This window comes from Clostridium carnis, assembly GCF_054657435.1.
On the sequence record NZ_BAAHYS010000001.1, the window covers coordinates 1,340,001 to 1,455,343 of the forward strand.

The following is a 115,343-nucleotide window of genomic DNA, read 5'->3' on the forward strand; positions in this document are numbered from 1 at the left end:
ATTTTTTATTTAAAACATTAATTTTTATAAAAAATAAGTCGTTTATATTAAACTTAAATTTTAGTTTAATATAAACGACTCTCTAATTATTCTTCACTATCTGTTTCTTCTAATAATCTTTCTAAACTAGTATCTATAATCTCTTCATTGTATTTTTCTTCATTAACTTCAATATTGTTTTCTTCATCTAAGCCTAGCTGTTCTTCTTTTTCTTCTTCAGTTCCTGTTATTTTAGCTATTGCTACAACTTTTTCCTCTTCTCCAGTTCTCATAAGTGTAACACCCATTGCTGATCTACTTGTTACTGATATATCTGCTACATTTATTCTTATTGCTACACCACTTGTGTTTATAAGCATTAATTCATCGTCTACCTTACATACTGTAGCTCCTATAAGCTTACCAGTCTTTTCTGATATCTTATAAGTTATCAGACCTGTTCCGCCTCTTTTTTGTCTCTTATATTCTGTAACTGGTGTTCTCTTACCAAATCCATTTTCGCTAATAACTAATAAATCTTCACCTTCTACAGCTATATCCATGCATACAGCTATATCATCTTTTCTTAAGTTTATAGATCTAACTCCTGAAGCAGTTCTTCCCATTGGTCTTACATCTTGTTCATTAAACTTAATTGCATTACCATCTTGGGTTGCTATTATAATATCAGCATCTCCACGTGTAACCTTAACCTTAAGAAGCTCATCTCCATCTCTTAAGTTAATAGCTATTAATCCATTCTTCCTTAGATTCTTAAATTCTGATAAAGGAGTCTTCTTAACTAAACCTTGCTTTGTTCCCATAAATAAGAATCCTTCATTTACATTATCTCTAACTGTTAGTACAGTTTCTATTCTTTCATCTTGTTCTATAGCTATTAAATTAATTATATTAGTTCCCTTTGCTGTTCTTCCTGCATCTGGTATTTCATATGCCCTTAATTTATATACTCTACCTCTGTTAGTGAAGAATAGTACATCTGAATGTGTTGATGTTATATTAACATGTTCTACAAAATCATCTTCCTTAGTTGACATTGCCTGAATACCTCTACCCCCTCTTCTTTGAGCGGAATAAGTATCAGCTGATATTCTCTTTATATATCCTGAATGTGTTAATGTAACAACAACCTCTTCTTCTTGTATAAGATCCTCAATATCTATTTCATTTACTATTTTTTCTATATTACTTCTTCTACTATCACCATATCTAGCTTTTATTTCTAATAATTCTTCTTTTATAACGCTTAGAAGCTTTTCTTCACTGGCAAGTATTGAGTTTAAGTATTCTATTAATTTCATAAGATCGGCATATTCTTCTTCTATCTTATCTCTTTCTAATCCTGTAAGTCTTCTAAGTCTCATTTCAAGGATTGCTTGAGCTTGTTTTTCACTTAATGCAAATCTTTCTATTAATGTATTTTTAGCTATTTCACTAGTTTTTGAACTTCTAATAATACTAATAACTTCATCAATATTATCAAGTGCTATTCTTAATCCTTCTAGAATGTGTGCTCTTGCTTCAGCCTTATTTAATTCAAAAATAGTTCTTCTAGTTACAACTTCTTTTTGGAATGTTATATAATGATTTAAAACTTGTTTAATATTCAATACTTGCGGTTCATTATTAACTAATGCCAGCATTATAACCCCAAAAGTATCTTGCATTTTAGTATGCTTATATAGCATATTTAAAACTACTGTAGGATTAGCATCTCTTTTAAGTTCTATAACAATTCTCATACCTTCTCTATCAGATTCATCTCTTAAATCTGATATACCAACTATTTTCTTATCTTTAACTAAGTCAGCTATTGTTTCTATTAGTTTAGCTTTATTTACTTGATAAGGTATTTCTGTAACTATTATTTTATGTCTTCCATTCTCTTCTTCTATTTCAGCCTTAGCTCTTACTACTACTCTTCCTTTTCCAGTTTCATAAGCAGCTCTAATTCCAGCCTTCCCCATTATAGTACCACCAGTTGGGAAATCTGGTCCTTTAATTACTGTCATTAATTCTAAAATATTAGTTTCTGGATTATCTATAAGCATTATTGTTCCATCAATAACTTCACCTAAATTATGTGGTGGAATATTAGTTGCCATACCAACAGCTATTCCTGATGATCCATTAACTAAAAGGTTAGGATATCTTGATGGTAATACATCTGGTTCTTTTTCTTCACCATCAAAGTTTGGAATAAAATTAACAGTATCTTTATTTATGTCTCTTAACATTTCACTTGCTATTTTATTCATTTTTGCTTCTGTATATCTCATTGCAGCTGCACTATCTCCATCTACAGAACCAAAGTTTCCATGGCCATCTACTAGCATATATCTCATTGAGAAGTCTTGTGCCATTCTAACTAATGCATCATAAACTGAAGAATCACCATGTGGGTGATATTTACCTAAAACTTCCCCTACTATTCTTGCACATTTTCTATAACCTTTTTCAGGAGCTAAGCCAAGTTCTTGCATAGAAAATAATATTCTTCTATGAACTGGCTTTAATCCATCTCTAACATCAGGTAATGCACGACCTACTATAACACTCATAGCATAATCTATATAGCATTTTTTCATTTCTTTATTTATATCTACAGGTATAACTTTTCCCTCGTTTAAACTCATGTACTTCACCTCGTTTTAGTACTAAACATCTAAGTTACTTACTTTTTTAGCATTCTTTGTAATAAAATCTCTTCTTGGCTCTACTTTATCACCCATTAATATAGTGAATATTTCGTCTGCTGCTATAGCATCCTCAATTGTAGCTCTTAATAACACTCTCTTCTCTGGATCCATTGTTGTATCCCATAATTGTGTTGCATTCATTTCACCAAGACCTTTATATCTTTGAATATTAGTAGAATTATCTTTTCCACCTATTTCAATTAATGTCTTTTCAAGTTCAGCATCTGAATAAGCATAATATTCTTTTTTATTTTTCTTTACTTGATACAATGGTGGTTGAGCTATATAAACATGACCTTTTTCTAACATCTCTCTCATATATCTATAGAAGAATGTTAATAGTAATGTTCTGATATGTGCACCATCAACATCGGCATCTGTCATTATTATTATTCTGTTATATCTTATTTTATCTAAGTCAAAGTCTTTACCAATTCCAGCACCAAAAGCTGTAACCATTGATCTAATAGAATCGGAATTTAGTATTTTATCAAGTCTTTGCTTTTCAACATTAATTATCTTACCTCTTAAAGGTAATATAGCTTGGAATTTTCTATCTCTTCCTTGCTTAGCTGAACCTCCAGCTGAATCTCCTTCGACTATATAAATTTCACACTCCATTGGATCCTTTGATGAGCAATCCGCTAACTTACCTGGTAATGATGAACGTTCAAGAACTGATTTTCTAGTTAATTCCCTAGCTTTTCTTGCAGCATCTCTTGCTCTTGCCGCCATTAATGCTTTTTCTATTACTATTTTTCCTACATTAGGATTTTCCTCTAAGAATATTCCAACCCCTTCTCCTAGTATAGAATCAACTACTCCTCTTACCTCTGAGTTACCTAATTTAGTTTTAGTTTGACCTTCAAATTGAGGTTCTGAAATTTTTACAGATACTACTGCAGTTAATCCTTCTCTAATATCGTCTCCTGAAAGATTTTTATCATTTTCTTTGATATGACCAAATTTCTTTGCATAATCATTTATAATTCTTGTTAGAGCTGTTTTAAATCCTGCTAAGTGTGTTCCACCCTCTATTGTGTCTATATTATTTGCAAATGAATAAAGATTTTCTGTATATCCATCATTATATTGAAGTGCTATTTCCGCAATTATTCCATCCTTTTCACCCTCTACATATATTGGGGTTGGATGTAAAACCTCTTTATTTCTATTTAGGTATGATACAAATTCTTTTATACCACCTTCATACAAATATATCTCTTCTTTTTCTTCATCTTCTCTTTTATCTATTAATGTTATACAAATACCCTTATTTAAAAATGCTAATTCTCTTAATCTATGTGATAAAATATAAAAATCATATTCTATTTCTTCGAATATTTCGGTATCTGGTTTAAATTTTACTTGGGTTCCATGATCATCAGAGTCCCCGATTTTAATTAAATCTGAAAGTACTGCTCCTCTTGAATACTTTTGTCTCCATATACTTCCTTCTCTTTTTACAGTAACTTCACACCACTCTGAAAGAGCATTAACTACAGATGCACCAACACCATGTAATCCACCAGATACCTTGTATCCTCCCCCTCCAAATTTTCCACCGGCATGAAGTACTGTCATAATAACCTCTACTGTTGATTTTCCCATTTTAGGGTGTATACCTGTTGGCATACCTCTACCATCATCAATTACAGTTATTGAATTATCTTCATTTATTGTTACTTCTATATTTTCACAAAATCCTGCTAGAGCCTCATCTATACTATTATCAACTATCTCATAAACTAAATGATGTAATCCTCTAGAACTTGTACTTCCTATATACATTCCAGGTCTTTTTCTAACAGCTTCTAGTCCTTCTAAAACCTGAATCTGACTCTCATCATAACTTTGCTTGTTTTCTTCCAACATAAGCTCCTCCTAAAATAATATTTTGCATTATAATCTCAATGAAGGTTTTAACATTGGATTTATGGATTATAATCGATATTTGTTCTCTTTGTTAAAGTTGATGATGATATAGGTGATAAATAAACCTTACTCATCTTGTTAACCTCAGCAATAACAAATGATTTTGGTTTTTCTTTCGAAATTCTCTCTACGAACCCATCTTCCTCTGCCATTCTTAAAAATGCACTAGTATCTGAACTATACATAGTTGTTTGCAAGTCAAAAATTCCAATTACATCTTTAACTGGTACAACTACATTTTCTCCTAAATGTAAAAACATAAGAATTCCTCCCTTAATTTAGGATTTCTCCATCTTTAACCTTAAAAACCTTAGAGTTTTCATCTAAATAATCAGTTAAGTCCTCTATCCCTGTACAGGTTATTACTGTTTGAATCTCTCCAATGGTGCTAAGGATATACCTTTTTCTACTAAAATCCAATTCTGACAACACATCATCTAATAATAAAACAGGGTATTCTGATGTTATCTCTTTGATTATCTTCAAAGATGCAAATTTAATTGTTAATACTGCAGTTCTTTGTTGACCCTGAGATCCAAAACTTTTAGTATCAACACCATTTATTAAGACTAAAAAATCGTCTCTATGTGGTCCGATACTAGTTATACCTTTTTCCATATCCTTTTTTCTATTTCTTTTTAAAAGTTTATAAAAATTATCTTGTATATTATTAAAGTCTTTTACAGTACTGGTATATTTAAATTCTATATCTTCTTTTCCTGATGATATATCGTTATGTATATCTTTTCCATAAAGATTTAGTTTATCCATATATTTAATTCTGTCTATAATTATATGATACCCATAATTTACTAATTGCATATCATAAATTTCTAAAATTTCTTCATCAATTTTTCTATTTTTCAAAACAGCGTTCCGTTCATTCAAAATTTTATTATATTGAACTAGATTATAATAATATCTTGAATCTAATTGACAGAGCTCCATATCTATAAATCTTCTTCTTACTCCTGGTGAATCTTTAATAATTTTAAGATCTTCTGGTGAAAACATCACAACATTAAAGTTGCCAAATAGTTCTCCTATTTTACTCACCTTAATCTTATTTATCATTATAGCTTTTCGTCCATCTTTTAAAATATTTATATCAATTCTCTTATCTAACCGATCCTTCCCTACAGTTAAACTAATATATGCATTTTCAGAGTTCCAATTTATTAATTCTTTGTCTCTAGATGTCTTATGTGATTTGGCAAAAGCACAATAATACATAGCTTCTAATACATTAGTTTTACCCTGTGCATTATTCCCCATAAATACATTTACATATTTTCCCAAGTTTATATCTAAAGCTCTATAGTTTCTATAATTTAACATTTGAAGTCTTTTAATATACATTTTAACACCTATTTTAATTATAACATATTAGAGGAATAAAAAGTAATTTAAGAAAATATTTAAGTAATCCTATAAAATTGTTATATAACTTTATATTTCTCACCTTCAAATTCAACTATATCTCCAACTCTTATCTTTTTTCCTCTTTGAGTACAAATTTCTCCATTAACAGTTACCATTTCATCTAAAATATAGATTTTAGCTTCCGATCCTAAAGATGCAACTCCACACCATTTTAAAAAAGAATCTAATTTTATAAACTCTGTATTTATTTTAACCTCTTGCATTTTACCAATTGCATGCATATTTTTACACTTTTTATGCATACTCCTCCTATCTTATTAATCTTACTGGTAGTACTAGATATTTAGAATTATCCATATTTTTACACTTTATTACACATGGACTTACACTTGAACTCATTTCCATAACAACTTCATCATCTTCCATATTTTTAAGAACATCTAAAAGATATCTTGAATTAAATGCAATTTGAACCCCTTCACCTTGCAATACTATAGATAATTCCTCTCTCACTTTTCCCAATTGAGAATTGGAAGTAATAACTAAAGTGTCTTCTTGGACATCTAATTTAATAAGATTGCTATTTCCATCTTTAGCCATTAAAGACGCTCTTTCAATACAACTTTGTAATTCTTGCTTCTTAACATCCACTAATATTTTGTATTCTTGTGGTAATAAAGATTCATAATTTACAAATTTACCATCAAGTAGTCTTGAAATTATTTTTGTTTCATTCAAATTAAATAATATATGGTTATTGGTAAAAGTTATTTTTACTATATCTGAAATATCTTCAAGTATTTTTGATACTTCATTTAATGTTTTACCAGGAATAACAACTTCTATATCATTTTCATTATCTAAAAATTCACTTCTAACTGCTAATCTGTATCCATCTAAGGCTACTAAATTTAATTTTTTATTTTTAACCTCAAATAAAATACCTTGTAATATAGGTCTAGTTTCATCTTGAGCTATTGCAAAAGATGTACCTTTAATCATATTCTTTAATATATTTTGAGGAACTTCTACGTTTAAATCCTCATTTATAGTTGGTAATGCAGGATAATCATCACCATTCATATAAACTAAGTTAAAAACTGACTTTTCACAAGTTATTTGAATTATGTCATTTTCTAAAGTTTCTATTTTAACATCTGAGTTAGGCAACTTTCTTATAATTTCACTAAATATCTTTGAATCAATAACTAGCATACCTTCTTCTAATACATCTGCTTTAACTTTAGTTTCTATAGATACGTCCATATCAGATCCTATTAAAGTTAAACCTGATTTAGTAGCATTTATATAAATACCCTCTAGTATAGGCATAGTAGTTTTTCCAGTTATAGCTTTAGTCGCTATTGAAATTCCTTCTTGTAGTTTTTGTTTTTCACATATAAAAATCATAAAAATACCTCCTTATTTATGCACAGTAGATTTCTTATTAAATAAGATAATATATAGATAATATTTAATAATAATAGTAGTAGGGGCTGTGGAAATGTTGATAAGTACTCTTAGCCCTCAAAAACACTAGGTTTTTTATAAAAAAATATTGTGGATAAGTACAGCAAAAAATATACATCTTATCCACAGTATTAACAGGTAATGAAATTTTTCTTAGTTATCCACAATAAATTCAATAAAGTTATGTACAGTTGTTGATTAATTTTGAGTTAGCTTCTTTGTTATATCATTTACTGTGTGTTGTAGACTTTCATCAGTATTTAAACTATCAGAAATTTTTTCATAAGCATGGATTACAGTTGTATGGTCTCTACCACCAAATTCTTCACCAATTTTAGGCAAAGACATATCTGTTAATTTTCTGCTTAAATACATAGCTATTTGTCTTGGATAGGCTACATTTCTAGTTCTTCTTTGAGATTTTAAATCCTCAATTCTTAAATTAAAATATCCAGAAACAACATCTTGTATTACATCTATAGTAATATTTTTATTTTGCTTATTAGATATTATATCCTTTAATGCTTCACTGGCTAATTCTACAGTTATAGGTTTATTTGTTAATGATGAATAAGCAACTATTCTTATTAAAGCACCTTCTAATTCCCTTATATTTGATTTAATTTTTGTAGCTATATAAACCATAACTTCATTAGCCACATTAAGTTTTTCTACATCAGCCTTTTTCTTTAAAATAGCCATTCTAGTTTCAAAATCCGGAGCCTGAATATCCGCAATTAACCCCCATTCGAATCTAGAACGAAGTCTATCTTCTAATGTTGGAATTTCTTTTGGTGGTCTATCGGATGATAAGATTATTTGTTTATTAGCATCATGTAATTCATTAAAAGTATGGAAAAACTCTTCTTGAGTTCTTTCTTTTCCAGCAATAAATTGAATATCGTCAATTAAAAGTATATCTACATTTCTATACTTATTTCTAAACTCTTCATTTTTATCATCTTTAATTGCATTTATTAATTCATTTGTAAATTTTTCAGAAGATACATAAACAACCTTAGCATTTGTATTATTTTGAAGCACATAATGACCAATTGCATGCATTAAATGCGTTTTTCCAAGTCCAACTCCTCCATAAATAAATAAAGGATTATAAGCTTTTGCTGGTGATTCAGCAACAGCTAATGATGCCGCATGAGCAAATCTATTACTATTACCAATGACAAAAGAATCAAATGTATATTTAGGATTTAATGTACTAGACATTTCATCATTTACAATAACTGAAGTTTTATCATTAATTTTTAGCTTTTGGTGGTCTTCTTTTTCCTTTTCTTCAGCTTCTAAAAGATCAGATGCTATTAAAAATTCTACAGAATATAATTTAGAACAAGCTGCTTCTATTGAATTTACAACTAAGTCTTTATATCTCTTTTCTAAAATATCCTGAGTAAATGAATTAGGAACACTAATCTTTATAGTATTGGAAGATATAGAAATCGGTTCGCAACTCTTTATCCATGTATTAAAGCTAACTTCACTCATTTCACCTTTGATTATATTTAATGTTTTTTCCCATAAGGATTTTAGCTCAGTATCCATTGTATATCCTCCATAAAAATAAATTTTGAAATAATATAATAACAAGTTAATCACAATATATCAACATAATTATTAACAGGTATGTAAGTATGTTAGTAATAAGCATAAAAGTTATGCACATGTTAATAATTATGTTGACACATATAACTACTTAAAGTTATCCACAATATAATTATGTACAATTTTAAACATTATTAACAGTGTATAAAAGTATTATTTTTGCTAATAATAAGCATATAAGAATAAGTTTTCAAGAAAGAATAAACAAGTTATGCACAATTTTATCCACAGATGTGGATAACTTTTGTTATGCACAATTTTATTCACACTCAATATTAATAATAACATAAGTTAAATACAGTGTTCAAGAAGTTATCCACAAAAACTATGTGAATATTTTTATGTTATCAACATAAAATTGGAAATTATAGCGTATTGACATAAAATCACGATATATATATAATAATAAAGTAAATTTAAAATACTCGAATAGTATAGTTACTACTATATAAATAAATATTTTAAAGGGGGTGTAGTGAAATGTTCATGACATACCAACCAAAAAAGAAACAAAGAAAAAGAGAACATGGATTCAGAAAAAGAATGAGTTCTTTAGCAGGAAGAAACGTTCTTAAGAGAAGAAGACAAAAAGGTAGAAAAAAATTAACAGCATAAGGGCCGCAATTAGTGGCCTTTTTTCTGCAACTGCAGGAAAAAAAGGAGTATTAAATTTCTAATGGTATATAGATTAAGAAAAAATAATGAGTTTAGAGTTGTGTATAGAAGAGGAAAGTCATTAGCAAATGGCCTTTTAGTTTTATACATTTATAACAATAGAACAAATAGAGATGAAAAAGGACATCCTTATAATAAGGTAGGGATTTCTGTAAGTAAAAAAGTAGGTAATAGTGTAGTTCGAAGTAGAAGTAAACGATTGATTAGTGAGAGCTATAGATTGAATTGTGAAAATTTGAAAGAGGGCTATGACTTTATTTTTATAGCAAGAACTTCAATGAAAGGAAAAAGCTATCAAGAGGTTGAGGAAGCTATGAAAAAACTTTTTTCAAAGGCAGGATTATATAAATAATGAAGAAAATAATGCTAAAAATTATAGATTTATATAGAAAATATATTTCACCAATGAGACCACCATGCTGTATATATGTTCCAACTTGCTCACAATATGCAATAGAGGCAATTAATAAATATGGAGCTTTAAAAGGTGGTTTTTTAGCAATTAAACGTATTTTGAGGTGTAATCCATTTTCTAAAGGTGGATATGACCCTGTTAAATAAGGAGGCTAGGCGCAAAATATGATGAACTTTTTATCACCAATAACAGACTTTTTAACTGTAATATTTAATGGTCTGCATAATTTTATACTTGAGGTATTTAATATGCAACCAAGTGGTGTATCTTATGTATTAGCAATACTTGTTTTTACAGTAATAATAAGATTACTTATACTACCATTAAATATTAAATCAACAAGATCAAATGCAAGATTACAAGAAATTCAACCGGAACTAAAAGCTATACAAAAAAAGTATGCAAATGATCCACAAAAGATGCAAATGGAATATTCCAAATGTATGAAAGAAAATAAAGTTAGTATGTTTGGAGGTTGTTTACCAACATTACTACCTCTTCCAATACTATTTGCTTTATATTATGTATTTATGAATATTGATAAATCCGCTGTTGCTGATCCATCATTCTTATGGATATCAAATGTATTTAATAAAGATACTTATATGATATTACCGATAATGGCATTTTTAAGCACTTATATACCAAGTTTATTACTTAGTAAGTCAATGCCACAAAGTGAAGATAGTCCTATGAATATGAAGACTATGAACTTAATGATGGCTGGTATGATGGGTATTATGGCTATTAATTTCAGTTCAATATTAGTTATATACTGGATAATAGGTGGAGTTATACAATTAGCTCAAACATATTTCTTAAATTATTTACCAGCTAAGAAGAGAGAAGAAGAAAAAGCAGTTATAGATGGTCAAAAGATCATTGATAATGTTAAAAAAGCAACACCAAAAACTAAAAAGAGAAAATAAAGAAATACTATTATAAATAGTATTTATAGGTGGGTGAATAGGGTATGAAAATATTAGAAATGACAGGCAAAACAGTAGATGAAGCTGTACAAAATGCCTTAAAGCAATTAAATGTTACAAAAGATAAAATTGAAGTAGAGGTAATCGAAGAAGGTTCTAAGGGATTTCTAAATCTTATAGGATCTAAGCCTGCTAAAGTATTAGTTAAGGTTAAAAGAGATTATCTACAAGAGGGAAAGACTTTTTTAAGAAGTGTTCTTGATTCTATGGGAGTTAAAGCTGAAATAAGGATAAAGGAAGAAAATGATATTATAAACATAAATCTTACTGGTCCTAAAATGGGTTTAATAATAGGCTATAGGGGGGAAACTTTAGATTCTCTTCAATACTTAGTATCTTTAGTTGTTAATAAGGGTCATGATATATCATATAAAAAAGTTGTTCTAGATACTGAAAATTATAGAAAAAAAAGAGAAGAAACTTTGATAAGAGTTGCTGAAAAGACAGCTTATAAAGTTAGAAAAACTAGAAGAGCTTATAGACTTGAGCCAATGAACCCATATGAAAGAAGAGTTATTCACTCAGCACTACAAGATAATGAATATGTTTATACTTTTAGTGAAGGTGAAGAACCACATAGAAGAATAGTTGTAGATATTAGAAATAAGTAAAAGGAAGCCTTAAATAGGCTTTCTTTTTATTTAACGAATTTTTGACTAAATTTAAATAGTTTTGTAAAATGAATATTAGTTAAAATGGGTTATACTAATAGATAGGAGGAAACTCTAAGGAGGAATATAGAATGAAAGAATTTGATACGATTTGTGCTATAGCAACGGCTATAGGTGAAGGTGGTATTGCTATAATAAGAGTTTCAGGGGATAAAGCCCTAGAAATTGTTTCAAAGGTTTTTAAGGCTAAGAGCGGAACAGATATAAAGGCTATGAAATCTTATACTATGAAATATGGGCATATTGTTTCTTTAGATACTAAAGAGTTAGTAGACGAAGTTATAATAAGTTATATGAAAGGCCCAAAAAGTTTTACAGCTGAGGATACAGTAGAAATTAATTGTCATGGTGGAGTAACATCAACTAATAAAGTTTTAGAAACTGTATTAAAAGCTGGAGCAAGACTAGCTGAACCAGGAGAATTTACTAAAAGGGCATTTTTAAATGGCAGGATAGATTTATCACAGGCAGAAGCAGTGATGGATTTAATAACTGCTAAAACTGACTTGGCTATGAAATCAGCTTTAATGCAAAGCACAGGGGTACTTTCCCAGGAAATAAATAAGTTAAGAGAATATTTATTAAATGTATTAGCTTTAATAGAGTATGCTGTTGACTTTACTGAAGATGATGAGGAAGTAGACCCAACTATACCTATAAGAGTAGCAGAAAGCTTAGATAAAGCCGTATATGAAATGAATAGGTTATTAAAAAGTGCAGATGAGGGGAAAATAATAAGAGATGGTTTAAGTTTAGCCATAGTTGGTAAGCCTAATGTAGGGAAATCATCTCTTTTAAATACATTATTAAGAGAGAAAAGAGCTATAGTTACTGATATTGCAGGTACAACTAGAGATGTAATTGAAGAATATATAAATTTAGATGGTATTCCAGTAAAGATAATAGATACTGCAGGAATAAGAGAGACTGAGGATATTGTTGAAAAAATTGGTGTAGAAAAATCTAAAGAAAAAATAAAAGAGTCAGATTTAGTACTTTTAGTTTTAGATTCATCTAGAAATTTAGACGAAGAGGATAAAGAAATAATTTCTGCTATAGAAAATAAAAAAACAATAGTTCTTTTAAATAAAATTGATTTAGAAACTAAGCTAGATGAAAATTTAATAAATTCTTTTGAAAATATAATTAAAATTTCAGCCAAAGAAGAACTTGGAATAGATGGATTAAAAAATGAGATAAAAAATATGTTCTTTAATGGTAAAATAGATAGTGAAAGTTTAATAATATCTAATTCAAGACATAAGCAAGCACTAATAAGAGCTAAAGAAAATTCAGAAAATGCTCTTATTCGTGTGAAAAATAATGAGTTTTTAGATTTAATTTCTATATATGTTACTTCAGGGCTAAAGGCACTAGGAGAAATCACAGGCTCTGAATTAGAAGAGGATTTAGTTAATAAAATATTTAGAGAATTTTGTTGTGGAAAGTAGGAGAAATAAAATAATGAAATATACAGCAGGAGAATATGACGTAGTTGTTGTTGGAGCAGGTCATGCAGGTTGTGAGGCAGCCCTTGCAACAGCTAGGATGGGATTAAAAACATTAATATGTACTACTAATCTTGATTCAATAGCAATGATGCCTTGTAACCCTAATATAGGGGGAACCGCTAAGGGGCATCTTGTTAGAGAAATAGATGCATTAGGTGGAGAAATGGGTATTAATATTGATAATACTTATATTCAATCAAGAATGCTTAATACATCAAAGGGACCAGCAGTGCATTCACTAAGAGCACAAGCGGATAAAAAGAAATATCAATCAAGAATGAAAAGTGTATTAGAAAAACAAGATAACTTAAGTATAAGACAATTAGAAGTTATAGATATTGAAGTTAAAGAAGGTAAAATATCAGGAGTGCTTACTAAAAATGGCGCTTTCTTTGAGTGTAAAGCAGTAATACTTACTACAGGAACTTATTTAAGGGCTAGAATTATAATTGGAGATGTTACATATAATAGTGGTCCTAATGGATTGGCAGCAGCTAATGAGCTATCTCAATCATTAATTGATTTAGGAATTTCTCTTAGACGATTTAAAACTGGTACACCAGCTAGAATCAATATGAAATCAGTAGATTTTTCAAAAATGATTGAACAACCGGGTGATGAAAAGATAGTTCCATTTTCATTTATGAGCGAAAATATAGAAAGAGAGCAAGTACCTTGTTGGCTTACTTATACAAGTGAAGAAACTCACAAAATTATACAAGAAAACATAGGGAGATCACCTATGTATAATGGAGTAATAGAAGGTGTAGGACCTAGGTATTGTCCATCTATAGAAGATAAAGTAATGAGATTTCCAGATAAGAGTAGACATCAAATATTTGTTGAACCAGAAGGTGAAGATACATTAGAAATGTATCTAGGTGGAATATCATCATCTTTACCAGAAGATGTTCAAATAAAAATGTTAAAAACTGTAGCAGGCTTAGAAAATGTAGAGATAATGAGAACTGCTTATGCAATAGAATATGATTCAATTGATCCAACTCAATTAAAACCATCATTAGAGTTTAAAAATATTGAAGGGCTTTATGGTGCGGGACAATTAAATGGTAGTTCAGGATATGAGGAAGCTGCAGGACAAGGAATTGTAGCAGGAATTAATGCGGCCTTAAAGCTTAAAGGAAGAGATCCAATGATACTTACACGTTCAGATGGATATATAGGTGTATTAATAGATGACTTAGTTACAAAGGGAACTAATGAGCCTTATAGAATGATGACATCTAGAGCGGAATATAGATTGTTATTAAGACAAGATAATGCAGATTTTAGATTAACAGAAATAGGATATAATGCTGGATTAGTTACAGAGGAACGATATAATAAATTTATTAAAAGAAAAGAAGATATTGAAAATGAAATAAAAAGATTAAAGGATTTACAAATAACTAACAAAAAAGAAATAAATGAATATTTATTATCGTTAGGATCAGCTGAATTGAAAAAGCCTATTAAATTTTATGAGTTAATAAAACGTCCAGAAGTAGATTATTTCAGTCTATCAGAATTAGATCCAGAAAGACCAGAATATCCTGATAATGTTGGAGAACAAATTAATATAGTTGCTAAGTATGAAGGATATATAGAAAGTCAATTAGAACAAGTTAATCAATTTAGAAAATTTGAGAAAAAATTAATACCTGAAGGTATAGATTATAAAGAAATAAAAGGATTAAGAATAGAGGCAATACAAAAATTAACTAATATAAAACCATTAAGTATTGGTCAGGCATCAAGAATATCTGGTGTATCACCAGCAGATATATCCGTACTACTAATATACTTAGAACATCAATACAAGAATAAAGAGTAATTTTTACGGAGGCAAACATGGAATTTTTTGAATTAATGAAAGAAGCAGCATTAGATGCAGGACAAGATATTTCAGAAAATCAATATAACCAATTCATTAAATATATGAGGTTGGTTCAAGAATGGAATGAAAAAATAAATCTAACTGCAATAACAGAAGATGAAGAAGTAGTAAAAAAGCATTTTATAGACTGTATAAAGGCATTTAAATCTGAAGCTATAAGAAATGCAAAAACTATAATTGATGTTGGAACAGGGGCTGGATTTCCAGGATTACCAATTGCAATAATGAATCCTAATGTAAAAGTAACATTATTAGATTCATTAAATAAAAGAATTAATTTTTTAAACACTGTTGTTAGAGAATTAGGATTGAAAAATGTAACTACAATTCACTCAAGAGCAGAGGATGGGGCAAGAAATAAAGAATTAAGAGAAAAATTTGATGTGGCAACTTCAAGAGCAGTAGCAAATATGGCTGTATTATCAGAGTTTTGTATGCCTTATGTTAAAGTAGGGGGATATTTTGTTGCTTTAAAGGGCCCAGCGGTAGATGAAGAATTAAAAGGGGCTAATAATGCAATAAAAACACTTGGTGGAGAATTTAAAGGTGTTATATCTATTGAGATAGAAGATACTGATTTAAGACATAATGTAGTTGAAGTAAAGAAAATTAAGGCGTGTTCCAAAGTATATCCGAGAAAAGCGGGAACTGTAAATAAAAATCCAATAAAATAGTATATAAATTCTACAATAAAGGTCATATTTAGCAGTCGATAAATACAATATAATATAAATATTGAATAGCATTTGTAAATATATGATATTTTTATAGCTAATTTGTATTACGATTTAAGGCATAATAAAAAGGAATTTAGAGAAAAAAATAGAATTGTTAAATCATGGAATAAAATGGTGATTTATAATAATGAGGGATGGTTGGGTGCATATGAATAGAGAAATTACAAATATTAATGTTGATAGGATTTTTCCTAATACATATCAACCGAGGAAATTTTTTAATGAAGAAGCGTTGATGGAATTATCTCAATCAATAAAGGAGCATGGAATTATACAACCAATTACAGTAAGAAAAAGAGGTGAAGGTTTCGAACTAGTAGCTGGAGAAAGAAGATGGAGAGCAGCTAGATTAGCTGAATTAGATATAGTACCATGTAACATTATAGAAATAACAGATACACAATCTGCTGAAATAGCACTTTTAGAAAATTTACAAAGAGAAGATTTAAATTTTATGGAAGAAGCAGAGGCGTATTATAATCTTATACATGATCATAAATTTACACAAGATGAATTAGCTAAAAGAATGGGTAAAAAACAATCTACAATAGCTAATAAGTTAAGACTACTAAAGTTAGATGATAAAGTAAGAAAAATTTGTGTTGATAGCAAATTAACAGAAAGACATGCTAGAGCATTATTATCATTACCAACGGTTGAATTACAATTGAAAGTTGTTGAGAAGGTTGTAAAAAATTCTTTAAATGTAAAGGGAACTGAAGAACTTATAAATAAAGAACTTTTAAAATTAGCTGGAGAAGAGTTAAATGATAAAACAAAGAAAAAAGTAAAAAGTGTTTTTCCAGCAAAATTATATGTAAATACTATAAAACAGGTTTTTGATAAATTTAATATTCCAGCAGAATATAAATTTAAGGATGCTGATGATTGTATTCAAATAACAGTGTCTATTCCTAAAAAATAATATTAAAAATTAAAGAGATTAAGATGTTATATAGACATTTTGCTTTAATATAAAAAGTCCATGGTTATTAAGAATTACTTCTTATAATCATGGATTTTTCTATTTAAGAAAAAAATTTCAATTAAAGAGTAATATTACATACTTTTTTATTATGTTAATCTTTTAATATGAAGTAAAACTATATATAATAATAATATAGGAAGGGGGTGTAGCTCTAAAAGGTTAGAGCTTTCTTATGAAAAAAATTTGCGTTTTTAATCAAAAAGGTGGGGTGGGAAAGACTACCACTAATATTAATCTATGTGCATATTTAGCAATGGAAGGTTATAAGGTACTAACTATAGATATAGATCCTCAAGGAAACACTACTAGTGGTTTAGGATTAGACAAAAGAAATCTTGAACTATCTATGTATGATGTATTAACTTCAGATGCATCATTAAACGATGTTATATTAAAAAGCGAACTTGTTCAAAATTTATTTATTGCTCCGTCAACAATGGAACTTGCAGGAGCAGAAGTAGAAGTAATAGGAAAAGAAAATAGAGAAACTATTCTAATGAATAAAATAAAAGAAATTGAAGATGAATATGATTTTATATTTATTGACTGTCCACCATCATTAGGGGTACTTACAATAAATGCATTAACTTCAGTTCAATCGGTATTAATACCGATACAATGCGAATTCTATGCATTAGAGGGTGTAGGGCAACTAATGAATACAATTAAGTTAGTTAAAAAGTCTTTAAATAAAGACTTGGAAATTGAAGGTGTTATTATGACAATGTATGATTATAGAACTAACTTAAGCAATGAAGTTTTTGAAGAGGTTAAAAACTTCTTTAATGAAAAAGTATTTAAAACTACTATTTCAAGAAATATAAGGTTAGCCGAAGCACCAAGTTTTGGATTACCAATTATGCTGTATGATGAAAAGTGTAAAGGTGCAGAAGCCTATAGATCGTTAACTAAAGAATTTTTAAGTAGGCAGGGTGAATAGATGAGTAAAAAATTTGCATTAGGAAAAGGTCTTGGAGCTTTGATTCCAGATGAAGTTAATAAAGATATTAATATAAAAAAAGAGGAATCAATAACAAATAATTTAAATATAGATATAAATCTTATTAAGAGTAATAATGAGCAACCAAGAAAGGCTTTCGATAATGAAAAGATAGCAGAATTAGCTCAATCAATTAAGGAACATGGAATAGTACAACCTATTCTACTTAGAAAACAAGGGAAAAACTATATTATAGTTGCTGGGGAGAGAAGATGGAGAGCTGCTAAGTTATTATCTTTAAAGGAAATTCCGGCTATAGTTATGGATCTTACAGAAAAAGAAGTGTTAGAAATTTCGTTGATTGAAAATATTCAAAGACAAGATTTAAATCCTATTGAAGAGGCTATAGCTTATAAGAGATTATTAAATGAATTTGATTTAACTCAAGAGGAGCTAAGTAAGAGGATTGGTAAATCAAGAGTAACTATAACAAATACTATTAGACTAGTTAACTTATGTGATACAGTAAAACAATATTTAATTGATGGCGTTATTTCAGAAGGTCACGGAAGGGTTTTATTAGCAATATCAGATGAAAAACTTCAATGTGAAATTGCACAAAAGGTAATTGATGAAAAGTTATCAGTAAGAGAACTAGAAAAATTAATAAAAACTCTTAATAATGAAAAGCAAATAGAAACTAGACAAAGAGAAAACAATCCATATTATAAGGATGTTACCGAAAGATTACAAAATTACTTTGGTACAAAAGTTAATATAAGCAACAAAAATAATAAAGGTAAGATAGAAATAGAATACTATTCAGATGAAGATTTACAAAGAATATTAGAAATCATAAACTTATAAAAATGTTTCACGTGAAACATTTTAACTTTTTATTTTATGTTTCACGTGAAACATTTTAATAAGTAAAATGATTATTTTATTCTCTAGGAAGGAGCATTTAAGTGGAAAATGTATTAAATATGATAAATGAATATTCTTCATTTATTGTGATAGGATTATTTATAATTACTATATTATTATTTATAATAGTAATAGTATTAATTAAGTCAGTAAATAAATTAGAAGCAAAATATAGAAGAATGATGAGAGGTATAAACGGTAAAAATTTAGAAGAACTAATTAACACTAAATTAGATGAAATTGATAATGCATTAAATAATTCTAATGAAGCTTTAAATGAGTGTAAAGTAATCAAGGAAGAAATAAAAGGTTGTGTAAATAAAGTCGCAATTATGAGATATAAGGCATTTTCAGATGTTGGAAGTGATTTAAGTTTTTCAATAGCAATTTTAGACTCATATAATGATGGGATAATATTAACTGGAATATATGCAAGACAAGAAAGTACTACATATGCAAAACCGATAGATAAAGGTATATCAAGATATGATTTATCTGAAGAAGAAATACATGTCCTTAATGAAGCAATTAACAAATAGAAAAGAGAGTAACTTTTTATTTTAAGTTACTCTCTTTTATTTATTAGAGGCAATTAATGGTATCTAATGTGTTATTAAAATACTTTGGATTATTATCTAGTGATTTTAAAATAAAATGATAAATACCTTTTGATATACAGTCTGCTAATGACATAACTGTATGAAGTTTGGTGTTTTGAAGTACTAAAAACTCAAAGTTACCACTTATATTTACTATTCCTGTTATACTAAGATCACCGACTGATGGTAAATTCTTATTCATTGCTAAACCAGGCTTAATTGGTTTTTCTTGTATAAATACTTTGCCAATAGTATTTAATTTTCCTAAGCAAGCATCTATTGCAATAACATATGGATCTTTAAAATTAGAATATATTTTATCTATAAATTGAGACAAGTTCTGTGAATGTATAGGATTCTCTAATGAACCATAAATATGAATATTATTTCTAGATATAAAATTTAACTTATAGCCAACTAGTGGTCCTAAGGAGTCACCAGTAGATCTATCAGAACCTATGCAAAGAAAAACAATATCTTTATTACTTTTAATTAAATCATTAAGTTTATTACATAAGAAATCCCTAATTTCTATATATGAATTAGGAAGTGTTGAATCAACTGAAAAAATTTCACTCATAAAATAACCTCCTTTATTGAAATTATTGACAATAAAGGAGGCTGATATTCAAAACTAAATATTAAATTATATAATTTCTACAGTTTTTAACACTTTGTAAGAGATAACCATGAAAATACAAAATATCATTCCTCTAAGTCCATCCAGTTGAAGTCCTACAAATATTGATACTAATGTTGCAATAGGACTTATACCTAGAGAAGAGCTCATAATTTTAGGTTCTAAAAGCTGTCTTGTTACAGAAACTAGTATATATAAAATTATTAATCCTACTGAAACAAATATATTTCCATTAAAGAAAAAGTATATTGCTAATGGAATATATACGCATGCCATTCCTACTATAGGTAATAAATCTAAAAGTCCAGATAGAATACTAAGTAATAACGCATAATCAATATTAAATATTGAAAAACCAATAAATGTTATAAACATACTAACAAAGATTAAAAACATATATGCTGAAATATAGTTTAACAACATTTTTTTACCATGTTTAATAGCATGAGAAATTTTTTTGTTGGTTTTATTTAATATATAAATAAAATTAGATGAATTTTCTCTACATAAACTTTCAGTAAAAAAATAGGTTGATAATATAGTAAAAGCTATTGTCATACCTATATAAGGTACATATCCAAAAAACGAAAGTATTATAGATAGTAATGACTTAAATCCATCAACACCAACGGATAAAAATTTATTTATAGATTGATTAAATGTAGTAGTTATAGTATCCCATACAGATGGGTCAAGATTTATTTTCTTCAATATTGTTTCGAAAAATAAGCCTAGCTCACTAAAATATGATGATGAGTTATTAGTAACAAGTTCTTGAAGGCTTTTTGTTAATGATATTAACTCTCCTGTTAGAGATGCTAATCCAACTACTGCAATAACTATAAAAATAGTAAAAAATATTATTGTAGAAATTAATGAAGAAAGCCAAGAGCTTAATTTAAGTTTTTTCATTAGATATTTGGTTGGTATCCTTAGAATTAAAGCAAATATCATTGCTATAACAAAGGGGAATGTGAATTTTATTGTACTTACAAAAAATATAAAGATAAATGTATAAATTACAAAAAACAAAACAGTTTTTGTAATTTTATCTTGTAAGCTATCAATTTCATTGTCCAAAGTATTTACCTCCTTAGAGTACTAATTTTATTTATAGAACTTAAAACATAATTTATTTCATCTTTAGTGGTAAAATAACCTAAACTTAATCGAACACTACCAGTTGGATAACTTCCTAGTGTTTGGTGAGCTAATGGAGAACAATGCAAACCAGATCTATTTTTAATACCGAATTCAGAATCTAAAATATAGGACAGTTCGGAAGTTTCAATACCATCAATATTAAAAGAGCTACAAGTAGTAGACTTAATTCCAGTAATATCCCCATAATAAGTAATATTTTTAATATTTAAAAGTTCATTTATGAAATATTTATAAAGTGAGTTGTTATGCTCATAAATAGTAGATAACCCCTCATTGTTAATAAACTTTATACCTTCTGATAAACCTACAATTCCTGGCATATTTAATGTTCCAGATTCAAATTTATCAGGAAGAAAATCAGGTTGAGTAAAGGAGTGAGATGAACTCCCAGTTCCACCAAGTATAGTTGGATAGCAGATTTCATTAAATTTATTATCTATTATAAAACCACCAATACCTTGAGGGCCAAATAAGCCTTTATGTCCAGTAAAGGCTAATGCACTTAAATTTAATTCTTTAAAATCAGTTTTTAGAACTCCTGCTCCTTGAGCTGTATCGAGAATAAAGAAAATATCATTATCTTTACATATTTTACCTATTTCTTTTATTGGTTGTATACTTCCACAAACATTTGATGCTTGAGTCAAAACAACTAATTTAGTATTTGGTTTTATTGATTTTAAAATATCATTTGGAGATACAAATCCATACTCATTAGCTTTAACTATGTCTAATGTTATATTTTTAGTTTCCTTTAAATGATAAAGAGGTCTAATTACAGAATTATGTTCCATTGATGATGTTATTACATGGTCACCGTAAGATAAGCTCCCTAAAAGAAGCATATTTAAAGATGTAGTTACATTATTAGTAAATATAACATTTTCCATAGTGTTAAAATTAAAAAAATCACATAATAAGCTTCTAGCTTCAAAGAGAATACGATTAGTTTCTAAGGCATTATTATGATTAGAGCGATTGGCATTACCACCTATATTTAATAAAAAGTTGTACATTTCATCTATAACTTTTTTAGGCTTTGGAAAAGTAGTACTTGCATTGTCTAAATATATATTCATTTTATACTCCTTTTATATTATTAATAATTATATAAATGATAAAAAAATAATATAATTATAGATTTATATTATTTTAATTATAAAATATTGCAATTAAATATACAAAAAATATACCAAATATCTAAATTATATTACTATTTAAAAATTAAAATATATATACTATAATTAGTATTATTAAAATTACAATTATTTTAGGAGGAAAAATGAAATATTACATTATAGTATTTAAAAATACTTTAGATGCAATGACAGCAGAAAAGGTATTAAAGATGCAAGAAGTAGAATTTAAAATGATGCCTACACCTACTGTAATAACTCAAAGTTGTGGGTTGTGTGTAAGAATAGAAAAAAAAGAATACATAAGTAAAATAATAGAAGATAAATTAATAGAATATAAAAATATATTTATAAAAAATGAATTGGGATATGAAAATGTTATATAAGTGGAGGTAAAGAAATGGGTAGTTACTTAGCTTTTTTTAAGCTTGCGTCCACAGATGGAGGATACAAAGTACAAATAGAATGGGAAAATTTAGAAAAGGTATTAGATAAAGGACTAAAGATAATATCTATCTTAATTTTAATGTATTTTATAATTAAGATAGGAGATAAGATCATAGATAAATTTGTTGAAAAGCAAATTAAAAGTAAATTAAGTTTTTCAATGAATAAACAAAAGGCTCTTACTGTTGGAGCAATTTTAAAAAGTTCTTTAAAGTATTTAGTATATATAGCCGGTGCAGGATGGATTATAACAAGTACACTTAATATATCAGTAGCTATGCTTGGAGCTGGAGGCTTTGTAATAGGTATAGGAGCTCAAAGTCTTGTCAAGGATTTAATTAACGGATTTTTTATACTATTTGAGGATCAATATGGGGTAGGAGATCATGTTACCATAGGATCTTATAGCGGTATAGTAGAAACTATAGGTATAAGAACTACAGTCTTAAGAGATTTTACAGGAGATTTACATGTTATAACAAATGGTTCTATATTAGAGGTAACAAACCATTCAAGAGGAGATATAAGGTTTATTGTTGATGTTGAAATAGCATATGAAGAAAGTGTAGACAGAACTATCGATTTAATAGGAAAAGTATGCGAAGCTTTTGAAAGAAATAATGAAGATGAAATAAGAGGAAAGATAGAAGTTTTAGGAGTTACCTCCTTAAATGCATCAGGAGTAACTATTAGAGTGGTAGGAAAAGCTAAGCCATTAACTCAATGGAGAATGGAGAGAGAACTAAGAAAAGACATTAAAAAAGCTTTGGATGCAGAAGGAATCGAAATTCCATATCCAAAGACTCAATTAATCAATAGCAAATAATTAAAAAAAGGGAATAAGAAGGAGAAAGGGAGAAAAATGATAGAAACTTTTGAATTAGGTGATATTGTTGAGATGAAAAAGCAACATCCTTGTGGAAATAAAAATTTTGAGGTAATTAGAGTAGGTGCAGATATCAAAATAAAATGTACTGAATGTGGAAGAATAATAATGATTCCACGTAGTAAATTCCAAAAAGATGCAAAAAAAATAGTTAATTAATAGTAATTTCAATAAAAAACTTGCAAAACAAAATTTCGAATGATAAAATATTAAATTGTAATCCCTGCTGTGTAAAGCACAGCCATGGTCCGAGGGGAGGAGGTGAAAATGATGAGAAAGTACGAAACTATATTTATACTACACCCATCATTAGATGAAGAAGCTTGTAAAGCTAACATCGAAAAGTTTAAGGGTGTAATAGAAAATGGTGGAGGAACTATAGAAAATGTTGACGTTTGGGGCAGAAGAAAGCTTGCTTACGAAATTTCAAAAGTTAACGAAGGTTTCTATACGTTAATCAACTTCAATGCTGATTCTGACCTACCTAAAGAGTTAGACAGAATATTCAGAATTACTGATGGTGTTGTAAGACACATAATCGTTAAACAAGAAGCGTAAGAGGTGATATTGTATGAATAAGGTAATACTTATTGGAAGACTCACTAAAGATCCAGAATTAAACTTTGCAGCTGGCAGCGGTACTGCTGTTACAAGATTTTCTTTAGCTGTTACAAGACCGTTTAAAAAGGATGAAACTGATTTTATCAACTGTATAGCTTTTGGTAAAACTGGAGAGACAATAGCACAATATCTTACAAAAGGTAGACAGCTAGCTGTTACTGGAAGCATTAGAACTGGTAGTTATGATGCAAAAGATGGTACAAAAAGATATACAACTGATATAGTTGTAGATTCATTTGAATTTATCGGTTCAGGAAACGCTGGTGGTGGAAGAGACCAAAGTTCATCACAAGGTGGATGGGGATCTTCAAATTCTGATTATTCAGCGCCATCAAGAAATACTTTTGATGCGCCAAATTTTGAGGAAGACATGACTCCTGTAGATGATGGAGATATGCCTTTCTAGGATGTCTAAATTTTTAATAAGGAGGAACTAAGCATGAGAGATATGAAGAGATCTGGAAAAATGAGAAGATCTAAGAGAAAAGTATGTGCTTTCTGCGTAGAAAAAGCTGAAGTTATAGATTACAAAGATATAACTAAGTTAAGAAAGTTCGTTACAGAAAGAGGTAAGATATTACCAAGAAGAATTTCTGGAACTTGCGCTAAGCACCAAAGACAATTAACATCTGCTATAAAGAGATCAAGAAATATAGCATTATTACCATTCACAACTGAGTAGTAATTGTGAGCCCCTGCTTTGTCAGGGGTTTTTTGCTATAGAAAAACCATAACAATTTACAAATATTGTAATATAACTCTATAATTTGTTGCATTAATAATAAATTATAATTAAAATATAAATACAAGGGTATTTATAGGGGTGAGAGTTATGAAGAGAGATGATTTAAATATAATGGCTAATATAAAAATGATAGAAAAGCTAAAAGCTAATTTACTATGTATAATAGGAGAATTTTATCATTTACTTACGAAGGGAAGTAACGTAGCTCAGGATGCGATTTTAAATTGCATATCTGGTGCAATATTAGTTTTATATGTATTAGCACAAAAGTTAGGTTATTCATGTCAAGATGTAGATGATGATATGAAGGTTAAATTACAAAATGGAATAGTAGAGGGGCATGAATATGAAAAGGATGGTAGAAGTCTAAGTAAACTTCAAGTACATTTAAAGGAGCACCATTAAATTTATGATATGGGATAATTTGAAGAATAAGAAATTAAAGAATATCAGTCAGATAATAGTACCTCTAGTATTTGTAGTATCATGTATATCATTTTATTATATTAAAAGTGCATTGTTAGGATCTATATTAATGGCAATATATATATTATTTAACTTAACAGAATATATTGCTAGAAATAAAAATCAAGAGTATATTGAAGAGATTAAAATAAATATAAATGATGCCATAAATAATAATATGTTAGGCTTGATATTTCCTGTTGCAATAATAAAAAGCAATGGAGAAATAATATGGAAGAATAATAAGTTTCAAGAATTTACAGAGGAAGATTCAGTAGGATTGAATGTTGTTAGTATAGCTAGGGGATTAAACTTAGCTAGGCTTTTGACATGTGATGAGGATTTACATCAAAAAATTAAAATATCAGATGCATTATATAAAGTATATGCAAGTAAAGTAAAAGAAAATACTATGCTAAACGAAGATATTTACGTTGTGTATTTTAATAACATAAGTAATTTAAAGAATATAGAGAATACTAAAGAAAGTGTAATGCTAATAGAAGTAGATAATCTATCAGAAGTATTAGAAACAGTTCAAGAAAGTGATAGGCCTATGCTTGTTGCAGAAATAGAAAAGTCTATCAATGTATATGCTCAAAAATTAAAGGCAATGATAGTTAAGTATGATTCTAATAAATATGTTCTTTCACTTCAAGATAAGTACATAGATGAAGAAATTAACAACAAATTTTCAATTCTAGAAAGTATATCTAAAATTGATAGAGGAAATAAGTTAGAAGTAACTCTTAGTATGGGTATTGGTAGAAGTGGAACTTGTCCTCAAGAGAATTATAACTTTGCAGTTACAGCTAAAGAATTAGCCTTAGGTAGAGGTGGAGATCAAGTAGTTGTAAAGAGCAATGAGAAAATTAAATTCTTTGGAGGAAATACTAGAGAAATTGAAAAGAGAACAAGAGTAAGAGCTAGAGTTATATCTCATGCTTTAAAGGAATTAATATATGAAAGTAGTAATGTGTTTATAATAGGTCATACAAGTCCAGATATGGATTGCTTTGGATCAGCTCTTGGTATATCTTCAGTTGTAAAACAATTAGGTAAACCATGCAACATTATACTAAATAATGATACTAATGCTATAGAGTATTTTCTATCTAAATTAAAGAGTGATAATAGATATGAAGATTTATTTATTACCTCAGAGGATGCAACAAAGGAGATTAATGATAAATCATTATTAATAATTGTTGATGTTCACAATAAAAGTTATGTGCAAGATTTAAATATAATAGAAAAAGCACAGAGAAAAATAATAATAGACCATCATAGGAGAAGTCCTGATATAATAGAAGGGGCAATATTAAGCTATATAGAAGTTTACGCATCATCTACATCAGAGATGGTAACTGAAATTATTCAATATATGGTTCAAAAACCAAATATGACGAAGTTAGAAGCAGAAGGGCTGCTAGCAGGTATATTCATGGATACAAAGGGATTCTCTTTTAAATCAGGAGTTAGAACCTTTGATGCTGCATCCTTCTTAAGATCTATGGGTGCTGATACAATAGAAGTTAAGAAGATGTTTATGGATAACATAGAGGATTACTTATTAATTGCAGATACTATAAAATCAGCGGTAATTAAAAAAGGTGTTGCAATAGCTGTAGCTCCAAATAAAATGAAAAAGAGTTTTATGGTAGCTAGAGCGGCAGATGAACTTTTAAGCATATCAGGAATAAAGGTTTGCTTTGTATTAGCAAAAATCAATGGTGATGTTATAATAAGTGGTAGATCAATGGGAGATATAAATGTTCAAATAATATTAGAAGCCATTGGTGGTGGTGGCCATATGAATATGGCAGGAGCAAAACTAAATAACATTTCAACTAATAAAGCAGTAGAAATACTAAAAGAATCAATAACAAAACATTTAAGGGTGGGTGAATAACATGAAAGTAATATTATTACAAGATGTTAAAAAATTAGGTAAAAAAGGTGATGTTATAGAAGCATCAGATGGATATGCAAGAAATTATTTATTTCCAAGAAAATTAGCAGAAGAAGCTAATAATAATAACATGCATATATTAAATACAAAAAAAGAAAATGAAAGAAAGAAAAAATTAGCTGAAATAGAAGCGGCACAAAAATTAGCAGGAGAGTTAAAAGGTAAGGAAGTAACTCTTAAAGCTAAAGTTGGAGATAGTGGTAGGTTATTTGGAGCTATAACTAACAAAGATGTAGCAGAATTAATAAATAAACAATTCAGCCTTTCAATAGATAAGAAGAAAATAGTTATGGATACAATAAAGGTTGCAGGTGGCTATGATATAGAAATTAAATTATATCCAGAGGTAACTACTAAGATGAAAGTAATTATTGTTCCGCAAGCATAAGGAGGACTAGACTTGAAGGAATACAACGAAACAAATTTAGAGAGTTTGTTAGAGAGTGATTTATCATTAGATGCAAAAGTTAATGTAATACATCAAATACTTAATAATATATTAGATGAGGGAGCTGTAAGAGCTAGAACAGTAAGATTTAAACTTCAAAAGCATGTTAACTCTCCAAATGTATATGAAAGAGTATATGCATTAAATATGATTGCTTCAGATGGCAAAGGTGTAAAAACAATTCCTAATGAAGATAGTGTTAATGGTGTATTAGAAGATACTATATATTATATATCAGAAAATATAGCTAGAAAGTATGTACAGAATAAGGTAGAAAGCCAGGTTGAGAAGGCTTTAGCAGAGAGACAAGATAAGTTTATGGATGATATAAAGTTATCTATAATAAAGAAACAAAAGGGACCAGAAAGTGGAAAGACTACTAAGAAGTTAGAAAGATTAGAAGCTTTAGATGCTAAAAAAATAAACAAGAATGTAATGAGTTTATTAAGACCAAGTGAATTTGATGAAGTTATTGGTCAAAAAAGAGCTGTAAAGTCACTGGTTTCTAAAATGTCCTCACCATATCCTCAACACATACTTTTATATGGACCTCCAGGAGTTGGAAAAACTTCTGCTGCTAGATTAGCATTAGAGGCTGCTAAAAAACTAAGATTTACACCTTTTGATGATGAATCAAAGTTTGTAGAAGTAGATGGAACAACTTTAAGATGGGATCCAAGAGAAATTACCAATCCTTTATTAGGTTCAGTTCATGATCCTATATATCAAGGAAGTAAAAAGGATTTAGCAGAAATAGGAGTACCAGAGCCAAAGACTGGATTAGTAACAGAGGCTCATGGTGGAGTATTATTTATAGATGAAATAGGAGAACTTGATGATATACTTCAAAATAAGTTACTAAAGGTATTAGAAGATAAAAGAGTAGAATACTCATCATCATATTATGATCCAGATGATGAAAATACGCCTAAATACATTAAGTATTTATTTGAAAATGGTGCACCAGCTGACTTTGTTTTAATTGGAGCAACTACAAAGGATCCAGGACAAATAAATCCAGCACTAAGATCAAGATGTACAGAAGTATATTTTGAACCTTTATCATCAAAAGATATAGAAGGTATAATAGAAAATGCAGCTAAGAAGTTAAAAGTTACTCTAGAAGATGGAGTAGCAGAGTTTATTAGTAGATATACCATAGAAGGTAGAAAGGCTGTAAATATACTATCAGATGCATATGGATATGCATTATATAATTTAGATAGTGAATCAGATGCTAATCACTATATATCTCTTAACGATGTAGAAGAAGTAATTTCAATAGGTAGATATTCACCATATGAAATAATAGAAGATATCGATAAGTATGAAATAGGTCATATATATGGTTTAGGTGTAAGTGGATTTATAGGATCAACATTAGAAATAGAAGCAGCAGTATTCCCGGCCAAGAAAAAGGGAATGGGAACTATTAAGTTTAATGAAACAGCTGGTTCTATGGCAAAGGATTCTGTATTTAATGCAGCTTCAGTTATTAGAAAAATAACAGAAAAAGATATAAAAGATTATGATATACACGTTAATGTAGTTGGTGGAGGAAAAATAGATGGACCTTCAGCAGGTGTTGCAATAACTGTGTGTATAATAAGTGCTTTACTTGAAAAACCTATAAGACAAGATATAGCTATTACCGGGGAAATATCATTAAGAGGTAATGTGAAGCCAGTAGGTGGTATTTTTGAAAAAATATATGGAGCTAGAAGAAAGGGAATTAAGCTTGTAATAATTCCTAAAGCAAATGAAAAAGAAGTTCCACTAGAGCTAGATGATATAGAAGTTAAATCTATAGATCATATAGAAGAAGTAATGGATATAGTATTTGAAAAGTAATTAAAGGTTAAGCTTCCTATAGAAGGGAGCTTAATTTTATTTATATATTTAAATAACTTTGATATAATGTATCTATTAACAAAAGTAAGGAGGTTACTTATGGAAGCACCAATTATGAGAAGTCTACCTCAAAGTATAGAGGCTGAACAATCAGTTATAGGATCTATGATAATAGATAAAAGTGCTATAGCAAAGGTGTTAGAAAAACTTAAAGAAGATGATTTCTATAGAGATGGACATAAGGTTTTATATAAGGCTATAAGGGATATGTTCTCACAAGATATGGCTATAGACTTAGTAACCTTATTAGAATATCTAAAGTCAACAGATATGCTTGAAAAAGCTGGTGGAGTAACTTACATATCAGAACTAAGTGCTTCAGTTCCAACTACAGCAAATTTAAGTGCATATATTAAAATAGTAGAAGATAAATCTTTATTAAGAAAATTAATTAAGTCATCAACGGCTATAATAGAAGAAAGCTATAATATGCAAGACAAGGTTGATGATGTACTAGATTTAGCACAAAAGAAGATTTTTGATATAGCAGAAAAAAAAGGTTCAAATGAATATGAAGCATTATCAACAGTATTAGAAAGAGGATTTTTAGAGATAGAAAGACTTTTTAATAATAAAGGAACTATAACGGGTGTAGGTTCTGGAATAAGAGATTTAGATGCCAAAACATCTGGATTTCAAAAAGGTGATATGGTTCTAATAGCAGCAAGACCATCAATGGGAAAAACAACATTTTCACTAAATATAGCAGAAAATGCAGCATTAAGAGAGGGAAAAAGTGTTGTTATATTCTCCTTAGAAATGTCTAAAGAGCAACTTGCATATAAGTTATTATGCTCTGAGGCAAATGTAGATATGTTAAAACTTAGAACAGGTAATTTAGATGATGATGATTGGGAAAGAATAGCAAGAGCTACAGGTCCTTTATCTAAAGCTAAAATTTTTATTGATGATACAGCTGGTTTAAGTGTAATGGAAATGAGATCTAAGTGTAGAAAAATAAAAATGGAACATGGTATAGATATGATTCTTATAGACTATCTACAGCTTATGTCAGGTAGTTCTGGAAGTGAGAGTAGACAACAAGAAGTATCAGAAATATCAAGATCTATAAAAGCATTAGCTAAGGAAATGTCTTGTCCTGTAATAGCATTATCACAGCTTTCACGTGCCCCTGAGCAAAGAGCAGATCACAGACCTATGTTATCTGACTTAAGAGAATCAGGATCAATAGAACAAGATGCTGACGTTGTAATGTTCCTATATAGAGATGAGTATTATAATAAAGAAACTGAAGAAAAAAATATTGGTGAATGTATTATTGCTAAACAAAGAAATGGCCCAGTTGGAACGGTTAAAATGGCGTGGATTGGAGCTCATAGTAAGTTTGCCAATCTAGAACTAGTTTATAAAGACTAAAAAAGCTGTGCAAGTGCATAGCTTTTTTATTAATCTTTAGAATTGATAATTTTTGGTATTTTTAAATAAATTAAATTAGCACAAATAATATTTTCAATTTTATCAATATCAATATTTTTTAAATAAAAAGATCTTTTATATTTTATAGAATTATTATTTTTATTTTTTAAGGATAAATTGAAAATAAGAAAATTATTTATATATTTTACTAAGATTTCATCCTTTGATAATCCTCTAAGAGATATATAAACATCATAAAAATTATTATTTTGAGTTATATTAAATATTGGAGTTTGATTCGAGTTTAAGGAGTTATTTTCTAAAACATAGTCTTTCTTAATAGCCTTATTATATAGTTTTAAATCAGTATTTTTAAAATTCATAATACCATACCTCCTTATATATAGTTTTTCTATAATAGAACAAGCTATACTATGAGGGATATGGTGATAAATATAATAATAATTAAATTAAGTAAATTTAGAAATTACATATAAAATTTAGGAGGAAAGTATGAAGAAAATAGGATTTATAGGTTGTGGAAATATGGGAAAATCAATGTTATCAGGTTTATTAAAATCAGATGATATTGATAAAAATAATATATTAGTATCAACACGAACAAAAGTTTCAGCAGAAAAATTAGAAAAAGAATTAGGAATAAATGTTACATTAAAAAATGTAGAGGTAGCAAAATTTTCAGATATACTATTTTTAGCAGTTAAGCCTAATATGTATAAAAGTGTTATCGAAGAGATAAAAGATTATATAAAAGATAATGTTGTTATAGTAACAATAGCAGCTGGAATATTACTTGATGATGTTGAACAGTGGTTTGAAAAAGATGTGAAAATAGTAAAGACAATGCCAAACACACCTGCATTAGTAGGTGAAGGAATGTCAGCCATTTGTCCTAATAAATTAGTTGAAGAAGATGAAATAAATTATATTTGTAATTTATATACTAATTTTGGAAAATACGAAATTTTAGAAGAAAAATATTTTCATGGATTTATAGCATTATGTGGTTCATCTCCAGCATATGTTTTTATGTTTATAGAAGCTATGGCAGATGCAGCTGTAAAACTTGGAATACCGAGAAAGCAAGCTTATATAATGGCCTCACAAAGTATTTTAGGATCAGCTAAACTAGCATTAGAAACAGGAAAACATCCAGGGGATCTAAAGGATATGGTTTGTTCACCAGGGGGAACTACTATAGAAGCTGTAACTGAGTTAGAAAATCAAGGCTTTAGAAATTCCATTATAAAAGCAATGGAAAAGTGTGCAGATAAATCTAAAAATATGTAAAAGTGAAAGAGTAAGCCTTATAAATAATTTCTAAGGCTTACTCTTTTTTTATAGTCTAGCTACACCACTTTTAATCGCTGCTTCCATTACAGCTTTTGCAACTAATTTTTGAACTTTAATATCAAATGCTTTAGGTAGTATAAAATCAGGATTTAAATTTTCTTTAGAAACAGCATTAGCTATAGCATATGCTGCTGCAATTTTCATATCTTCATTAATATCTGTAGCTCTAACATCTAATGCCCCTCTAAATATTCCAGGGAATGCTAAAACGTTATTTACTTGATTAGGAAAATCTGAACGCCCAGTACCTATAACCTTAGCACCAGCATTTTTTGCACAATCAGGGAATATTTCAGGAATTGGGTTTGCCATGGCAAATATAATAGAATCAGAATTCATAGATTTAACCATTTCTTCTGAAACTAAATTTGGAGCGGAAACTCCTATAAAAACATCAGCATTTTTAATTGCATCTTTTAATAAGCCTGTTTCATTATTAAAGTTAGTTATTTCTGAAAGTTCTTTAATTGAATCATTAATAAAATCCATATCTCTATGAATAATTCCAAGCTTATCACACATTATTATATTTTTAACACCACATGATAAAAGAAGTTTACAAATAGCAGAACCAGCAGAACCAGCACCATTTATAACAACTTTAATAGTTTCAATTTTTTTATTTACTATTTTTAAAGCATTAATTAAGCCAGCAAGAACAACTATAGCAGTTCCATGCTGATCATCATGGAAGACAGGTATATCTAATTTTTCCTTTAATCTTTTTTCTATTTCAAAACATCTAGGTGCAGAAATATCTTCAAGATTTATACCTCCTAGAGTAGGAGCAATTCTAGATATTGTATCAACAATTTCATCAGTATCTTTAGTATCTAAAACAATAGGAAATGCATCTACGTCTCCAAATTCCTTAAATAGAATTGATTTTCCCTCCATAACAGGTAAAGCAGCTAGTGGGCCGATATCTCCAAGACCAAGCACAGCAGTTCCATCAGATATAACTGCTACAGTATTCCATTTTCTTGTATATAAATAAGCTTTTGATGGATCTTTATGTATTTCTCTACATGGTTCAGCTACACCAGGAGTATAAGCTAAACTTAGATCTTTTTCATTTTCTATTTTACATCTAGAGGTAATTTCAAGTTTACCTCTTAATTCTTCATGATATTTTAATGCTTCCTCGTAAATATTCATAAAAACACCTCTTTTAAATTTATAGAATAAATTATATTAATTAACTTAAAATAAAACATATAACATAATAATTATACGAATTATTATAAAACAATGCAAAAAAATATTCGCAAAAAAAGTTGAAAGTTTTTAATTACTTTGCTAGTATGATATGTGGAGATTGTAATTAGCAATCAAAATAATGTTTAATTAAGACTTTTATAGTCTTTAAATAAGGAGGCAGGATAAATGTCAGCGTTTATTGTTCTAGGAGCTCAATGGGGAGATGAAGGAAAAGGAAAGATGACAGATTACTTGGCAGAAGAGGCTCAAGTTGTAGTTAGATTCCAAGGAGGAAATAATGCAGGTCATACAGTTGAGGTTGGTGATAAGCAATATAAGCTTCATTTAATTCCATCAGGAGTATTATATGATGATAAGTTAAATGTTATAGGTAATGGAGTTGTAGTAGATCCAAAAGCTTTATTCACTGAAATAGACTATTTAGAAGGTGAAGGAGTAAAGGTTACACCAGAAAAACTTATAGTGAGTGACAGAGCTCAAGTTATCATGCCATATCACAAAGTTTTAGATATATTAAAAGAAAAAGCAAGAGGAAAAAATGATATAGGAACAACTTGTAAAGGAATAGGACCTTGCTATACAGATAAATTTGAAAGATGTGGTATAAGAATTTGCGATCTTATGCACAAAGAAGTATTTGAAGCTAAGCTAAAAGAAAATATAGAAATGAAAAATGCATACATAACAAAGGTATTAGGTGGAGAAGCATTAAATTACGATGAAATACTTGCTGAATACTTAGGTTTTGCAGAAAGATTAAGACCATTCGTTCAAGATACATCAGTTAGAGTATATGATGAAATAAAGAAGGATAAAACTGTACTATTTGAAGGTGCTCAAGGAATGTTACTAGATATAGATTATGGAACTTATCCTTATGTAACTTCATCAAACACTACAGCAGGTGGAGTAAGCAATGGTGTTGGTATAGGACCAACAATGATTACTAATGCAGTTGGTATTGCAAAGGCATATACAACAAGAGTTGGTAAAGGACCTTTCCCAACAGAATTAAATGATGCAACTGGTGACTGGATTAGAGAAAAAGGTCATGAATATGGAGTAACTACTGGAAGATCAAGAAGATGTGGATGGTTAGATGCTGTTATATTAAAGACAACTGTAAGAGTATCAGGATTAACTTCTCTATGTGTAACTAAGATTGATACATTAGCAGGTTTAGAAACTCTAAAGGTTTGTGTTGGATATAAGTTTGAAGATAAGGTTATAGATTATTTCCCAGCAAGCTTAGAAGATTTAGCTAAGTGTGAACCAGTTTATGAAGAGTTTGAAGGCTGGGGTGAAGAAGTAGCAAATGCTAGAAGCTATGAAGAATTACCTGAAAATGCTAAGAAATACTTAAAGAGAATAGAAGAACTTACAGAAACTAAGATTTCTATAATTGGAGTAGGTCCAAGAAGAGATCAAACTATAAGAGTAACAAAAGAATTATAAAAGCAATATACCCAAATATTAAAAAATATTTGGGTATATTTTTATTATTTAAACACATAAATTATGGTAAAATATGATAGAATTAATATAAATAATATAAAGGTGAGGTAATTTATGGAATTAGGGAAAAGACGTTTAACTATAGGTGAAATATTGTCAAAAGCTTTAGATTTATTTACACAAAATTGGGTAGAACTATTAAAAATAATTGGGGTGTTTGCAGTTCCAATAGTAGTTTTAATAATTATTGCAATTGGTACAGGGGTAGGGATATCTGTAGTATCTAGTTATAGTTATTATGATGATCTTTCATATTTATTAGCTAATGTAACAGCTATTTTTGGAATTATGATAATAATATTATTGATATCATTAATATGTATGTATTGTAATTTTGCAGTAATTAAATTTTTAAATGATGCTAATAATGGAGTAGAAGCTACATGGAAAAACTCATTAAAGTATGTATGGAATAAAAAATGGAGCATTTTAGGGCTTACTATATTAGTTGCTTTAATGGGAATGGCATTTTCAATTATAATGATAATAAGTGTTATTATAATAACACTCCTTACACTAGGAATAGGTTTAGTATTAGTTATACCAGCTTTAATAGCTATAGCAATTATAATTGCACCAATCAATTTATTATTTAGTGTAATGTTAGTTGTTAGAGATTTAAGTGTTACAGAAGCTATATCAGAGACTTTTAGATTATTTAGAAAGGGTTTCTTCTGGAGGACTATAGGGAAGATGGCGGCTATTGGTGGTGTTACAGCTATTGCAGGTTTAGTATTAGTTATATTTGAGTTTATACCTTTTATAGGAGTGATAATTACTTTAGTAGGTAGTTTAGTTATACAAGCCTATACAATAGCTGCATGTATATTAGCTACAGTTGAAATAGATAATAAATCAGAAAATTTTGCAGATAATAATCCGATAATATAAATAATTAGAGTAGAAGCTTTGGATAAAGTTTCTACTCTTTTTTCAATTTAATTATGAGAATATATGAGAAGTTAAATAGATGTATTATATATATACTCTAATCTAATACTATAAATATAGAATTAGAAATGAGGTGTAAAGTAAATTATGATAACAAGAGATATGACTCTAAGCGAGGCTATAAACGAAAATCATCAAGCGCAACAAGTTTTAATGAGTTTTGGAATTGGATGTGGAGGAATTAATACTAATGAAATGATAACTCTAGAAGAGGTTTGCTTAAGACATGGTATTAATATAGAGGTAATATTGAAGCAAGTAAACTTTAACAGATATTATTAGATTATAATAAGAAAATTTATGTAAAATAATGCTATTTAGGAGTTTGACGTAAAAAAAAACTATGTATATAATTTTAATATAAGATTTAGAAAAAATAGTATAAGGATGGGTGAAAAATATGATAACTAAGGACATGACAATTGGTGAAGTTATAAGACAAAAAGAAAATGCAGCTGAAATATTAATGAGCTTTGGTATGGGATGTGTCGGATGTCCATCAGCACAAGCAGAAAGTATAGAAGAAGCAGCTGGTGTACATGGATTAAACTTAGAAGCATTACTAGAAGCATTAAATAAGTAATTAAATATAAAACTCTGTAGTAAAATTCTACAGAGTTTTTAGTTAATTTAAATTAATATTTAGCACTGTATATAGGAGGAGTTATGGGAAAGTTATATAGCAAAGAATATGAAGTACATTACTATGAAGTAGATAGTGAACTAAATTGCACAATAACTACACTAATAAATATTTTATGTGATGTTGGAACAACTCAATCAGAAATACTAGGAGGGGGAATAGAGTATTTAATTGATAGAAATATGGCATGGGTATTTTATCAATATAATATAAAAGTAAACAGGTATCCAAAGTGTGGAGAGAAGATAAAAGCTGAAACAAAGCCAATAGGATTTAAAAAATTCTATGCCTTAAGAGAATATAAAATATATGATAGTAATGGAAATATTATTGTAGAAGCAGAAGCGATATTCTTCCTAATAAATATAGAAAAAAGAAAAACTATGAGGGTTCCAAAAGAACAGTATGATATATATGGATTAGATGGGGATATGAAAGAAAGCTTTAAGATAGAAAGATTAGAAAGACTTCAAGAGCCTATGTTTGAAAAAGACTTTGAAGCAAGATATAGTGATATAGATTTTAATAGACATGTAAATAATACTAAATATATAGAATGGGCAATAGATTCATTACCAATTGATATTTTAAATAATTATAAGTTAGAAAGTATAAAAGTAACCTTTGAGAAAGAATGTATTTATGGAAGTAAAATAAATGTATTTTCATCATATAGAGAGGAAGAAGAGGGCTATTTAACTACTCTTCATAAAATAGAAAGTTCAGATGAAAAAGAGTTAACTAAATTAGTTGGTGTATGGAAGAAAATATAGAAAAGAAAAAAGGATATCTTAAATTATTTCAATAAATAGTTTAAGATATCCTTATTTTCTATTTGTCTTTAGCTATATTAGAAGAGACTGAGTATCCAGAACTCCAGGCCCACTGAAGGTTAAATCCACCACAATCACCATCTACATCAAGTATTTCACCACAAAAATATAAACCATTAACTAACTTTGATTGGAGTGTTTTAGAATCAATATCTTTTGTATTAATTCCACCAATAGTAACCTGAGCTTGATTAAAACCATTAGTGCCAATACATTTAAATTTCCATTGTTTCAATAGATTTATTAAGTTTCTTTTTTCGGTCCAGCTAATATCATAGCAAGGTGAGTGAAGATTTTTAATTCCAGCTTCTTTAAGTAAAATAGGAATGAGTTTTTTATTAACAACACCTATAAATGCATCTATTATTGATCTATGACCAAACATAGCTAAATGACATTCAATAAAATTTTCAATATCTTCAAGAGATAGTTTAGGCATCATATCAACTAATATTTCAACCGGTTTATTTTTACTTATGCATTTAGAAGCATGACCTGATAACTGAAGTATTGGTGGGCCTGAAATACCATAGTCAGTAAATAGTATTTCTCCAAACTCTCGTCTAATTGGATTATTATCAACTAGAAGTGTAGCAAAACCATCAAATTTTATACCAGATAACGCTTTAAGATGAGGATAATCTAGTTTTAATTGAACTATTCCAGGAACAGTTTCTATAACAGAATGTCCTAGAGATTTTGCTAAATTATATCCAGAACCATCTGATCCAGTTTTTATAGCAGATTTTCCTCCACAAGCTAAAATTAGTTTATTGCATGTGAATAATTTATAGTCTTCATTATCTGTGGATAACTTAAAAGTTTTCTTCTTGTGGATATCTTTAATTTTACACTCTGTGTATAAAGGTATTGATTTATCTTCTAAGGCTAATCTAAAAATATCTATAACTGAAGAAGCTTGTAGAGATTGAGGATATAATTTTCCATTTTGAAGTTCAATTATTGGAAGCCCCAATGAAAGAAAAAAGTTTTTAGTATCTTCAACAGTAAAGTTTGAAAGAGTATGAGAAAAAAATCCTGGATTTTCACTATGATAAGAAAGAAAAGGAAAAGATATAGTATTATTTGAGATATTACATCTTCCATTACCAGTAGTTAATATTTTTTTTCCTATTCTATCTGTTGCTTCTACAATTGCAACATCTATACCAAAATCTTTAGCGGCAATAGCTGCAACTAATCCAGAAGCTCCGCCACCAACTATAATTAAATCATGATGTATCATAAAAAATTTCTCCTTAATGTATATTTAAATAAATTTTATCATAGTAATATAAGTTATAAAACTATGGAATACTATTTAAATGAGGTGATTTTTGTGAAAGTTAAAATTAAAAACAAACAAAATCCTGATTTTGAAAAAGAATTTAAAGTTAGAAGAATGAATTATGATCAAGTTGTTGTTAATTATCCAAATTCAAAGGGTATAAATATATTTTTACATAAAGATATAGAATTTATAACAGAATCTGAAATAGATGAATTTTTAATTAAATACAAGGATTTCTTAAAAATAAAATTAAATAGAGGAATATCAGTATTTTTTTATAAAATATTGTTAGATAATATAGAAGAACAATTTAATGAAGAATTAAAATCATTAAACTTGCTAAAAGATAAATATAAAGTAAATAAAAGGGGAATTTGGGAGAAGGACATTATATGTGTAGTTAATGAAAAAATTCCCATAAAGGTTATTGCTAGCGGTGAAAATTTCAAAAAAAGAGGATATAATATAAATATAGAGGAAATAAAAAAAGAGGATTTTTTAGAAATTTGTTCTTTTGAAATAAAAAAAATAGAAAAAGAAATAATGGAAAAAGAGCTTGAATTATCAAGGTATGGAATGGCTATAAATGGCTTAGAATCAAGGGATTATAAGATAAAACTATTAAACTAAAAATATAGTAGAAATATATATAATTTAAATATAAAAAAAAACTTTATAAAAAGTGTTGACACTATAATAAAATTTATGTATTATAGTTAATGTGCTCGCCGGGAGAACAACCGGAGAGAGAACAAAACAAAATTAAACATGGCTCCTTGGTCAAGCGGTCAAGACACCACCCTTTCACGGTGGTAACAGGGGTTCGATTCCCCTAGGAGTCACCATTTATTTTGGGCGCATAGCTCAGCTGGGAGAGCATCTGCCTTACAAGCAGAGGGTCACAGGTTCGATCCCTGTTGTGCCCACCAAAATATAATGGCTCAGTAGCTCAGTTGGTTAGAGTGCCGGCCTGTCACGCCGGAGGTCGAGGGTTCGAGCCCCTTCTGAGTCGCCAATTTAATTTTAAATTGGTAATATATAAAAATCAAATAAACAAGCTATATGCTGGCATGGCTCAACGGTAGAGCAGCTGACTTGTAATCAGCAGGTTGTAGGTTCGATTCCTATTGCCAGCTCCATATATGGCTCCTTGGTCAAGCGGTTAAGACACCACCCTTTCACGGTGGTAACAGGGGTTCGATTCCCCTAGGAGTCACCATTTATTTTGGGCGCATAGCTCAGCTGGGAGAGCATCTGCCTTACAAGCAGAGGGTCACAGGTTCGATCCCTGTTGTGCCCACCAAAATACATGGCTCAGTAGCTCAGTTGGTTAGAGTGCCGGCCTGTCACGCCGGAGGTCGAGGGTTCGAGCCCCTTCTGAGTCGCCACTTTTAGTGGATATAACCAAAAACAATTTAATATATGGCTCCTTGGTCAAGCGGTCAAGACACCACCCTTTCACGGTGGTAACAGGGGTTCGATTCCCCTAGGAGTCACCATTTTTATTTTGGGCGCATAGCTCAGCTGGGAGAGCATCTGCCTTACAAGCAGAGGGTCACAGGTTCGATCCCTGTTGTGCCCACCAAAATATTTATGGCTCAGTAGCTCAGTTGGTTAGAGTGCCGGCCTGTCACGCCGGAGGTCGAGGGTTCGAGCCCCTTCTGAGTCGCCACTTTTATAAATGAAGTGGTTTTATAATTTTACGCTGGCATGGCTCAACGGTAGAGCAGCTGACTTGTAATCAGCAGGTTGTAGGTTCGATTCCTATTGCCAGCTCCAAAAGCTTTAGATTTATCTAAAGCTTTTTTTGTTAGTTTTAATTAGAGAATTATAAAAGGATAGGAAATTAAATTTCCCATCCTTTTATTTTATCTATTTTTTAAATTAATTTGTATTCGTATATCTTCTGCATAGAACTTATATAGTTTAAAATTACCTAACAATCTAGATGATATTCTTTCACTGTATGTTTTAGTAATACTAGGTAAGGTTAAATTTGTAGATATAATCATTTTTTTCTTTTTAAGTATTTTTTTATTTATTAAAGTAAATAATTCTGTAGCAGAAAAATCAGTAATTTGTTCAGCTGCTAAATCATCTATTATTAATAAATCACAGTTAAGAAGAATTTCTTCAAGTTCTGTATTATTATTAAATCTAATATCTCTTAAATTTTTAATAAGTTCATCGGAAGTTTTATAGATAACTAAATATCCTGAATCAAGGAGTTCTTTTGCAATACAACAGGTTAAAAATGTTTTTCCTGTTCCAGAATTACCATAAAATAATATATTATCATCAATATTATTAAAGTTTGGAATAAAGTGGCCTCGAACATACTCTAATATGTTTTCTATATTTCTTCTAGGTGTAAATTTATCTTCATCACCTAACTTACGATTAGAATATAAAGATATATCAAATGTATTAAAATTATTTCTTCTAATAGAATCTTCTAAATCGGAATCTTTATAGTACAGTTTAACTAATTTATTTTTATAGCAAGAACATTTAGTTGTTCCTATGTAGCCTTCATCTTTACATTTAGGACATCTATATTTAAGATTTAAAAAATCAGGATCTAAGTTTTTAGAAACTAATGCTTCACATTTTCTAAACCTCAAATCTGTAATTTCATCTTTTATGTTTTGAATTTCTATAGAATCTAATCCTTTTAAAATAGACATTGAGAGTTGAAGACATCTTTTTTGAATAGTTTTATCAATCTCCATTATTTCAGGATAAGTTTCTTCTATATATTTTCTCCTAATTTCTAAGTTTTTCTTTTCTTCTAGTTTAATCTTTTCATAAATATCTGCTAATTCTTTTTGGTAACCTTTAATCATCTTTATCCCATCCTAACAGTTTCTTTTCAAGAGAATCATAGTCATACTCTCTTGCCTCAAAGTTATTAAATCTTAGAGGGGGTTTAGTAGTGCTTGAAGCATTATTTCCATTATTATATGTTTTCTTATTAGAGGAAAGTTTAAAATTATTTTCCTTATTTTCAATAGCCTTAATTGTTTTTAAATTATCTTTATTCCAGCTTGATAAAATTCCATCTATATATTTAAAATCAGCTCTATTTAATCTTTGGAAACATATATCGCAAGCCTTTTTTATAATATCTAGAGAAAATCCAAATGTAGAAGTCCATTTTTCAAGCATATCTTCTTGGGGTTTCATAATATCAGTATTCCTAATACCTAAGAATTTTAATATTTCTCTATAAGTTCCCCATTTATCTTCAGTTTTTCTTATGTAATTTTGTGCATCATCAATTGTTTTGATTTGCATATCATTCCATGCAATTGCAACTCTTTCAATATAACGAGTATTACTTTTTCCTTTAGAGACACAGTATTCTATAAGTAAGAGTATTAACTCAGAAGAAAAATTAAATTCCCTTTTCCAACTTATATATGTTGTAAATTCACTAGGGGATAGAGGTCTTCCTATAAGTCTTTCTATATCTTTTAACATACCATTATTTGTTTCATCGGATAGCTCCTCTAGTAGGTTTATTTTACTTTCATCATTAGCAGATGTATCCGATAAATCTACAAATTCAATATCAAAATTCCCCATTTTGTCAATTGGAATCAATTTAAGAACGCCTTCTTCATTCCAATAATTAAGAGCATTTAATATATCTGATTCTAGTAAGTTTAAAGTATTTGCTAGAATTGAAGAATTAACTCCTATTTCTCCAGTATTATTATATTTTAACATTAATAAATATACTTTTATAAATTCACCACGAGCCTTAGGCATATATTTTTCAATAAATATATTACTTACAGGGGTAAATTTTAAAGGTTTAGATTTAAGCATAAATGTGCTCATATTGTTATCTACCTTTCTACAACTATTATTTGCAATATATTAATTATAACAAAGTGAAATATAAGGCTCAACATAACAATTAAATATATAAATGGAATATTATTCGAAAAATAGGGAAAAGTATTAAATGTGTTGCTTAAATATAGAGAATTTTGAAAGGAGAGTTTATGGTTACAAAAAGTGACTCGGTTAGTATTATTAAGAAAATAAAATCATCAATAATGTTAACAGTGTTTTTGTTTATTGTAATTGGCGGAAAAGGACTAAATGTAAAAGCCTATACCAATTACAACAGTACACAGAAATTTGAAAGTAATGTAAAAGGAAGTTACATTAACGAAAATAAGGTAGAAGTAAAATCTCAAAATGTAGAAAATAAAAATACATTTTTTCAAGGAGTATTAACAGCTTTAACAGGAAAAACTTATGTAAATGAGTTAATATTATCAGGAGAAACATTAGGTTATATTTCACAAGATTATAAAGTTAATGATGTTTTGTCTTATGTATTGAAAATATACATAGATAATGAAAATATAAATAAAGATAAAATAGTATCAGCAGATATTAAAGGAAATATAGGATCAGAATATAAAAGAATAGACGCTGGAACTATTAATAGTATAGAAGAAGTAGCACAAAAAATTTATAATGAATATAAAAAAAACAAAGATATTGTAGAAGTAACTTTAGTATTAAGGGAAAGAAGTACAGAAAAAATATTACCTACAACGTTAATTATAAATGATGAAAATTTATATACTGGAGAAACTAAGGAATATCCTGGGGCAGTAGGAGTAAAGGATGTATTAAAAGAAGTAACATATAAAAATAATAACATAGTAGATAGCAAAATTATTGAAGAGAAAGTTATTAAGGAAGCTAAAAGTAAAGAAATACACAGAGGTAAAAAGAACCCTTACATTGATGGGGTAGCTTTTTTAAAGAGTCCAACTAGAGGTGGAGATATGACATCTGGATATGGTGAACGATGGAATTCATTTCATAAGGGAATAGATATTGCCGGAAATATAGGGGATGATGTTATTGCTGCGATGGATGGAGAGATTATATATTCAGAGTTTAATAATGGTGGATATGGAAACTTAATAAAAATTAAGCATGATAATGATATGGTCACATATTATGCTCATTTAAATAAATCTTATGTAAAGGTTGGAGATAAGATTAAAAAGGGAGATATAATTGGAGAAATAGGAAATACAGGTTTTAGTACAGGTCCACATTTACATTTTGAACTTAGAGTTAATGATAAACCTGTTAATCCAGTTAATTTTATAGTAAAAAAATAAAAGGTGCTGCTATTGCAGCATCTTTTATTTTAGCAATAAATTAAGATTAACTTTTCCCTCTCCTTGATAATTCTTTGGTATATCTATATTTTCACAAGATACTTTTAAAAGTGAGAAAACATCTTTAGAGTTTAAATCTGGGTTAGATTCATAAAGTAAGGCACAGATGGCAGCTATGTAAGCAGCTGCTAATGATGTGCCGGTAAAAGTTTTATAGGAAGCATCTAATTTTGGAGCATAAAGTTTAATACCGTCCTTTTCTGAAATATACTTAGTATTACAATTTAAAGATACAATATCTACACAAGCAGCAGCTAAATTAGGTTTAGTATCTCTTTTGGAATTTCCAGCAGAAGAATATGTGTACGGCTTAATAATAGAAGTAGTATCAAACCCGGCAACTGTAATACAATCCTTACATAAAGCAATTCCGGTAATAGATCCGTCTAAGTTTCTATTACTACCGCTAGGAATAACACAAGTTATATTTTTACTATTAGCGTACTTAACTAATGTTTCAAAGAGATTTTGTAAAAATTCATTGTAGTATAAAAGTTCAAATGGCATACATAAAACTTTTATATTTTTTTGCTCACTTTGTTCTATAATACTTTCCATAGAATATAAAACATCTGATATAAAGCCTTTACCTAGTTTATCAAAAGCTTTGTAACAATGTACATTGCTCTCAGGTGCAATTCCACGGTACATTCCATTAGATTTTTCACCACTTCCGGCAATAATACCACAAGTACATGTTCCATGTCCATTATCATCATATGGATGAGTTAAACCATTAATTAAATCAACAAATGATGAGATTCTATTATAAGGACTAAGCAAATCAGGATGAGGATAAACTCCTGTATCAATAACTCCAATACCAATACCTTTACCCTTTATGTTAATTTTACTAGATAACCTAACTTTATTAGCTGTATTAACACTCATGCCACATAAAAACAAATATTCATCAAAGCATATATATTCAACCTCGGGATATTCTAATAAACGTTCTATTCCTCTAGAATTTAAGTTAGCTGAAAGTATATTACAGTTTTTAATTGAACGTATTAGTTCACCTCTATAAGATGAAATTTTTTTGGCTATATTAGCATTAAATTTTTTACATTTTATAATAACTCTATAATTATTAGTGCTTTTAGATGCTAAACAACTTTTTAAATTAGGATCTAGTTTTTTATTTAGAGAGAACATATAATACTCCTAAAATTGATCACATTATATAGTATATTCAAATAGTAGATTTTGTTAATATAATAAGAGTATTAAATTAATAAGATTAAATTATATTTTCCATTTAAATATTACAATTCCAATAATCATAACTCCAATACCAATAAACTCCTTTAAGGTAAAAGGAACTTTTTCAGTTCCAAATAAGCCAAAGGCATCAATAACACCTGCAGCAGTAATTTGAGCAACTAAAATAATTCCTATACCACAAGCAGCACCCATAGATCCTATGCTTTTCATAACTGTAAAAATAATAACTACACCTAATAAACCGCCTAATAGGTATAATTTATTTACTTCTTTAATACATTTAAAATTTCCTTTTCCAAAAAACATAAGAATAATTAAAGTTAAGACTAATCCAGTTGCTTGAACAAAAACGTTGGTTTCCCAGGTTCCTATTTTTTCTCCGAGTCTTGTATTAAAAACTCCCTGTAAACTCATAGCTATGCCTGAAATTATTGCACATATAATTGAAAACATTAAAATCACCTCAAGCATAGTATTCCACTAATGGCATTAAATATTAAAAAAAGCTCTCTAAAAATTAGAGAGCTTAATGTTTATATGGTTAAAAAAGTTTCTTTGATTTTACATTCTGAATATCCCAATGTAATACCAAGACTAATAAAATCTTCTAACAGTGTTAAATAATGATCTTTAGAATTAGATATTATTATATCATTTAAATCAATATATAAATTTAAAAATTGATCACTTAAGCAGTAGTCATTAGGCTTAAGTGTTACCATAGTAATATCTGAATAATCACGATCAATACCCATAGTTAATATTATGCTTAGACAATCTAGATACTTCTCAAAAATAGTATCCTTACATAAAGAGTTATTGCTATCTTTCCAATACTTATAGCATTTTGTTTCGTCAGCTAAAGCACTAAGTTTAATATGTAATTCAAGATTTTTTCTAGCTGAAAGCTTATATTCATTTAAGTTAGTATCAATAAGTACATTTTCATTTTTTTTCATTTGACCTTCAAATAAAGTAGTAATATTCATAAATATCCCCCGTTCCTAAGGATTTGATATAAATATATTTTACAAAAACTTTTAGAAAATTAAAAGTGGGGTAAACGAATACAAAAAAATAATTTTTAAAGTGTTAACATTACAAATATAAAAAGTGTCTAAACATATTATTTAGACACTTAAAAATTTCTTAAATACTTTTCTTTAATGGATAGCTTTTTATAATAGTTTCTTTTTTATTATTAGATACTTTCCATAATTCAATTCTATTTACCTTTAATGTATCAAAGTTACTTTTAAAACTAACCTCACCATCAGTTTTTTTAATATCCTTTGGAATATAGTTAAGATTAGCAAGGGAGATATACATTGGTACTTCATTGTTATGATTTTTTATATTAAATCCATAAAGCTTTAAAGTATCATTCATAAGTCTATTAAGTCTTTTTATATACCCTCTATCTTCTATTTTTACATTTAAAGTTTTATGAGTTTCAGAAATAGATACTTGATTACACATTTGAACTTTAAAATATTTATATGGTTTAACTATTTTCTCTATTACTAAATCTAATTTATCTACATTTGGGTTCTCTACAACCTCTAAAGGAATATAGGGTGCAGGAGAACTTCTATTAGCTCTAAATTTTTTAGAAAAATTCCTTTGGATAGGTGTTAAGTTTTTATAAGATTCATCATCAAATAATGCTACTAAATAATACTTCATAGATTTAACCTCTCAAGTTAAATTAGCTTGCACTCTTAAATATATATACAAACTTTGTTATAAATTATATCATAATACAAAAAATTTAAAAAGGGAGAATAGTTAAAACTTTTACACAAATATATAAAATTATTAATATTATTTTAAACCTTAAGTAAAAAGGGTTTTTGCCAGAAAAAACTCTATTTAATTAAATAAAATTTATGTTATAATGGGTGATGTAGGTTTTTTATGCGTATCGTTAAGATAGCATTACCTTTTTAAATTGAAATTGGATAATACTTGAAAGATTAGGCAAGATTAATATATATATAAATTATGATAAGGGTGAAATGGATGGAAAGATTAGTTATAAATGGAGGAAAAGTTTTAAAAGGTTCTGTTGATATTAATGGGGCTAAAAATGCAGCGGTTGCAATATTACCAGCAGCTATAATGGCTAGCCAGGGAAAGTGTATCATAGACAATGTACCAGATATCGAAGATGTTCATTGTTTAGAAAGAATCTTAAGAAGCTTAGGATGTGGAGTAAATAAATTAGATAATAATACTTTAGAAATAGATTCTACAGATGTACATAATGTAAATGCATGTACAGAAGATGTTAGAAGAATGAGAGCATCTTATTATTTTATAGGAGCTTTATTATCAAGATTTAAAAAAGCTAGAGTAGAACTTCCAGGGGGATGCCCTATAGGAGTTAGACCTATTGACCAACATATAAAAGGATTTGAAGCATTAGGAGCTAAAGTAACAATAGAACATGGGGCAGTAAGTGTTGAGGCGGAAAATTTACAAGCAGCTAATATTTTCTTTGATGTTGTATCAGTTGGAGCAACTATAAATGTTATGATTGCAGCTACATTAGCAGAAGGAACTACTATATTAGAAAATGTAGCAAAAGAACCTCATGTTGTAGATGTTGCAAACTTTTTAAACTCAATGGGAGCTGATATTAAGGGAGCAGGAACGGATGTAATAAGAATAAAAGGTGTTGAAAGCTTAGCTGGATGTAATTACAGTGTAATACCAGACCAAATAGAAGCTGGTACCTTTATGATTGCAGCAGCAGCTACTAAAGGTGATGTAACAATTAAAAATGTTATACCAAAGCATTTGGAATCTATATCAGCAAAACTTATAGAAATGGGCGCAACTGTAGACGAGGGCGATGATAGTGTTAGAGTATATATTGAGGGACCTTTAAAGGGAGTTAATGTTAAAACAACACCATATCCAGGGTTTCCAACAGATGTTCAACAACCAATGTCAGCTTTATTAAGTACAGTTCCAGGAAAGAGTTTAATAGCTGAAAGCATATGGGAAAATAGACATAAGCATATTGAAGAGCTTAAAAAGATGGGAGCAACTATAAGAGTTGAAGGAAGAACTGCTATTATTGAAGGCGTAAATAAATTAGTAGGAGCTAATGTTATAGCTACTGATTTAAGAGCTGGTGCAGCTATGGTTATAGCTGGATTAATAGCAGATGGAAAAACTGAAATTGCAGAAATTGAACATATAGATAGAGGGTATCCACATATAGAGGATAAATTTACTGCTTTAGGTGCTGATATAATTAGAATCACAGAGTAGTATACTATGGGGGAAAAATAAATGAAATTTTGCTCATTATATAGTGGTAGTAGTGGAAATAGTATATTTATAGCTTCAAAAGAGGCAAAAATATTAATAGATGCAGGGCTACCAGGCAAAAAAATTGATGAGGCATTAAAAAGTATAGGAGAAAACCCTTCAGAGATAAATGGAATATTCATAACTCATGAGCATAGTGATCATATAAAAGGTGTAGGAGTATTATCAAGAAAGTATGATATCCCTATATATGCTAATGCAAATACTTGGGCTGTTATGGAAAATAGTATAGGAAAAATAAAAGAACATAATATAAAAATAATGGATAGAAGATCTACTTTAGAAATAAATGATTTAGATGTAACTTCATTTAATATCCCTCATGACGCAGTAGCACCAGTTGGGTATACAATGCATTCAAAAGGGAAGAAAGTTAGTGTTACAACTGATTTTGGTATATATACTCAAGAAATAAGAGATAATATAAAGGAATCAGAAGTGATACTTTTAGAAAGTAATCACGATATAAATATGTTAAAGTTTGGTCCATATCCATATAATCTTAAAAGAAGAATTTTAAGTGAAGTAGGACACTTATCAAATGAAGATTGCGGAAAAGCAATAGTTGACTTAATGACACATAAGTTACATAGAAAAATAATTTTAGGTCATTTAAGTGGAACTAATAACCATCCAGACCTAGCTTTCCAGACTGTGTTAAGTGTATTACAAGAAAATAATATTGTTCAAGATAAGGATATAGTACTATCTATGGCTAACAGACATAGTCCAAGTAATATGATAGAATTTTAATATAAGGAAGTTAAATATATGAATAATAATATTATATATGCATGTGAAAATCATGTAGATGAAGCTATGGATGATTTAATAAATATTGAAGAAACTTTTCCTATAATGGAAGAATGTAATAAAGGTAAGTGTAAGTATTGTAATAAGGAAGCTAAATATCTTATAAAGTTACCTAATTAACAGTATGTATTGCTTGAAAAAAATAACAGAAATTAGTATAATTCAAATAGAAATTATATATAAGAAGGAGAAAGAACTATGAGTTTATATAAACAATGGACAGATATGGTAGTTGAATATGTTAAGTACAAGGGAGAACAAGCTTTTTGGGCTGAGTATATGGAAATAGAAACAGCTATATATAAGGATTTATTATCTAGACATAAAGAAGTTGTAACAGTAACAATAGAAGATTTAGCTAAGAAACATAATACAACACCAGAATTTATAATGGGATTTGTTGACGGAATAAATGATAGCTTAAAGGCTCCAAAGGATTTAGAAGCATTAACTGCAACTGATGAAATTTCATTAGAAATAGATTTAGAAAAATTATATTTCAATATGCTAGATGCAAAGGCAGAATATTTATATACATTACCTCAATGGGAAGGTATATTCTCAGTAGAAAAGAGAAAAGAAATTCAAAAAAAATACAGAGATTCTGTTATAGTTAGAAATGAAAATAAAATAGGTAGAAACGATCCTTGTACATGTGGAAGCGGTAAGAAGTACAAGAAGTGTTGTGGAAAATAATTAGACTTTTAAAGAGGTAGTGCAAATAAAATTTGTAAAATACTCTTCTTTAAGATAATGATTTTTAATAAAAAATAAACACCTTTTATGAACAATATATCATAGAAGGTGTTTATTTTTTATTGTATATAGTTTTATAATTTAAATTAGATTTAATAGTTAATATATAACTAATTTAAAAAATGATTTTAAGCAGCCTAATTTTTATAATCAGAACAATTATTACCTATAAATGGAAAATATGATAAAATTATAATATATTTATTTAGAGGTGATAATATGGATAAAAATATAAAGTGGGTTAATGAGCAAAAAATAAATAGGACAATAGAAGCGATAAATGCAAACAATATGAATGGATATTTAGTAAATAGCAAAGAAGAGCTTATAAATAAAATAGAAGAATTAGTAAAAGAAGGGGATTTGGTAGCCTGCGGAGGTTCAATGTCATTATTTGAAACTGGGATTATGGATCATTTAAGATGTGGAAGATATAAGTTTTTAGATAGATATAAAGAAGGGATAACGCCAGAGGAAGCTACAAAAATATATAAAGAAAGTTTCTTTGCAGATGCTTATTTTTCTAGCAGTAATGCTATAACAGAAAATGGAGAGCTTTATAATGTAGATGGAAATGGAAATAGAGTAGCAGCTATGTTATATGGACCAGAAAAAGTTATTATAATAGCAGGAGTAAACAAAATAGTAAAGGATGTTGAAGCTGCAATTAATAGAAATAGAGAGATATCAGCACCTGCTAATGCACAAAGATTAAACAAAAAAACACCATGTGCAAAGGTTGGATATTGTATGGACTGTAATAGCAAAGAAAAAATATGTAGAGAATTTACATTAATAAAAAGTCAAAGCAGAAAAGATAGAATACATGTAATATTTATTAATGAGGAAATAGGATATTAATAAAATAAAAATCATATATAATATTTAAAGTGTACCCTATAAGATAGATAATATAAAAAAGCCTATCTTATAGGGGATTTTTTGTGTCAAAATAAATTTTATAAAATAAATATATTATATAAGACTTTATAGGGTAGGTAATAAATATGTTTCAAATGTTTCCTTTTTTAGTAAATGGAATGATAAATAGTTTATTTAATAATGGAAATTATAACAATAATAACTTTAATAATAATTATAATAATATAAATAGTAATCAAATGAATAATTTATTTAATTCACCGTTAAATAATACTTTTGGTGGAATTTTTAATCAAGTTTTTACAAGTGTAATAAATAACCAAGATTTAATTACTGATATAGTAGATACACTTCTAAATAATGACACTATGAACTCCATTTTAAATAGTTTAGAAGATCTAGAAATGGAGCTTAAAGATTATGGAGATAGATATTTAATAGAGGGAAAGCTACCAGGAATAGATAAAAAGAATATAGATATTGATTACAATAATGATCATGTATTAGTAAAAGTTAAAAGAAAACAAGTATTCAGTAATGGAAGAAATGCAATGGTAGCAATAATGCAAGAAGGGAATGATATAGAAAAAAGCTTTTACGTTCCAAATGTAAATTCTAATAAAATAAAAGCAGTTTTTAATTCAGAAGTACTTAGAATCTATTTACCTAAAAAAGAAATTGTAGAAAGTAATGGAACTATAATTGACGTAGATAATTTTACTAAAGTTAATTAATATATGTTAATATATAGATAAAAAACATAGGAGAAGTAAGGGAATGAATATAACTCTAATTTCAGTAGGAAAATTAAAAGAAAAATACCTAAAACAAGCTATAGATGAATACTCAAAAAGATTAAGTAGATATTGTAAGTTAGATATAATAGAATTACCTGACGAAAAAACACCAGATAATGCATCAGAAAAAGAAGAACTACAAATAAAAGATAAAGAGGGGCAACTAATACTATCTAAAATAAAAGACAATATGTTTGTAGTAGCAATGGATTTAAAGGGGCAAAATATAACCTCAGAACAGTTTTCAAGCTTTATAGAAAACTGTGGAGTAATGGGAAACTCAAATATAACATTTATTATTGGAGGAAGTCTTGGTTTATCACAAGACGTTATAAAAAGAGCAAATTATAAACTATGTTTTTCAAAAATGACATTTCCACATCAACTATTTAGAGTAATGTTATTAGAACAAATATATAGAGCATTTAGAATAATGAAGAATGAACCGTACCATAAATAAGTGCGGTTTTTACTAAAATTGGATAATTAATTAGAGATAAATTTTAGAATATAAAGGAGTTATAAAAAAATAAATTCACATTTTTATAATGTTGTGAACTAAATACTAATTGAAAATTGAATAATACGATATTTTAATTATATATAAATTATTAAATATTTAGTATATAATTGTATTGAATTTCACACTAACGCTATTCAATTAGGAGGAAAAATATGACTAAAGTATTAAAAATTAAAACCTTACAACAAGAAACTGTTATTTGCACTATATCTACAATAAAAGAAGAGCATTTAAATGATGTAATAATACTTCAAGAAGAAGTTATTAATACCTTAGAAAATAGATCCTTCTTTTTTAAAACAGAAAATAGTGAGTTTAAGGATATTATTACAAATAAAGAAAATATATGTTTAGGATGTTTTAATGAAAGAAATGAATTAATAGCTTATGGTATATTTATAAAACCTACTTTACTTAAAAATTATGGATTAGATATAAATCTAGATAGAGAGTTATTACCATTGGTAGGACATATAGATTCTACTATAGTTCATCCAAATTACAGAGGTAATTCTCTTCAAAAACATTTAATAAATGCTATTGAAGAGGCCATAGATAAAGATAAATTCTCTATTCTATGTTGTACTGTAGATCCTGAAAATAAAGCAAGTTTAAATACCTTTCTAAAACTCGGATATGAAGTTAAAATAGAAAAAGAAAAGTATGGTGGGCTAAGACGATACGTATTAATGAAATCAATTAAGAGTTTAGGGTAGTGTAAATAAAGTTTATTAAACCGTTTTTTGTAATAGCAACAATTATTTCGTATCCTTTTAGTCTTATAGCTGGGGCATTACCTAAAATACTTATATATTTTGGAAAAAATATCAAGGCAAATGGCTATACTATTTTATATTGTCTTAGATACGTTTTCTACATTTTATGGTCTGCGTGTTGTCGATTATTTTATTGAATCTGTTTCGGTAACTGATATTTCTATTATTATTGTATCTTTGATATTAGTTTTATTTGGGAATAGATGATTTTGATAAAAAATAAAATAACTAGATATGATAATATGATTAAAGGCAATAAAAGTCTATTGAGACTAGTAAAATTAAATAAACTTTAAAAAGAAGAAGGGAGATTATAGTACGTAATCAAGCAAGCGTATTATATGTTTTTGATATGGAGAATAATCGTTCAAAAGATAAATCAGCAAAGTATGCTAAGGTTTATAATAATATATTAAAAATGATTCATGATGGAATGTATAGTGAGGGGAGTAAGCTAATGCCTGAGTCTCAACTTGCACAAAAATTAGAAGTAAGTCGTTCTACATTACGACAAGCATTATCATTGTTGCAAGAAGATGGGATAATTGAGAGAAGACAAGGGGTTGGTAACTTTATAAGAAGAACTTCTAATTTAAAAAGTACTGGATTAGAAAAAATGGATATACCTATATATAAGGCATGTAATGAAGAGATAGAATCAGCAGATATAGAAATATTACCAGGAATTTCAACTACCTATACAGAGAAAATATTTAATAGAAAAATGGCTGTTGTTTTAGCTATTCATAGGTATTATAAAAGAGGATCACAAGTATATGCATATTGTTTTACTCATTTGGCTAGTGATGTTTCATATTTAAATGAAATAGATTTAAATGATAACAATGAAGTTTTAAGTTTTATTGAAAAGGAAGTATATAGTATAGGGCATTCAAAAATATGTGAGATAGAAGTTGTAAAAGAAACAGAAAATTTACATAACAAGCAAATAAAAAATATAAATAAATTATTTTTATTAATTAGAGAAACTATTATTGATGTGGGTGGTAAGGTAATACTGGTTAATAAATTTTATATACCAATAGAAATAGCATCTATCAAGGTGTTTAGTAATAATTAGGCATGAATTCAAATTTGAATTCATGTCTTTTATTATGAAATTAAATTTTTAAAACATCTTGACATGTGAAAACGATTCAATGTATTATATATGTATAAAATATATAACAAGTAATACAAGTGAGGGAGGAAATATGGAAAATAAAAAAACACAAAAGGTTATGCCGTTTATTATGTTAGCATTTATATTGGCAGGATCATTACAAGAGGCTTTTAACATTTGCGCCCCAATAATCGCTGAAGATTTTGCTGTTACATCAGCTGATGTAAGCTTGATATCTTCTATAGCTATGTTGACAATGGGGGTTGCATATATTTTTTACACAGCTTTATCAGATTTTATGTCAATTAAAAAATTATTAATTACGGGAATAACTATTTCAGTTATAGGATCGATTGGTGGTCTTGTTTTTAATCAATCTTTTATTATGGTTGTTATTTGGAGAGCTATTCAAATGGCAGGAGGAACTTGTTCTTCTGCATTGTTAATATTGACAGCAACTAAGTATTTAGATGAACAGAAAAGAATGAAATACTATGGGTTTAATACAGCATGTTTTTCCGGTGGACAGTTACTGGGGATTTTATTAGGTGGAGTATTTGCATCTTATATAGGTTGGAAAACTTTATTCGTAATCCCAATTTTATCATTAATAAGTATTCCGTTTATCATTAAGTATTTGCCGGAGGATTCACAAGAAGCGGAGAAAAAAGTTGATATATTAGGTATTATGATGATGGCGTTATTATCTTTATTTGTTTCTCTTTATTTTAGCGAATTAAGAATACAATATTTAATAATTAGTGCGATTATCGCAATTATTTTTTTAACATATATAAGCAAAAATAAGAATGCTTTTATTTCAATAGACTTTTTTAAGAATTGGAAATATATGATGGTTATTCTAGTTGTTTTAATCACATATGTTACACAAGGATCATATTCATTTTTATTCTCATTTATGACAAAGGATATTTATAATATAGGTGTTAATTCGATATCAATGATGCTTCTTCCTAGTTATATAGTAAGTATGTGTATTGGAATAATGGGAAGTAAAATAACAAAGAAGTTAGGAATTACAAAAACATTAGTTTTTGGTTTAGGAAGTATGGCATTAGGGTTAGTATTAGGAAGTCTATTCTTAGAGTTTAATATTGCTGTATTAGTAATAATGTCTTGCTTATTTAATGGTGGATTTAGTATTCTGTATACCCCTATTATGACATTAGTTATTAATTCATTGCCAGAAAGTATGAGAGGATCAGGTTTAGGATTCTTCAACCTTTGTATTAAAATAACATCTTCTACAGGAATCGTTATTACAGGAAGATTACTTATGGTAGAAAGCTTGAAAAATGAATCATTAATTAAAGGTATCTCAGATATTGGAACAGTGTATAGTAATTTACTGTTGGTATTTTTAGCAATAGTAATTATAAGTTTTATTACTATAAATATTACTAAAAAATTTTTATTAAAAGAAAATAATTAAGAGAGGATGGATTTAAAATGAAAAGATTAGATGGAACACAATTTCATATTGGAGTAAAAGATGGGGATGTAGGAGAATATGTTATTCTTCCAGGAGATCCTAAGCGTTGTAAAAAGATTGCAGAGTATTTAGATGACGCAAAATTAATTGCAGACTTAAGAGAATATACAACATATACAGGGTATTTAAATGGAACAAAAGTTAGTGTTACTTCTACAGGAATTGGAGGACCTAGTGCTGCAATTGCAATGCAAGAATTAGTAGACGCAGGAGCTAAGTATTTCATAAGACAAGGAACTTGTGGAGGTATGAATTTAGATGTTAAAGGTGGAGATATAATTGTTGCTACTGGTGCAGTAAGAATGGAGGGAACAAGTAAGGAATACGCTCCAATAGAATTTCCAGCGGTAGCTAATTATGAAATTGTTAATGCATTAGTATCAGCTGCAAAAAAGAAAAATGCAAATGTACATGTAGGTGTTGTTCAATGTAAAGATTCATTTTATGGACAACATGAACCTGAGAATATGCCAGTTAGTTATGAATTAGAGGGAAAATGGAAGGCATGGATGGATTTAGGTTGTTTAGGTTCAGAAATGGAATCTGCTGCACTGTTTACAGTAGCAAATTATTTAAAGGTAAAGTGTGGAACAATTCTACTTGCTGTAGCTAATCAAGAAAGAGAAAAAGTAGGTTTATCAAATGAAGGGTTTTATGATGTGACATTAGAAACAGAAGTTACTATTGAAGCAATTAAAACATTAATTGAAAATAATAAAAATAATTAGGGGTAAATTGAAATGAACAAATATAATAGAGTATTTTTGGTTGTCTTAGATTCATTAGGTATTGGTGAGATGCCAGACTCTAAAGAATATAATGATGAAGGAGTAAATACTTTAAAGCATGTTTGGGATAAGAAGGAAAATTTATGTATACCAAATTTGAGAAAGCTTGGATTAGGAAATTTACTTAATAAAGCCGATGTAACACAAGGTTATTATTTGAAATTAAAAGAACTTAGTGTAGGAAAGGATACAATGACTGGACATTGGGAGATGATGGGTCTACATATAAAAGAACCATTTAAAACATTTACTGATAATGGTTTTCCGAATGAGTTAATTGATGCCTTAGAACAAAAGTGTAATAAAAAGTTTGTTGGTAATAAATCTGCTAGTGGAACCGATATTATTGATGAATATGGAGAACATGAGATAAAAACAGGAGAGCTTATTTTATATACATCTGCAGATTCAGTATTACAAATATGTGGACATGAAGTATACACAGGACTTGATACATTATATGAGTGTTGTGAGATAGCTAGAGAACTTACAATGAAGCCTGAATGGAAGGTAGGAAGAGTCATAGCAAGACCATACATTGGTGAAAGTAAGGGGAATTTTAAAAGAACATCAAATCGTCATGATTATGCATTGAAGCCCTTCTCTAGAACGATACTGGACGATTTAAAAGATAGTGGATATGATGTAATTGGAATTGGAAAAATTAGCGATATATTTGCTGGAGAAGGAATTACAAAATCATATTTATCTACATCAAGTGTGCATGGAATAGAACAAACAATAGAGATGACAGGTAAGAACTTTAAAGGTCTTTGTTTTGTGAATCTTGTTGATTTTGATGCATTATGGGGACATAGAAGAGATCCACTTGGATATGCAAAAGAATTAGAAATGTTTGATGAAAAACTAGGAGTGTTATTAAATCATTTAAAAGAAGATGATTTATTGCTAATTACTGCAGATCATGGTAATGATCCAACATATATAGGGACTGATCATACAAGAGAAATGGTACCTTTATTATGTTATTCTCCAAGTATGAAAGCAGGAGGAGTATTACCAACACAAGAAACATTTGCAACTATAGGAACGACAATAGCAGATAACTTTAAAATTAAAACATCTTGTGAACTTGAAGGTTATTCAATTTTAAAATTATTAAAATAAAACATATATAGTTCAGATAGTGATGTTGTTTATATTAAATGATATAGGCTATGAAATAGTTTATATCATTTAATTATTTAATAAATAAGAGTAGGAGAAAAATAAAAATATGAAATTTTTTTTAGATACTGCAAATATAGAAAATATTAAATCGGCATATAGTATGGGCGTAATTTGTGGGGTAACTACAAATCCTTCTATTATTGCCAAGGAGGGAAGGGATTTTAAAGAAGTTATTAGTCAGATTACTTCAATTGTTGATGGACCGATAAGTGGAGAAGTTAAGGCAACAACTGTTGATGCAGAAGGTATGATTAAAGAAGGGAGAGAAATAGCAGCGTTACATCAAAATGTTGTTGTTAAAATACCAACAACAATAGAAGGATTAAAAGCATGTAAGGTGCTATCAAGTGAAGGAATTAAAACTAATATGACCCTTATATTTAATTTACCTCAAGCGCTACTTGCGGCTAGAGCAGGAGCAACTTATGTTTCTCCTTTTATAGGAAGAATAGAAGATATTTCAATGAATGGAATACAGTTAATTAAAGATATAGCTAATGTTTTTAAAATGCATAAAATTAATACACAAATTATTTCAGCAAGTGTAAGAAATGCTAATCATGTTATTGAGTGTGCAAAAGCTGGTGCTGATATAGCAACTATACCATTTGAATTAATAGAACAAATGATGAAACACCCACTTACACAACAAGGAATTGAAAAGTTTCAAAAGGATTACTTTGATACACTTAGAAAGTAATAGATATAGCTTTAGTATTTTTAAGGGGAGGATATTATGGAATATATAGATAGACGAGTTGTAAGTACAATAAGAGGATTATGCGCTGATATAGTAGAGAAAGCAGGCTCTGGGCATCCAGGATTACCTTTAGGTTCAGCGGCAATGACATATACATTGTGGCAAAAAGTTATGAATCATACTAGCGATTATAAGAGTTGGCCAAATAGAGATAGGTTTATACTTTCAGGCGGACATGGATCTAGTTTGCTTTATAGTTTACTACATTTGTATGGATATCCATTAGAAATGGATGATTTAAAGGAATTTAGACAAAAGGACTCTAAGACACCAGGTCATCCAGAATATGGGCATACTCAAGGTGTAGAAGCAACAACAGGGCCACTTGGACAAGGTATGGCAATGGCTGTGGGAATGGCAATTGCACAAAAACATCTTGCAGAGGTTTTTAATAAGCCTGAATATAGTATATTCGATAATTATACTTATGTTTTAGGTGGAGATGGATGCATGATGGAAGGAATTACTTCAGAGGCATTTTCTTTAGCTGGAACATTAAAATTAAATAAATTAATTGTATTATATGATTCAAACAATATTTCAATAGAGGGGAATATTGATATTGCATTTACTGAAGATATTCAAATGAAAATGAAATCATTAGGATTTAATGTCTATACAGTAGAAGATGGAGATGACTTGAACGAGTTATTAAGAGTAATGAATCTAGCAAAGGAATCTATAGAAAAACCTTCTTTTATTGAAGTTAAAACAGTTATTGGAAAGGGATGTCCTAAAAAAGAAGGAAAGGCTTCTGCACATGGAGAACCGTTAGGTAAGGAGAATATAAAAGAATTAAAGATTAATCTAGGATTGGATGTAAATAAATCATTTCAAGTAGATAAAGAGATATATGATCATTGTAATAGTTCTAGAGAAAGAAATAATATTCTTTATAATAAATGGGAGAAAATGTTTAATGATTATTTAGATAAATATCCTGATATGAAATGTTTATGGAATCAATATTTTGAATGTGATTATAAAGGGGTATTAAATAATAAAGATTATTGGAAAACTACAAATAATTTAGAGGCCACAAGAAATACTTCTGGAGTTGTACTGAATGAGCTTAAAGATTTATTCCCTAATTTAATAGGTGGAGCAGCAGATTTAGCACCATCTACTAAAACATATCTTGATGGAATGGGAGATTTTAATGCCTCAAATTATGCGGGAAGGAATATTCACTATGGTGTAAGAGAACAAGCTATGGCGGCAATTGGGAATGGAATAATGTTGTATGGTGGGTTAAAGACGTATGTTTCTACTTTTTTTGTCTTTAGTGATTATATTAAGCCTATGGCAAGATTATCAGCATTAATGAAATTACCATTAATTTATGTTTTAACACATGATAGTATTGGAGTTGGAGAAGATGGACCTACACATCAGCCTATAGAGCAACTTACTATGTTACGTGCTATGCCTAACTTCAATGTGTTTAGACCATGTGATGCTATGGAAACCAAAGCAGGTTGGTATGTTGCAATGACATCAAAAACAACTCCAACTGCGCTTGTATTATCAAGACAAAATCTTCCTCAGTTAAATGGATCAAGTAAAGAGGCTTTAAAAGGAGGATATATTATAGAGGATTGTTCGGGGGAGCCAGAAGTAATAGTCATAGCATCAGGATCTGAAGTATCTTTAGCTATAGAAGCAAAGAATAAAATTAAAGATAAGAATATTAGAGTTGTGAGTATGCCTTGTATGGAATTATTTAAGAATCAACCAGTAGAATACCAAGAAAATGTGATTCCAAGTCATATTGAGCAAAGGGTAATAATAGAAGCCGGATCAAGACTATCATGGGGTGAATTTATTGGACTAAGAGGTAAATATATAACTATGGATGAGTTTGGTGAATCAGCACCAAGTCATATGTTGTTTGAAAAGTATGGATTCACTGTGGATAATATTGTTAAAGTTATTAAAGAATTTGAGTAAAATATAAATATATATTATAATTAAGAATAATATATTGAATAAAGACATTACTTACAAGAAACTTCTATGTGTAATTAGATTGCATATAGAAGTTTTTATATTTAGGGAGGATTAATGATTAAGAAGATTTATAAAGAAAATCAATTACTAGAAGTAAACAATATACCATCAGAAGTAATTGAAAGTATAAAAGCAACAATAAGTGTATTAGATGAAAACTATGGAGCTGATAGAGATATAGAATCAGACTTGGGTGGATATGTAGTTATAGCAGAAAATATCGTAGATATCGAAGTATTGAAACAAGATAAGTTACAAGATTTAATACCAGAATATACAGATGTAATTGAATGTAGTGAAGGAGTTAATTGGACTTCTTCACTATTTTTGCTTTCGAGTGATTTTTCAATCGTAGTGGTAACTACAGAAGAACTTTCTAAGTTCCTACTAGAATAAGATAAGGAGGTAGAATTAATGTGAGTAAGAAGAGTGAAGAAAAGATAATCAAGGAAACTAAGTACTGCAAGATAATAAGCCAAGGAAAAGTTGGAGAAGGAGAGTACACATACTCAATAGAGAAAATATACATCAAAGAACTAAAGCGAGATGAAGTAAGGTTCTGTGTCTACAAGGCAACTAGAAGGGGTGATGAAACATACATTCCAAGAAGTCTTGATGTAACAGAGCTAGAACTAATAGAGCTAATAAAAGAGTCAATAAGTAGAAAAGTGTTTTCAGAAGGATTCATTGAAATGTTAAAACAGGAAATAAATAAAATCTAAAAGTCTTAATTGCTATAAAGATAGTGATTAAGACTTTTTATATTTAAATAAAATTATAGAAGGAGAGCGTATAAATGTTTAATAAAGATAATGTGTTTATTGCTGTTAATGAAGAAGTTTCTTCAGTAATTCAGCAGTATATAATAAGAGAAATTAAGAAGGTATTAGATAAATACAAGGGTATAGCAACAGAAGAAATAAGAAATGTAGAAAAATTAATAAACAGCATAAGTGATAAAGAGCTAAAAGAGGAATTCCTAAATGATTGGAGCATGTCAGTAAAGTTAGCAAAAGAAATTGGAGAAAATGAAGTTGATGACAGGATAATTTCTATGTACCAAAATCTAAAAAGTAATGGATTAGAAGAATTATCAATAGGTCATGTTATAAATTGGTGTAATGAGTTAGATGAACAAGGTTATGTAATGATTGATGATTATAGCATAATTTATAAAAGTTCAGCTAATCTAAAAGATGTTGCAAGAAGGTTATTAGATGAACTACTTGATGATGCAATATATGTTGATTCCTTAATAGATAAGGACTCACTAGTTGAATATTGGATAGAGCAAACAAGTAAAGAAAATGTAATAGATGACTTAATTAGAGGAAGTAATATTGAAGAGCTATTAGGACTTGCTCCAGAAACCATATATGAAGATGAATATAATAAATATTTATATTCTGAAATAGATTGTTAAGAGGTTATATCTTAGTTAATAAGATATAGCCTTTTTACTTTTTTAGATAAAGATTGAGAAACCAATAATAAGGAGATAAAGAGAGATGTTCAAGAAAGATAATAGATATGTAACTAGAGGAGTAAATGAGGAAGTAGATATAAGGTTGCAACTAATGATATGGTCTATGCTTGATAAGCTAAAAGATGAAGGAAATGTTGAACTGGATTACTTACAGATTTTCAAGATAAGAAAAGAAGGAAATAAGATTGTAATAAATCAAAGTCAAGAAGTTCCTGAATATTCATGCACATATGAAATAGAGCTAGAAGATATTCAGATAGATGATGAGATTAAGTTATATGTAATAGATAACGGAGTTGAAGGAAGTATTATATTATTTCCTTGGGAATATTGATGATAAGGAGGAGAAAGTCATGGATATAGTAACAGTAATAAAGGTGCTTGGAACAGTATTAACAGTTGTGGCAACTTCAATAGAAGCAACAACTAAGAAGTAGTATGAAATAAGGTATCATCACAATTAATAAGAATAACAAATTAATTGTGATGATATTATAACAATAAGCTAATTTTTTTATAACAATAATAAACTACTAGAAAATATCGTTGTAATAGTAGTGTCGATGTAACGATAGTGACGATATTTTCAGTGAGAATAAGATTGATGAGAAAGAATAGAAGAAGTCTAAGTAAAGATGTAATTTATCTTGAACGTAGGGTAAATAGAAAAACTGTAACTACAATCAATCTAAGTACGTCTAAAAAGCAATGTTAACACATCAGAAAACAGAGATTTTATAAAATGAGAATAAATAATAACACTCAAAATAAAAACAACAAAGAAATAGTAAATCAACTGTTTTAACTGATGTAGTCAAATATATATTATAAATCTGATAAAGAGTTAATGTTTCTAATAAAAGAAGCATTAACTCTTTTTATATTAAATAGGTGATTTTACAAGGAAAAATCACTTATCTTTTCAATATTATGAAAACTTTTGAAAGGAGGTAATATTTAATGTGAAAGAAAAGGAGATGATTGAAAAAGAATATATGAGTAAAAAAAGTGAAAATTACAGAGGTATCTATAAAGATATGGTTGAAGTTTTAGGGCACGATATAACTCTAAAAGTATATGAAAATTATAAGGGACAACAAATAACATTCCCAATGAGATTATATTCAGATAAATATATAATTGATTATTTAAATAAGAACTATGATGGAAAGAACTTAAAGCAGATAGCAAGAAAATTAGGATACACATGTAATTGGTTACAAAAAGTAATAAATAAAAATGGAATAAACAAAAGTGTGAGAGGAGAAGAAAAATAATGAATATTTTTGATGCGGGAGGAATAACTACAGCTATTGCAGTAATAGCAACAATAATAATAGGAACAGGAATATTTGCATTGATAAATACCATATTTGAAATATGGTATTTAGGATTTGGTGCAATGGTTGGAGAATGGCTAGTATGTTGTGTTGTAGGAGCATTTATAACCAATTGGTTTTCTGGAATAATATTAGGATTCTTTTCAGTATTATGGTTTTTAATAAAAGTAGGAGCAGTAATTGCTGCTGTAATATTTATTTATCAAAAATTTAAATCTAAAAAGGGTGAAGGAGATACAAAAATTGAAGAGGGGCAATAAGATAATAATAGGAATAGTAGCAATAGTAGCTTTCATAGCAATAGGGTCAATAGGTAAATCTAATAATGAAGTAAAAGTTATTATAAATAAAGCTAAAGAATATTTAAATAATGGAGAGATAAGTGAAGCTGAATATGTACTTAGAGCTAAAGCTGGAGAAACTAACAATAGAGAGTTTAAAAAATTATGGAGTATAGCTTATGGATATGAGCAAGTTTCTAATAAATTTAATTTATATGATAATATAGATTGGGCAGAGGAAATGTTAGATAAAATTGATAAGAGCTATAAAGACTATGAGCCAACAAGAGAAAAAATAGATAATTTAAAAGAAGAATTATCAGATGTAAAAAATACTAGAGAAAACTTTAAAGAAAAAATTGAGGAAGTACAAGGACTAATTGATAAAGGTAGCTATGAGGAAGCTATGGAGTTAAGTAAGGAGACTCCAGATTGGCAAAAACTAAGCCAAGAAGATAAGAATACTATGATGTATTTAGAGAATCAAGCTAGAGATTTATACTATGAACAAAAAACGAGTGAAAAGGAAGAAGAGAGAAAGAAACAAGATGAGGAATTTACTGTAGAAAAAGCAATTGAGTATGCAGAAGATTATAGTCTTAGAACTGGTTTAGATACACTTAGAGTAGAAGTTGATGAAATACCACAATATGATGAAGGGGGAAGAAAATATTATACTGTAGGAGTTTACATAATAGAGTTAGATGAATTAAATGATGCTTATAGAGTATATTCAGATGGGAAAATAAGAAGATTAGATTAAAAAAGAGGGTAACCTCTTTTTTTATTTTAATGTATAATTGTCTAAGTGTTTTAATTTTTTATTTAAGCAACTTTTAGATAATAATCATTATAATATTTTAAATTTAAAAGAATATAGAAAGTAGGGATAAAAATGAAAAAATATACAGTGAAAGAGTTGGTAGAAAAAGTAACTGGAGTAGATGATAAACATTATACCTGGGAGAGTGAATATGAATTAGGGAGAAGAATAAAAAAAATATTAGACACTTTATTTGGAAGCAATATCATTACAGATAAAAATATAGATAAGTATATTAGGGCATATAAACTAATTTATATAGACCAAGATATAAAAGCATTAATGGGAAGATATTGTAGGATAATAGAAAGCAGTCAAAAGGAAGAAGATAGAATATTTATACCATATGCAAAAAAGGATTTTACTACCGAAGAGATGATTACAGTTTTTAAAGTTTTATCAGAATTTCATAAGGGTGAAGAAATAGGTAATTTTATGGAGTATAAGTTAATGGAGGTGAGAGCGGAGCAATATAATGAAATTTTAAATGAATTTGAATCGGAAGTTGAAAGGATAAAAATGTCGATACATGGATATCCATATAAAGAAAAAGTGGAAAAAATGAATGAAATAAAGAATTACTTAAAAACACAAAGATTGGAGATTGATAAAAGAATAGAAGATAGTCTTATTCTACCATATTAACAAATAAAAAACTTAATTATATCATAAGAATAGAAAAAAGTAAATGTTAACTTTTTTTGTTCTTATGATTTTTTTTACCATTTTTTATATTGAATTGTCATAGTAATATATACACATAGCAACCAAATAAAAAAAATAAATGTTTTTGAGTTGTTAAGAATAACTTGTTCTTTAAAAATTTAATAATAAGCATCTAAGGAGAGAAATCTTATGGCAAAATTAAAAGTTGTCTTTATGGACATTGAAACTAGTTCAATATGCTTTATGAAAGGTGTGATAAGAGTAATAGCTTTTTCTTATGGTAATAGTGAAGCAGTTACTAAAACTTTAGTAGATGATGAATTAAGAGAAGTTCTAAAGGATAAGGATATCCTTAAAGTTTTTCATAATGCTAAGTTTGATGTCGAATTCTTCATACATAATGGGTATGAGGTAAATAATTATTCTTGTACTTTAGTAATGGCACAGGTATTAGGTGAAAAAGAATTAAGTCTTAAAGCTCTATGTAATAAGTACCTAGGAATAGCTATAGATAAATCTATACAACATAGTGACAATTGGAGTGTTGATAAATTAACTCAAGAGCATATTGATTATGCTATTCAGGATGTTAGTAACACAAGATTGTTATACTATAGGCTTTTAAATGAATTAGTTAAGAAAAATCTATTAGAAGCTTATGAAAGAGAAAGAAAGGCTTTACCTTCTATAGTAATGCTTGAACTTAATGGTATAAAGATGAATTTTGAGCAATGGGATAGAGTGTTGGATTACGATAGACAACTTTGTGATGAGATTGAGAAAGAGATAAATGATATTCTAAATTTATCGGAATTAAATCTAAATTCGCCAAAGCAATTAGTTGAAGCTCTATATACTTATGGAATTAAACTACACTCAACTTCTGATGATGAATTAGCTAAATACTCAGATGACCATGAAGTGGTCAAGCTTATAAGAAAGTACAGAAAGTTAAAGACTAAGATAAGGACTTATGGCGACAAAATGAAAACGTTTTTAAGTAAGGATGGAAGAATTAGAGGCTCATGGTGGCTAATAGGAGCTACTTCTGGAAGAATGTCTTGTAAAAATCCTCCACTTCAAGCTATGCCTAGTAGTAGTAGAGAATTCTTTGTTGCAGAAAAAGGAAATAAGCTAATATGTGCTGATTATTCACAAGTGGAGCTTAGAGTTCTTGCAAATATTTCTAGAGATGAAACTTTAATTAGTTACTTTAATGAGGGTGTTGATCTCCATGCAGGTACAGCTAGTTTAGTTTTCAATAAACCTATAGAAGAAGTTACTAAGGAAGAAAGGCAAGTAGGAAAGAGTCTTAATTTTGGTATATGCTATGGAATTACAGCTTATGGTATCCAAAAAAATCTAAGAAAATTTGGTATACATATATCGTTAGAAGAAGCAGAGAAATATAGAGTTGAGTTTCTTAAAGGGTATCCAAAGGTAAAAGAGCTTCAAGATAAATTACTAAGAGCAAATGGAATCATGAGTTTAGGAGGAAGATATTGGGAAGGGAGTGCTTTGTCAATGACTCAAAGATTAAATCTTCCAATTCAAGGGTCAGCAGCAGAGGGATTAAAAGAAGCTTTAGCATTACTTGTATGTAATATGAAGAGTTCTTGGAAGTTAGTAGCTGTAGTTCATGATGAGGTTGTTATAGAGGTAGCAGAAGAGGAAGCAATGGAAGCAAAAGATATTTTGAAATGTTGCATGATTAATGGAATGAAAAAAATTATTAATGATATCCCAATTATTGTTGATGTTTCAATAAGTGATAATTGGTGTAAGTAAAAGGAGGAAATTATAAATGATTTTTAGAGACAATAAAGGAATATTAGGAACAACTAAAACTATGCCTAATTTAAATGAAGGCAATTATGAATCAATAATACAAAGAATAATTTATTTAAGAGATAAGAAAACAGATTGGGGGTTTAGAGATTTTCTTGAAGTAACATATGAGCTTGATGATGATACCACAAAGCAAACAAAAAAGGAAAATATAATGATATCTCAAGCAAAAAACTCTAAATGTTTCAAATTCTTAAATGATGTGTACAAAGGTGATATTCCTGATGAGATAAATATTGAAGAACTAATAGGTAAGAAATGTGTATTAGCTATTAAGCATAATGCTGATGATAAGGGAAATGTTTATGCAAATATAGTAGAAAGAAAGTTTTATTAATTATAAGATGGCTTAGTTTTTTTCTAAGTCATCTTATATAAAAAGGAGAGATAGAAGTGTCAGATGTAGCAAGATTAAGACAAAGAAGACCAGCACCCAAAGTTACATATAAAAAACCTATAATAAAATATGATGATTTAGAAACGGAACAGGAGCTTGATGAAGAGCAGAGCATTGTAGATACAGATAGAATTAAAAGTCAAAAAAAGTATATTAATTTGGAGGAAAGGTTAGAAAATGAGGAGAGTATTTCAATAGGAAATTTTAGATATGACCGACACGGCATATATTTTAAATATACTGACAAGAAATCAGGAGAAATAAAAGAGAAAAAAATTTCTGATGGAGTTTATATCAAAGATAAGGTTTATAATATCGATACTCAAGAAGTATATACAAATGTATTATATAAGTTCGATGATAATTTTAATGAGATTAAGTGTCCTATGAGCGTTATTCTACCTAATGAATTATCAAAGAAAGTTATTAATGGGTTTGATATTCCATATGCAAATAGAAAGTTAATATCAGAATTTTTGAGTTTGCAAGTGAAAACTGCCCCTTGTATTAATGTTTACAAAAATGTGGGATGGCATAAAGCTATAAATTTTAATGATGAATTTATTTTTAGACATGATAGGACAATAACTAATGATGAAGATGAGATAGCTATATGTGATGTAGAAATTTCAGACTATGATTTACGACATAAAGGCTATTTGCAAAGTTGGGTAAATATGTATAGAAAACACATAAAGGGTAATATTCAATTAGAAGCATTAATTTGTATGGCAACGGCTTCGGTAGTTGTTGGGAAGTTGGCTAGAACAGATGGAGAAATGGAAAGTTTATTAATACATATATATGGAAACAGTACACAAGGTAAAACAACTGGTGTAATGACAGCAGTTTCGCTAATGGGTAATCCTAGTACTAAGAATAAGGGGCTTATAAGGCTTTGGAATGGTACAAATAATGCAATAATGAATTCTTTAGGAGGTAATTTTGGAATTCCAGTAGTTTTTGATGAATTATCAATGAGTAGGGAAAATGACTTTACAAGTATGATTTACTCAATGGTGAGTGGAAAAGATAAAGCTAGATTAAATGATTCAATTACACAAAGAGAACAAGTAGAATGGTCAACCGTAATAATTTCTACAGGAGAGCAATCTATTCTTGAAAGAACTAATAAAAATGCTGGATTATCAATTAGAGCAATTGAATTTGCGAATATTCAATGGACTAAATCTGCTGAAAATGCAGAGGAAATAAAGAGAGTAATTCTTAATAATTACGGAGTAGGAGCAGAATCAATAGTAAGAAAAGTAAAGTACTTAAAGGAAGAAGGGGTACAAGCTTTACTTAATAAATGGATAACTAAGCTGAAAGAGATACTTCCCCAAAATAAGTTTAGAGATAGGATTGCAAATAAGCTGGCAATAATACTTGTTACTGGAGAAATAATAAATGATTCGATAAGAATTGATTTAGACTTAGATAGTATACTTAAGTTTTTAGTTGAGAATGAAGAGAAAAACATGCTTGAAAGAGATATTGGAGCAAAGGCATTCAATCAGATAATACAAAAAATCATTGAGAATAAAGGCAATTTCAAAATAAATAATATATCAATTAAAAATAATATCTGTTGGGGAAATATTAACTTCAAAGAAGATTACTATGAAGTTGCAATTCTAAAGAATGTTTTAGAAAAGAACTTGAGAGATTTAGGGTATGGAGAACCTAAAGTAGTGGTAAAAGAATGGAAAAACTCTAATTATTTAGATACTGAAAATGATAGAACAACTAAGAGATTCAGACTTTTCGATAGTGAAGAGCAAGAACTGAGAAAAAATTCATTAGAGAAGGAAGAGTTACCAAAGAAATTAGATGATACAACATATATTCTAAAAGTACCTAAAGAGTATTTAGATAAATTTTTAATAGATAATTAATTAAATCTAATCCCGTAAAACCCGTAATCCCGTTAAAAGTAATAGTTATATATAAAATAAAATCTGATCCAGTTAATTACATTAATAAATTTTAGGTAGCTATAGGAAAACTACGGGATTACGGGAAAACGGGAAATTAAAGAAACATATACAAAGGAGAGAAAATAATGAGTTCCAATAATAACAGTAATGAAATAATAGATTTACTATCAGAAATAATAATTAACTTTATATATGAAAGTAAATCCAATAATAAATCTAGATAGTAAATTAAGTACATATATAGATAATCAAGAAATATTATGAAAATAGAAGAAAGTATTTAGAGCAAAAGGAGAAGATAAAGATGATAAATGAAACAATTAAAGAAAAGGTATTAATAAATTTTGATATGGATATTAATGAAAATGGAAAAGGGGAAAGTGAGATGGCAATAGATACATATACAATAATAATTCCAATTGAAGCTATTGCAGAAGAAGTATCACTAGATGAATTACATATGGAATTTAACTCATGTATAAGTAATGTTAAGATAACCGAAAAGAAAATTAGTATGGATTATTTTACAGGTGAAACTACATTCATAAGAACAGTAAGTGAAATCCAAGAACATATTAGAATTATGGTAAATAGTATAAGGAATAAATTAAGTAATGTTAAAGTAGGTAATTTTAAATTAGTATGTAACTTCTACACTTGGAGAGATTAATTAAATGATTGAAAATATCATTATTATTGAAATGACAATAGTAATGGTATTTTCCGTTATAAATAATGGGATAAGTATATATTATAAATTTGATAGATAATGATAAGTAATAGTGGAGGTATAGAATGATGAAGTTTGATAGTTTCATGAATGATTCAAAAAGAACTAAGAAAAATCTAGTGGCAATATATTCCAGGGTATCTACGTCGGAACAAGCTGAAGAGGGTTACAGTATAGATGAGCAAGAAAGACTATTAACAGAATGGTGTAAGAAAATGAATTATGAAATTTATAAGTGCTATTCTGATAGAGGTATAAGCGGAAAGAGTATAAAATGTAGACCAGCTATGCAAGAATTATTAAAAGATGCGCAGGAGGAAAAATTTAACATTGTAATAACGTGGAAGATAAGCAGAATTGCGAGAGATATGTTAAATCTATTAGAAATTATAGATATTTTAAATAGAAGAGGGATAGCGTTTAGGTCTTATTCAGAGCAATTTGAGACAGAAACACCTATGGGGAAATTCTCATTACATATGATGGGAGCAGTTGCAGAGTTAGAGAGAAATACAATTTCTCAGAATGTAAAAATGGGGTGCTTAGCACGTGCTAGAGATGGAAGATGGGGAGGAAATAGGGTTTTAGGATATGATATCGTACCAATTGAAGGTACAGAAAACAAGAAAAGAAAAGATACACAACTTATAATTAATGAAAAGGAAGCAGAATCCGTGAGATTAATATTTAATGAGTATTCTAATGGAAAGGGTTATAAGGCAATTACAAATAAACTTAATAAGTTAGGATACAAGACTAAGAAAGGAAATGATTTTTCTGTAGGTTCTATAAGAGATATTCTAACTAATCCAGTATATATAGGAAAGATAAGATACAATGTTAGACAGGACTGGTCAGAAAAGAGAAGAAGAGCAATAAATCCAAATCCAATAATAACGGATGGAATACATGAACCTATAATAGATGAAGGATTATGGGATAAAGTACAAGCAATAATGGAAAGTAAGAAGGGAAAACCAGCAAGAATATACGATGGAGAATATCCACTAACAGGAATACTAAAGTGTCCTAAGTGTGGAGCAGGAATGGTAATAATGAGAACTACTAATACACTAAAAGATGGAACAAAGAAAAGGATACAATACTATGCATGTGGAAGTTGGAAGAATAAGGGAACGGCTATATGTAACAGTAATTCCATCAGAGTTGATAAAGCTAATGAGTATGTATTTAGTAAGCTATCAGAATTACTTTCTAATGAGAAAATGGTTGAAACTATAGTAAGGAATGTTAATAAAGAAAGACATAATAAGATAAATCCAGCTAAGAAGGAGTTAGAAAGAATAGATAAGGAGCTTGAAAAGATAGATAGGAAGAAAATTAAGCTTTTCGAAGCATATGAAGAAGAGCTAATATCTAAGGAAGAGTTCAAGGAGAGAAAAGATGAGCTAAACAAGAGAGCTAAAAGTCTTCAAGAGGAAAAAGAACCATTGCTAGTTACACTTTCAGATGATGTAAGTGAAGAAATACCTTATGAATTCATAAAGAGCATACTAGAGAATTTCAGTAAAGTGCTAACAGAAAGTGCAACAAGAGAACAACAAAAGAAATTACTTCATATGATAATATCAGAAATAACTATAAATGAAGCAAGAGAAATAGACTCAATAAAACTAAAAATAAATGATAGCTTGGTTGAGTATATAAGTAAAGAAGAAGGAGTATCTATAAAGGATGCTCCTTCTTCTTTTATGTTAAGAAATGTTGGAATAAGTGTATTAAATTTAGATATTGTTATTTGAAAAACAGTAGAAATATTATGTGTATTAACTTATAAAATGAATTATAATATTTGTAGTAATATTTAGCTGGGGGGAAATGAAAGTATGAATGTTATAAAAAGATTAAAACTTGATATTGATGGAATAGTAGGAACTATTAATAGTTATAGTAGTGAATCATATATTAAAAATATATGTGATGGGTTAAAATCTTCAATAAATAGAAATAATTTAGATGAAATAGGATATTTTCTTCGAAAATTGAAAGAGTGGTATGGAGAAAATCAAAGAAAAATACAAACAAATGAATTTGTACGTGATAAAAGACTTCATATTAAGATTGAGAGTGAAATAGAGTCATATATAGAAGAAGTTGATATTTACATTAAGGATAGAAAGGATGTAATAGAAACTGAATCAATAACGGATGATATAGATGTAAATATGAATAAGATATTTATTGTACATGGACATGATGAATTAGCTCTTGAACAAGTTATAGGTTTTATTAAAGATATTAAGTTAGAACCAATAGTACTTAAAAACCAAGCTAGTTTAGGAAATACAATAATAGAAAAAATAGAGGAATACTCAGATGTAGGATTTGCAATTGTATTATATACGCCTTGTGATATTGGAGCTAGCATAATTGATAAAGATAATATGAAAAATAGAGCAAGGCAAAATGTTGTATTTGAACATGGATATTTAATAGGAAAGTTAGGTAGGAAAAATGTATGTGCATTAGTTAAAGGTGATATAGAAAAACCAAATGATATATCAGGATTAGTATATATTGAATTTGATAATCAGAAAGCTTGGAGATTTAATATTGCTCGAGATATGAAGAAGTTAGGGTATGATATAGACCTTAATAATTTAATATAGAGAAAAAACCTCACTTACTACCGATATGGAGAACCGTATCACAAGTAGTCGCAAAGTTTTTAGTTAAGTCTTGAGCCTGTATATCAACAGGCTCAAAATACAATTTAATTTTATTAATGTTTCTTTCTTTAATATTAGGACTATCAATAATAGATATGTTTTCTATTATTGAGTTTAATAGGGTCTTTTTTTGTTGAATAGTAGATTTATAAAATATATCGTTAAAATTTGATAATATAGTTAAGAGCGTGGTTGCATCAAAAGCATCTGAACATGATAACCTATTTAAATCACTTTTTAAGATGTTAAGTTGAGGTGTAATAGTATCTTCTTTACTTTTAGAGAGAATAGATAATTCTGTGTAATTATCATTTTTATTATTTTAATATTACTGGAAATTTTCATTTCCAGTAATATTTTTTTATATTTAAGAAATACTAATAATGTTTCTTTTTACCTTTTTTAGTATTTCAAAAAAATCTAATAGTATGCATATAATTTATAAAAAGTACAAGCTTTTAAGCTAATTCATCTTTTAATTGATCTTCAAATATTATTGATAGCTCCGCTAGCGTAGCACCCCAATTATGTATAGGCTGAGTCCATTTTTCTAGTATCTCCATCGTTGCTAAGTAAACACACTTATTTAAAGATTCATCAGTTGGGAATATGACTCTAACTTTAGTGAATTTACGTATTTGACGATTAAAACCTTCTAAGATATTTGTAGTATAAATCATCTTTCTTATAGTTGGAGAGAAGTCAAAAAATGTTGAAAGATTACTCCAATTGTTATACCAGGAATCTATTACTATTCCATATTTATCTCCCCATCTCTCCTTTAAATTATCTAGCTGTGCTAACGCAAGTTCCTCTGTTGTAGCCTTATAAACCTCCTTCAAATCTTTCATAAATGCTTTTTTATCCTTTGAAGCTATGTATTTTATTGAATTTCTTATTTGATGAACAATACATGTTTGAATATTTACTGATGGAAATACTGTTTTTATAGCTTGTGGAAGCCCTTTTAATCCATCCATACAAGCAATTAAAATTTCTTTTACACCTCTATTTTTTAAATCATTGCAAATTCCTAACCAGAATTTAGCACCTTCAGCTTCATCAACCCATATACCTAAAATATCTTTATACCCTTCCATAGTGTATCCTAAGCATATATAGACAGCCTTGTTAACTATCTTTCCATTACTTCTAACTTTAAAGTACATAGCATCTAAATAAACTATTGGATATATTTTATCTAATGCTCTATTTTGCCATTCGGCGGCGCTAGCAAGCACTTTATCAGTTATTTTAGATACCATCGATGGTGATATAGTTATTCCATATAAGTCTTCAATTTCAGCCTGAATATCAGATGTTGACATACCTTTAGCATATAAAGATATAATCTTTTTATCTAACTCAGTACACACAGTTTCATATTTTTTTATAATTTGTGGCTCAAATTCAGCATTTCTATCACGGGGTACGTCTAAGTCGACGTCACCGAAGGAACTCCTTAAGTTCTTAGTACTATAACCATTTCTATAGTTCTTTTTTACTTCATCTAAAGTTTCAGTTCTTTCATATTTATTTCTACCTAAATGTTCTTCCATTTCTCCTTCTAATATATTTTCAAGAACATCTTTTACTAATCTTTGTATAAGTCCATTTTTCCCCATAACATCATCAATAGTCTTACACTTCTTTACCTCCTCATTGTAATCAAAGTTGGTATCAATTTTCTTTGGCATAATATTTCCTCCTAAAATTTATATAGTATATTATTCCAAAACTACCATCTGTTCATACAAAAAAACAGTAGTTAGTTTTGTTTTTACACAAAGCTAACTACTGTCCCTACTTTTAAGAAATAGTAGTTGGCTATTTAAAGTATCAAAGCTGATTTTATCTTCAAATTGTAATTGTAAATTTTCCTTCCTTTTTAGCTCAACTTTTAAAAGTTCCTTTTCTAATAAAGTAATTTTTTTCTTAATAGGAGCTATTTCATTTTCATTATTATTCTTCATTTTCTTAAGAATGCAATTTATAACTTCTTTAGATTGAACAAGTTCATTAAGTCTATCTAAAACATATTTTTCAGCAATATCAGCGTATATCAAATTAGATTTGCAGATAGTAGTCCCCTTATTGAAAAAATTAGAACACTGATAATAACGATAAAATTCATTAATTCTATTTTGTTTTTTTACTCTATGTGAAATCATAGAAGCACCACATTGAGGGCATTTTAATAGTCCAGTTAGGATGAAATCACCTTCATAAATTTTCGTAAATTTATCTTTATTAACTTGGCGTATTGCTTGAGCTTTTTCCCAAGTTTTTATATCTATAATTGGGAGATGTTCACCTTTGATTAGTTGATAATCATTTTTTTTACCCTTTCTTCTTTTTTTAGCCCAATCTACATATTGTCCCCAACGTATCAAACCTATATAAATTGGATTGTCTATTATTTGCTTAATAGATTGTATTGACCAAGTAGAGTCTTTTATTGTTTTATACCCTCTAACATTAAGATGACAGGCTATTTTTTTATACCCCCAATTCTTATTAGCGTATAAATCAAAAATTAATCTAACAATTTCAGCTTCACTATCTATTATTTCTAATTGTTTTTCAGAATTAGATTTATATCCAATACTTCGCCCACCATTCCAAAGACCTTTAGTAGCTCTTTCTTTCATCCCCATTTTACAGTTAGAAACTATATTTTCTCTATCCATTTCAGCAAAAGCACCAATTAAATAGAAAATAGTTTTTCCCATTGGAGATGAGGTATCTATATTATCTTCAACACTAATTAAGTTAACGTTATAACTCTCTAATAAGCTAACTATATTAACCATATCAGCCATATTTCTTGATATTCTACTAAGTTTATATATTACAATTGCATCAATTTCTTTGCAGTTATTTTTTATATCATTAATCATTTTTTCGTATTCAAGTCTATTTTTTGTAGTTGTACCACTTTTACATTCATCTATATATGCTCCGACAATATTAAACTTATTTCTTTTGCAATACTCTTTAATTACAGAAGTTTGACCATCTATAGAGAAATTATCTGCTTGTAAGTTAGAACTGGTTCTACAGTATATAACAACATTTTTTATTTTATTTTGCTCAGTATTAACAGCCATAATTAGTACCTCCATTTAAATTATTTAAGTTATCTTTAATCATTTCAACTAATACATTTGTGAATTCTTTAGATTTTATATATTTTTCATTAGGATGTTCCAATCCTAATTTATTAAATAAATCAATTTCATTTTCTAATTCTAATATCTTTTTATTATCCATAAGTATTTTCCTCCTTAAAAATATTTTATTCCCATAATCAAAATATGAATAAAAATTGTACTATAAGTCAATAATAATATAAATATTCCTATAAGTCAACAAGTAAATAAAATTGACTTATAAGAAAGAAAAGATTAATATAGTAAGTATAGTCAGTATTATAAGGAGTGATAACTAATGAGATTTTCTGATTTAGTAAGTGCAAAAAGAGAATTATTAAATATTAAGCTTAAAGAGCTTGAAGCAGAGACAGGTATAACAGCATCATATATTAGTAGAATTGAAAAAGGGCAAGTAAATGGTGTATCTGGAGAAAATGTATTCAAGTTAGCTAAGGCATTAAAAATTTCTATTGATGAAATCGCAGAAGCTTTTGATGTGGAATTAATAAAAAATAATGAAAATAATATTATGAATACTTTAAAAGATAAAAATGACTATATTCTTGTAAAGCAAGGAATAGAATGTATTTTAGATATTGCAAATAATGAAAAAGATTATTACAATTCTTTAACAAGACTACTAAAAATTGTTGAAATGCTTAGAAAAAATAAAATAATGATAATCGGTATAGTTAATGATGGAAATGCTGATTATGTAGTAGAAATTAAATACAATGATAAGGTTATAGTAGAATTTGTAAAAGATACTTTAAGAAGAAGGCTTGGGGCAAATATAATAGTGTTAGAAGGTAGTTGTATAGATTCTGATAATGTGATTAGTTATGAATTACTGGATTTTATAGAAGATTTTATTGAGGATGAATTCGATAAAGAAGAAATTTTAAATTATATAAAAAAAATTAAATATTAACTTTTAAAACATCTATTTTGTTGTATTCATAAACAAGATAGATGTTTTAATTTATATAGTACAAGCTTCTACATAAAAAATATTATAAAAAAACACAAAAGATAGTATTATTATGTAAAGCTAAAAATTAGATAGTATTTAGAGAAATAATAAATATGTTTGACTCGGGAAAAAAATATGTGATTAATAGCTTATAAAGCGTTGAAAATAAAGGGATTAAGATTTCCCAAGAAGTGAAAAGGAGATATAAAATATGATACACACAGCACAATTTTACATGAAATTTAGAGAGAATGAAAGACTTTTTTTAGAAAATAAATATAAAGATAATATATTTAATATATATTCCAAGATAAATAATATATATGAATGTAGGGGTATAGCAATTAATTATATAGCAACATTTATGAATGAATATACTATGTTTTTAACTATAGATTTTATTAAGTTATTAAATAAAAGTTTAATTAGTGATAATGATATTGAAGTAATTGAAAATGAAATAACTAATTTTAAAATAGATATTATTAACAATGGTAGTATTGAAACAATATTAACAAGGATAGATTACAGGATAGATATAGAAGTATCCCCTAATGATAGAGAAACATTATTGTATTTGTATAATAAGACATTGAACAAATACGGATTCAAGAAAAAATTTAATGAATATGATACAACTATATATTTTAATTCTAAAAGTATTCAATCTAAAGTTTATGATAAGGAAGCCGAAAGGAAATTTAAAAAAGAAGCAATACAAGAATATGAGAAAGATATTCTAAGATTTGAAGTTGCTTTGAGAAATCAACATTTAAATTACAATAAAAGAGCTTATAATATGAGTAAAGATATTAATACTTATTTAAAGGATGAAACTTGCAAGAAATATATGGAGTGTTCTGAGTAGATTAGACATATAGAATATACGATTTTTTTCTGATTTTCTTAGGATTTCTCAATTTTCTATTTTTTTATATATTTATAACTTTTTGTAAGTGTAGTGTGCATTTTATACAAGTACCACATAATTAAATTTTAAGCAACTTCTTTTAAATTATTATAATAACTTTTTCTATACTCCCTTGGTGACTTATACCCTAAGGTAGAGTGTAATCTTTTTGCATTATAAAATAATTCAATATATTCAACTACAGCTTGCTTTGCTTCCGCTCTCGTTTTAAATTTTCTTCCATAAAGAAAGTCCTTCTTTAAAGATGAGAAGAAGGATTCTGCACAAGCATTATCATAACAACATCCTTTAGCACTCATACTTTGGATACATCCATTCTCTCTTAATAAATCCTGATAATCATAAGATGCATACTGAACCCCTCTATCAGAGTGAAAAATAAAACCTTCATTTGGCTGTTCTTTTAGTATAGCAGTATTAAACGCATCTATAACTAACTTTCTAGTCATAGTAGAATCCATTGACCAACCAACAACTTCTCTATCAAACAGATCAATTACAGTCGCTAAATATAGCCATCCTTCTTCAGTTCCTATATAAGTAATATCACCAACATAAGCCTTTTTAGGTGCTTCTACGTTAAAGTCTTGTTTTAACAAATTAGGTGCAACAGCATAATTGTGATCTGAATAAGTAGTAGCTTTGTATTTTCTAGTAATCTTGCTAGAAATATTATTTTCCTTCATTAATTTAGAAATCTTATTTTTACCACATTCTATTCCATAATACTTAAGTTGAGCCTTTATCCGTCTAGCACCATAGGTGCCATAAGATTCTTTATGAACTCTCTTTATTTCTAAAACGAGCTTTTCATCATTAATTGTCCTTTCAGATGGCGGTCTTTTTAACCATGCATAATATGAGCTCCTCTTTATATCTAATATATTACACATCTTCTCCACTCGAAATACGGAGCTATTATCAAGAATAAATTTATATTTTATTTCTCTGGCTTTGTGAAGATGCGTATAGCTTTTTTTAGTATTTCATTTTCCTCTTGAATATCTGCTAATTTCTTTTTTAATATTCTTAATTTTTCATCTTCTGGTCTTAGTTTTCCGCTACCTGGAAAGGCAGTTTCTCCATGCTCTTTATATTTTTTAACCCACCCTCTAACAGTTGCTTCACTAACACCTATATCTCTTGCAACATGAGTTGCTTTTTTACCTTGATCTATTACCAACTTAATAATTTCTTCTTTATATTCCTTAGTAAATCTTCTTTGGTTTCCCATTTAATAAACACATCCTTCTTAATTCTTATTATACGTACTTTCTATGTGTCTATCAAATTGGGTATACTCCAATATGAAAAAGAATTTGGAGGTATTTCTTTTTAAGGGGGATTATCATACTATTTATAAAGCTAAGAAAATAATAAATAGTAGTGAATTAAATGTAAATGAAAAGGAAGCTACAATAGAGTTTATTAAATATATTTCTAATAATGGAGTCACTAAGGCTCAGAGTAAATATAGTAAATATAAGTTTAAAAAATACACAGCTATTCTTGTTGAATTAAATATAAACCCAATTCTAATACCTAAAAATTTAGAAGGAGCACCATCTTTTATAAAAAATCCTTTTAATTTAAGTGCATAGAATATCAAAAAATAAAATGATTTAAAAAGATATTTTAATTTATGACATAATATAAAATATCTTTTTATTAATATAAAATGTTAGATTTTGAGTGGATAAATTTATCTGCTCATTTTTTTATGAAATTCTACAAAAAAATAAGTGATAAAGTTATAAAAACAAGAGGAAAACACTACAATAATAGAAACTATAAAGTGTAATACGAAGAGCAGAAAAATGTAGAAAAGGAGTGGGTAACGGTGGAAAGGAGACCTCACTTTTGAGTATCACTCCAAACGCTTAAATTTGTTCCAAATTAGCTTATTGGGTTCTACTGCAAAGCTCATTTTTCTTAACGGTTGCTTCGACAACCTAAAAAATGGCTTTCAAAAGTTCGTCCCCTTTAGGGGTAGTTGCTCCATAGGAGCAACTAGCTTTAGCATATGCTAAAGCTATATGTAATAATGATTAAAACAAAAGGAGTAATTAATTGAGTAAACAATATATTAAAAATTTTTATAATAGAGATAGACTTGCATTAACAAGTCTTAGTAAATGTGGACACTGTAGCACAGAGCAGTTAAAAACATTTATAGCAGATAAAAGAATAACTAATTATGTAAGAGATGAATTAGTAACAAGAGAGGTTCTAAATAAAAATAATGGAGAGCAAATAGAAGGATATAAATTAACAGCTAAGGGAAGAGAGTTTATAGAAAAAGAATGGGGAATAAGAAACAATTATATTGCTCAAAGTATAAATCATGATATTGGTATTGCTAATAAATATTTTTCGCTCACAGAAGAAGAAAGAGCATCGTGGAAAACAGAAACAGAATTAAAATTAGAATTTCATGAGAGATTAAATGACTTAAGAGTTAATGATTATGAAAAATATAAAGAAGTAAATAAAATGATAGAAGATAGATTAATATCAGTTACTGATTGTTCATATATAAAGGAAGGTGTAGAAATATACTTCGAGATTATAACAAATAGTTACGGACAAGCTGAGATACAAGCAAAAGAAAGATTTATTGAATTTATGGACATAAAAATATATGAAACAGAGAGGGTATAGAAGATGGTTACAAATGAGAGAAAACAAGTAACATGTATAAAATATGATATATATTTAAGAGTAATAAACACATTATCTAATAAAATAATACTGCAAAGGCAATTAGTAGAGTTAGTAGTAGCGTTAGGGATTGCTAAAGATGAATATGAGGTTATGAAAGTGATTTCAGAGCTGGAAAGAGCTGAAATTATAAAAAAGATAAAATATAGTAGGACAAGCAGTAAATTTATTTTATTTAAAAAATATGCTATTAGGTATTTAGCAAATGCAAAAAAATCAAATGAAGTTGCATCACTAACAGTAGTTAATAGCAATAAAAGATATGTAGAAAGTATAGTTAGGATGAAATTTATTTTGAGGATTATAATACCCAGTATGAAGAAAAGAGGGATTAGAATATCTTTTGATACCTTATTATCATTTATTGATAGTATAAATTGTAATTTATTATATCAATGCAATAATATGTCTCCGTATTATAACAATTTAATAGAAGATAAGAGTTTGAATGTTAATATAGGAGAATTGAACAGTGATTTTAATATATTAAAAGTAGAGAGAGAAAATCAAATAGCCAACTTGAAAGGATTAGAAAAAGAGTGTAATTTAAGCTATAGAAAAAACAAAGAAGATTACCTTTACAATAGCAATATAGCAACATTAGCCAGAAAAAATATATTTATAGCAAGTATTAGAACTGATAGAAATAGTGAATATACAGTAGTAAAAGTATATTATTTTAATTTATCTAAAGATAAAAACTCTTATTTGACGGTATTAAATTATTGTATTTGTTATAATGTCTTAAAACGATTATTTGGTGCAAATATTATGTTAGAGTTTACAGTAATTACATTAAGTAGTTTAGTAAAGAATAGCTTAATAGAAGATTTAAATAAAAAAGGTGTAAATCCAAGAACAAAAGAAAAAAGAAAAGAAAGTTATTTTATAGAATTATTAAGGGGAAATAGGCTAAATGAAATAGATTTTGAAAAAATCAAAATGAAGATAATTAGCTTTGAAATTGAATAGAAAGAAAATAAAAAACAGATAGCAAAAATTTGCTATCTGTTTTCATTTAACGTTATAACCAGTTTGAAACACTAACCCTAAAAAGGATTAGACCTTTATATTTTGAAAAGAGGCATTACTTTGACATTACTCATAAGTATTGCTTTAAATTATATAAGAAATTTACCTTTTAAAGATTTAATTTTTCAATTAATCCTTAATATATTATAGATAATTTTTAAAAAAGTATAACTATAATATCATTAGAAACAATAAAAAATGAGTTTTTTATTGTTTAATTAAAGTTTCAAGATTATTATAGTATATGAGATAGAATAAAGTGAAAACAAGTTTTTATAAGAAAGATATGGGAGGAGAACTGGGGATGGCAAAAAAAGAAGTTAAAACGGATTTATGGGTATATAACATTTTAAAAGAAGCAGATATTGAATTAGAACCACAGGGAAGTTCAATAGTTGAAGTTAATAATGCATTAAAAAGTGCTTCTAAGAGTGGTACTGGAAAAGTTGGTTTTCCAGAATATGTAGGTGTAGTGAAAGACTTTTTAATTGTTATAGAAGATAAAGCAGACTTATCGAAGCATATAAAATTAGATGATAAAGGGCTTATTAGCTGTGAACAAAGTGATATTAAGAATTATGCTGTTAACGGGGCAGTATTTTATGGTAGGCATTTAGTTAAGAATACTTCATACAAGAAGATAATTGCTTTTGGTATTTCTGGAAATGAAAAAAAGCATAAGATTAGTCCAGTTTATATTGATGAAACTGAATATTATAGAGAGTTACCAGAGGTAGAATCATTTATATCATTTAATGAAAGCAATATTGAAGAATATTATATAAGAGAGATTTTGAAAGAAGCAACAGATAAAGAAAAAGAAACATCAGAAATTTTGAAAGATGCATCAACATTACATGAAGATTTAAGAAATTATGGGAATCTTAAAGATATTGATAAACCATTAATTGTATCAGGAATTTTACTTGCATTAAGAGAATCAGAATTTAAAAATTTCTCGATAGATGATTTGACAGGCGATAGTATTAAATCTGATGGGCAAAAAATATATGACGCTATTTCATCTAATTTAATAAGGTGTAATGTTTCACCAGATGTTAAAAAAGATAAAATACTGAGCCAGTTTTCGATAATTAAAGATACAAAGGTATTAAATGAAATTAATGAAAAATTAAATAAAACTCCATTGAAGCATTATACAGAATTTTTATATGATAAAATTTATAAAAGTATAAAATATACAAAATCCTCTGAAGACTATTTAGGTAGATTTTATGGGGAATTTATGTCTTATTCTGGAGGTGATGGACAAACATTAGGTATTGTTCTTACACCAAAACATATTACAGATTTATTTTGCGACTTAGTAGATATAAAGCCTAATGATGTTGTTTTAGACCCTTGTTGTGGAACAGGTGGGTTCCTTGTCGCATCTATGCACCATATGTTAGAGCAAACAGAAGATGAGGTAGAAAGAAGAAATATAAAGCAAAAGCAACTTCATGGATTTGAATTACAACCATATATGTTTACTATAGCAACCACTAATATGATACTAAGAGGTGATGGTAAAAGTAATTTAATAAATGAGGATTTCTTAAAGCAAAATACAAATAAATTACAGTTAAAACAGCCAACAGTAGGTATGATGAATCCTCCTTATTCACAAGGGTCAAAAGAAAATAGTGATTTGTATGAAATAGCATTTACTGAACATTTACTTGATTCATTAACGGTAGGGGCAAGAGGAATTGTTATTGTTCCACAATCATCAATGACAGGAAAAACTAAAGAGGAACAAAGTATAAAGGAAAATATTTTAAAGAAGCATACACTTGAGGGTGTTATAACTTTAAATAAGGATACTTTCTATGGTGTTGGAACAATGCCATGTATAGCTATATTTACAGCAGGAGAATTACATCCGAAAAAGAAAGAATGTAAGTTTATAGATTTTAAAGATGATGGATTTAAAGTAAGTGCTCATATTGGGTTAATAGAAACAGAACAAGCAAAAGATAAAAAACAGCATTTATTAGATGTTTGGTTTGACAGAATAGAGGCAGAAACTAAGTTTTGTGTTAAAACAACAATAGAGGACACAGATGAATGGCTTCATAGTTTTTATTATTTCAATGATGAAATTCCAACAGATGAAGACTTTGACAAAACTATTGGTGATTATTTATCGTTTGAATTTTCTATGATTATGCAAGGTAGAAGTGATTTATTTGACTATCCAATTACTAAGGAGGATGAAGATGAATCTAAATGATAAAGAATGGAAGCAATTTTGCATAGCTGATTTATTTAATGTTGAAATAGGTAAAAATGTAGATGGGAATAAAGTAGATAAATCTTCTGGTAAGAGAGCTTATATTACAAGAAAAGAATCAAATAATGGATTAGATGGCTTTATAGATAATGACAAGGCAAAACTAAATATTAAGTTCCCTGTAATTACTATTGGAAATGAAACAGCAAAGCCATTTGTTCAGGTATTTCCATTTTATACTGGGACAAAAGTTAATATTTTAGAACCTATTGAATCAGTATCTGCTTCAGCATTACAATTTATTGCAATTTCGTTGCAACAACATAAGAACAAATATAATTATTCATATACTATAAACTCTACCCGTTTAAAAAAGCAAATAATATTATTACCAATAACAAAGGATGGTAAACCAGATTACCTATATATGGAGGAAGTAGTTAATAGTTATATGGACAGGGGAAGGAATAATTATAAAGGGTATGCTAAGAAGATGATTAGTAAGTTAAGTGTTAGTGAAATTCCAAAGTTACATGATAAGGAATGGAAAGAATTTAATTTAACTAAACTTTTCACATCAATTCAACGAGGTAAGAGATTAACTAAAGCAAATCATATAGTTGGTCGAATACCATATGTTTCATCAAGTGCGATGAATAACGGGGTAGATAATTATATTTCAAATACTAAAAAAGTAAGAAAGTTTTCAAACTGTTTAAGTATTGCTAATAGTGGTAGTGTTGGTTCAAGTTTTTATCATCCATATGAATTTATTGCAAGTGACCATATTACACATTTAAAAAATGAAAATATGAATATGTTTGTCTATATTTTTTTAGCTACAATGACAAATCGATTTAAAGAAAAATATAATTTTAATCGTGAGATTAATGATAAAAGGATTTGTAGAGAAAAAATTATGTTACCTATAAATAGTGAAGGTGAGCCAGATTATATTTATATGGAGCAATATATCAAAAATATTATGATAAGTAAATATAAACAATATAGTAAATAAGAGACCAAATAAGGTCTCTTTTCTAAACTATTAAATAAACATTAAACATCTATATATATTTTTTTGCGAGTAGAATGTTGACGGTGAACCGTATCATAAATAACGGAGGTTTATAGTATTAACCATTGAAATTACTTGGTTAATACTATTTTTATGAATATAGATACTGTATTATAAATAATATAAATAATAAATTTATTTATGATATTAAACTTTATAATCTATTATAGTATAATTAATAATAATTGATTATTATTAAGGAAAAATGTAAAGAATTAAATTAAGAATTATTAATATAATATAATTTGAATTATAAGAAAGTTGGTGAATATTGTGTATCTAAAAAATATAAGAATATCAAACTTTAAAGCAATCGATAATATGGAAATAGAATTTAGAAAAGGATTTAATATAATAATAGGAAATAATGGAGTTGGTAAAACCTCTATTTTAGAGGCGATATCTGTAGCATTAGGAGGATTCTTAGGTGGAATTGATGGAGTAAATACAAAGAATTTTACAACTGATGAAATTCGTTATGTAAGTGAAGTATTAGGTCAAGGTTCTTATAATATAAAATATATTACACCGATACAAGTTGACTGTAATGTTGAATTAGATGGCGACAATTATATATGGACAAGAAAAAAGAATAGTATAAAATCATCAAGAAGTACTGTTGAACCAAGGATAATATGTAGAAAGGCATCAAGTTTATCTAATAATAATAACTCTATTTTACCAATATTAAATTATCAAAGTGTTTCTAGAATGTGGGCGCAAAAACGTGAGAAGGCAGAAAATATTTTTAAAAGTGATAATTTTTCAAGAAATATGGGGTATGTAGATTGCTTATCTCAAGAATCAAATAATAAATTACTGTTAAATTGGTGTAGAAAAATGGAACAAGTATCATGGCAAGAAGAACAAAAAATAGCTGAATATGAAGCTGTGAAAACTACATTAGCCAAATTTATGAGTATAATGAATGATTCAAATATAAATAAGGTTTTATATGATAAAAAGCGAGAAGAGTTAATGTATAGAGATGGTGAATCGATTTTACCTATCAGACTTTTAAGTGCAGGATATCAGTCATTGATATGGATGGTACTTGAAATTGCGTATCGAATGGCGGTGTTGAACCCTAATTTATTAGAGCATATTACAGAAAAAACGCCTGGAATTGTATTAATTGATGAATTAGATTTACATTTACACCCTAAATGGCAATGGAAGATAATTGAGGCACTAGAAAAGACTTTTCCTAATGTTCAATTTATAGCAACAACACATTCATCTGTTATACTAGCATCTTGTAAAGATAATAATATTTTAGCTATTAATCCTGATATGAGTATAGACTATAGAAAATCATCTTATGGATTACAAGTTAATGATATTTTGAGTATTTATCAAGAGAGTAATAATATTGCACTAAGTATAAAAAATAAATTAGATGAATTTAATAAATTTATTTTTATTAAAAGATATGAGAATGCTAGAAAAATATTGGATATATTAATTAAAGAATTAGGTGAAGATAATCCAGAAGTTATTGCAGCAAAAATGACGTTAGATTTAGAAACAATATCTTTGGAGGATTAGAAAGTATGCTATTAATAAAAAAGGGGAGAGAACCTAATTCATTAACAATTTATAAGAAGCAAATTAATGCATATTATGATGGATGTAATAAAGGTGATATTAGACAAGCTCTATTAAAAGAACAAGGATATTTATGTGCATACTGTATGAAAAGAATTTCAGAAGATAATATGAAAATAGAGCATTATGTAACACAATCTAGTAGTGATGATAAAGAAGCCTTAGAGTACAATAATATGCTTGGAGTATGCTTAGGAAATACCGACATAAAAACAAAATATGAAAACTTAACTTGCGACTCTCACAGGGGAAATGCTCAGTTGACAGTAAATCCATTTTTAAAAGCATCTATAGATTTAATAAAATACTCAGAGAATGGTGAAATTTACTCCGAGAATTCTGATATTAATAAAGATTTAAATGAAACTTTAAATTTAAATTGTGATCAAGCATTATTAAAAGTTAATAGAGCAAGAGTATTAAAAGAGTTAAAAAATATCTTTATGGACAACAAAAGAGTGGAATATGGAAAAAAGAACTATTAAGTAAGATAAAAGAGATGTATGAAGCTTATGATTCAGAGGGTAAACTAAAAGAATATTCCGGAATAATATTATATTATTTAAGTAAAAGAATTAATAAATAACAATATTTATATAAGTAATTAGTAAGAAGTATCTATGGAAGGTGCTTCTTTTTTTATTCAATATTTTAGATTTGGTAGAATGAAATTGAATTTAGTCATTTGACAAATAAGTGTAAAATTGAATGTGATATTATGAAGTTAAACGGAGTGATAATATATGAGAAATCAAATTACAACTAAAATATCAGAAGAAGTTATAAAAAATATAGATTTAATAAGTAAAAATTATGAAATAACAAGAAGTCAGTATATTGAGATTGCTTCAACTTTATCAATATTGGATACAGCATATCGATTAAGTGATGATGATTTAAACTTAATAATAGCATCACTAATAACTAAATCATCATGTAGCATATGTAGAAAAGTTAATAGTAGAACCAATTGGAGTATGCAATGCTCCAAGTTGTGAATATATATACTTAGGTAGAAAAAGGCATTTCAATAGAAGTGATTAAGAATCAAGTAGATTTGATGAGATATGCTCAAAATTAGGAGTAGCATCTTGTGATGTTATAAAAATACATTATAGAGATCTTTATAAATTAATCGATATTCTAAAAAAATATAATAAACCTCACTTAGTACTGATACGGAGAACCGTACCATAAATAAATGAGGTTTTTAGCCTTAGGCATTGATATAACTTGTCTAAGGCTATTTTTCTATATTAAAATACCGTATCATAAGTAAAATAAATTTGATATAATGGTATAAAAAGTAAATATGAATAAAAGAGGTATTTTATGAATATAATTAATAATTTAGATAGTATAAAGGATACAACATTATGGAAAAAATTAAATTATGGGTTTACAGGAAGTGACGAGGTTGTCGCACGACAATTATCATATAATTTAATAACAATGTGTGATATTGCAGGTAAAAGAATGAAGACATTTCCGTCACTACATCCACAATATACACTTCATGATGATGTGCATTTATTAAGAGTTACAGAAATAATGGCAATGATATTATCAGAAGAAGTATTAAACTTATTAAATCCTATTGAGATATCGTTATTAATTTTATCAGCATTTTATCATGATCAAGGAATGGTAATAGATGGTGAAAAGATTAAGGAATTGCAGAATAGTGATGAATTTAAATTATTTAAAGAAAATTGGATTGTAGATCATCCTAATTTTAGTGATATAGAAAAAAGAATTACTGATGATAATTTTAGTGCTAAAGAAAAAGAAAGATGTATAAAAGCATATTCAGAGTTACAAGATGCATTGTTAACTGATTATATTAGAATTAATCATGGACAAAATTCAAAGAATTATATTTATAATGAATTTAAAGATGATTCTTTATGGATGGTTAATGGTATCAATATTTCTGAATATGTAGGTAAGTTATGTAAATCACATAATGAAGATAGCATAAATATAAATGAACAGAATGGATTTAGAGTAGATGAAAACATAGCTACATATAAAGTAAATATGAAATTTTTAGCTATAATATTAAGGTTGGCAGATATATTAGATTTTGATAGAGATAGAACTCCTGATTCTATATATAAAACTATTAATTTTTCTAATAATGTTAGTTTGATTGAATGGGAGAAACATAGATCAGTACGAGGATGGGAAATTAATAAAGACTTAATAAGATATACAATGAAATGTGAACATCCAATATATCAAAGAGCTGCATTACAGTTTATGGATTGGATAGATGAGGAATTAATAAAATCACATAATATTATCAATGAATTTCCTGCATATGTTGAAAAATATAAATTGAATATACCTACATGTATTGATCGAAGTAGAATTGAAGCAAAAGAAAATTGTTATATTTATCATGATTTAGAATTTACGCTATCAAGAGATGAAATAGTAAAATTATTGATGATGGAAGATTTATATGAATCATCGTCAATATGCATAAGGGAATTACTTCAGAATTCATTAGATGCACTAAGGCACAGAAAGTGTATTTTCAAAAGAGATACAGGGATGGATTGGAACAGTGGAAAAATTCACTTTAAACATGAGATAGACGAATATGGTAGAGAAATTGTTACTTGCATAGATAATGGAATTGGAATGGATGAAAAAATAATTACTAAATTTTTAACAAAAGTTGGAAGAAGTTACTATAAGTCACCAGAGTTTTTAAAAGATAGGGAGGCGTTAGCTTCTTCAGGAATAGATTTTAATCCGTGTTCTCAATTTGGAATTGGATTTATGTCCTGTTTTATGTTAGGTGATACAATTGTTATAAAAACAAGAAGAGATTATGGATATAACAATGGAAAAGGAAAACCTTTGATAGTTGAGATAAATGGACTAAATGGAATTGTAGTTATAAAAAAGGGGGAAGAAAAGCAAGAAATAGGTACAAGTATTAAAATAATAGGAAGATACAAACCACCATATTTAGATAAGTGGGAAGATAAGGTGAAATTAATAGAGGTTTTAAATGGATATGCATTAGCATGTGAGTTTGAAATAGAAGGTGAATGTATAATAGATGAAATAAAAGACAAAATTTTAATACCTAATGAAATAATACCACCTAAAACATTTATAGAAAAAGAAAATTTAAATGAAAATAGTTATAAAACATTTGAACAAAATTTATCAGAGATTAATAAAAATTTAAATGGAGTTATGAGAGTAAGTTTATTAATTGATGATAATGGAAAGTTTACTTTAGAAAATTCTGAGGCAAAATGGGATAATAAGGATCCTGAAGAAAGGAATAAGTTTATAATAAAAAAAGATGTAAACAGGAGAGTTTATGCCCAACATTTAGATAAAACGTGTTGTGATGGAATCCTTGTGTGTGGGACGCCAGGAAATGGTGAAAGGAGATTGTATTTAGGTGAGAGAGCGAATGTTTTAAGTGCAGGTATAGAATCATTTTTAGTTGATATAAGAGAAAATATAAAACCTAAACTTACGCCCTCAAGAATTGCAAAAGAAGATCATTATAATAAGCATCCTTCCTGGAAAAGGATTCAAGAGTTGATTGATATAGCACAAGGAATGGTATGGGAAAAGATTTTACAAGAAGTGGAAACGGAAGAGGGAATAATAACATTTTTAAAGCTTGCTAATATATATAGAGTAGATATAGAAAATATATCACATAAATGTTTATGGACTAAATTGCTTGTTCCTATAAAAAGTAAAGACAGTAATATTGAATGGATTAATATATCTGAAATAGAGAAACTAAAAATGGTAAAAGGAAATACTGAAATAAAATTATATTTAGATAAAGATAGATTTATTTCAACAAATGAAGAGATAAAATCTTACGATGAAAAGAGTTATGGAAGTGTATCTGATGATAAAATAAGAAGAGCAATAATTAATATGTCATCAATAGATATAGAAAAAGGTGAAATATGGTTAAAGTTGGAAAGACCAAATCTATCAGATTTACAATTAAGTAAATATAAAATAGATAGATCAATAACAAGAGTTAAGTTGTTAAAATATAATGATGAAGCTAATAATTATATAGTAATACAGAGTCCAATTTATACAGCTAATAGATATAATAGCTTAGTTAAGTATGTTTTCAATAATAGATTTAATTATACTGAAGATATACTAATGAAATTTGCGATAGGACTAATAATGTTTCTAAATGATAAAGATGGTATTTTAGATATTATTAATGGCAAAGTATCTAGAAGAATGAAGAGATTAGGCTGTTTGTTCAGTTCAATAAGATGGACTGATTATAGTGAGGAATTTAAACCAATATATAGGGTATGGAATGATAAATTTGGAGCTATTGATATAACAGAAGATGATCTTAACAGCTGGAAAGATGCAAATCCATACGATTTAGATGTTTGGTAAAAATAAAATTATAGAATAAAAACCTCACTTACTACCGATACGGAGAGCGATATCATAAGTGATACCTTAAATCTATTTACACCTACGAGCGAAGGTGAGTAGTGTGTTTCCTTTAGTAAGTGGGATTTATAGTCTTAGGCATTGATAGTGCTTGCCAAAGGCTATTTTTATAGGTAAAGTATCATATTGTAGTAAGGTTATATTTACAAAATATGTTACAATAGATGCAGATATATATTTAAAGTAAGAGATAAATAAGAATTTTGAGAGTAGTACAAGCTATGACTTCTAGGTAAGAAGGTATAGGCAAGATTATTTATGCAATAGAAAGAGGTGTATTTTATATTATAAAACCAAAAAGATTAAAAAAGGTGATAAAATTGCGATTGTAAGTCTTTCATGGGATATTCAGATAGCGCAATCAATCATTTTATGATGTATAAGGCAGGTCTTACTTCATTCTATGGGCCATCTATAATGTGCGAGTTTGGTGACTGGATGGAGTATACACTTTATCCAAGTGAAGATAAGCCATCTCCTAATTTTATAAAGTGGATTTTTAGAAATCTTGCTGCACAAGGAATATTGAATGTTATAAAGGGGATTATAGTTGGTAAACCGCAAGGTGAGAAATATTATGAAGAATACAAAATAGCTATTAATCAAGTTATAGTAAATAAAGAAAAACTTCCTTAATTACCTATTCTTTACAATGTAAATTTGGAACCTGATAAACCAATTAGCATAATTCCATCTGGTATTGAAACAGAGTAAATTGTGAGAAAAAAATAATAATTTTTTTAGAAAGACCAACAGTGTAAATTTAAAATTGTCGGCGAGTTGTTTATTAATATTAAAAAAGTAGGTCAATAATATTAAAAGTATTATTGGCTTATATTATAATGAGCCTATTATTACTATGTAACATTGAATGTGAGGTTAATTAATGAGTATACAAAAATCATTTGAATATAAAGAACTAATAGGTGGAATAAAAACACAAATAAAAAGTTCAAGACAAAAAGCGTTGATATCAGTAAACAGAGAACTTTTGATATTATATTGGAACATAGGAAATATAATATTAAAGTTTCAAAACAAAGAAGGTTGGGGAGCAAAGGTAATAGATAATATTGCTGATGAAATAAAAAGAGAATTTCCTGACTTAAAAGGTTTTTCATCTAGAAATTTAAAGTATATGAGAAAATTTGCATTAGAATATCAAGAAATTGAATTTGTGCAAGAGGTACTTGCACAAATTACTTGGTATCAAAATATAACTCTTTTAGAAAAGGTAAAAGATGAAAAAAAGAGAGTTTGGTATATTAATAAAACTGTTGAAAATGGTTGGAGTAGAAATACTTTAGTCCATCAAATAGAAAGTAATTTATTTGAGAGGCAAAACAATGAAATAAAGACAAGTAATTTTATGGAGAAGTTAGATGCACCTAATAATACACTTGCAGTAGAAGTGTTGAAAGATCCATATATATTCGATTTTATTTCAATGACAGAAGACATGAATGAACGTGATATAGAAAAACAATTAGTAAAAAAAGTTACAAAATTATTGTTAGAATTAGGTTCAGGATTTGCCTTTATAGGAAATCAATATAAATTAAATGTTGGTGGAGATGATTATTATTTAGATTTATTATTTTACAATTTAAAATTAAGATGTTATGTAGTAATAGAATTAAAAACTGGGAAGTTTAAGCCTGAGTATGCAGGGAAACTTAATTTTTATCTTTCAGCTGTAGATGATACTTTAAAAACAGAAATAGATAATCCATCTATAGGAATAATATTGTGTAAAGAGAAGAATAAATTAGTTGCTGAATATTCTCTTAAAGATATGACAAAACCAATTGGAGTAAGTGAATATAAGTTACTTGAAGAAATTCCAGAAGACTTAAAAGGAACATTACCAAGTATAGAGGAAATAGAAGAAACATTAGATTAAAATAGAGAAAGAGATTATCTGTTTATTACTACAACAGTATTGAGGAGTTTATTGATAAGTCACTTCTTAAATAGTAAATTATAAGGCTATTATCAAGTTGATTTTTATAACTTGATAATAGCTATTTTTTTGACTCTAACCTTGATATATAGTGAAGCAGGTTTTTAAATAATATTTCTTCCTGCAAGAGTAGTAAGCTTTTTTTAACCATTTAATGCCTATACTAAATAAACTATAAATTCTAACTTTTTTCCGTCAATGAATATTAATAAATCTTTAGTAAATCTAATACAATATTTCCATTGAAGATCCCCATCTATAAATTTAATAAATCAATACTTTTAAAACCTCTATCTGCAAGGATAGTAACATCAAATCCATACGGTGTTAATATTTTATGTAGGAATTTAACTGATATTCTAAAGCTCTGATTTAAATAGTGTAGGTTACTACTACAAGCATATATGAAAAGTGTTTTTTTATTTAAAGTGGTGAGTAAATATATTGAAATTCTTTTGTTGTTTTAGAGATTGAAACTTAATTTATAAGTAATTTTATTCATAAAAACAATACATAGAGGACAAAATTAAGCAAAAATGAATAGGAAATTTAACTTATTATACCTTACAATTTATATAAGGGGGGAGAAGAGAGATGGAATGTATTCAGAGTATAGTCAAAGCAATAGATTATATAGAAAGTAATCTTTTAGAAGATATTAATTATCAAGATGTAGCTAAAGTAGTTTATATGTCAAATTACCATTTTCATAGAGTATTTAGCCTGATTGTAGGAATGACAGCTAATGAGTATATAAAAAATAGAAGGTTATCAATAGCTGGTCAAGAAATTTCTATATCAGATGTTAAAGTCATTAATATTGCAATGAAGTATGGATATGAGTCGCCAGAGAGTTTTTCAAAAGCATTTATGAGATTTCATGGTATTACTCCTAATGCAGCAAGACATTCAGGAATAAAGTTAAGATCTTTCAATCGCCTTATAATAAAAATAAAATTGGAAGGTGGAACTATTATGGATTTTAAAATTGTAGAAAAAAAAGGCTTTAATGTGTTAGCAAAGGTTAAGAAGTTTAGAAATGAGGTTATATCTGAGGAAAACAATACAGAAATACCTAATTTCTGGAGAGAGTGTAGCACGGTGGATATTTTTTCTATATTAAATGATAACACAGAAATACATGATATTTATGGACTTTGTGCTCCAATTTCAAAAGAAAGTACACATTTTAAATATGGAATTGGTATGAAATATGATGGAGTAATTATACCTAAAGAGTTCGAGATTTGGGAAGTAAAACCAACTATATGGGCGGTGTTTAAATGTATAGGAGAAGATGAGAAATGTATTGGACATACATGGAATAAAATATTCAAAGAATTCTTACCGAGTTCAGAATATGAAATGCTAGATGATACGGATTTTGAATTTTACCCAGAAAAAAATGATGGGGAATATTTTTGTGAAATCTGGATACCTGTTAAAAAGAAGAAACAATAAATTATTGTAAGAAATAAATTTCAATTTATATTTTAGCAATGATAAATTAAATTTAGTAATAATTTATTTTAGTCATGTAGTGTATATTAGCCTACATGGCTTTTTTGTTGTATAAAAAAACTAATGAAATGAAAGAGGATATAATAAATAAACTATATTATAACGAGTTATGGAGCCATTACTAAATAAGCAATAGAAAGATATTAAAGGGAATTTTATAGAATAGAGGTAACTAAAATATTACTAGAAACTTAAAAGTGCCTAATTGTTGCTTTTTTATTTTAGAGTTACTATGAATTCACAGGGAAGCAATATAATAATTTTAAATAAAAAATATGAGTAATTGAAATGAAATTGAGTTTAAACCATATATCGAAGATGGGGAAACTATAATAGCAAGTCCACATAAAATATTTGGACCACAAACAAATGACTTAGTATTACAATTAAGAAAACAAAAAATAGATACATTAATACTTGTGGGAATGAACTCAAATATATTGATCGAATTACATATGAGAGATTTAGTGAGACTGTAAAAAACTTTGTGTATCTGAAATTTCTTCTTAGAAATAATTAAAGAAATTTTGATTTATATTGTGTCTTCAAGTCATTGTATATATTCACCAATTAAGGTGAATAATATACGTAGATAGAAGATTTCTTTTAAAAGAACTTTGACATTGGGAAACCTTTGTTGAAGTTTTTTTATGCTCCTTTTGAAAAAGTATCGGAGAATATTATTTTTAATTCATTGATAACTAAATCCCAGTTTGCATAACTTCTAGTCCATTTAGCATGAACTCTTTCGGTAGATAAATATAACATTTTTAATAGGATTTCATAAGTAGGAAATATTAGTTTAGTCTTGGTTTAATGCTATTTCTCCTAATTCTATCTTAATTGTTTTCTTGGAGTATCCGTTTCGACTATTCACTTTTTCACTTACTTCATGCTTTCCGTACACAAGAGTTTCATATAAATCAGCTTTTAAAGCTTCTTGTAATACATCCTTAAATAATTTTTTAATGAAGATAGAACCTCGTTGGGATTAGTAAAATTTTCTTGATTAATATAAGCTCTTAATAATTCTTTTGATAAATCTGACATAACAAAAGACTCCTTCCTGGTAATTAATTATTATCTTAATTATTGCCAAGAAGAAGTCTTCCTTATTCATTTTACACAAAATTATTTACATGCTATATTATAGTGATATTGATATTAGTTTTTTCTTACTCATGATAAAATCATACATGTTTTTAGGTAGATTAACCATCATACTATTTAATATTTTGTTTCTTGTATAAGTATTATCCAAACTGAATCTTTTGAGTTTGATAGAAAATCTTCTAATAGCGGATCTTGAGAATCAATTTCTTCTTCGATTGAGGTATCTTAACCGTCATTTGATAAAGCATTTTTAATATTTGAATATTCAGGCCATGCTACCCCATCTGTTTCTTTCTGTCCTCCTGACATAACAACGAAATCTTTAGGATAGATATTAAGAACTCTGTTATATTGGGTATTTAAATTAAAAACATTTATATTAATTGCATTATCATCCAAAATATCTGTATCTTGATATGAGGCAGCTATCAATGCTCCAAAACCATCATTTCCAATTTCATTCATTAATTTTTTTGTAAATCTTGCAGCATCACTTGCAAAATTATTCTCAAAATCGCTAATACTTAAATATTTTGTATTTTCGGTAATAGCTTTATTTAAACTCTTTCCACCACGTATTTCATTTAAGAATTTATCTAAACCATTAGAAATGTCTTCTTTTTTCACAGAATTTTCACCATTCATTAAATATCCTAAATACATGGTAGCCAAATAACCTGTTCCGTAATTGGCATATACATTTCCTTTATTAAGATAATATCTCTGAAGTTTAGCTTTTATATCAGACTCTTCTAAGTCTGCTGTAATACCCAATCCCTTTCTGACCGCATTAGCACCTCCACCAGCTGCCTGTGCTGTCCCTTCTATAAACCAGTTAGGAAACATTTTAGTTGAGTCGCCTCTTGGATTATTTTGAGATATTCCTAGCATACCGCTTGTTAATGATTCATACATCATTGCATGCATTAATTCATGTGCAAGAGTGCTTTCTAAATTTTTTCTGCTATTAGGTGTCAATTCCCCAGTGGCATTATTATTGAAGGAAAGCATATCATAATTTACCCCTAACGTATAATACAAATCTATTACTATTCTGTCGTTAACTTCATTAAATAGATAAGACATCTGTACATAAGCAACAGCACTGGAAAGAGGATGACTGTTAGGCAACCATGAACCACTATATAAATTTAATCCTATTCCAATATCAGATTTATCTAAATATTTGAATGTACTAGGAAAAGTTTTTATAAAAGCATTAACAGATTGAGGTAGTATTTGATTTTTTAGTACTTCTCTAAGATTATCATATCCTTCTACACTAGTTTTGTCTGATCTTGAAACGTTTTGTGTGGTCTTAAAAGATTCAAAATTAGAAGAATCTTTTAATATACTATTTTTCTTAGAAAGTAATCCTTTTTCTTTCATAGGAACAGTAAGATCTATAGCAGGATCTGGTACATCCTTTTTATCTGTAGGCACAGTAGAATGTGTAACAGGATCTGGTACATCTTTTTTATCTGTAGGCACAGTAGAATGTGTAACAGGATCTGGTACATCCTTTTTATCTGTAGGCACAGTAGAATGTGTAACAGGATCTGGTACATCTTTTTTATCTGTAGGCACAGTAGAATGTGTAACAGGATCTGGTACATCCTTTTTATCTGTAGGCACAGTAGAATGTGTAACAGGATCTGGTACATCTTTTTTATCTGTAGGCACAGTAGAATGTGTAACAGGATCTGGTACATCTTTTTTATCTGTAGGCACAGTAGAATGTGTAACAGGATCTGGTACATCTTTTTTATCTGTAGGCACAGTAGAATGTGTAACAGGATCTGGTACATCCTTTTTATCTGTAGGCACAGTAGAATGTGTAACAGGATCTGGTACATCTTTTTTATCTGTAGGCACAGTAGAATGTGTAACAGGATCTGATACATCTTTTTTATCTGTAGGCACAGTAGAATGTGTAACAGGATCTGGTACATCTTTTTTATCTGTAGGCACAGTAGAATGTGTAACAGGATCTGGTACATCTTTTTTATCTGTAGGCACAGTAGAATGTGTAACAGGATCTGGTACATCCTTTTTATCTGTAGGCACAGTAGAATGTGTAACAGGATCTGATACATATTTTTTATCTGTAGGCACAGTAGTATCTATAACAGAAGTTGTTATATTTCTTTCTCCTGTAGCCATAGCAGTCCATTTTCCATGGATATTAGTCAGAGTAACTTTATCTTTTTGAGTAAGATGTGGAACAAATGTAAATATCCCTAGTTTTTCAGTAGCATTTTCGGCATTGATATATATATGGTTAAGGTCTACCAACCCTGACTCATCCTGTATTAAAGCAGCATTATTAACAGTTCTGAACTCAATATTTCCAATAAAAGACTCGATAATATTTATACAAGAATCTTTATTAGTATATAAAATACTCCCTTCCTCACCATGTAATCTTTTTATTTCAAAAGAAGAATCTGTTTTAGTTACAGTAGATAAGTCCAAGCTACATTCAGAGTGAATTTTTATTTCTATGTTTTCATTTAAAGCTTTAGGTTTTAACTTACCACTAATTAACTCCAGCCTGCCTAAGTGTTCAAAAGATATTAAGTCATTTGTACCTTCTACACTTACTGAGACAGAGGCATTCTTTAAGATACTTTCACCTTGCTTTCCATCTACATTTCTTACATTACTGTTGTTAAGAGTAATAGACACATCTCCACTAGAATTGCTACCTTTTCCTGCAGCATATATAGTACCTATACTGCTAACGTTTCCCTGTATAGTAATGTCAACATCCTGAGTCCAATCTTCACCTTGGCTTCCTGCAAAAATATCACCTATATTCGTGTTCTTTCCTGTTACTATTATTTCACTTTTATTTCCATAGTCAGCAGTTTGTCCACTTAATGAGCCACCAAATATATCAATAATCTTTGTACCTCTATTATATCCAATATTTTCAAGAGTCAAAGAATGACCGTTTGCAAATATTCTTCCAATAGAATTTGTATAATTGAAGTTGAAATTTCTAAATGTTACATCTTCAGCAAGAATGATTTCTCCGCGACGTACATTTAACGACGGCATAGAATCTCCTTCTCCTTGGATAGTAACTCTTTTATCAATAATTAGAGGGGCATTTTCACCAAGGTCGCCTGAAGTTAAATCATTTGCATAACCCACGTTACTTTTAATAATAATAGTATCTCCATCTTTTGCGGCATAGATTGCATCTGCAATATCATAATATGGTTTTTCTGAACTACCATCTTGTTCAGAGTTTGAATCAACACTTACATCTATGTAAATAATATTGTTTGATGTTGTTAAAACTTCATGGGTTTTTTCAAACGCCACAGTATTCAACATCATGATAAACATGCATATAAATAGAAGTAAAATTAATAATTTTCCCTTCATTCGTGTACCTCTTTCTTTTTCTTTATTAAAACTAAAATTTTTTAGTTATTATTCAGTTATCTTATTTACCCCCTTTCTTTTTTAGTTCTCATATTTTTTTCAAGTAGGTTAGTCTAATTATTCATTTAAAACACCTCATTTTTAAGAAAGATCTTTTATATTTTAGAATATATATGGTCTTACGTCAATATCTTGGACACAAAAAGTCAAACTTTTTTTATGCTACACCTCTAGCTAATAATTCACATTGATTTGGAGTCATGTAATTAATAGAAGAGTGTAGCCTTTTTCTGTTATACCAGCCTTCAATATATTTAAATATAGCTATATTGGCTTCTTCGAAGGTACGGTATGTATTTCTATAGATTTCTTCCTTCTTTATTGAAGAATGAAAAGATTCTATACAAGCATTATCATATGGACAACCTTTTTTACTAAATGATTGTATAATATTAAACTGTATACATAGCTCTTTTAAATCATTACTAGTATATTGAGAGCCTAAATCTGTATGAAATATTAAATTTTTATTTTTATCTGGATTTTGGCTGTAGTAGGCATTTTTTAAAGCTTTAATAACTAAATCATTAGTCATTCTTTTACCGAAGGCGTAGCCAATTATTTTTTTTGAATGTAAATCAAGAACTGAAGCTAAATAGCACCAACCATCTTTGATAGTATGAATATATGTAATATCGCCAACCCATTTTTCATTAATAGAAGTAGTTGCAAAATCTCTATTTAAAACGTTTTCTAAATCTTCTGCTACTTTCTTATTTGAATGAGGCTTATATTTTTTTACAGTTATTGCACAAAGACCAAGTTCAGTCATTTTTCTTTGAACTCTCTTTATTGACACATTAAAGCCTTCTGTACCAAGTATATGATGAATCCTAGGAGCACCATATATCCCTTTATTAGCTTTATATATCCTTGTAATCGCTGCTTTTAATGCATCATTTTCTATTGCTCTTGAAGATTTAATTTTATCAAAAGATTTATAATATGTACTTCTGGCTACGCCTAGAACGGTACACATAGTCTTAATATCATGATTGTTTTTATTATTATCTATAAATAGTATTACTTGATTTAATTTCTTGTTGCAAATATGGCCATAGCTTTTTTTAATATTTCATTTTCCTCTTTAATCCTTGCCATTTCCTTTTTTAAAGCCTTTACTTCTTTAAGTGTCATAGATTCATTTTCATCTATTTTAACTTCTTTTACATCTTTAACCCAGCCGTTGATTGTTGATTTTGCAATGCCATATTCGCTACTTAGCTCTGCTAAGCTCATTCCTGATTTAAATAAATCTACTATCATATTTTTATATTCTTGATCATACCTTTTGCCACTTCCCATAATGGACACATCCTTTCTTAACTAAATATAATTTTACTTAGTTCGACTTAATGTGTCCACTACTTTATACTAACACCAATATTATAATTAAAATTTAAGTAATCATTAAACAAAAGTCAAGTATTTCTTAAATTTTGCTATTTAATCATAATATATAATTACTAGAATTAAATAATCTCTTAAACTAAAATTTATTTTAATTGAATCTAAGTATAAATAAGTAAATAACAAAGTCTATTTTGAATATAGCTAATATGTCAATACTATCTTTTTTGACTTTAACCTTGATATATAGTGAAGCATGTTTTTAAATAATATTTCTTCCTGCAGGATTATTATCTTTTAAATGATTTAATGTCTGTAATAAATAAGCTGTAAATTCTAACTTTTTTTTCGTTAATATTTTAGTAGCATTTAATAAGTTAATTTTTTTATCTTTAGCACATGAAACACCAAGGGAAATTATATAGCAATAAGCTATATAGACACAAAAATATAACATCTTAGTATAGTGAACATGATTACTCCAAGTACTTTCAAAATTAAATCCAGTACTTTTTAAATCCCTAAACATCTCTTCAATATGAAATCTCTTTTTATATTCCCTTATTGCAGAAGGTTCGGAAATGTTACTAGCTATAAATCACACATCATCAGCATCTTCAGATTTACATTGAAGATGCTCATCTATGAATTTTACAATATTACAAATCTATCAGCTATTGTAGTATGATCAAATATTATATAAATTGATTTTGATCTAAATTTATATTTTTGCAGTATCTTATACGCAAAAAACTCATAGAGTTTTTCAAAATTAACTTCTTTATTGCTTAAAAATATTTTAACTTTGTTAGTTTCAGTCCATACCAAATAAGAATTTTTTAGTTGTTGAGAAGTTTTAGATAACACAACTGAATGCGAGCATATTATTCCAATAATAAGTGAAATTAAATTATTTAATATTTTATATAATTTAAATTAAGTCATCTAAGCCGTTAACTGTAGTTTGCTCGTTTTCATCAATAGGAATAACTATATATTTTTGTCCATCAATTATTTGAGATTTTATTTGAGGTACTTTTTCAGGCTTAACTTGAAGTATAACATCATAGTGAGGATCAATTTTAATAGCCTCTAAATTTATGTTTTTATCCTTTTCTAGATTAGCTTCTAGTTCATCTAAGTCAGTTTCTGGAGTTTCTTCTAAAGATACGATACTATCATTAGCATTTGAGGACATAGGCATTTCGTTATCTATAGAATCTACTGAAGTTTCTTGTTTAATTTGCTCAAGCCTAGATTGAAGTATTTCCACTTGTTTATGAAGACTCTCTTCTCTTTTTCTTTGTGAACTTGCTTTTAGGGTTTTTGCATCAATTAAATTTTCTGCTAAAGGAAGATCATCACCAAAATTATCTATATATGATTTTTCAATCTTAGCAGTAATTTCTTCAGGAACTCCACTATCTATTAAAAGACTTTGTATATCATCCTTCTTTAAAGCTATGGGTTCACAATCAGTGTCAGCATATATATCATTGTATTCGTCTATCATAGTATTTAGGTTTTCTTGGATTTCCATAAAAACTTTTTCAGCTTTAGTTTCATCAGCGCTAAAAGAATCTTTAATAATTGACTGGAATGTTTCTTTTTGTATAGTAGCAGTTTGTTTTGAATAACAACCCAAAGTATTTTCCATTAATTCTGGATGTGTATCCTTTGCATTTTTTGTGTAATACATAACAGAGTTAACATCTGAACTACGATTGATAAATGCAGGAAATATAAATCCATTAGTTGGAGCATCAACTACCCAATCTCTAATACGAGCTTTAATTTTATTTTCTTCTTCAAAATATCTAAGACCAGGAGCTGAAAGTGAAACAGGACATATTGCACATAAGACATATTCATATACTTCTTCAGACTCATCTAGTTTTGCATTATCTTTGGTTTTAGTAATGACATCATAAGCATCATGAAAAATAAGTATTAAAAAGTTACCGGTATAATCATAATTATTTATAATTAAGTCATAAAAATCATCAAGAAGAGCATCATCCTTTAATTGACTATTTTTAAGTTGCATAAGAGAGACTTGTCGTTCATTTATATAATCTTCATTAACTGGGAAGTTAAGTTCTAAAATATTATTTCCAATAGTTCCAGACAGTACTTTTTTAGCAATTTCTAAGTATTTAAAGTATTCATCTTCATCTAAATTTAGAAAGGTTTCTCTAAATTTTAAGATAGTATGTTTTTCTCCATTAACATAGCAACCACACATTTTAGTGAAGGTGCAATGATCCTTTTTAAAACGTCTTTTTAACTCAAGTATATCTTTTTTTCTCATATATAAACCCCTCAATATAGTATTTTAGATTTTTAGGTATTAATTATAGTACTATTATTAAGTATAGTAGTTTTTTTATATTAATTAAAGAATTTCATAAATTAAGTAAGTAAATTATAAAAAATAAGAGAAATTGCTAAGCAACTTCTCTTTAAATTTCATATATTTTAGGAATCTTAAAATAAATTTAAATATATAGCTTTTTCATTTTAATAAAAGCAACCATATTTATTATACCTGAATATAAACTAAATATAGATAATAGCACACTTACAATTAAAAATACTATGTTAAAATTTTGTTGAATTGCATTTATAATAATAAGAACACTTAAAAGAATATATGCACATGCCTTCATAATAGTTTTTTCTTTTTCTTTACTTTTAATTGTTTGCTCTAATACTGAAACCTTCTTATCTCTTTTAAAGTTTTTTATTACTTTTAGCTTATTTAAAAAGAAAGTTCTAAAATATAATTCTGATAAGATTATTAGTCCAGCACCAAATATAAGTGTATTTTGTAGTGTATTAAAATAATCTCCTAGTAAAATTAAAAGCATAAAAATAATAGAATATCTATAGTAAAAGACTCTAAATTTTTGTTCGTTATTTTTAGATATAACATAACCATTTTTATTGAAAATATTATAATAAACCTTATTGCCGTACACATCTAGATAGATATTATTTCCTGCTAAATTTGAAATGTTTTTTTTCATTATAACATCGCCTTTCCTAAACAATATGTTTGATGTACTGAATAATCATGGTTAAGAACTACTAAATCACTATCATACCCAACGCCTATTCTTCCTTTACGGTTTTCAATGCCTAAACATTTGGCCGGGTTAATTGTACATGAATTTATAGCATAATTAAACGGTACCATTGACTCTTCAACTAATATTCTAAGCCCTTCATTCATTCTTAAGGTAGAACCAGCTAAACCTTTTGTTTCAACTAAATGAGCACTACCATCCTCATATATTTCAATTTCATTTCCTCCGAAAGTAAATCTAGAACCAGGTTCATATCCCTTTGCCATTAAAGCATCAGTAACCATAATTCCATAGTCAGGACCTTTAGCATTAAAAAAATTATATAATGCAGTTGTAGTAGAGTGATTACCATCACAAATAATTTCTCCATACATACCTTTAACTCTATAAGCAACACCAACTAGTCCATTTTTTCTATGGTTAAAAGGAGTCATACCATTATATACGTGAGTTTGTGATCTAGCTCCATAAGCAAAGGCCATTACGGCTTCTTCATAAGTAGAGGCTGAGTGTCCTATACTTACAACTACTCCATTATTAAATAAATACTCTGTTAACTCGTGATCTTCATCTACTTCTGTTGCTAAAGTTACATATTTTATTAATCCCTTTGCAGCCTTTTGGTAATACTGGAACTCTTTAACTGTAGGCTTTACTATATATTGCTTTGGTTGAGCTCCTTTATACTCCATATCAAGATATGGACCTTCAAAGTGGATACCTAATATTTCTGCACCATCATAACCTTCTTCTACTACTTTAGCTACATTTGCTAATGCATTAGTAAGAACCTCTTTACTTTGAGTTATAGTAGTTGGTAGTATTGCTGTAACCCCTTCATTAACTATTTTCTTTGTCCAATTTCTAAGACCTTGTTTATTAGCATCATTTGTATCAAAACCATAGGCTCCATGACAGTGAATATCTATAAATCCTGGAACAATTCTTTTATCTCCATAGTCATGAGCACCTTCTTTTTCATTATAAGTATAAATATTAGTTATCTTATTATCATCTATTTCAATTTGAGCTGGAATAAATTGATCTGCAATCCAGACTTTTTTGCTTTGTATTAACATATTATGCCTCCCTTTACAAATTTATATTTAAATTATACATAAATTTACCTATCTAATATTTACACTTTTTAACATACATATTATATCTTTTAGTGTATCCATTGTATTTCAATACATATTAATTTTAAATAATATGTATTGCAAAAAAAGGTTAGAACCCAAATAAACTAGTTAAGATTTAAATACAGTTTGTGCATATTCACTTGGACTTATCTCATAATGTTGTGTAAATGCCCTAGAGAAGTAGTGGATTGAATTAAAACCTAACATAAAGGCTATTTCGCTAATAGTATATTTATTTTCCTTTATTAATTGTTTACTTTTAGCTAATTTTAGCTCATTAATATATTTTTTAGGTGATGTATTTAAGTTGTTTTTAAATAATGTTTGTAGTGAAGACCGTGACACTGAAAATTTACTACAAAGATCAGTTATAGTAATTGGTTCACAAATCATTTTATCAATATAATCAAGTATTTTATCTAGCAATTCATCTTGAAAATGTTGTTGAGACTCAGTAGGAAGCTTTGAGTCATCAGCATCTAAATAATCATATTGAAATAATCTAATAATAATCTCATGAAAGTTACTTAAAATTAAATTTTCTGAATACGGAATTGTTAATGATATATTTTGGGCAAAAGTTCTTATAACCTTATAAAGTTCTTTTCTACAGTGGAAAACCTTATTACAAATTAAGCTATCATCACCACATTCCATATCAAACATAACAGTTAAATAAGAACATGAAGAGTCATTATTTACTGATTGAGTATGAAATTGATTCTTACCATAAACAATTAAATCAGAAGGGTTTAATGTATAATCTACATTATCAATTGATGTATTTAAAGTTCCATTATCAACAAAAGTTAATTCATATAAATTATGGCTTTCTCCTTTAAACTTATAATTGGGACTTTTAATAGTGTAATAATAAGCCATTATTTCAGGAATATTTATAGTTGGTAGAATCCGATTATAAACATAAGGAGGATTTAAAAATTCAATTTTAAGGTTATAGTTAAATGGAATTATTAAATTAAATGATGTCTGATCTGTCATAGAAACTATATTAAAATACATATTAGCTTTGATTTTTAAGTTCCTATGGATAGTAAAAAGTTTAAAATCTCCAGTATTTGAATCACTTATTAATATAGATGCCATTCCATCTATAACTTCTATACAAACTGGTTCTGAAAAGTTATATAGGCTTGAAATAACTCTATCACTAGTTACAACATTTTTCTGTATTAAATCATCATTAGTCATATCTTTATTTTCATCATAAATAGAACCGTATTTTCTAAATTGAGCACTTGATGTTTTATCATACATAATAAATAACCTCTCTCTCCAATATTTAAATTAATTATATTTCAAAATAAATTGAAATATTTAACAAATAAAAAATAATTTTACTATTAATAAATATGTTACCATAAAAATGTATATTCAATAAATATAGATTTATAGTATGTTTACAAAATGTTCATATATACTAATATTATATTTTTGTAATATCTTAATAAAAATATAAATAGATATAGAAATATAGGCACATAAATAAATTAAGTTGATATTTAAAATAATAGGTATAATATTTGATAATTATATCTGGTTGTAAACGTTGTTGAAAATAATAAAATAAATACTAAAAAGTGTAAATATTACATTTTTTGTTACATTTATAATAATTATTAAAGAGTTAATAACTTTTTAACAAAATACTTGAAGGGAGGTGAAAATATGCCAAATATTATTTTAACTAGAATAGATAATAGATTAATCCATGGACAAGTTGCAACACAATGGTGCAGTTCTATTGGTGCAAATCTAATTCTAGTTGCAAATGACGTTGTAGCTGATGATAAGCTTAGACAAGGACTAATGGATATGGCAGCACCAGCTTATGCAGCAACTCGTTATTGGACAATAGAAAAAACTATAAGCACAATTCATAAGGCTAGTGCTAAGCAACTTATTTTCATTGTTTGTGAAACTCCTACTGATGTTTTAAGGCTTGTTGAAGGTGGAGTTCCAATTAAAAAAGTTAACATTGGAAATATGCATATGGCTCAAGGTAAGAGACAAGTTGCTGGATCAGTTGCAGTAGATGATAAGGACGTAGAAGCGTTCAGAAAACTAAAGGAATTAGGAGTAGAACTTGAAATAAGAAGAGTTCCTACTGAAAATTCAGAAAATATTGAAAAGATTTTCAAGTAAAATAATGGGAAAGGGGAATGCTACATGGATTTTAATATTGTACAAATTCTATTGGTTGCGTTATTTGCATTTATTGCAGGTATTGACCAATTTAGTTTCTTAGAGTCATTATATCAACCAATTGTATCTGGTGCAATTGTTGGTGCAATTCTTGGGGATTTACAAACTGGACTTATTGTAGGTGGTACTTATCAATTAATGACAATCGGAAACATGCCAGTTGGAGGAGCTCAACCACCAAATGCTGTTATTGGTGGAATTATGGCAGTTGTATTTGCCGTATCTTCAAAGTTAGATCCAGCTGCAGCTGTTGGACTAGCTGTTCCATTCTCTTTAATAGGACAATATTGTGTTACTTTATTATTTACAATTATGTCACCTTTAATGTCTACAGCTGATAAATATGCTGAATCAGCTGATACAAAAGGAATTGAAAGACTTAATTATTTAGCAATGGCTGCTTTAGGATTATTTTTTGCAATTGTAGTTGTTATTGGATTAATAGGAGGTAGTGTTGTAGGTGAGACACTATCAAATTTATCAAATGAGTATAAATGGTTTATGAATGGACTTAGCGCGGCAGGTGGAATGATGCGTTATGTTGGATTTGCAATTTTATTACGTATTATGTTATCAAAAGACCTATGGGGAATTTACTTTGCAGGATTTGCCCTTGCAACTATTATAGGAAGCATAGAAGCTTTATCTGGTTCTGCATTATTAATAATTGCGCTTATTGGAATAGCCGTAGCTGTTTACGACTTCCAAACTAATGTAAAAATTAAAACTTGTACAGCTGAAGTAGCGAGAGGAGGAGATGACGAAGATGGAATCTAATACTACTCAATATAGAGACTTGACTCCTGCTAAACAACTTGATAAGAAAACTTTAAATCAAATGGTTTGGCGTTCATTATTCTTACAAGCTTCATTTAACTATGAAAGAATGCAAGCTGCTGGATGGCTATATGGGATATTACCTGGATTAAAGAAAATCCATGCTAATAAAGATGACCTTTCAAAATCTATGAAACATAATTTAGAGTTCTTTAATACTCATCCATTCCTTGTAACATTTGTTATGGGTATAGTATTATCTTTAGAGCAACAAAAGGCAGATACAGCTACAATACGTGCTGTCCGTGTTGCTGCAATGGGACCTTTAGGTGGAATAGGAGATGCTATTTTCTGGTACACATTAGTACCTATTACAGCTGGTATTACAGCTAATATGGCTATAGGTGGTTCTTTAGCTGGACCAATACTATTCTTATTAATATTTAATGCTGTTCAATTCTTAGTAAGATATTGGTTAATGCACTGGTCTTACAACTTAGGTTCTAAGGCAATTGATATATTAACTCAAAATGCTAAAGAATTTACTCGTTCAGCATCTATGCTAGGAGTATTCATAGTTGGTGCTTTAACTTCTAACTATGGTGCAACATCATTAGCAATAGAAATAGCAAATGGTGACGCTCCAATCAATATTCAAAAAATATTAGATGGTGTAATGCCAAAAATGATTCCTTTACTTTTAACATTAATGCTATATGTTTTAATTAAAAAGAGAAAGTGGAGTCCTGTTGCATGTATATGTCTTTTACTTGTAATTGGTATTATTGGAGGATTCTTCGGAGTATTCGCTGTTTAATATAGTTAGCTTTTAAGGTAGATTAGTTGTTTAACTAATCTACCTTTTTTCATATATTTTTAATGATAATATAATTGTAAATTTAATATTGGCATATTGAAGAGACTAAAAAAATGTATTTTTAGACGATTTTATTTATGTTATTATTGGATTGGTGCTATTCTAGATTTTTTACATTATTATAATATAAAAAAGTAAGCATCTAATAAAATTATAAATAAAATTACATAAGAGGAGTAACAAAATGAATTATTGTTTTGAATGTGGAACTAAATTAATAAATAAGAAATGTAATGATGAAGGGGAAATTCCATACTGTAATATATGTGAAAAATTTCATTTTCCTACATTTAGTTCAGCTATAAGTGTAATTATTTTGAACCCAGATAAAAACAAGGTATTACTTATACAGCAATATGGAAGAGTAGATAATATACTTGTTGCAGGGTATATCAATAAGGGGGAGGATTCCGAGCAAACCTTAGTAAGAGAAGTAAAGGAAGAAATAGGTCTTGAGGTTAAAGACTATCAATATATGAAAAGTAGATATTTTGAAAGAACAAACACACTAATGTGTAATTTTATTTGCACAGTAGATAGTGAAGATTTAAGCAAAATTAATAATGAAATTGATAAAACTCAGTGGTTTACATTTAAAGATGCAGTTAAATATATTAAAAGTGAGAGCTTAGCAGAAGAGTTTTTAATATACGCTTTAAAGAAATTAAATTATATAGACTAAAATATTATTAATATTTAACAGTTAAACTATTAAAATAATTCAATAAATAATAAACCTTAAGATGCTAAAATAAGTAATAATAGGAATAATTTTATATGAGATAAATATTTCATATAAGATAGTATAAGTAATATTAAGTAGGCAATGTGTAAATAAGTATATACAAATAAAAATAGCTAATACTTATATATAAGAAGTAAAAATTATATATGATAAAAGTATTTAAATTACATTCATTATGAATTAAATAAACTTTAAATATTATTATATAATTAATTATTTATTTCAAAAATATATAAGGAGATAAAAAATGACGCAGAAATTTAATATAAAGGGAGCTTCTATGTGGAAAATGATAACATTGACAACATTGGTAATAGCTTCATTTGTGATAATTTTTAAAGAAAATAATAAGGAAAAGTCAGTTTTCATAGAGGAGAGTAGTAGTGATATTATTCCAAAGCCAGTAAGTTATGAAAAGGGCAAAGGTAAGTTTACTCTTAAAAAGGACACATCAATTTATGTAAAGGGAAATACTGAAAAAGAAACAGAAGAAATAATTAAAGTTGCAGAATTTTTAAAAGAAAAATTAAAAAATTCAACAGGTTTTGAGTTAAATATTATTAAAGGAGAGAGTACTTCATCAGGTAATATTTATTTGACTACTATAGGAGCAGAAGAGGGGAAAGGTAGTGAAGGTTATAAAATAATAACAACTTCTGAAAGTGTTAAAATTATAGCATATAAACCAGAGGGACTATCAAGGGGAGTGCAAACATTAAGACAATTATTACCTCCAGAAATTGAAAAAAGTACTGTGGTTTCTGGTGTAGAATGGAATATTCCAGTTTTAACTATAGATGATAAGCCAGAATATGATTATAGAGGATTAATGATTGATGTTGCTAGACATTTTTTTACTGTAGATGAAATTAAACGTCAAATAGACTATGCAGCTTTATATAAAATAAATAGACTTCATTTACATCTTAGTGATGATCAGGGATGGCGTTTAGAAATAAAAAAATGGCCAGATTTAACTCTTATAGGAGGAAGTACGGAAGTTGGTGGAGGACCAGGTGGATATTATACTCAAGAAGAGTTTAAAGATTTAGTTAAATATGCAGCTGATAGATATATAGAAGTAATTCCTGAGTTTGATATGCCAGGTCATAGTAATGCAGCATTAGCTTCATATGGATTTCTAAATCCAGATGGTAAAAGAAAGCCTTTATATACAGGTACAAATGTAGGATTTAGTACTTTTATGACTCATAGTGAAAAGACGTATGAATTTATTGATGATGTAATTAAAGAAGTTTCAGAAATATCTCCTTCAAAATATATTCATATAGGCGGAGATGAGGCAGATAGCACTAAAAAGGCAGATTATGATTATTTTGTAGGAAGGGTATCTAAAATAGTTGAGAAGTATGGAAAAACACCAATGGGTTGGGATCCAATTGATACAGCTCCAGAAATAAATTCAAGTGTAGTTTTGCAAAATTGGAAGGATTCAAATGAAGCAGCTAGAGAAAAAGATATGAAAATAATTATATCAATTGCAAAAAAAGCATATTTAGATATGAAATATAATGAGAGTACACCATATGGATTAAATTGGGCAGGATACATTTCAGTAGAAGATGCATATAATTGGGATCCTACTGAGTATGCTCCAAAGGAATTAATTTTAGGTATAGAGGCACCCTTGTGGACAGAAACTATTACTAATATAAAGGAAATGGATTATATGATATATCCAAGATTATTAGGTTATTCTGAAATAGGATGGACACCTAAAGAGGCTAGAAATTGGAATGAATATAAGATTAGATTAGAAAAACAAGGGGAAAGAATGAAAAACTTAGGAATAAATTATTATAATGATAATTCTATATGGAAAAATTAATTATATATAGATAAGCTTATATTAAAGGTAATAACTAAATGAGATGAGTTATTACCTTTAATAATTTATTTTTAGTGTTAATTAAAAATTATAACCGTATAGAAATACATTAAGTTTTGATTTAACTGAATTAAAGTAGATTTCTTTTTCATTTAGACGTTTAAAATTTTGACTATCATAAAAGCCATAGTTACATCTAGTGTCTGTATATAGATATAGAGATTTTACATTCATACTTCTCATATAATTAGATAAATGAGTGATAAGAGCTTTTCCAACACCAAGTCCTCTAGATTCCTTAGAGACAATAAATAGCTGTATACAACCTTGGAAGTTATCTTTTTTACCTTGTATAATTTCTTTATAAGCATCATTAATTTTTGAAAATTCTTTAAGTGATGTTTTATTTTCTTTGCTAGATAAAAATATTTTAAGTCCAGTAAGAACAATACTTAGAATATTATGAGGCTTTCTTAAATGATTTTTATCTTTTTTTGCATCACCTAAAATAAAACCTATTACTGTATTATTTTTTTCTGCTACCTTACTAAATGAACTTGCTAAAATACAATCTTGTAGATAAATATTTAATATTAAATCTAAAAATTTCTTATCTTTAATAAATTCATTGAATCCAAATGCTTCTCCAATTAACTCCTTAACATGATTATAATCATCTTTAACTAAATCTCTATATATAACTTTATTCATTTTTATACACTATCCTTTCATATGAGAAAATTTATTATTTTGTTATAATGATAATAATGTCTCCTCTAAAGGGAGAGTCAAGAGTGTTTTAGGATAAAATATAAAGGAAGTGATTATAATGAAAAATTTATTCTCTATTGGAGAGGTTTCTAAAATTAAAGAAATTACAATAAAAGCTTTAAGATATTATCATAAAATGGGCATTCTTATTCCAAGTTATATTGATGAGGAAACCGGTTATAGATATTATTCAATAGATCAGTTTATTTATATAGATATTATAAAAGGATGTAGGGCTTTAGGAACTAGTATAATTGAACTTCAAGAAATCTTCAAAGAACGTGATACAGATAAGCTATTAGATTTTTTAAAATTAAAGAAAAGTGAAGCAGAAGAAAATATAAATAAAATGAGAGAAATAATTAAAAATATTGATATGTTAAATAGGAGTGTAGAGTGTTCTAAAGATATAGTAAGGAATAATGAAATAGATATTAAAAATTTTGAGCAGAGGTATGTAATTGTAGTACCATGTAAAGAAGTAGGTAGCCTAAAAGAGTTACTTTATTATTCAAATTTAGAGAAAATAATTAAAGAGAAAAACTTACAAGTATCTATGGAGCGAGGAATAATATATGATATTAATTTAGATGGTAATATAGAGCCTAAATATGTTTTTAATGGGATTAAAGGAGAACATAATTTAGAAGATGAGAATAATATAAAAATATTACCACTTGGAAAGTATTTAACTCTATCATATAGTAAGGAAAATGAAGAAGAGCATTGGGAAAAAGTATTTAGTTATTTAGAAGAAAATAGTTTGAGAGCTAAAAGATTTATTGAAGTAGATTTATTTAATGATTTTTTTAATACAAATTCATATAGTTGTCAAATTCAAGTTCTTATAGAAGAAAAATATTAATAATAAAAACTCCTTATTTTTTTATATTATAAAAATTATTGTGAAAAAATTCATAATATATTAAAAATAACAATATTGTTATTTACATATTGTTAATTTGCATGATAAAATATCAGACATAGAAAGTATAGTAGGACAGGTAAAGTTAATAAAATTAATAGTAGTACAGGAGATATGAATATGAAGAAAAAAATTGATTTCATAGCAGTAGGATTCACAATATTAGCAATATTTTTTGGAGCTGGTAACTTAATTTTCCCACCAGAGATAGGATTTAATGCGGGTAGCAATTGGTTTTTAGCGTTATTAGGTTTTTTTATTTCTGGAATAGGTTTACCTCTTCTTGGAATTTTAGCTCTTAATAAAGCAGGTTCTTTAGAAAAGTTTGGAGAAAAAATAGGAAGTAAATTTACTAATATATATACAGCATTAATACTTATATGTTTAGGTCCAATTGTAGCAATACCGAGGACCGGGGCTACAACTTATGAGATGGGAATATTACCTAACATAGGAGATAAAATAAATCCATTAATTTTCTCAATTATATTTTTTACAATAACACTTATATTGACTTTACGTCCAAGTAAAATTGTTGAATATGTAGGAAAAATTTTAACACCAGTTATTTTAGTTATTCTTTCAATACTTATAATTAAAGGTGTGTTTTTTACAGAACATATATTTAGAGATGGAACGGTAAATAGTTTTACCAGTGGATTTATAAATGGATATCAACCTATGGATGCTTTGGGGGCTCCTCTTGTAGCAGTAATAGCAATTAATGCAATAATAACTTTAGGTTATAAAAATCAAGATGAAAGAAAGAGCATATTAAATAGAGCAAGTATTATATCAAGTGTTGGATTTGTATTTATTTATGGTGGATTATTATATTTAGGAGCTGCACTTGCAGGATATTTTCCAGAAGGAGTTAGCCAAACAGAGTTAACGATAGGAATTTCTAACTTAGTTCTTGGAAAATTTGGACAACTTGCTCTTGGAATAGCTATTGCAGCTGCGTGTATAACAACTTCTATAGGATTAACAGCTATGGTAGCAGAGTTTTTCTCAAAACTTTTAAATATAAAATATGGAGTTGTAGTTAGTATAATTTGTGTAGCATCTGCAATTATTTCAAATGCAGGAATTGGTAGTATAATAAAACTTGCAATACCGATACTTATGATTTTTTACCCAGTACACATAGTTTTAATAATATTTAATGTAATTGGAGTAAAGGATAGTAAAACTTATAAAATTACAGTATATACAACACTTTTAATATCTATATTAGATGTGCTTCGCACACAATTTGGAGTAACAGGACTTAATGGGTTATTTGAATTTTTACCATTTTCAAATGATGGGTTTGCGTGGGTTACAGTAACACTATTAGCAGTTACTATTTCTATAATAGTTAATATTCTTGATAAGAAAGAAAAGGAAACTATCGTATAATAAAAAAAGTATGTATTTAAAATACAACCTATAAAGTAGATACTTATAAAAAGTATGCTTTATAGGTTTTTTGGTTTAATAAATTGAAAATAAATAAAAAAATAGAGTTAAGACACCTTTATTCTAAGGTTTGTCAAGATTAAGGGATTATGATAGTATATAAGCATATAGGGATTTACTTATAGATATTTGTAAAATTTATCTAACAAATTATATTAGTATAAAATTTATAAAAGAAATTAAAAATAATTCTTAAGCATGGAATTAATAATAACGAATGGAGGAAATGAAATTATGGTTAATTTACCAAACTGTCCAAAATGTAATTCAGAATATACTTATGAAGATGGAAGCTTATTAATCTGCCCAGAGTGTGCATATGAATGGACTTTAGTAGCAGATAATGAAATTAATGAAGACGAAAAAATTGTTAAAGATTCAAATGGAAATATATTAAATGATGGTGATACTGTAACTATAATAAAGGACCTAAAAGTAAAGGGAAGTTCTACACCTTTAAAGCAAGGTACAAAGGTAAAAAATATACGTTTAGTTGATGGTGATCATAATATTGATTGTAAAATTGATGGATTTGGAGCTATGAAATTAAAATCTGAATTTGTTAAAAAACTATAAGTGATTGATAATAGTAGCTTTAAATAATATTAAAAGCTACTATTTTTTTGTTGTAGTAGGAGGGTAAAGTGGAATTTAGAAAAGCTTTAAAAAAAGATATTGATAATATAATGAGAATTATAAAACAAGCACAGAATTATTTTAAAGAAAATGGTGTTGATCAATGGCAAAATAATTATCCTAATTCTGAAACTATAAGTAATGATATAGAAAATGGAATTAGTTATGTATTATTAAAAGGTAATAAAATTATAGCTACAGTAGCA

114 protein-coding genes, 11 tRNA genes and 3 pseudogenes (1 of these 128 only partly in view) are annotated in these 115,343 nt (G+C 28.1%); 94 read left to right on the forward strand and 34 right to left on the reverse strand.

The features are described 5' to 3' along the window. Nucleotides 1-86: 86 nt before the first annotated feature. The 7 genes from gyrA to dnaA all read right to left on the reverse strand — a co-directional run bounded on the left by gyrA (nucleotide 87) and on the right by dnaA (nucleotide 9,050). The gene (gene gyrA, locus ACYQ1T_RS06160) at nucleotides 87-2,636 is read right to left on the reverse strand and encodes a DNA gyrase subunit A (RefSeq protein ID WP_459832967.1); all 2,550 of its coding nucleotides are present in this window, start codon (nucleotides 2,634-2,636) and stop codon (nucleotides 87-89) included. 21 nt (nucleotides 2,637-2,657) lie between these two features. Then, nucleotides 2,658-4,574, reverse strand: coding sequence for a DNA topoisomerase (ATP-hydrolyzing) subunit B (gyrB, locus tag ACYQ1T_RS06165; protein ID WP_459832970.1), 1,917 nt, complete (start codon nucleotides 4,572-4,574; stop codon nucleotides 2,658-2,660). A gap of 59 nt (nucleotides 4,575-4,633) precedes the next feature. Beyond that, entirely contained in the window at nucleotides 4,634-4,894 is a 261-nt protein-coding gene (gene remB / locus ACYQ1T_RS06170) for an extracellular matrix regulator RemB (protein ID WP_459832972.1), read from the reverse strand. Between the two features lie 13 nt (nucleotides 4,895-4,907). Then, the gene (gene recF, locus ACYQ1T_RS06175; RefSeq protein ID WP_459832974.1) at nucleotides 4,908-5,993 is read right to left on the reverse strand and encodes a DNA replication/repair protein RecF; all 1,086 of its coding nucleotides are present in this window, start codon (nucleotides 5,991-5,993) and stop codon (nucleotides 4,908-4,910) included. An 80-nt stretch (nucleotides 5,994-6,073) separates the two neighbouring features. Next, a complete protein-coding gene (gene yaaA / locus ACYQ1T_RS06180; protein ID WP_459836470.1) occupies nucleotides 6,074-6,280 on the reverse strand; it encodes a S4 domain-containing protein YaaA in 207 nt (68 codons plus the stop codon). Nucleotides 6,281-6,326: 46 nt separating this feature from the next. Beyond that, on the reverse strand, nucleotides 6,327-7,427 hold the full coding sequence (gene dnaN, locus ACYQ1T_RS06185; RefSeq protein ID WP_459832977.1) for a DNA polymerase III subunit beta: 1,101 nt from the start codon (nucleotides 7,425-7,427) through the stop codon (nucleotides 6,327-6,329). Nucleotides 7,428-7,685: 258 nt separating this feature from the next. Further along, on the reverse strand, nucleotides 7,686-9,050 hold the full coding sequence (dnaA, locus tag ACYQ1T_RS06190; protein ID WP_459832980.1) for a chromosomal replication initiator protein DnaA: 1,365 nt from the start codon (nucleotides 9,048-9,050) through the stop codon (nucleotides 7,686-7,688). Between the two features lie 540 nt (nucleotides 9,051-9,590). Between dnaA and rpmH the strand changes: the two genes are divergently transcribed. The 12 genes from rpmH to ACYQ1T_RS06250 all read left to right on the forward strand — a co-directional run bounded on the left by rpmH (nucleotide 9,591) and on the right by ACYQ1T_RS06250 (nucleotide 19,399). Beyond that, a complete protein-coding gene (gene rpmH, locus ACYQ1T_RS06195; protein ID WP_459832982.1) occupies nucleotides 9,591-9,725 on the forward strand; it encodes a 50S ribosomal protein L34 in 135 nt (44 codons plus the stop codon). A 61-nt stretch (nucleotides 9,726-9,786) separates the two neighbouring features. Continuing rightward, the gene (gene rnpA / locus ACYQ1T_RS06200; protein WP_459832985.1) at nucleotides 9,787-10,137 is read left to right on the forward strand and encodes a ribonuclease P protein component; all 351 of its coding nucleotides are present in this window, start codon (nucleotides 9,787-9,789) and stop codon (nucleotides 10,135-10,137) included. Beyond that, nucleotides 10,137-10,346 carry a membrane protein insertion efficiency factor YidD gene (yidD, locus tag ACYQ1T_RS06205; protein ID WP_459832987.1) on the forward strand — a complete coding sequence of 70 codons (210 nt, stop codon included), beginning with the start codon at nucleotides 10,137-10,139 and terminating at the stop codon, nucleotides 10,344-10,346. Before rnpA ends, yidD begins: the two co-directional genes overlap by 1 nt. 18 nt (nucleotides 10,347-10,364) lie before the next feature. Next, nucleotides 10,365-11,129 (forward strand): membrane protein insertase YidC, encoded by a 765-nt coding sequence (gene yidC / locus ACYQ1T_RS06210; RefSeq protein ID WP_459832989.1) that lies wholly within the window; start codon nucleotides 10,365-10,367, stop codon nucleotides 11,127-11,129. A 44-nt stretch (nucleotides 11,130-11,173) separates the two neighbouring features. Beyond that, complete coding sequence (gene jag / locus ACYQ1T_RS06215) at nucleotides 11,174-11,800, forward strand: RNA-binding cell elongation regulator Jag/EloR (RefSeq protein ID WP_459832992.1); 627 nt, start codon at nucleotides 11,174-11,176, stop codon at nucleotides 11,798-11,800. A 131-nt stretch (nucleotides 11,801-11,931) separates the two neighbouring features. After that, nucleotides 11,932-13,311 carry a tRNA uridine-5-carboxymethylaminomethyl(34) synthesis GTPase MnmE gene (gene mnmE / locus ACYQ1T_RS06220; protein ID WP_459832994.1) on the forward strand — a complete coding sequence of 460 codons (1,380 nt, stop codon included), beginning with the start codon at nucleotides 11,932-11,934 and terminating at the stop codon, nucleotides 13,309-13,311. 13 nt (nucleotides 13,312-13,324) lie between these two features. Continuing rightward, nucleotides 13,325-15,205, forward strand: a complete 1,881-nt coding sequence (mnmG, locus tag ACYQ1T_RS06225) for a tRNA uridine-5-carboxymethylaminomethyl(34) synthesis enzyme MnmG (protein ID WP_459832997.1) — start codon at nucleotides 13,325-13,327, stop codon at nucleotides 15,203-15,205. A gap of 17 nt (nucleotides 15,206-15,222) precedes the next feature. After that, entirely contained in the window at nucleotides 15,223-15,942 is a 720-nt protein-coding gene (rsmG, locus tag ACYQ1T_RS06230; protein ID WP_459832999.1) for a 16S rRNA (guanine(527)-N(7))-methyltransferase RsmG, read from the forward strand. 211 nt (nucleotides 15,943-16,153) lie between these two features. Beyond that, entirely contained in the window at nucleotides 16,154-16,930 is a 777-nt protein-coding gene (noc, locus tag ACYQ1T_RS06235) for a nucleoid occlusion protein (protein WP_459833002.1), read from the forward strand. Between the two features lie 235 nt (nucleotides 16,931-17,165). Further along, on the forward strand, nucleotides 17,166-17,933 hold the full coding sequence (locus ACYQ1T_RS06240; RefSeq protein ID WP_459833004.1) for a ParA family protein: 768 nt from the start codon (nucleotides 17,166-17,168) through the stop codon (nucleotides 17,931-17,933). Beyond that, complete coding sequence (locus tag ACYQ1T_RS06245) at nucleotides 17,934-18,800, forward strand: ParB/RepB/Spo0J family partition protein (protein WP_459833006.1); 867 nt, start codon at nucleotides 17,934-17,936, stop codon at nucleotides 18,798-18,800. 101 nt (nucleotides 18,801-18,901) lie between these two features. Then, nucleotides 18,902-19,399: a DUF4446 family protein gene (locus ACYQ1T_RS06250; RefSeq protein WP_459833008.1), complete on the forward strand. Its 498-nt coding sequence runs from the start codon at nucleotides 18,902-18,904 to the stop codon at nucleotides 19,397-19,399. Between the two features lie 43 nt (nucleotides 19,400-19,442). Here the strand turns inward: ACYQ1T_RS06250 and yyaC are convergent, their stop codons facing one another. From yyaC to ACYQ1T_RS06265, 3 genes are all read right to left on the reverse strand, one after another. Then, nucleotides 19,443-20,039 carry a spore protease YyaC gene (gene yyaC / locus ACYQ1T_RS06255; RefSeq protein ID WP_459833010.1) on the reverse strand — a complete coding sequence of 199 codons (597 nt, stop codon included), beginning with the start codon at nucleotides 20,037-20,039 and terminating at the stop codon, nucleotides 19,443-19,445. Nucleotides 20,040-20,105: 66 nt separating this feature from the next. Next, entirely contained in the window at nucleotides 20,106-21,179 is a 1,074-nt protein-coding gene (gene ytvI / locus ACYQ1T_RS06260; RefSeq protein ID WP_459833012.1) for a sporulation integral membrane protein YtvI, read from the reverse strand. 5 nt (nucleotides 21,180-21,184) lie between these two features. After that, entirely contained in the window at nucleotides 21,185-22,342 is a 1,158-nt protein-coding gene (locus ACYQ1T_RS06265) for an aminotransferase class V-fold PLP-dependent enzyme (RefSeq protein WP_459833014.1), read from the reverse strand. A 203-nt stretch (nucleotides 22,343-22,545) separates the two neighbouring features. Here ACYQ1T_RS06265 and ACYQ1T_RS06270 point away from each other — a divergent pair, with 203 nt between their 5' ends. From ACYQ1T_RS06270 to ACYQ1T_RS06320, 11 genes are all read left to right on the forward strand, one after another. Further along, the gene (locus ACYQ1T_RS06270) at nucleotides 22,546-22,785 is read left to right on the forward strand and encodes a putative Se/S carrier protein (protein WP_459833016.1); all 240 of its coding nucleotides are present in this window, start codon (nucleotides 22,546-22,548) and stop codon (nucleotides 22,783-22,785) included. A 14-nt stretch (nucleotides 22,786-22,799) separates the two neighbouring features. Next, nucleotides 22,800-23,672: a mechanosensitive ion channel family protein gene (locus ACYQ1T_RS06275; RefSeq protein ID WP_459833018.1), complete on the forward strand. Its 873-nt coding sequence runs from the start codon at nucleotides 22,800-22,802 to the stop codon at nucleotides 23,670-23,672. A gap of 36 nt (nucleotides 23,673-23,708) precedes the next feature. Beyond that, the gene (locus tag ACYQ1T_RS06280; protein ID WP_459833020.1) at nucleotides 23,709-23,891 is read left to right on the forward strand and encodes a DUF951 domain-containing protein; all 183 of its coding nucleotides are present in this window, start codon (nucleotides 23,709-23,711) and stop codon (nucleotides 23,889-23,891) included. A 111-nt stretch (nucleotides 23,892-24,002) separates the two neighbouring features. Further along, on the forward strand, nucleotides 24,003-24,290 hold the full coding sequence (rpsF, locus tag ACYQ1T_RS06285; protein ID WP_459836472.1) for a 30S ribosomal protein S6: 288 nt from the start codon (nucleotides 24,003-24,005) through the stop codon (nucleotides 24,288-24,290). Between the two features lie 13 nt (nucleotides 24,291-24,303). Next, nucleotides 24,304-24,759: a single-stranded DNA-binding protein gene (locus ACYQ1T_RS06290; protein ID WP_459833022.1), complete on the forward strand. Its 456-nt coding sequence runs from the start codon at nucleotides 24,304-24,306 to the stop codon at nucleotides 24,757-24,759. Between the two features lie 33 nt (nucleotides 24,760-24,792). Next, the gene (gene rpsR / locus ACYQ1T_RS06295) at nucleotides 24,793-25,035 is read left to right on the forward strand and encodes a 30S ribosomal protein S18 (protein ID WP_459833025.1); all 243 of its coding nucleotides are present in this window, start codon (nucleotides 24,793-24,795) and stop codon (nucleotides 25,033-25,035) included. Between the two features lie 150 nt (nucleotides 25,036-25,185). Continuing rightward, nucleotides 25,186-25,503 (forward strand): MazG-like family protein, encoded by a 318-nt coding sequence (locus ACYQ1T_RS06300; RefSeq protein WP_459833027.1) that lies wholly within the window; start codon nucleotides 25,186-25,188, stop codon nucleotides 25,501-25,503. A 4-nt stretch (nucleotides 25,504-25,507) separates the two neighbouring features. After that, on the forward strand, nucleotides 25,508-27,475 hold the full coding sequence (locus ACYQ1T_RS06305; protein WP_459833029.1) for a DHH family phosphoesterase: 1,968 nt from the start codon (nucleotides 25,508-25,510) through the stop codon (nucleotides 27,473-27,475). A 1-nt stretch (nucleotide 27,476) separates the two neighbouring features. Beyond that, nucleotides 27,477-27,923: a 50S ribosomal protein L9 gene (gene rplI / locus ACYQ1T_RS06310; protein WP_459833032.1), complete on the forward strand. Its 447-nt coding sequence runs from the start codon at nucleotides 27,477-27,479 to the stop codon at nucleotides 27,921-27,923. 12 nt (nucleotides 27,924-27,935) lie between these two features. After that, nucleotides 27,936-29,834: a Lon family ATP-dependent protease gene (gene lonC / locus ACYQ1T_RS06315; RefSeq protein WP_459833035.1), complete on the forward strand. Its 1,899-nt coding sequence runs from the start codon at nucleotides 27,936-27,938 to the stop codon at nucleotides 29,832-29,834. Nucleotides 29,835-29,933: 99 nt separating this feature from the next. Continuing rightward, nucleotides 29,934-31,271, forward strand: a complete 1,338-nt coding sequence (locus ACYQ1T_RS06320) for a replicative DNA helicase (protein WP_459833037.1) — start codon at nucleotides 29,934-29,936, stop codon at nucleotides 31,269-31,271. A gap of 29 nt (nucleotides 31,272-31,300) precedes the next feature. Here the strand turns inward: ACYQ1T_RS06320 and ACYQ1T_RS06325 are convergent, their stop codons facing one another. Further along, nucleotides 31,301-31,654, reverse strand: a complete 354-nt coding sequence (locus ACYQ1T_RS06325) for an Hsp20/alpha crystallin family protein (protein WP_459833040.1) — start codon at nucleotides 31,652-31,654, stop codon at nucleotides 31,301-31,303. A 130-nt stretch (nucleotides 31,655-31,784) separates the two neighbouring features. On the opposite strand from ACYQ1T_RS06325, the gene proC reads away from it, so the two are divergent. Next, nucleotides 31,785-32,582: a pyrroline-5-carboxylate reductase gene (gene proC, locus ACYQ1T_RS06330; RefSeq protein WP_459833043.1), complete on the forward strand. Its 798-nt coding sequence runs from the start codon at nucleotides 31,785-31,787 to the stop codon at nucleotides 32,580-32,582. 48 nt (nucleotides 32,583-32,630) lie between these two features. Here proC and ACYQ1T_RS06335 read toward each other — a convergent pair whose 3' ends face one another. Continuing rightward, nucleotides 32,631-33,803: an NAD(P)-dependent malic enzyme gene (locus ACYQ1T_RS06335; protein WP_459833046.1), complete on the reverse strand. Its 1,173-nt coding sequence runs from the start codon at nucleotides 33,801-33,803 to the stop codon at nucleotides 32,631-32,633. A 228-nt stretch (nucleotides 33,804-34,031) separates the two neighbouring features. On the opposite strand from ACYQ1T_RS06335, the gene ACYQ1T_RS06340 reads away from it, so the two are divergent. From ACYQ1T_RS06340 to ACYQ1T_RS06360, 5 genes are all read left to right on the forward strand, one after another. Further along, complete coding sequence (locus ACYQ1T_RS06340) at nucleotides 34,032-35,321, forward strand: adenylosuccinate synthase (protein WP_459833049.1); 1,290 nt, start codon at nucleotides 34,032-34,034, stop codon at nucleotides 35,319-35,321. A 114-nt stretch (nucleotides 35,322-35,435) separates the two neighbouring features. Beyond that, nucleotides 35,436-36,272 carry a hypothetical protein gene (locus ACYQ1T_RS06345; protein WP_459833052.1) on the forward strand — a complete coding sequence of 279 codons (837 nt, stop codon included), beginning with the start codon at nucleotides 35,436-35,438 and terminating at the stop codon, nucleotides 36,270-36,272. 147 nt (nucleotides 36,273-36,419) lie between these two features. After that, nucleotides 36,420-36,614 carry a DUF1858 domain-containing protein gene (locus ACYQ1T_RS06350; RefSeq protein ID WP_459833055.1) on the forward strand — a complete coding sequence of 65 codons (195 nt, stop codon included), beginning with the start codon at nucleotides 36,420-36,422 and terminating at the stop codon, nucleotides 36,612-36,614. Nucleotides 36,615-36,732: 118 nt separating this feature from the next. Further along, nucleotides 36,733-36,915 (forward strand): DUF1858 domain-containing protein, encoded by a 183-nt coding sequence (locus ACYQ1T_RS06355; RefSeq protein ID WP_459833057.1) that lies wholly within the window; start codon nucleotides 36,733-36,735, stop codon nucleotides 36,913-36,915. 83 nt (nucleotides 36,916-36,998) lie between these two features. Then, complete coding sequence (locus ACYQ1T_RS06360) at nucleotides 36,999-37,748, forward strand: acyl-[acyl-carrier-protein] thioesterase (RefSeq protein WP_459833062.1); 750 nt, start codon at nucleotides 36,999-37,001, stop codon at nucleotides 37,746-37,748. Between the two features lie 58 nt (nucleotides 37,749-37,806). Here the strand turns inward: ACYQ1T_RS06360 and ACYQ1T_RS06365 are convergent, their stop codons facing one another. Then, the gene (locus ACYQ1T_RS06365; protein ID WP_459833065.1) at nucleotides 37,807-39,054 is read right to left on the reverse strand and encodes a BaiN/RdsA family NAD(P)/FAD-dependent oxidoreductase; all 1,248 of its coding nucleotides are present in this window, start codon (nucleotides 39,052-39,054) and stop codon (nucleotides 37,807-37,809) included. A gap of 93 nt (nucleotides 39,055-39,147) precedes the next feature. On the opposite strand from ACYQ1T_RS06365, the gene ACYQ1T_RS06370 reads away from it, so the two are divergent. The 12 genes from ACYQ1T_RS06370 (at nucleotide 39,148) to ACYQ1T_RS06425 (ending at nucleotide 40,878) form a co-directional block, all read left to right on the forward strand. Next, nucleotides 39,148-39,729 carry a hypothetical protein gene (locus ACYQ1T_RS06370; protein ID WP_459833067.1) on the forward strand — a complete coding sequence of 194 codons (582 nt, stop codon included), beginning with the start codon at nucleotides 39,148-39,150 and terminating at the stop codon, nucleotides 39,727-39,729. 140 nt (nucleotides 39,730-39,869) lie between these two features. Then, nucleotides 39,870-39,944 (forward strand) — tRNA-Glu (locus ACYQ1T_RS06375). Nucleotides 39,945-39,952: 8 nt separating this feature from the next. Beyond that, nucleotides 39,953-40,028 (forward strand) — tRNA-Val (locus ACYQ1T_RS06380). 9 nt (nucleotides 40,029-40,037) lie between these two features. Beyond that, a tRNA-Asp gene (locus tag ACYQ1T_RS06385) sits at nucleotides 40,038-40,114 on the forward strand. Between the two features lie 49 nt (nucleotides 40,115-40,163). Continuing rightward, nucleotides 40,164-40,238 (forward strand) — tRNA-Thr (locus ACYQ1T_RS06390). Nucleotides 40,239-40,243: 5 nt separating this feature from the next. After that, nucleotides 40,244-40,318 (forward strand) — tRNA-Glu (locus ACYQ1T_RS06395). An 8-nt stretch (nucleotides 40,319-40,326) separates the two neighbouring features. Further along, nucleotides 40,327-40,402 (forward strand) — tRNA-Val (locus ACYQ1T_RS06400). A gap of 8 nt (nucleotides 40,403-40,410) precedes the next feature. After that, nucleotides 40,411-40,487 (forward strand) — tRNA-Asp (locus ACYQ1T_RS06405). Between the two features lie 36 nt (nucleotides 40,488-40,523). Next, nucleotides 40,524-40,598, forward strand: a tRNA-Glu gene (locus ACYQ1T_RS06410). Nucleotides 40,599-40,608: 10 nt separating this feature from the next. Next, nucleotides 40,609-40,684: transfer RNA gene (locus tag ACYQ1T_RS06415), tRNA-Val, on the forward strand. Between the two features lie 10 nt (nucleotides 40,685-40,694). Next, a tRNA-Asp gene (locus ACYQ1T_RS06420) sits at nucleotides 40,695-40,771 on the forward strand. A gap of 32 nt (nucleotides 40,772-40,803) precedes the next feature. Then, nucleotides 40,804-40,878 (forward strand) — tRNA-Thr (locus tag ACYQ1T_RS06425). A gap of 89 nt (nucleotides 40,879-40,967) precedes the next feature. Here ACYQ1T_RS06425 and ACYQ1T_RS06430 read toward each other — a convergent pair. Further along, complete coding sequence (locus ACYQ1T_RS06430; protein ID WP_459833069.1) at nucleotides 40,968-41,945, reverse strand: ATP-binding protein; 978 nt, start codon at nucleotides 41,943-41,945, stop codon at nucleotides 40,968-40,970. Further along, a complete protein-coding gene (locus ACYQ1T_RS06435) occupies nucleotides 41,938-42,945 on the reverse strand; it encodes a DnaD domain protein (RefSeq protein WP_459833072.1) in 1,008 nt (335 codons plus the stop codon). The genes ACYQ1T_RS06430 and ACYQ1T_RS06435 overlap by 8 nt, the downstream gene beginning before the upstream one ends. 167 nt (nucleotides 42,946-43,112) lie before the next feature. Here ACYQ1T_RS06435 and ACYQ1T_RS06440 point away from each other — a divergent pair, with 167 nt between their 5' ends. Beyond that, nucleotides 43,113-44,258: a peptidoglycan DD-metalloendopeptidase family protein gene (locus tag ACYQ1T_RS06440; protein WP_459833074.1), complete on the forward strand. Its 1,146-nt coding sequence runs from the start codon at nucleotides 43,113-43,115 to the stop codon at nucleotides 44,256-44,258. 24 nt (nucleotides 44,259-44,282) lie between these two features. Here the strand turns inward: ACYQ1T_RS06440 and ACYQ1T_RS06445 are convergent, their stop codons facing one another. From ACYQ1T_RS06445 to ACYQ1T_RS06460, 4 genes are all read right to left on the reverse strand, one after another. Then, a complete protein-coding gene (locus tag ACYQ1T_RS06445; protein ID WP_459833077.1) occupies nucleotides 44,283-45,476 on the reverse strand; it encodes a S8 family serine peptidase in 1,194 nt (397 codons plus the stop codon). Nucleotides 45,477-45,566: 90 nt separating this feature from the next. Next, nucleotides 45,567-45,998 (reverse strand): DMT family transporter, encoded by a 432-nt coding sequence (locus ACYQ1T_RS06450; protein ID WP_459833079.1) that lies wholly within the window; start codon nucleotides 45,996-45,998, stop codon nucleotides 45,567-45,569. A gap of 80 nt (nucleotides 45,999-46,078) precedes the next feature. Next, nucleotides 46,079-46,534: a dUTP diphosphatase gene (locus ACYQ1T_RS06455; protein ID WP_459833081.1), complete on the reverse strand. Its 456-nt coding sequence runs from the start codon at nucleotides 46,532-46,534 to the stop codon at nucleotides 46,079-46,081. 160 nt (nucleotides 46,535-46,694) lie between these two features. Further along, a complete protein-coding gene (locus tag ACYQ1T_RS06460) occupies nucleotides 46,695-47,231 on the reverse strand; it encodes a hypothetical protein (protein ID WP_459833083.1) in 537 nt (178 codons plus the stop codon). Between the two features lie 336 nt (nucleotides 47,232-47,567). Here ACYQ1T_RS06460 and murA point away from each other — a divergent pair, with 336 nt between their 5' ends. From murA to ACYQ1T_RS06610, 29 genes are all read left to right on the forward strand, one after another. After that, nucleotides 47,568-48,827: a UDP-N-acetylglucosamine 1-carboxyvinyltransferase gene (murA, locus tag ACYQ1T_RS06465; protein WP_459833085.1), complete on the forward strand. Its 1,260-nt coding sequence runs from the start codon at nucleotides 47,568-47,570 to the stop codon at nucleotides 48,825-48,827. 21 nt (nucleotides 48,828-48,848) lie between these two features. Beyond that, nucleotides 48,849-49,640: an MBL fold metallo-hydrolase gene (locus tag ACYQ1T_RS06470; protein WP_459833087.1), complete on the forward strand. Its 792-nt coding sequence runs from the start codon at nucleotides 48,849-48,851 to the stop codon at nucleotides 49,638-49,640. Between the two features lie 18 nt (nucleotides 49,641-49,658). Continuing rightward, nucleotides 49,659-49,820: a CxxH/CxxC protein gene (locus tag ACYQ1T_RS06475; RefSeq protein ID WP_459833089.1), complete on the forward strand. Its 162-nt coding sequence runs from the start codon at nucleotides 49,659-49,661 to the stop codon at nucleotides 49,818-49,820. A gap of 78 nt (nucleotides 49,821-49,898) precedes the next feature. Then, entirely contained in the window at nucleotides 49,899-50,396 is a 498-nt protein-coding gene (locus tag ACYQ1T_RS06480) for an SEC-C metal-binding domain-containing protein (protein ID WP_459833091.1), read from the forward strand. 279 nt (nucleotides 50,397-50,675) lie between these two features. Further along, nucleotides 50,676-51,317, forward strand: coding sequence for a lactate utilization protein (locus ACYQ1T_RS06485; protein ID WP_459833094.1), 642 nt, complete (start codon nucleotides 50,676-50,678; stop codon nucleotides 51,315-51,317). 146 nt (nucleotides 51,318-51,463) lie between these two features. After that, on the forward strand, nucleotides 51,464-52,072 hold the full coding sequence (locus tag ACYQ1T_RS06490; protein ID WP_459833097.1) for an Hsp20 family protein: 609 nt from the start codon (nucleotides 51,464-51,466) through the stop codon (nucleotides 52,070-52,072). Nucleotides 52,073-52,115: 43 nt separating this feature from the next. Beyond that, nucleotides 52,116-52,595, forward strand: a complete 480-nt coding sequence (rlmH, locus tag ACYQ1T_RS06495; protein WP_459833099.1) for a 23S rRNA (pseudouridine(1915)-N(3))-methyltransferase RlmH — start codon at nucleotides 52,116-52,118, stop codon at nucleotides 52,593-52,595. A gap of 215 nt (nucleotides 52,596-52,810) precedes the next feature. Next, nucleotides 52,811-53,374, forward strand: a complete 564-nt coding sequence (locus tag ACYQ1T_RS06500) for a GNAT family N-acetyltransferase (protein ID WP_459833101.1) — start codon at nucleotides 52,811-52,813, stop codon at nucleotides 53,372-53,374. 412 nt (nucleotides 53,375-53,786) lie between these two features. After that, nucleotides 53,787-54,515, forward strand: a complete 729-nt coding sequence (locus ACYQ1T_RS06510) for a GntR family transcriptional regulator (RefSeq protein WP_459833103.1) — start codon at nucleotides 53,787-53,789, stop codon at nucleotides 54,513-54,515. Between the two features lie 133 nt (nucleotides 54,516-54,648). Continuing rightward, complete coding sequence (locus ACYQ1T_RS06515; RefSeq protein WP_459833105.1) at nucleotides 54,649-56,010, forward strand: MFS transporter; 1,362 nt, start codon at nucleotides 54,649-54,651, stop codon at nucleotides 56,008-56,010. 17 nt (nucleotides 56,011-56,027) lie between these two features. Further along, nucleotides 56,028-56,798, forward strand: a complete 771-nt coding sequence (gene udp, locus ACYQ1T_RS06520; RefSeq protein WP_459833108.1) for a uridine phosphorylase — start codon at nucleotides 56,028-56,030, stop codon at nucleotides 56,796-56,798. A 12-nt stretch (nucleotides 56,799-56,810) separates the two neighbouring features. Continuing rightward, nucleotides 56,811-57,986, forward strand: a complete 1,176-nt coding sequence (locus tag ACYQ1T_RS06525; protein ID WP_459833110.1) for a phosphopentomutase — start codon at nucleotides 56,811-56,813, stop codon at nucleotides 57,984-57,986. 109 nt (nucleotides 57,987-58,095) lie between these two features. Next, nucleotides 58,096-58,749, forward strand: coding sequence for a fructose-6-phosphate aldolase (fsa, locus tag ACYQ1T_RS06530; RefSeq protein WP_459833113.1), 654 nt, complete (start codon nucleotides 58,096-58,098; stop codon nucleotides 58,747-58,749). Between the two features lie 36 nt (nucleotides 58,750-58,785). Then, on the forward strand, nucleotides 58,786-60,759 hold the full coding sequence (tkt, locus tag ACYQ1T_RS06535; protein ID WP_459833116.1) for a transketolase: 1,974 nt from the start codon (nucleotides 58,786-58,788) through the stop codon (nucleotides 60,757-60,759). 117 nt (nucleotides 60,760-60,876) lie between these two features. Further along, entirely contained in the window at nucleotides 60,877-61,215 is a 339-nt protein-coding gene (locus ACYQ1T_RS06540; protein WP_459836476.1) for a hypothetical protein, read from the forward strand. A gap of 20 nt (nucleotides 61,216-61,235) precedes the next feature. Further along, nucleotides 61,236-61,541 carry a hypothetical protein gene (locus ACYQ1T_RS06545; protein WP_186839315.1) on the forward strand — a complete coding sequence of 102 codons (306 nt, stop codon included), beginning with the start codon at nucleotides 61,236-61,238 and terminating at the stop codon, nucleotides 61,539-61,541. A gap of 74 nt (nucleotides 61,542-61,615) precedes the next feature. After that, nucleotides 61,616-62,242, forward strand: a complete 627-nt coding sequence (locus ACYQ1T_RS06550) for a hypothetical protein (RefSeq protein WP_459833119.1) — start codon at nucleotides 61,616-61,618, stop codon at nucleotides 62,240-62,242. An 85-nt stretch (nucleotides 62,243-62,327) separates the two neighbouring features. Next, on the forward strand, nucleotides 62,328-62,639 hold the full coding sequence (locus ACYQ1T_RS06555; protein ID WP_459833122.1) for a DUF960 family protein: 312 nt from the start codon (nucleotides 62,328-62,330) through the stop codon (nucleotides 62,637-62,639). Further along, entirely contained in the window at nucleotides 62,602-62,742 is a 141-nt protein-coding gene (locus ACYQ1T_RS06560) for a hypothetical protein (RefSeq protein ID WP_459833124.1), read from the forward strand. Before ACYQ1T_RS06555 ends, ACYQ1T_RS06560 begins: the two co-directional genes overlap by 38 nt. A 525-nt stretch (nucleotides 62,743-63,267) precedes the next feature. Then, on the forward strand, nucleotides 63,268-63,582 hold the full coding sequence (locus ACYQ1T_RS06565; protein WP_459833127.1) for a Mor transcription activator family protein: 315 nt from the start codon (nucleotides 63,268-63,270) through the stop codon (nucleotides 63,580-63,582). Further along, entirely contained in the window at nucleotides 63,582-63,905 is a 324-nt protein-coding gene (locus ACYQ1T_RS06570) for a hypothetical protein (protein WP_459833129.1), read from the forward strand. Before ACYQ1T_RS06565 ends, ACYQ1T_RS06570 begins: the two co-directional genes overlap by 1 nt. Next, nucleotides 63,889-64,689, forward strand: a complete 801-nt coding sequence (locus tag ACYQ1T_RS06575; RefSeq protein WP_459833131.1) for a hypothetical protein — start codon at nucleotides 63,889-63,891, stop codon at nucleotides 64,687-64,689. Before ACYQ1T_RS06570 ends, ACYQ1T_RS06575 begins: the two co-directional genes overlap by 17 nt. A 132-nt stretch (nucleotides 64,690-64,821) precedes the next feature. Then, complete coding sequence (locus tag ACYQ1T_RS06580; RefSeq protein ID WP_459833133.1) at nucleotides 64,822-65,394, forward strand: hypothetical protein; 573 nt, start codon at nucleotides 64,822-64,824, stop codon at nucleotides 65,392-65,394. A gap of 210 nt (nucleotides 65,395-65,604) precedes the next feature. Further along, nucleotides 65,605-67,203, forward strand: a complete 1,599-nt coding sequence (locus ACYQ1T_RS06585; RefSeq protein WP_459833136.1) for a DNA polymerase — start codon at nucleotides 65,605-65,607, stop codon at nucleotides 67,201-67,203. A gap of 16 nt (nucleotides 67,204-67,219) precedes the next feature. Continuing rightward, nucleotides 67,220-67,600 carry a hypothetical protein gene (locus tag ACYQ1T_RS06590; RefSeq protein WP_459833138.1) on the forward strand — a complete coding sequence of 127 codons (381 nt, stop codon included), beginning with the start codon at nucleotides 67,220-67,222 and terminating at the stop codon, nucleotides 67,598-67,600. 56 nt (nucleotides 67,601-67,656) lie between these two features. Then, entirely contained in the window at nucleotides 67,657-69,558 is a 1,902-nt protein-coding gene (locus ACYQ1T_RS06595; protein ID WP_459833141.1) for a DUF927 domain-containing protein, read from the forward strand. Between the two features lie 346 nt (nucleotides 69,559-69,904). Further along, the gene (locus tag ACYQ1T_RS06600; protein ID WP_459833143.1) at nucleotides 69,905-70,270 is read left to right on the forward strand and encodes a hypothetical protein; all 366 of its coding nucleotides are present in this window, start codon (nucleotides 69,905-69,907) and stop codon (nucleotides 70,268-70,270) included. Between the two features lie 128 nt (nucleotides 70,271-70,398). Then, entirely contained in the window at nucleotides 70,399-72,093 is a 1,695-nt protein-coding gene (locus tag ACYQ1T_RS06605) for a recombinase family protein (protein WP_459836478.1), read from the forward strand. Nucleotides 72,094-72,177: 84 nt separating this feature from the next. After that, the gene (locus tag ACYQ1T_RS06610) at nucleotides 72,178-72,960 is read left to right on the forward strand and encodes a TIR domain-containing protein (protein ID WP_459833145.1); all 783 of its coding nucleotides are present in this window, start codon (nucleotides 72,178-72,180) and stop codon (nucleotides 72,958-72,960) included. 518 nt (nucleotides 72,961-73,478) lie between these two features. Here the strand turns inward: ACYQ1T_RS06610 and ACYQ1T_RS06615 are convergent. The 3 genes from ACYQ1T_RS06615 to ACYQ1T_RS06625 form a co-directional block, all read right to left on the reverse strand. Further along, complete coding sequence (locus tag ACYQ1T_RS06615) at nucleotides 73,479-74,717, reverse strand: IS256 family transposase (protein ID WP_459833147.1); 1,239 nt, start codon at nucleotides 74,715-74,717, stop codon at nucleotides 73,479-73,481. 93 nt (nucleotides 74,718-74,810) lie between these two features. Then, nucleotides 74,811-76,130, reverse strand: a complete 1,320-nt coding sequence (locus ACYQ1T_RS06620) for a recombinase family protein (RefSeq protein WP_459833149.1) — start codon at nucleotides 76,128-76,130, stop codon at nucleotides 74,811-74,813. Further along, nucleotides 76,120-76,293: a hypothetical protein gene (locus ACYQ1T_RS06625; protein ID WP_459833151.1), complete on the reverse strand. Its 174-nt coding sequence runs from the start codon at nucleotides 76,291-76,293 to the stop codon at nucleotides 76,120-76,122. Before ACYQ1T_RS06625 ends, ACYQ1T_RS06620 begins: the two co-directional genes overlap by 11 nt. A 177-nt stretch (nucleotides 76,294-76,470) precedes the next feature. Here ACYQ1T_RS06625 and ACYQ1T_RS06630 point away from each other — a divergent pair, with 177 nt between their 5' ends. After that, complete coding sequence (locus tag ACYQ1T_RS06630; protein ID WP_459833153.1) at nucleotides 76,471-77,106, forward strand: helix-turn-helix domain-containing protein; 636 nt, start codon at nucleotides 76,471-76,473, stop codon at nucleotides 77,104-77,106. Nucleotides 77,107-77,359: 253 nt separating this feature from the next. Next, on the forward strand, nucleotides 77,360-78,016 hold the full coding sequence (locus ACYQ1T_RS06635; protein ID WP_459833155.1) for a phage/plasmid replication domain-containing protein: 657 nt from the start codon (nucleotides 77,360-77,362) through the stop codon (nucleotides 78,014-78,016). A 128-nt stretch (nucleotides 78,017-78,144) separates the two neighbouring features. On the opposite strand, the gene ACYQ1T_RS06640 is transcribed toward ACYQ1T_RS06635, so the two are convergent. Beyond that, nucleotides 78,145-79,313 (reverse strand): IS3 family transposase gene (locus tag ACYQ1T_RS06640; protein WP_459830674.1). Its coding sequence is split into 2 segments (ribosomal slippage): nucleotides 78,145-79,049 and nucleotides 79,049-79,313, totalling 1,170 coding nucleotides; the frame shifts between segments, so codons are not numbered across the junction. 73 nt (nucleotides 79,314-79,386) lie between these two features. Here ACYQ1T_RS06640 and ACYQ1T_RS06645 point away from each other — a divergent pair. The 12 genes from ACYQ1T_RS06645 to ACYQ1T_RS06700 all read left to right on the forward strand — a co-directional run bounded on the left by ACYQ1T_RS06645 (nucleotide 79,387) and on the right by ACYQ1T_RS06700 (nucleotide 94,660). Continuing rightward, nucleotides 79,387-79,680 (forward strand): hypothetical protein, encoded by a 294-nt coding sequence (locus ACYQ1T_RS06645; protein ID WP_459833158.1) that lies wholly within the window; start codon nucleotides 79,387-79,389, stop codon nucleotides 79,678-79,680. 469 nt (nucleotides 79,681-80,149) lie between these two features. Continuing rightward, nucleotides 80,150-80,740 (forward strand): hypothetical protein, encoded by a 591-nt coding sequence (locus ACYQ1T_RS06650; protein ID WP_459833160.1) that lies wholly within the window; start codon nucleotides 80,150-80,152, stop codon nucleotides 80,738-80,740. 3 nt (nucleotides 80,741-80,743) lie between these two features. Further along, nucleotides 80,744-81,772, forward strand: coding sequence for a hypothetical protein (locus ACYQ1T_RS06655; protein WP_459833162.1), 1,029 nt, complete (start codon nucleotides 80,744-80,746; stop codon nucleotides 81,770-81,772). Between the two features lie 364 nt (nucleotides 81,773-82,136). Next, a complete protein-coding gene (locus ACYQ1T_RS06660; protein ID WP_459833164.1) occupies nucleotides 82,137-84,068 on the forward strand; it encodes an HsdM family class I SAM-dependent methyltransferase in 1,932 nt (643 codons plus the stop codon). Next, on the forward strand, nucleotides 84,055-85,086 hold the full coding sequence (locus ACYQ1T_RS06665) for a restriction endonuclease subunit S (protein WP_459833167.1): 1,032 nt from the start codon (nucleotides 84,055-84,057) through the stop codon (nucleotides 85,084-85,086). Before ACYQ1T_RS06660 ends, ACYQ1T_RS06665 begins: the two co-directional genes overlap by 14 nt. Before the next feature lie 333 nt (nucleotides 85,087-85,419). Then, nucleotides 85,420-86,694 carry an AAA family ATPase gene (locus ACYQ1T_RS06670; RefSeq protein WP_459833169.1) on the forward strand — a complete coding sequence of 425 codons (1,275 nt, stop codon included), beginning with the start codon at nucleotides 85,420-85,422 and terminating at the stop codon, nucleotides 86,692-86,694. A 5-nt stretch (nucleotides 86,695-86,699) separates the two neighbouring features. Continuing rightward, nucleotides 86,700-87,239, forward strand: a complete 540-nt coding sequence (locus tag ACYQ1T_RS06675) for a retron system putative HNH endonuclease (RefSeq protein ID WP_459833172.1) — start codon at nucleotides 86,700-86,702, stop codon at nucleotides 87,237-87,239. Between the two features lie 258 nt (nucleotides 87,240-87,497). Next, nucleotides 87,498-87,752 carry a hypothetical protein gene (locus ACYQ1T_RS06680; RefSeq protein ID WP_459833174.1) on the forward strand — a complete coding sequence of 85 codons (255 nt, stop codon included), beginning with the start codon at nucleotides 87,498-87,500 and terminating at the stop codon, nucleotides 87,750-87,752. Between the two features lie 334 nt (nucleotides 87,753-88,086). Further along, the gene (locus tag ACYQ1T_RS06685; protein ID WP_459833177.1) at nucleotides 88,087-91,176 is read left to right on the forward strand and encodes an HD domain-containing protein; all 3,090 of its coding nucleotides are present in this window, start codon (nucleotides 88,087-88,089) and stop codon (nucleotides 91,174-91,176) included. A 432-nt stretch (nucleotides 91,177-91,608) separates the two neighbouring features. Beyond that, on the forward strand, nucleotides 91,609-91,872 hold the full coding sequence (locus tag ACYQ1T_RS06690; protein WP_459833179.1) for a hypothetical protein: 264 nt from the start codon (nucleotides 91,609-91,611) through the stop codon (nucleotides 91,870-91,872). A 250-nt stretch (nucleotides 91,873-92,122) separates the two neighbouring features. Further along, entirely contained in the window at nucleotides 92,123-93,139 is a 1,017-nt protein-coding gene (locus tag ACYQ1T_RS06695) for a PDDEXK nuclease domain-containing protein (RefSeq protein ID WP_459833181.1), read from the forward strand. A gap of 654 nt (nucleotides 93,140-93,793) precedes the next feature. After that, entirely contained in the window at nucleotides 93,794-94,660 is an 867-nt protein-coding gene (locus ACYQ1T_RS06700) for an AraC family transcriptional regulator (RefSeq protein WP_459833184.1), read from the forward strand. Nucleotides 94,661-95,368: 708 nt separating this feature from the next. Here ACYQ1T_RS06700 and ACYQ1T_RS06705 read toward each other — a convergent pair. From ACYQ1T_RS06705 to ACYQ1T_RS06750, 10 genes and pseudogenes are all read right to left on the reverse strand, one after another. After that, nucleotides 95,369-95,533 (reverse strand): annotated as a pseudogene (locus tag ACYQ1T_RS06705) (IS256 family transposase); the annotation flags it as partial. Continuing rightward, nucleotides 95,523-95,696 (reverse strand): transposase, encoded by a 174-nt coding sequence (locus ACYQ1T_RS06710; RefSeq protein WP_459836480.1) that lies wholly within the window; start codon nucleotides 95,694-95,696, stop codon nucleotides 95,523-95,525. The pseudogene ACYQ1T_RS06705 and the gene ACYQ1T_RS06710, both read right to left, overlap by 11 nt. A gap of 362 nt (nucleotides 95,697-96,058) precedes the next feature. Continuing rightward, nucleotides 96,059-99,229: a hypothetical protein gene (locus ACYQ1T_RS06715; RefSeq protein ID WP_459833187.1), complete on the reverse strand. Its 3,171-nt coding sequence runs from the start codon at nucleotides 99,227-99,229 to the stop codon at nucleotides 96,059-96,061. Between the two features lie 217 nt (nucleotides 99,230-99,446). Further along, a pseudogene (locus ACYQ1T_RS06720) lies at nucleotides 99,447-100,594 on the reverse strand (IS3 family transposase). Between the two features lie 529 nt (nucleotides 100,595-101,123). Further along, nucleotides 101,124-101,237, reverse strand: a pseudogene (locus ACYQ1T_RS06725) (IS4 family transposase); the annotation flags it as partial. A gap of 53 nt (nucleotides 101,238-101,290) precedes the next feature. Next, nucleotides 101,291-101,506: a hypothetical protein gene (locus tag ACYQ1T_RS06730; protein WP_459833190.1), complete on the reverse strand. Its 216-nt coding sequence runs from the start codon at nucleotides 101,504-101,506 to the stop codon at nucleotides 101,291-101,293. Nucleotides 101,507-101,570: 64 nt separating this feature from the next. Continuing rightward, on the reverse strand, nucleotides 101,571-102,950 hold the full coding sequence (locus ACYQ1T_RS06735; RefSeq protein ID WP_459833192.1) for a DUF4317 domain-containing protein: 1,380 nt from the start codon (nucleotides 102,948-102,950) through the stop codon (nucleotides 101,571-101,573). Nucleotides 102,951-103,137: 187 nt separating this feature from the next. Continuing rightward, the gene (locus ACYQ1T_RS06740; RefSeq protein ID WP_459833194.1) at nucleotides 103,138-103,668 is read right to left on the reverse strand and encodes a hypothetical protein; all 531 of its coding nucleotides are present in this window, start codon (nucleotides 103,666-103,668) and stop codon (nucleotides 103,138-103,140) included. Further along, nucleotides 103,668-104,807 (reverse strand): N-acetylglucosamine-6-phosphate deacetylase, encoded by a 1,140-nt coding sequence (nagA, locus tag ACYQ1T_RS06745; protein ID WP_459833197.1) that lies wholly within the window; start codon nucleotides 104,805-104,807, stop codon nucleotides 103,668-103,670. Before nagA ends, ACYQ1T_RS06740 begins: the two co-directional genes overlap by 1 nt. 171 nt (nucleotides 104,808-104,978) lie before the next feature. Continuing rightward, entirely contained in the window at nucleotides 104,979-106,148 is a 1,170-nt protein-coding gene (locus ACYQ1T_RS06750; protein ID WP_459833200.1) for a helix-turn-helix domain-containing protein, read from the reverse strand. A 411-nt stretch (nucleotides 106,149-106,559) separates the two neighbouring features. Here ACYQ1T_RS06750 and agaV point away from each other — a divergent pair, with 411 nt between their 5' ends. The 5 genes from agaV (at nucleotide 106,560) to ACYQ1T_RS06775 (ending at nucleotide 111,344) form a co-directional block, all read left to right on the forward strand. Continuing rightward, nucleotides 106,560-107,036 carry a PTS N-acetylgalactosamine transporter subunit IIB gene (gene agaV / locus ACYQ1T_RS06755; protein WP_459833202.1) on the forward strand — a complete coding sequence of 159 codons (477 nt, stop codon included), beginning with the start codon at nucleotides 106,560-106,562 and terminating at the stop codon, nucleotides 107,034-107,036. Nucleotides 107,037-107,060: 24 nt separating this feature from the next. Next, nucleotides 107,061-107,873 (forward strand): PTS mannose/fructose/sorbose/N-acetylgalactosamine transporter subunit IIC, encoded by an 813-nt coding sequence (locus tag ACYQ1T_RS06760; RefSeq protein WP_459833205.1) that lies wholly within the window; start codon nucleotides 107,061-107,063, stop codon nucleotides 107,871-107,873. Further along, the gene (locus ACYQ1T_RS06765) at nucleotides 107,863-108,690 is read left to right on the forward strand and encodes a PTS system mannose/fructose/sorbose family transporter subunit IID (RefSeq protein ID WP_459833207.1); all 828 of its coding nucleotides are present in this window, start codon (nucleotides 107,863-107,865) and stop codon (nucleotides 108,688-108,690) included. Before ACYQ1T_RS06760 ends, ACYQ1T_RS06765 begins: the two co-directional genes overlap by 11 nt. A 244-nt stretch (nucleotides 108,691-108,934) precedes the next feature. Beyond that, nucleotides 108,935-109,432: an NAD(+) diphosphatase gene (locus ACYQ1T_RS06770; RefSeq protein ID WP_459833210.1), complete on the forward strand. Its 498-nt coding sequence runs from the start codon at nucleotides 108,935-108,937 to the stop codon at nucleotides 109,430-109,432. Nucleotides 109,433-109,775: 343 nt separating this feature from the next. After that, a complete protein-coding gene (locus ACYQ1T_RS06775) occupies nucleotides 109,776-111,344 on the forward strand; it encodes a family 20 glycosylhydrolase (RefSeq protein WP_459836482.1) in 1,569 nt (522 codons plus the stop codon). 81 nt (nucleotides 111,345-111,425) lie between these two features. On the opposite strand, the gene ACYQ1T_RS06780 is transcribed toward ACYQ1T_RS06775, so the two are convergent. Next, nucleotides 111,426-112,055, reverse strand: a complete 630-nt coding sequence (locus ACYQ1T_RS06780) for a GNAT family N-acetyltransferase (protein WP_459833212.1) — start codon at nucleotides 112,053-112,055, stop codon at nucleotides 111,426-111,428. Between the two features lie 118 nt (nucleotides 112,056-112,173). Between ACYQ1T_RS06780 and ACYQ1T_RS06785 the strand changes: the two genes are divergently transcribed. From ACYQ1T_RS06785 to ACYQ1T_RS06800, 4 genes are all read left to right on the forward strand, one after another. Next, a complete protein-coding gene (locus ACYQ1T_RS06785) occupies nucleotides 112,174-112,980 on the forward strand; it encodes a MerR family DNA-binding transcriptional regulator (protein WP_459833214.1) in 807 nt (268 codons plus the stop codon). A 180-nt stretch (nucleotides 112,981-113,160) separates the two neighbouring features. Beyond that, a complete protein-coding gene (gene brnQ, locus ACYQ1T_RS06790) occupies nucleotides 113,161-114,441 on the forward strand; it encodes a branched-chain amino acid transport system II carrier protein (RefSeq protein WP_459833217.1) in 1,281 nt (426 codons plus the stop codon). A gap of 294 nt (nucleotides 114,442-114,735) precedes the next feature. Then, nucleotides 114,736-115,077: a zinc ribbon domain-containing protein YjdM gene (locus tag ACYQ1T_RS06795; protein WP_459833219.1), complete on the forward strand. Its 342-nt coding sequence runs from the start codon at nucleotides 114,736-114,738 to the stop codon at nucleotides 115,075-115,077. A 68-nt stretch (nucleotides 115,078-115,145) separates the two neighbouring features. Next, nucleotides 115,146-115,343, forward strand: the start of a protein-coding gene (locus ACYQ1T_RS06800; RefSeq protein ID WP_459833222.1) for a GNAT family N-acetyltransferase. Its footprint extends 306 nt past the window's final position; the window shows 198 of its 504 coding nt (coding positions 1-198); it begins with the start codon at nucleotides 115,146-115,148; its stop codon lies off the right edge, out of view.

What these genes read in the sequence shown, in the direction of transcription:
- gyrA (WP_459832967.1), bottom strand. Translation starts at nt 2,636, where the DNA reads ATGAGTTTAAACGAGGGAAAAGTTATACCTGTAGATATAAATAAAGAA.
- gyrB (WP_459832970.1), bottom strand. Translation starts at nt 4,574, where the DNA reads ATGTTGGAAGAAAACAAGCAAAGTTATGATGAGAGTCAGATTCAGGTT.
- remB (WP_459832972.1), bottom strand. Translation starts at nt 4,894, where the DNA reads ATGTTTTTACATTTAGGAGAAAATGTAGTTGTACCAGTTAAAGATGTA.
- recF (WP_459832974.1), bottom strand. Translation starts at nt 5,993, where the DNA reads ATGTATATTAAAAGACTTCAAATGTTAAATTATAGAAACTATAGAGCT.
- yaaA (WP_459836470.1), bottom strand. Translation starts at nt 6,280, where the DNA reads ATGCAAGAGGTTAAAATAAATACAGAGTTTATAAAATTAGATTCTTTT.
- dnaN (WP_459832977.1), bottom strand. Translation starts at nt 7,427, where the DNA reads ATGATTTTTATATGTGAAAAACAAAAACTACAAGAAGGAATTTCAATA.
- dnaA (WP_459832980.1), bottom strand. Translation starts at nt 9,050, where the DNA reads ATGGATACTGAGCTAAAATCCTTATGGGAAAAAACATTAAATATAATC.
- rpmH (WP_459832982.1), top strand. Translation starts at nt 9,591, where the DNA reads ATGTTCATGACATACCAACCAAAAAAGAAACAAAGAAAAAGAGAACAT.
- rnpA (WP_459832985.1), top strand. Translation starts at nt 9,787, where the DNA reads ATGGTATATAGATTAAGAAAAAATAATGAGTTTAGAGTTGTGTATAGA.
- yidD (WP_459832987.1), top strand. Translation starts at nt 10,137, where the DNA reads ATGAAGAAAATAATGCTAAAAATTATAGATTTATATAGAAAATATATT.
- yidC (WP_459832989.1), top strand. Translation starts at nt 10,365, where the DNA reads ATGATGAACTTTTTATCACCAATAACAGACTTTTTAACTGTAATATTT.
- jag (WP_459832992.1), top strand. Translation starts at nt 11,174, where the DNA reads ATGAAAATATTAGAAATGACAGGCAAAACAGTAGATGAAGCTGTACAA.
- mnmE (WP_459832994.1), top strand. Translation starts at nt 11,932, where the DNA reads ATGAAAGAATTTGATACGATTTGTGCTATAGCAACGGCTATAGGTGAA.
- mnmG (WP_459832997.1), top strand. Translation starts at nt 13,325, where the DNA reads ATGAAATATACAGCAGGAGAATATGACGTAGTTGTTGTTGGAGCAGGT.
- rsmG (WP_459832999.1), top strand. Translation starts at nt 15,223, where the DNA reads ATGGAATTTTTTGAATTAATGAAAGAAGCAGCATTAGATGCAGGACAA.
- noc (WP_459833002.1), top strand. Translation starts at nt 16,154, where the DNA reads ATGAATAGAGAAATTACAAATATTAATGTTGATAGGATTTTTCCTAAT.
- ACYQ1T_RS06240 (WP_459833004.1), top strand. Translation starts at nt 17,166, where the DNA reads ATGAAAAAAATTTGCGTTTTTAATCAAAAAGGTGGGGTGGGAAAGACT.
- ACYQ1T_RS06245 (WP_459833006.1), top strand. Translation starts at nt 17,934, where the DNA reads ATGAGTAAAAAATTTGCATTAGGAAAAGGTCTTGGAGCTTTGATTCCA.
- yyaC (WP_459833010.1), bottom strand. Translation starts at nt 20,039, where the DNA reads ATGAGTGAAATTTTTTCAGTTGATTCAACACTTCCTAATTCATATATA.
- ACYQ1T_RS06265 (WP_459833014.1), bottom strand. Translation starts at nt 22,342, where the DNA reads ATGAATATATATTTAGACAATGCAAGTACTACTTTTCCAAAGCCTAAA.
- ACYQ1T_RS06270 (WP_459833016.1), top strand. Translation starts at nt 22,546, where the DNA reads ATGAAATATTACATTATAGTATTTAAAAATACTTTAGATGCAATGACA.
- ACYQ1T_RS06275 (WP_459833018.1), top strand. Translation starts at nt 22,800, where the DNA reads ATGGGTAGTTACTTAGCTTTTTTTAAGCTTGCGTCCACAGATGGAGGA.
- ACYQ1T_RS06280 (WP_459833020.1), top strand. Translation starts at nt 23,709, where the DNA reads ATGATAGAAACTTTTGAATTAGGTGATATTGTTGAGATGAAAAAGCAA.
- rpsF (WP_459836472.1), top strand. Translation starts at nt 24,003, where the DNA reads ATGAGAAAGTACGAAACTATATTTATACTACACCCATCATTAGATGAA.
- ACYQ1T_RS06290 (WP_459833022.1), top strand. Translation starts at nt 24,304, where the DNA reads ATGAATAAGGTAATACTTATTGGAAGACTCACTAAAGATCCAGAATTA.
- rpsR (WP_459833025.1), top strand. Translation starts at nt 24,793, where the DNA reads ATGAGAGATATGAAGAGATCTGGAAAAATGAGAAGATCTAAGAGAAAA.
- ACYQ1T_RS06300 (WP_459833027.1), top strand. Translation starts at nt 25,186, where the DNA reads ATGAAGAGAGATGATTTAAATATAATGGCTAATATAAAAATGATAGAA.
- ACYQ1T_RS06305 (WP_459833029.1), top strand. Translation starts at nt 25,508, where the DNA reads ATGATATGGGATAATTTGAAGAATAAGAAATTAAAGAATATCAGTCAG.
- rplI (WP_459833032.1), top strand. Translation starts at nt 27,477, where the DNA reads ATGAAAGTAATATTATTACAAGATGTTAAAAAATTAGGTAAAAAAGGT.
- ACYQ1T_RS06320 (WP_459833037.1), top strand. Translation starts at nt 29,934, where the DNA reads ATGGAAGCACCAATTATGAGAAGTCTACCTCAAAGTATAGAGGCTGAA.
- ACYQ1T_RS06325 (WP_459833040.1), bottom strand. Translation starts at nt 31,654, where the DNA reads ATGAATTTTAAAAATACTGATTTAAAACTATATAATAAGGCTATTAAG.
- proC (WP_459833043.1), top strand. Translation starts at nt 31,785, where the DNA reads ATGAAGAAAATAGGATTTATAGGTTGTGGAAATATGGGAAAATCAATG.
- ACYQ1T_RS06335 (WP_459833046.1), bottom strand. Translation starts at nt 33,803, where the DNA reads ATGAATATTTACGAGGAAGCATTAAAATATCATGAAGAATTAAGAGGT.
- ACYQ1T_RS06340 (WP_459833049.1), top strand. Translation starts at nt 34,032, where the DNA reads ATGTCAGCGTTTATTGTTCTAGGAGCTCAATGGGGAGATGAAGGAAAA.
- ACYQ1T_RS06345 (WP_459833052.1), top strand. Translation starts at nt 35,436, where the DNA reads ATGGAATTAGGGAAAAGACGTTTAACTATAGGTGAAATATTGTCAAAA.
- ACYQ1T_RS06350 (WP_459833055.1), top strand. Translation starts at nt 36,420, where the DNA reads ATGATAACAAGAGATATGACTCTAAGCGAGGCTATAAACGAAAATCAT.
- ACYQ1T_RS06355 (WP_459833057.1), top strand. Translation starts at nt 36,733, where the DNA reads ATGATAACTAAGGACATGACAATTGGTGAAGTTATAAGACAAAAAGAA.
- ACYQ1T_RS06360 (WP_459833062.1), top strand. Translation starts at nt 36,999, where the DNA reads ATGGGAAAGTTATATAGCAAAGAATATGAAGTACATTACTATGAAGTA.
- ACYQ1T_RS06365 (WP_459833065.1), bottom strand. Translation starts at nt 39,054, where the DNA reads ATGATACATCATGATTTAATTATAGTTGGTGGCGGAGCTTCTGGATTA.
- ACYQ1T_RS06430 (WP_459833069.1), bottom strand. Translation starts at nt 41,945, where the DNA reads ATGATTAAAGGTTACCAAAAAGAATTAGCAGATATTTATGAAAAGATT.
- ACYQ1T_RS06435 (WP_459833072.1), bottom strand. Translation starts at nt 42,945, where the DNA reads ATGAGCACATTTATGCTTAAATCTAAACCTTTAAAATTTACCCCTGTA.
- ACYQ1T_RS06440 (WP_459833074.1), top strand. Translation starts at nt 43,113, where the DNA reads ATGGTTACAAAAAGTGACTCGGTTAGTATTATTAAGAAAATAAAATCA.
- ACYQ1T_RS06445 (WP_459833077.1), bottom strand. Translation starts at nt 45,476, where the DNA reads ATGTTCTCTCTAAATAAAAAACTAGATCCTAATTTAAAAAGTTGTTTA.
- ACYQ1T_RS06450 (WP_459833079.1), bottom strand. Translation starts at nt 45,998, where the DNA reads ATGTTTTCAATTATATGTGCAATAATTTCAGGCATAGCTATGAGTTTA.
- ACYQ1T_RS06455 (WP_459833081.1), bottom strand. Translation starts at nt 46,534, where the DNA reads ATGAATATTACTACTTTATTTGAAGGTCAAATGAAAAAAAATGAAAAT.
- ACYQ1T_RS06460 (WP_459833083.1), bottom strand. Translation starts at nt 47,231, where the DNA reads ATGAAGTATTATTTAGTAGCATTATTTGATGATGAATCTTATAAAAAC.
- murA (WP_459833085.1), top strand. Translation starts at nt 47,568, where the DNA reads ATGGAAAGATTAGTTATAAATGGAGGAAAAGTTTTAAAAGGTTCTGTT.
- ACYQ1T_RS06470 (WP_459833087.1), top strand. Translation starts at nt 48,849, where the DNA reads ATGAAATTTTGCTCATTATATAGTGGTAGTAGTGGAAATAGTATATTT.
- ACYQ1T_RS06475 (WP_459833089.1), top strand. Translation starts at nt 49,659, where the DNA reads ATGAATAATAATATTATATATGCATGTGAAAATCATGTAGATGAAGCT.
- ACYQ1T_RS06480 (WP_459833091.1), top strand. Translation starts at nt 49,899, where the DNA reads ATGAGTTTATATAAACAATGGACAGATATGGTAGTTGAATATGTTAAG.
- ACYQ1T_RS06485 (WP_459833094.1), top strand. Translation starts at nt 50,676, where the DNA reads ATGGATAAAAATATAAAGTGGGTTAATGAGCAAAAAATAAATAGGACA.
- ACYQ1T_RS06490 (WP_459833097.1), top strand. Translation starts at nt 51,464, where the DNA reads ATGTTTCAAATGTTTCCTTTTTTAGTAAATGGAATGATAAATAGTTTA.
- rlmH (WP_459833099.1), top strand. Translation starts at nt 52,116, where the DNA reads ATGAATATAACTCTAATTTCAGTAGGAAAATTAAAAGAAAAATACCTA.
- ACYQ1T_RS06500 (WP_459833101.1), top strand. Translation starts at nt 52,811, where the DNA reads ATGACTAAAGTATTAAAAATTAAAACCTTACAACAAGAAACTGTTATT.
- ACYQ1T_RS06510 (WP_459833103.1), top strand. Translation starts at nt 53,787, where the DNA reads ATGGAGAATAATCGTTCAAAAGATAAATCAGCAAAGTATGCTAAGGTT.
- ACYQ1T_RS06515 (WP_459833105.1), top strand. Translation starts at nt 54,649, where the DNA reads ATGGAAAATAAAAAAACACAAAAGGTTATGCCGTTTATTATGTTAGCA.
- udp (WP_459833108.1), top strand. Translation starts at nt 56,028, where the DNA reads ATGAAAAGATTAGATGGAACACAATTTCATATTGGAGTAAAAGATGGG.
- ACYQ1T_RS06525 (WP_459833110.1), top strand. Translation starts at nt 56,811, where the DNA reads ATGAACAAATATAATAGAGTATTTTTGGTTGTCTTAGATTCATTAGGT.
- fsa (WP_459833113.1), top strand. Translation starts at nt 58,096, where the DNA reads ATGAAATTTTTTTTAGATACTGCAAATATAGAAAATATTAAATCGGCA.
- tkt (WP_459833116.1), top strand. Translation starts at nt 58,786, where the DNA reads ATGGAATATATAGATAGACGAGTTGTAAGTACAATAAGAGGATTATGC.
- ACYQ1T_RS06550 (WP_459833119.1), top strand. Translation starts at nt 61,616, where the DNA reads ATGTTTAATAAAGATAATGTGTTTATTGCTGTTAATGAAGAAGTTTCT.
- ACYQ1T_RS06555 (WP_459833122.1), top strand. Translation starts at nt 62,328, where the DNA reads ATGTTCAAGAAAGATAATAGATATGTAACTAGAGGAGTAAATGAGGAA.
- ACYQ1T_RS06570 (WP_459833129.1), top strand. Translation starts at nt 63,582, where the DNA reads ATGAATATTTTTGATGCGGGAGGAATAACTACAGCTATTGCAGTAATA.
- ACYQ1T_RS06580 (WP_459833133.1), top strand. Translation starts at nt 64,822, where the DNA reads ATGAAAAAATATACAGTGAAAGAGTTGGTAGAAAAAGTAACTGGAGTA.
- ACYQ1T_RS06585 (WP_459833136.1), top strand. Translation starts at nt 65,605, where the DNA reads ATGGCAAAATTAAAAGTTGTCTTTATGGACATTGAAACTAGTTCAATA.
- ACYQ1T_RS06590 (WP_459833138.1), top strand. Translation starts at nt 67,220, where the DNA reads ATGATTTTTAGAGACAATAAAGGAATATTAGGAACAACTAAAACTATG.
- ACYQ1T_RS06600 (WP_459833143.1), top strand. Translation starts at nt 69,905, where the DNA reads ATGATAAATGAAACAATTAAAGAAAAGGTATTAATAAATTTTGATATG.
- ACYQ1T_RS06605 (WP_459836478.1), top strand. Translation starts at nt 70,399, where the DNA reads ATGAAGTTTGATAGTTTCATGAATGATTCAAAAAGAACTAAGAAAAAT.
- ACYQ1T_RS06610 (WP_459833145.1), top strand. Translation starts at nt 72,178, where the DNA reads ATGAATGTTATAAAAAGATTAAAACTTGATATTGATGGAATAGTAGGA.
- ACYQ1T_RS06615 (WP_459833147.1), bottom strand. Translation starts at nt 74,717, where the DNA reads ATGCCAAAGAAAATTGATACCAACTTTGATTACAATGAGGAGGTAAAG.
- ACYQ1T_RS06620 (WP_459833149.1), bottom strand. Translation starts at nt 76,130, where the DNA reads ATGGCTGTTAATACTGAGCAAAATAAAATAAAAAATGTTGTTATATAC.
- ACYQ1T_RS06625 (WP_459833151.1), bottom strand. Translation starts at nt 76,293, where the DNA reads ATGGATAATAAAAAGATATTAGAATTAGAAAATGAAATTGATTTATTT.
- ACYQ1T_RS06630 (WP_459833153.1), top strand. Translation starts at nt 76,471, where the DNA reads ATGAGATTTTCTGATTTAGTAAGTGCAAAAAGAGAATTATTAAATATT.
- ACYQ1T_RS06635 (WP_459833155.1), top strand. Translation starts at nt 77,360, where the DNA reads ATGATACACACAGCACAATTTTACATGAAATTTAGAGAGAATGAAAGA.
- ACYQ1T_RS06645 (WP_459833158.1), top strand. Translation starts at nt 79,387, where the DNA reads ATGAAAAAGAATTTGGAGGTATTTCTTTTTAAGGGGGATTATCATACT.
- ACYQ1T_RS06655 (WP_459833162.1), top strand. Translation starts at nt 80,744, where the DNA reads ATGGTTACAAATGAGAGAAAACAAGTAACATGTATAAAATATGATATA.
- ACYQ1T_RS06660 (WP_459833164.1), top strand. Translation starts at nt 82,137, where the DNA reads ATGGCAAAAAAAGAAGTTAAAACGGATTTATGGGTATATAACATTTTA.
- ACYQ1T_RS06665 (WP_459833167.1), top strand. Translation starts at nt 84,055, where the DNA reads ATGAATCTAAATGATAAAGAATGGAAGCAATTTTGCATAGCTGATTTA.
- ACYQ1T_RS06675 (WP_459833172.1), top strand. Translation starts at nt 86,700, where the DNA reads ATGCTATTAATAAAAAAGGGGAGAGAACCTAATTCATTAACAATTTAT.
- ACYQ1T_RS06680 (WP_459833174.1), top strand. Translation starts at nt 87,498, where the DNA reads ATGAGAAATCAAATTACAACTAAAATATCAGAAGAAGTTATAAAAAAT.
- ACYQ1T_RS06685 (WP_459833177.1), top strand. Translation starts at nt 88,087, where the DNA reads ATGAATATAATTAATAATTTAGATAGTATAAAGGATACAACATTATGG.
- ACYQ1T_RS06690 (WP_459833179.1), top strand. Translation starts at nt 91,609, where the DNA reads ATGATGTATAAGGCAGGTCTTACTTCATTCTATGGGCCATCTATAATG.
- ACYQ1T_RS06695 (WP_459833181.1), top strand. Translation starts at nt 92,123, where the DNA reads ATGAGTATACAAAAATCATTTGAATATAAAGAACTAATAGGTGGAATA.
- ACYQ1T_RS06700 (WP_459833184.1), top strand. Translation starts at nt 93,794, where the DNA reads ATGGAATGTATTCAGAGTATAGTCAAAGCAATAGATTATATAGAAAGT.
- ACYQ1T_RS06715 (WP_459833187.1), bottom strand. Translation starts at nt 99,229, where the DNA reads ATGAAGGGAAAATTATTAATTTTACTTCTATTTATATGCATGTTTATC.
- ACYQ1T_RS06735 (WP_459833192.1), bottom strand. Translation starts at nt 102,950, where the DNA reads ATGAGAAAAAAAGATATACTTGAGTTAAAAAGACGTTTTAAAAAGGAT.
- ACYQ1T_RS06740 (WP_459833194.1), bottom strand. Translation starts at nt 103,668, where the DNA reads ATGAAAAAAAACATTTCAAATTTAGCAGGAAATAATATCTATCTAGAT.
- nagA (WP_459833197.1), bottom strand. Translation starts at nt 104,807, where the DNA reads ATGTTAATACAAAGCAAAAAAGTCTGGATTGCAGATCAATTTATTCCA.
- ACYQ1T_RS06750 (WP_459833200.1), bottom strand. Translation starts at nt 106,148, where the DNA reads ATGTATGATAAAACATCAAGTGCTCAATTTAGAAAATACGGTTCTATT.
- agaV (WP_459833202.1), top strand. Translation starts at nt 106,560, where the DNA reads ATGCCAAATATTATTTTAACTAGAATAGATAATAGATTAATCCATGGA.
- ACYQ1T_RS06760 (WP_459833205.1), top strand. Translation starts at nt 107,061, where the DNA reads ATGGATTTTAATATTGTACAAATTCTATTGGTTGCGTTATTTGCATTT.
- ACYQ1T_RS06765 (WP_459833207.1), top strand. Translation starts at nt 107,863, where the DNA reads ATGGAATCTAATACTACTCAATATAGAGACTTGACTCCTGCTAAACAA.
- ACYQ1T_RS06770 (WP_459833210.1), top strand. Translation starts at nt 108,935, where the DNA reads ATGAATTATTGTTTTGAATGTGGAACTAAATTAATAAATAAGAAATGT.
- ACYQ1T_RS06775 (WP_459836482.1), top strand. Translation starts at nt 109,776, where the DNA reads ATGTGGAAAATGATAACATTGACAACATTGGTAATAGCTTCATTTGTG.
- ACYQ1T_RS06780 (WP_459833212.1), bottom strand. Translation starts at nt 112,055, where the DNA reads ATGAATAAAGTTATATATAGAGATTTAGTTAAAGATGATTATAATCAT.
- ACYQ1T_RS06785 (WP_459833214.1), top strand. Translation starts at nt 112,174, where the DNA reads ATGAAAAATTTATTCTCTATTGGAGAGGTTTCTAAAATTAAAGAAATT.
- brnQ (WP_459833217.1), top strand. Translation starts at nt 113,161, where the DNA reads ATGAAGAAAAAAATTGATTTCATAGCAGTAGGATTCACAATATTAGCA.
- ACYQ1T_RS06795 (WP_459833219.1), top strand. Translation starts at nt 114,736, where the DNA reads ATGGTTAATTTACCAAACTGTCCAAAATGTAATTCAGAATATACTTAT.